General features: G+C 59.0%; 108 protein-coding genes and 4 pseudogenes (1 of these 112 only partly in view). 56 read left to right on the top strand and 56 right to left on the bottom strand.

Annotated elements, in window-relative coordinates; genetic code table 11:
• The 7 genes from QRN38_RS11315 to QRN38_RS11285 form a co-directional block, all read right to left on the bottom strand.
• Window positions 1–98, bottom strand: the 5' end (the start) of a protein-coding gene (locus QRN38_RS11315; RefSeq protein WP_003382315.1) for a (2Fe-2S)-binding protein. It extends 214 nt beyond the left edge of the window; only the first 98 of its 312 coding nucleotides appear in the window; the start codon lies at window positions 96–98; its stop codon lies off the left edge, out of view.
• Window positions 95–1,936 (bottom strand): ABC transporter ATP-binding protein, encoded by a 1,842-nt coding sequence (locus tag QRN38_RS11310; protein ID WP_057418402.1) that lies wholly within the window; start codon window positions 1,934–1,936, stop codon window positions 95–97. The genes QRN38_RS11315 and QRN38_RS11310 overlap by 4 nt, the downstream gene beginning before the upstream one ends.
• Before the next feature lies 1 nt (window position 1,937).
• Window positions 1,938–2,816: an ABC transporter permease gene (locus QRN38_RS11305; RefSeq protein WP_005771077.1), complete on the bottom strand. Its 879-nt coding sequence runs from the start codon at window positions 2,814–2,816 to the stop codon at window positions 1,938–1,940.
• The gene (locus QRN38_RS11300; protein WP_005771075.1) at window positions 2,813–3,769 is read right to left on the bottom strand and encodes an ABC transporter permease; all 957 of its coding nucleotides are present in this window, start codon (window positions 3,767–3,769) and stop codon (window positions 2,813–2,815) included. The genes QRN38_RS11305 and QRN38_RS11300 overlap by 4 nt, the downstream gene beginning before the upstream one ends.
• A gap of 31 nt (window positions 3,770–3,800) precedes the next feature.
• On the bottom strand, window positions 3,801–5,438 hold the full coding sequence (locus QRN38_RS11295) for an ABC transporter substrate-binding protein (protein ID WP_057418401.1): 1,638 nt from the start codon (window positions 5,436–5,438) through the stop codon (window positions 3,801–3,803).
• 90 nt (window positions 5,439–5,528) lie between these two features.
• Window positions 5,529–6,803, bottom strand: coding sequence for an NAD(P)/FAD-dependent oxidoreductase (locus tag QRN38_RS11290; protein WP_005771071.1), 1,275 nt, complete (start codon window positions 6,801–6,803; stop codon window positions 5,529–5,531).
• 66 nt (window positions 6,804–6,869) lie between these two features.
• Window positions 6,870–7,538 (bottom strand): haloacid dehalogenase type II, encoded by a 669-nt coding sequence (locus tag QRN38_RS11285; RefSeq protein WP_005771069.1) that lies wholly within the window; start codon window positions 7,536–7,538, stop codon window positions 6,870–6,872.
• Window positions 7,539–8,071: 533 nt separating this feature from the next.
• Between QRN38_RS11285 and QRN38_RS11280 the strand changes: the two genes are divergently transcribed.
• Complete coding sequence (locus tag QRN38_RS11280; protein ID WP_057418400.1) at window positions 8,072–8,929, top strand: GNAT family N-acetyltransferase; 858 nt, start codon at window positions 8,072–8,074, stop codon at window positions 8,927–8,929.
• Between the two features lie 320 nt (window positions 8,930–9,249).
• Window positions 9,250–9,963, top strand: coding sequence for a cupin domain-containing protein (locus tag QRN38_RS11275; RefSeq protein WP_057419362.1), 714 nt, complete (start codon window positions 9,250–9,252; stop codon window positions 9,961–9,963).
• 141 nt (window positions 9,964–10,104) lie between these two features.
• Here the strand turns inward: QRN38_RS11275 and QRN38_RS11270 are convergent, their stop codons facing one another.
• Both QRN38_RS11270 and QRN38_RS11265 read right to left on the bottom strand, forming a co-directional pair.
• Window positions 10,105–10,605: a GNAT family N-acetyltransferase gene (locus QRN38_RS11270; protein ID WP_024693021.1), complete on the bottom strand. Its 501-nt coding sequence runs from the start codon at window positions 10,603–10,605 to the stop codon at window positions 10,105–10,107.
• Between the two features lie 156 nt (window positions 10,606–10,761).
• Window positions 10,762–11,013: a DUF6124 family protein gene (locus QRN38_RS11265; RefSeq protein ID WP_003425807.1), complete on the bottom strand. Its 252-nt coding sequence runs from the start codon at window positions 11,011–11,013 to the stop codon at window positions 10,762–10,764.
• A 505-nt stretch (window positions 11,014–11,518) separates the two neighbouring features.
• Between QRN38_RS11265 and QRN38_RS11260 the strand changes: the two genes are divergently transcribed.
• Window positions 11,519–12,379 carry a nucleoid-associated protein gene (locus QRN38_RS11260; protein ID WP_235814773.1) on the top strand — a complete coding sequence of 287 codons (861 nt, stop codon included), beginning with the start codon at window positions 11,519–11,521 and terminating at the stop codon, window positions 12,377–12,379.
• Window positions 12,380–12,888: 509 nt separating this feature from the next.
• Entirely contained in the window at window positions 12,889–13,449 is a 561-nt protein-coding gene (locus tag QRN38_RS11255) for a hypothetical protein (RefSeq protein ID WP_144433606.1), read from the top strand.
• A 520-nt stretch (window positions 13,450–13,969) separates the two neighbouring features.
• Here QRN38_RS11255 and QRN38_RS11250 read toward each other — a convergent pair.
• The 3 genes from QRN38_RS11250 to QRN38_RS11240 form a co-directional block, all read right to left on the bottom strand.
• Window positions 13,970–15,514 (bottom strand): phosphoenolpyruvate carboxykinase, encoded by a 1,545-nt coding sequence (locus QRN38_RS11250; protein WP_005613653.1) that lies wholly within the window; start codon window positions 15,512–15,514, stop codon window positions 13,970–13,972.
• A 179-nt stretch (window positions 15,515–15,693) separates the two neighbouring features.
• The gene (gene hslO, locus QRN38_RS11245) at window positions 15,694–16,596 is read right to left on the bottom strand and encodes an Hsp33 family molecular chaperone HslO (RefSeq protein WP_005613652.1); all 903 of its coding nucleotides are present in this window, start codon (window positions 16,594–16,596) and stop codon (window positions 15,694–15,696) included.
• Between the two features lie 160 nt (window positions 16,597–16,756).
• The gene (locus tag QRN38_RS11240) at window positions 16,757–17,164 is read right to left on the bottom strand and encodes an RNA-binding S4 domain-containing protein (RefSeq protein ID WP_003377907.1); all 408 of its coding nucleotides are present in this window, start codon (window positions 17,162–17,164) and stop codon (window positions 16,757–16,759) included.
• Window positions 17,165–17,331: 167 nt separating this feature from the next.
• Here QRN38_RS11240 and rimA point away from each other — a divergent pair, with 167 nt between their 5' ends.
• From rimA to QRN38_RS11205, 7 genes are all read left to right on the top strand, one after another.
• Window positions 17,332–18,114, top strand: coding sequence for a S6 modification regulatory phosphodiesterase RimA (gene rimA / locus QRN38_RS11235; protein ID WP_005768488.1), 783 nt, complete (start codon window positions 17,332–17,334; stop codon window positions 18,112–18,114).
• Between the two features lie 16 nt (window positions 18,115–18,130).
• Window positions 18,131–18,607 carry a retropepsin-like aspartic endopeptidase RimB gene (rimB, locus tag QRN38_RS11230; protein WP_005768489.1) on the top strand — a complete coding sequence of 159 codons (477 nt, stop codon included), beginning with the start codon at window positions 18,131–18,133 and terminating at the stop codon, window positions 18,605–18,607.
• On the top strand, window positions 18,604–19,509 hold the full coding sequence (gene rimK / locus QRN38_RS11225) for a 30S ribosomal protein S6--L-glutamate ligase (protein ID WP_003318100.1): 906 nt from the start codon (window positions 18,604–18,606) through the stop codon (window positions 19,507–19,509). Before rimB ends, rimK begins: the two co-directional genes overlap by 4 nt.
• 452 nt (window positions 19,510–19,961) lie before the next feature.
• On the top strand, window positions 19,962–21,293 hold the full coding sequence (gene gltP / locus QRN38_RS11220) for a glutamate/aspartate:proton symporter GltP (RefSeq protein ID WP_024666706.1): 1,332 nt from the start codon (window positions 19,962–19,964) through the stop codon (window positions 21,291–21,293).
• Between the two features lie 93 nt (window positions 21,294–21,386).
• Window positions 21,387–21,662 (top strand): hypothetical protein, encoded by a 276-nt coding sequence (locus QRN38_RS11215; RefSeq protein ID WP_005768491.1) that lies wholly within the window; start codon window positions 21,387–21,389, stop codon window positions 21,660–21,662.
• A gap of 216 nt (window positions 21,663–21,878) precedes the next feature.
• Window positions 21,879–22,127, top strand: a complete 249-nt coding sequence (locus QRN38_RS11210) for a TIGR02647 family protein (RefSeq protein WP_005768492.1) — start codon at window positions 21,879–21,881, stop codon at window positions 22,125–22,127.
• Window positions 22,128–22,309: 182 nt separating this feature from the next.
• Window positions 22,310–25,156, top strand: a complete 2,847-nt coding sequence (locus QRN38_RS11205; RefSeq protein WP_024666707.1) for a class I adenylate cyclase — start codon at window positions 22,310–22,312, stop codon at window positions 25,154–25,156.
• A gap of 414 nt (window positions 25,157–25,570) precedes the next feature.
• Here the strand turns inward: QRN38_RS11205 and rnk are convergent, their stop codons facing one another.
• The 3 genes from rnk to cyaY form a co-directional block, all read right to left on the bottom strand.
• A complete protein-coding gene (gene rnk, locus QRN38_RS11200) occupies window positions 25,571–25,978 on the bottom strand; it encodes a nucleoside diphosphate kinase regulator (RefSeq protein ID WP_007246537.1) in 408 nt (135 codons plus the stop codon).
• A 137-nt stretch (window positions 25,979–26,115) separates the two neighbouring features.
• On the bottom strand, window positions 26,116–26,352 hold the full coding sequence (locus tag QRN38_RS11195; protein ID WP_057419364.1) for a DUF1289 domain-containing protein: 237 nt from the start codon (window positions 26,350–26,352) through the stop codon (window positions 26,116–26,118).
• Between the two features lie 2 nt (window positions 26,353–26,354).
• Entirely contained in the window at window positions 26,355–26,687 is a 333-nt protein-coding gene (gene cyaY / locus QRN38_RS11190) for an iron donor protein CyaY (protein ID WP_005768497.1), read from the bottom strand.
• A 206-nt stretch (window positions 26,688–26,893) separates the two neighbouring features.
• Here cyaY and lptM point away from each other — a divergent pair, with 206 nt between their 5' ends.
• The 6 genes from lptM to QRN38_RS11160 are packed head-to-tail and all read left to right on the top strand — an operon-like array spanning window position 26,894 to window position 31,467.
• Window positions 26,894–27,040, top strand: coding sequence for an LPS translocon maturation chaperone LptM (gene lptM, locus QRN38_RS11185; protein ID WP_005768499.1), 147 nt, complete (start codon window positions 26,894–26,896; stop codon window positions 27,038–27,040).
• 9 nt (window positions 27,041–27,049) lie between these two features.
• Complete coding sequence (lysA, locus tag QRN38_RS11180) at window positions 27,050–28,297, top strand: diaminopimelate decarboxylase (protein WP_005768501.1); 1,248 nt, start codon at window positions 27,050–27,052, stop codon at window positions 28,295–28,297.
• A 4-nt stretch (window positions 28,298–28,301) separates the two neighbouring features.
• Entirely contained in the window at window positions 28,302–29,132 is an 831-nt protein-coding gene (gene dapF, locus QRN38_RS11175) for a diaminopimelate epimerase (protein WP_011103038.1), read from the top strand.
• Between the two features lie 13 nt (window positions 29,133–29,145).
• Window positions 29,146–29,880, top strand: coding sequence for a DUF484 family protein (locus QRN38_RS11170; protein WP_057419365.1), 735 nt, complete (start codon window positions 29,146–29,148; stop codon window positions 29,878–29,880).
• A gap of 2 nt (window positions 29,881–29,882) precedes the next feature.
• Window positions 29,883–30,782, top strand: a complete 900-nt coding sequence (gene xerC, locus QRN38_RS11165) for a tyrosine recombinase XerC (RefSeq protein ID WP_057419366.1) — start codon at window positions 29,883–29,885, stop codon at window positions 30,780–30,782.
• Window positions 30,775–31,467 carry an HAD family hydrolase gene (locus tag QRN38_RS11160; protein ID WP_057419367.1) on the top strand — a complete coding sequence of 231 codons (693 nt, stop codon included), beginning with the start codon at window positions 30,775–30,777 and terminating at the stop codon, window positions 31,465–31,467. The genes xerC and QRN38_RS11160 overlap by 8 nt, the downstream gene beginning before the upstream one ends.
• Before the next feature lie 74 nt (window positions 31,468–31,541).
• Here QRN38_RS11160 and sutA read toward each other — a convergent pair whose 3' ends face one another.
• The 4 genes from sutA to glnK all read right to left on the bottom strand — a co-directional run bounded on the left by sutA (window position 31,542) and on the right by glnK (window position 34,352).
• Window positions 31,542–31,874 carry a dormancy-specific transcriptional regulator SutA gene (gene sutA / locus QRN38_RS11155; protein WP_007246533.1) on the bottom strand — a complete coding sequence of 111 codons (333 nt, stop codon included), beginning with the start codon at window positions 31,872–31,874 and terminating at the stop codon, window positions 31,542–31,544.
• A 98-nt stretch (window positions 31,875–31,972) separates the two neighbouring features.
• On the bottom strand, window positions 31,973–32,398 hold the full coding sequence (locus QRN38_RS11150) for a secondary thiamine-phosphate synthase enzyme YjbQ (protein WP_005768513.1): 426 nt from the start codon (window positions 32,396–32,398) through the stop codon (window positions 31,973–31,975).
• Between the two features lie 242 nt (window positions 32,399–32,640).
• Window positions 32,641–33,978, bottom strand: a complete 1,338-nt coding sequence (locus QRN38_RS11145) for an ammonium transporter (RefSeq protein ID WP_005739890.1) — start codon at window positions 33,976–33,978, stop codon at window positions 32,641–32,643.
• A gap of 35 nt (window positions 33,979–34,013) precedes the next feature.
• Window positions 34,014–34,352: a P-II family nitrogen regulator gene (gene glnK / locus QRN38_RS11140; protein WP_002555808.1), complete on the bottom strand. Its 339-nt coding sequence runs from the start codon at window positions 34,350–34,352 to the stop codon at window positions 34,014–34,016.
• Between the two features lie 419 nt (window positions 34,353–34,771).
• Between glnK and QRN38_RS11135 the strand changes: the two genes are divergently transcribed.
• Window positions 34,772–35,053 (top strand): accessory factor UbiK family protein, encoded by a 282-nt coding sequence (locus tag QRN38_RS11135; protein WP_007246531.1) that lies wholly within the window; start codon window positions 34,772–34,774, stop codon window positions 35,051–35,053.
• Window positions 35,054–35,086: 33 nt separating this feature from the next.
• On the opposite strand, the gene QRN38_RS11130 is transcribed toward QRN38_RS11135, so the two are convergent.
• The 3 genes from QRN38_RS11130 to QRN38_RS11120 form a co-directional block, all read right to left on the bottom strand.
• Window positions 35,087–35,392 (bottom strand): HigA family addiction module antitoxin, encoded by a 306-nt coding sequence (locus tag QRN38_RS11130; RefSeq protein ID WP_005739893.1) that lies wholly within the window; start codon window positions 35,390–35,392, stop codon window positions 35,087–35,089.
• Between the two features lie 9 nt (window positions 35,393–35,401).
• Window positions 35,402–35,680 carry a type II toxin-antitoxin system RelE/ParE family toxin gene (locus QRN38_RS11125; RefSeq protein ID WP_081025557.1) on the bottom strand — a complete coding sequence of 93 codons (279 nt, stop codon included), beginning with the start codon at window positions 35,678–35,680 and terminating at the stop codon, window positions 35,402–35,404.
• Between the two features lie 249 nt (window positions 35,681–35,929).
• The gene (locus QRN38_RS11120) at window positions 35,930–36,865 is read right to left on the bottom strand and encodes a LysR family transcriptional regulator (RefSeq protein ID WP_005739904.1); all 936 of its coding nucleotides are present in this window, start codon (window positions 36,863–36,865) and stop codon (window positions 35,930–35,932) included.
• A gap of 154 nt (window positions 36,866–37,019) precedes the next feature.
• On the opposite strand from QRN38_RS11120, the gene QRN38_RS11115 reads away from it, so the two are divergent.
• From QRN38_RS11115 to QRN38_RS11100, 4 genes are all read left to right on the top strand, one after another.
• Window positions 37,020–38,303, top strand: coding sequence for a lysine N(6)-hydroxylase/L-ornithine N(5)-oxygenase family protein (locus tag QRN38_RS11115; RefSeq protein ID WP_057419369.1), 1,284 nt, complete (start codon window positions 37,020–37,022; stop codon window positions 38,301–38,303).
• The gene (locus QRN38_RS11110) at window positions 38,303–39,178 is read left to right on the top strand and encodes a DMT family transporter (RefSeq protein ID WP_011103032.1); all 876 of its coding nucleotides are present in this window, start codon (window positions 38,303–38,305) and stop codon (window positions 39,176–39,178) included. Before QRN38_RS11115 ends, QRN38_RS11110 begins: the two co-directional genes overlap by 1 nt.
• Before the next feature lies 1 nt (window position 39,179).
• On the top strand, window positions 39,180–40,418 hold the full coding sequence (gene lysA, locus QRN38_RS11105; protein ID WP_057419370.1) for a diaminopimelate decarboxylase: 1,239 nt from the start codon (window positions 39,180–39,182) through the stop codon (window positions 40,416–40,418).
• Window positions 40,419–40,604: 186 nt separating this feature from the next.
• Window positions 40,605–41,228, top strand: coding sequence for a hypothetical protein (locus QRN38_RS11100; RefSeq protein WP_057419371.1), 624 nt, complete (start codon window positions 40,605–40,607; stop codon window positions 41,226–41,228).
• Between the two features lie 16 nt (window positions 41,229–41,244).
• Here QRN38_RS11100 and QRN38_RS11095 read toward each other — a convergent pair.
• Window positions 41,245–41,337: pseudogene (locus QRN38_RS11095) on the bottom strand (hypothetical protein); the annotation flags it as partial.
• Between QRN38_RS11095 and QRN38_RS11090 the strand changes: the two are divergent.
• From QRN38_RS11090 to QRN38_RS11080, 4 genes and pseudogenes are all read left to right on the top strand, one after another.
• Window positions 41,296–41,730, top strand: coding sequence for an RES family NAD+ phosphorylase (locus QRN38_RS11090; RefSeq protein WP_235814774.1), 435 nt, complete (start codon window positions 41,296–41,298; stop codon window positions 41,728–41,730). The pseudogene QRN38_RS11095 and the gene QRN38_RS11090 sit on opposite strands and share 42 nt — an antisense overlap.
• Before the next feature lie 103 nt (window positions 41,731–41,833).
• Window positions 41,834–41,951: pseudogene (locus QRN38_RS28270) on the top strand (hypothetical protein); the annotation flags it as partial.
• 207 nt (window positions 41,952–42,158) lie between these two features.
• Complete coding sequence (locus QRN38_RS11085) at window positions 42,159–42,308, top strand: hypothetical protein (RefSeq protein WP_159420724.1); 150 nt, start codon at window positions 42,159–42,161, stop codon at window positions 42,306–42,308.
• A 38-nt stretch (window positions 42,309–42,346) separates the two neighbouring features.
• Window positions 42,347–44,104, top strand: coding sequence for an anti-phage dCTP deaminase (locus QRN38_RS11080; RefSeq protein ID WP_081025558.1), 1,758 nt, complete (start codon window positions 42,347–42,349; stop codon window positions 44,102–44,104).
• A gap of 599 nt (window positions 44,105–44,703) precedes the next feature.
• Here QRN38_RS11080 and QRN38_RS11075 read toward each other — a convergent pair.
• A complete protein-coding gene (locus QRN38_RS11075) occupies window positions 44,704–45,615 on the bottom strand; it encodes a hypothetical protein (protein WP_057419372.1) in 912 nt (303 codons plus the stop codon).
• A gap of 253 nt (window positions 45,616–45,868) precedes the next feature.
• Here QRN38_RS11075 and QRN38_RS11070 point away from each other — a divergent pair, with 253 nt between their 5' ends.
• The 3 genes and pseudogenes from QRN38_RS11070 to QRN38_RS11060 form a co-directional block, all read left to right on the top strand.
• Window positions 45,869–47,362 (top strand): YifB family Mg chelatase-like AAA ATPase, encoded by a 1,494-nt coding sequence (locus QRN38_RS11070; RefSeq protein ID WP_032645598.1) that lies wholly within the window; start codon window positions 45,869–45,871, stop codon window positions 47,360–47,362.
• A 117-nt stretch (window positions 47,363–47,479) separates the two neighbouring features.
• Window positions 47,480–48,343 (top strand): type III secretion system major pilin HrpA, encoded by an 864-nt coding sequence (locus QRN38_RS11065; protein WP_057418716.1) that lies wholly within the window; start codon window positions 47,480–47,482, stop codon window positions 48,341–48,343.
• A 17-nt stretch (window positions 48,344–48,360) separates the two neighbouring features.
• Window positions 48,361–48,444: pseudogene (locus QRN38_RS11060) on the top strand (magnesium chelatase subunit ChlI family protein); the annotation flags it as partial.
• A gap of 90 nt (window positions 48,445–48,534) precedes the next feature.
• Here the strand turns inward: QRN38_RS11060 and QRN38_RS11055 are convergent.
• Window positions 48,535–49,842: a CitMHS family transporter gene (locus QRN38_RS11055; protein ID WP_005769588.1), complete on the bottom strand. Its 1,308-nt coding sequence runs from the start codon at window positions 49,840–49,842 to the stop codon at window positions 48,535–48,537.
• A gap of 299 nt (window positions 49,843–50,141) precedes the next feature.
• Between QRN38_RS11055 and QRN38_RS11050 the strand changes: the two genes are divergently transcribed.
• Window positions 50,142–50,540 carry a GFA family protein gene (locus tag QRN38_RS11050; protein WP_057418718.1) on the top strand — a complete coding sequence of 133 codons (399 nt, stop codon included), beginning with the start codon at window positions 50,142–50,144 and terminating at the stop codon, window positions 50,538–50,540.
• Window positions 50,541–50,766: 226 nt separating this feature from the next.
• Here QRN38_RS11050 and QRN38_RS11045 read toward each other — a convergent pair whose 3' ends face one another.
• The 6 genes from QRN38_RS11045 to exbB form a co-directional block, all read right to left on the bottom strand.
• On the bottom strand, window positions 50,767–52,164 hold the full coding sequence (locus QRN38_RS11045; protein WP_005769583.1) for an aminoacyl-tRNA deacylase and HDOD domain-containing protein: 1,398 nt from the start codon (window positions 52,162–52,164) through the stop codon (window positions 50,767–50,769).
• A gap of 86 nt (window positions 52,165–52,250) precedes the next feature.
• Window positions 52,251–54,326 carry an ATP-dependent DNA helicase RecG gene (gene recG / locus QRN38_RS11040; protein ID WP_057418715.1) on the bottom strand — a complete coding sequence of 692 codons (2,076 nt, stop codon included), beginning with the start codon at window positions 54,324–54,326 and terminating at the stop codon, window positions 52,251–52,253.
• Between the two features lie 11 nt (window positions 54,327–54,337).
• Window positions 54,338–55,261: a hydrogen peroxide-inducible genes activator gene (locus QRN38_RS11035; RefSeq protein WP_003377961.1), complete on the bottom strand. Its 924-nt coding sequence runs from the start codon at window positions 55,259–55,261 to the stop codon at window positions 54,338–54,340.
• A gap of 92 nt (window positions 55,262–55,353) precedes the next feature.
• A complete protein-coding gene (locus QRN38_RS11030) occupies window positions 55,354–56,100 on the bottom strand; it encodes an energy transducer TonB (protein ID WP_005613236.1) in 747 nt (248 codons plus the stop codon).
• Window positions 56,097–56,522, bottom strand: coding sequence for a TonB system transport protein ExbD (exbD, locus tag QRN38_RS11025; RefSeq protein WP_005613239.1), 426 nt, complete (start codon window positions 56,520–56,522; stop codon window positions 56,097–56,099). Before exbD ends, QRN38_RS11030 begins: the two co-directional genes overlap by 4 nt.
• Before the next feature lie 3 nt (window positions 56,523–56,525).
• Entirely contained in the window at window positions 56,526–57,482 is a 957-nt protein-coding gene (exbB, locus tag QRN38_RS11020; protein WP_007246518.1) for a tonB-system energizer ExbB, read from the bottom strand.
• Between the two features lie 210 nt (window positions 57,483–57,692).
• On the opposite strand from exbB, the gene QRN38_RS11015 reads away from it, so the two are divergent.
• Entirely contained in the window at window positions 57,693–58,541 is an 849-nt protein-coding gene (locus tag QRN38_RS11015; RefSeq protein WP_057418714.1) for an SDR family oxidoreductase, read from the top strand.
• A 48-nt stretch (window positions 58,542–58,589) separates the two neighbouring features.
• On the opposite strand, the gene QRN38_RS11010 is transcribed toward QRN38_RS11015, so the two are convergent.
• From QRN38_RS11010 to QRN38_RS10985, 6 genes are all read right to left on the bottom strand, one after another.
• Entirely contained in the window at window positions 58,590–59,327 is a 738-nt protein-coding gene (locus QRN38_RS11010) for a lipoprotein (protein WP_003377974.1), read from the bottom strand.
• A gap of 54 nt (window positions 59,328–59,381) precedes the next feature.
• Window positions 59,382–59,762, bottom strand: coding sequence for a deaminase RidA (ridA, locus tag QRN38_RS11005; protein ID WP_005769574.1), 381 nt, complete (start codon window positions 59,760–59,762; stop codon window positions 59,382–59,384).
• A 25-nt stretch (window positions 59,763–59,787) separates the two neighbouring features.
• Window positions 59,788–61,893 (bottom strand): bifunctional GTP diphosphokinase/guanosine-3',5'-bis pyrophosphate 3'-pyrophosphohydrolase, encoded by a 2,106-nt coding sequence (gene spoT, locus QRN38_RS11000; RefSeq protein ID WP_005769571.1) that lies wholly within the window; start codon window positions 61,891–61,893, stop codon window positions 59,788–59,790.
• A 60-nt stretch (window positions 61,894–61,953) separates the two neighbouring features.
• Window positions 61,954–62,217: a DNA-directed RNA polymerase subunit omega gene (rpoZ, locus tag QRN38_RS10995; RefSeq protein ID WP_002551500.1), complete on the bottom strand. Its 264-nt coding sequence runs from the start codon at window positions 62,215–62,217 to the stop codon at window positions 61,954–61,956.
• Between the two features lie 147 nt (window positions 62,218–62,364).
• Window positions 62,365–63,009, bottom strand: a complete 645-nt coding sequence (gene gmk / locus QRN38_RS10990) for a guanylate kinase (RefSeq protein ID WP_003377979.1) — start codon at window positions 63,007–63,009, stop codon at window positions 62,365–62,367.
• 13 nt (window positions 63,010–63,022) lie between these two features.
• Window positions 63,023–63,886 carry a YicC/YloC family endoribonuclease gene (locus QRN38_RS10985; RefSeq protein ID WP_007246513.1) on the bottom strand — a complete coding sequence of 288 codons (864 nt, stop codon included), beginning with the start codon at window positions 63,884–63,886 and terminating at the stop codon, window positions 63,023–63,025.
• A gap of 319 nt (window positions 63,887–64,205) precedes the next feature.
• Between QRN38_RS10985 and rph the strand changes: the two genes are divergently transcribed.
• Together rph and QRN38_RS10975 are read left to right on the top strand one after the other, a co-directional pair.
• Window positions 64,206–64,931, top strand: a complete 726-nt coding sequence (gene rph, locus QRN38_RS10980) for a ribonuclease PH (RefSeq protein ID WP_057418713.1) — start codon at window positions 64,206–64,208, stop codon at window positions 64,929–64,931.
• Window positions 64,932–64,947: 16 nt separating this feature from the next.
• Window positions 64,948–65,316, top strand: a complete 369-nt coding sequence (locus QRN38_RS10975; RefSeq protein ID WP_057418712.1) for a DUF4870 domain-containing protein — start codon at window positions 64,948–64,950, stop codon at window positions 65,314–65,316.
• Between the two features lie 69 nt (window positions 65,317–65,385).
• Here QRN38_RS10975 and crc read toward each other — a convergent pair whose 3' ends face one another.
• Window positions 65,386–66,165 carry a catabolite repression control protein Crc gene (gene crc / locus QRN38_RS10970; RefSeq protein ID WP_005613323.1) on the bottom strand — a complete coding sequence of 260 codons (780 nt, stop codon included), beginning with the start codon at window positions 66,163–66,165 and terminating at the stop codon, window positions 65,386–65,388.
• Between the two features lie 82 nt (window positions 66,166–66,247).
• Here crc and pyrE point away from each other — a divergent pair, with 82 nt between their 5' ends.
• Together pyrE and QRN38_RS10960 are read left to right on the top strand one after the other, a co-directional pair.
• The gene (pyrE, locus tag QRN38_RS10965) at window positions 66,248–66,889 is read left to right on the top strand and encodes an orotate phosphoribosyltransferase (RefSeq protein ID WP_003377988.1); all 642 of its coding nucleotides are present in this window, start codon (window positions 66,248–66,250) and stop codon (window positions 66,887–66,889) included.
• 10 nt (window positions 66,890–66,899) lie between these two features.
• A complete protein-coding gene (locus QRN38_RS10960; protein WP_007246509.1) occupies window positions 66,900–67,532 on the top strand; it encodes a hypothetical protein in 633 nt (210 codons plus the stop codon).
• 251 nt (window positions 67,533–67,783) lie between these two features.
• Here QRN38_RS10960 and argB read toward each other — a convergent pair whose 3' ends face one another.
• From argB to coaBC, 4 genes are read right to left on the bottom strand one after another with little or no spacing between them, the layout of a single operon-like run.
• Window positions 67,784–68,689, bottom strand: a complete 906-nt coding sequence (gene argB, locus QRN38_RS10955) for an acetylglutamate kinase (RefSeq protein WP_002551508.1) — start codon at window positions 68,687–68,689, stop codon at window positions 67,784–67,786.
• A 28-nt stretch (window positions 68,690–68,717) separates the two neighbouring features.
• Entirely contained in the window at window positions 68,718–71,303 is a 2,586-nt protein-coding gene (locus QRN38_RS28015; RefSeq protein WP_057418711.1) for a phosphomannomutase/phosphoglucomutase, read from the bottom strand.
• Between the two features lie 54 nt (window positions 71,304–71,357).
• Window positions 71,358–71,813 carry a dUTP diphosphatase gene (dut, locus tag QRN38_RS10945; protein ID WP_011102984.1) on the bottom strand — a complete coding sequence of 152 codons (456 nt, stop codon included), beginning with the start codon at window positions 71,811–71,813 and terminating at the stop codon, window positions 71,358–71,360.
• Window positions 71,814–71,819: 6 nt separating this feature from the next.
• The gene (coaBC, locus tag QRN38_RS10940; RefSeq protein ID WP_005769557.1) at window positions 71,820–73,028 is read right to left on the bottom strand and encodes a bifunctional phosphopantothenoylcysteine decarboxylase/phosphopantothenate--cysteine ligase CoaBC; all 1,209 of its coding nucleotides are present in this window, start codon (window positions 73,026–73,028) and stop codon (window positions 71,820–71,822) included.
• Between the two features lie 135 nt (window positions 73,029–73,163).
• Here coaBC and radC point away from each other — a divergent pair, with 135 nt between their 5' ends.
• Window positions 73,164–73,838: a RadC family protein gene (radC, locus tag QRN38_RS10935; RefSeq protein WP_057418710.1), complete on the top strand. Its 675-nt coding sequence runs from the start codon at window positions 73,164–73,166 to the stop codon at window positions 73,836–73,838.
• 54 nt (window positions 73,839–73,892) lie between these two features.
• Here radC and QRN38_RS10930 read toward each other — a convergent pair whose 3' ends face one another.
• The gene (locus QRN38_RS10930; protein ID WP_057418709.1) at window positions 73,893–75,479 is read right to left on the bottom strand and encodes an ABC transporter substrate-binding protein; all 1,587 of its coding nucleotides are present in this window, start codon (window positions 75,477–75,479) and stop codon (window positions 73,893–73,895) included.
• Between the two features lie 363 nt (window positions 75,480–75,842).
• On the opposite strand from QRN38_RS10930, the gene rpmB reads away from it, so the two are divergent.
• Both rpmB and rpmG read left to right on the top strand, forming a co-directional pair.
• On the top strand, window positions 75,843–76,076 hold the full coding sequence (rpmB, locus tag QRN38_RS10925) for a 50S ribosomal protein L28 (protein ID WP_002551514.1): 234 nt from the start codon (window positions 75,843–75,845) through the stop codon (window positions 76,074–76,076).
• A gap of 11 nt (window positions 76,077–76,087) precedes the next feature.
• Window positions 76,088–76,243 (top strand): 50S ribosomal protein L33, encoded by a 156-nt coding sequence (gene rpmG, locus QRN38_RS10920; protein ID WP_002551515.1) that lies wholly within the window; start codon window positions 76,088–76,090, stop codon window positions 76,241–76,243.
• A 107-nt stretch (window positions 76,244–76,350) separates the two neighbouring features.
• Here the strand turns inward: rpmG and QRN38_RS10915 are convergent, their stop codons facing one another.
• On the bottom strand, window positions 76,351–76,716 hold the full coding sequence (locus QRN38_RS10915; protein WP_005769553.1) for a cupin domain-containing protein: 366 nt from the start codon (window positions 76,714–76,716) through the stop codon (window positions 76,351–76,353).
• Between the two features lie 238 nt (window positions 76,717–76,954).
• Between QRN38_RS10915 and QRN38_RS10910 the strand changes: the two genes are divergently transcribed.
• Complete coding sequence (locus QRN38_RS10910; RefSeq protein ID WP_057418708.1) at window positions 76,955–78,448, top strand: aldehyde dehydrogenase; 1,494 nt, start codon at window positions 76,955–76,957, stop codon at window positions 78,446–78,448.
• 62 nt (window positions 78,449–78,510) lie between these two features.
• On the opposite strand, the gene QRN38_RS10905 is transcribed toward QRN38_RS10910, so the two are convergent.
• Window positions 78,511–78,762 carry a hypothetical protein gene (locus QRN38_RS10905; protein ID WP_007246503.1) on the bottom strand — a complete coding sequence of 84 codons (252 nt, stop codon included), beginning with the start codon at window positions 78,760–78,762 and terminating at the stop codon, window positions 78,511–78,513.
• A 112-nt stretch (window positions 78,763–78,874) separates the two neighbouring features.
• On the opposite strand from QRN38_RS10905, the gene QRN38_RS10900 reads away from it, so the two are divergent.
• Window positions 78,875–80,023 (top strand): MFS transporter, encoded by a 1,149-nt coding sequence (locus QRN38_RS10900; RefSeq protein ID WP_057418707.1) that lies wholly within the window; start codon window positions 78,875–78,877, stop codon window positions 80,021–80,023.
• Here the strand turns inward: QRN38_RS10900 and QRN38_RS10895 are convergent.
• Window positions 80,020–81,600, bottom strand: coding sequence for a phospholipase D family protein (locus tag QRN38_RS10895; RefSeq protein WP_057418706.1), 1,581 nt, complete (start codon window positions 81,598–81,600; stop codon window positions 80,020–80,022). The genes QRN38_RS10900 and QRN38_RS10895 overlap by 4 nt on opposite strands.
• A 72-nt stretch (window positions 81,601–81,672) precedes the next feature.
• Complete coding sequence (locus QRN38_RS10890) at window positions 81,673–83,094, bottom strand: aminotransferase-like domain-containing protein (RefSeq protein WP_054090652.1); 1,422 nt, start codon at window positions 83,092–83,094, stop codon at window positions 81,673–81,675.
• Window positions 83,095–83,269: 175 nt separating this feature from the next.
• On the opposite strand from QRN38_RS10890, the gene QRN38_RS10885 reads away from it, so the two are divergent.
• Window positions 83,270–83,521 (top strand): DUF1127 domain-containing protein, encoded by a 252-nt coding sequence (locus tag QRN38_RS10885; RefSeq protein WP_054090651.1) that lies wholly within the window; start codon window positions 83,270–83,272, stop codon window positions 83,519–83,521.
• Between the two features lie 5 nt (window positions 83,522–83,526).
• On the opposite strand, the gene QRN38_RS10880 is transcribed toward QRN38_RS10885, so the two are convergent.
• Window positions 83,527–84,840, bottom strand: coding sequence for an NAD(P)/FAD-dependent oxidoreductase (locus tag QRN38_RS10880; RefSeq protein WP_057418705.1), 1,314 nt, complete (start codon window positions 84,838–84,840; stop codon window positions 83,527–83,529).
• A gap of 105 nt (window positions 84,841–84,945) precedes the next feature.
• Between QRN38_RS10880 and QRN38_RS10875 the strand changes: the two genes are divergently transcribed.
• Window positions 84,946–85,299: a YkgJ family cysteine cluster protein gene (locus tag QRN38_RS10875; protein WP_005769534.1), complete on the top strand. Its 354-nt coding sequence runs from the start codon at window positions 84,946–84,948 to the stop codon at window positions 85,297–85,299.
• 14 nt (window positions 85,300–85,313) lie between these two features.
• Here the strand turns inward: QRN38_RS10875 and QRN38_RS10870 are convergent, their stop codons facing one another.
• Window positions 85,314–85,802, bottom strand: a complete 489-nt coding sequence (locus QRN38_RS10870) for an Lrp/AsnC ligand binding domain-containing protein (protein ID WP_004655323.1) — start codon at window positions 85,800–85,802, stop codon at window positions 85,314–85,316.
• A gap of 156 nt (window positions 85,803–85,958) precedes the next feature.
• Here QRN38_RS10870 and dadA point away from each other — a divergent pair, with 156 nt between their 5' ends.
• The 6 genes from dadA to QRN38_RS10840 all read left to right on the top strand — a co-directional run bounded on the left by dadA (window position 85,959) and on the right by QRN38_RS10840 (window position 91,789).
• Window positions 85,959–87,260, top strand: a complete 1,302-nt coding sequence (dadA, locus tag QRN38_RS10865) for a D-amino acid dehydrogenase (RefSeq protein WP_024668382.1) — start codon at window positions 85,959–85,961, stop codon at window positions 87,258–87,260.
• Window positions 87,232–87,585 (top strand): RidA family protein, encoded by a 354-nt coding sequence (locus QRN38_RS10860; protein WP_005769531.1) that lies wholly within the window; start codon window positions 87,232–87,234, stop codon window positions 87,583–87,585. The genes dadA and QRN38_RS10860 overlap by 29 nt, the downstream gene beginning before the upstream one ends.
• Before the next feature lie 79 nt (window positions 87,586–87,664).
• Window positions 87,665–88,738 (top strand): alanine racemase, encoded by a 1,074-nt coding sequence (alr, locus tag QRN38_RS10855; protein WP_057418704.1) that lies wholly within the window; start codon window positions 87,665–87,667, stop codon window positions 88,736–88,738.
• Between the two features lie 126 nt (window positions 88,739–88,864).
• Window positions 88,865–89,413 carry a cupin domain-containing protein gene (locus QRN38_RS10850; RefSeq protein WP_010208319.1) on the top strand — a complete coding sequence of 183 codons (549 nt, stop codon included), beginning with the start codon at window positions 88,865–88,867 and terminating at the stop codon, window positions 89,411–89,413.
• Between the two features lie 24 nt (window positions 89,414–89,437).
• Window positions 89,438–89,761, top strand: coding sequence for a c-type cytochrome (locus tag QRN38_RS10845; protein ID WP_005769524.1), 324 nt, complete (start codon window positions 89,438–89,440; stop codon window positions 89,759–89,761).
• A gap of 96 nt (window positions 89,762–89,857) precedes the next feature.
• Window positions 89,858–91,789: an acetyl-CoA hydrolase/transferase C-terminal domain-containing protein gene (locus QRN38_RS10840; protein WP_007246492.1), complete on the top strand. Its 1,932-nt coding sequence runs from the start codon at window positions 89,858–89,860 to the stop codon at window positions 91,787–91,789.
• 78 nt (window positions 91,790–91,867) lie between these two features.
• Here QRN38_RS10840 and QRN38_RS10835 read toward each other — a convergent pair whose 3' ends face one another.
• Genes QRN38_RS10835 through QRN38_RS10825 form a run of 3 tightly spaced genes read right to left on the bottom strand, consistent with a single transcriptional unit; the run spans window position 91,868 to window position 94,844 of the window.
• Complete coding sequence (locus tag QRN38_RS10835) at window positions 91,868–92,686, bottom strand: sulfite exporter TauE/SafE family protein (protein WP_005769520.1); 819 nt, start codon at window positions 92,684–92,686, stop codon at window positions 91,868–91,870.
• Window positions 92,679–93,932, bottom strand: coding sequence for an NAD(P)/FAD-dependent oxidoreductase (locus QRN38_RS10830; RefSeq protein WP_057418703.1), 1,254 nt, complete (start codon window positions 93,930–93,932; stop codon window positions 92,679–92,681). The genes QRN38_RS10835 and QRN38_RS10830 overlap by 8 nt, the downstream gene beginning before the upstream one ends.
• Before the next feature lie 27 nt (window positions 93,933–93,959).
• Window positions 93,960–94,844, bottom strand: coding sequence for an MBL fold metallo-hydrolase (locus QRN38_RS10825; RefSeq protein ID WP_057418702.1), 885 nt, complete (start codon window positions 94,842–94,844; stop codon window positions 93,960–93,962).
• A gap of 263 nt (window positions 94,845–95,107) precedes the next feature.
• On the opposite strand from QRN38_RS10825, the gene QRN38_RS10820 reads away from it, so the two are divergent.
• The gene (locus QRN38_RS10820) at window positions 95,108–96,427 is read left to right on the top strand and encodes a sigma-54 interaction domain-containing protein (RefSeq protein WP_005769514.1); all 1,320 of its coding nucleotides are present in this window, start codon (window positions 95,108–95,110) and stop codon (window positions 96,425–96,427) included.
• Between the two features lie 363 nt (window positions 96,428–96,790).
• Here QRN38_RS10820 and QRN38_RS10815 read toward each other — a convergent pair whose 3' ends face one another.
• Window positions 96,791–97,360, bottom strand: coding sequence for a xanthine phosphoribosyltransferase (locus tag QRN38_RS10815; RefSeq protein ID WP_003378039.1), 570 nt, complete (start codon window positions 97,358–97,360; stop codon window positions 96,791–96,793).
• A 54-nt stretch (window positions 97,361–97,414) separates the two neighbouring features.
• Window positions 97,415–99,424 (bottom strand): DNA helicase Rep, encoded by a 2,010-nt coding sequence (rep, locus tag QRN38_RS10810; RefSeq protein ID WP_005769512.1) that lies wholly within the window; start codon window positions 99,422–99,424, stop codon window positions 97,415–97,417.
• Window positions 99,425–99,629: 205 nt separating this feature from the next.
• Here rep and QRN38_RS10805 point away from each other — a divergent pair, with 205 nt between their 5' ends.
• On the top strand, window positions 99,630–101,294 hold the full coding sequence (locus QRN38_RS10805) for a putative bifunctional diguanylate cyclase/phosphodiesterase (RefSeq protein WP_057418701.1): 1,665 nt from the start codon (window positions 99,630–99,632) through the stop codon (window positions 101,292–101,294).
• 12 nt (window positions 101,295–101,306) lie between these two features.
• On the opposite strand, the gene QRN38_RS10800 is transcribed toward QRN38_RS10805, so the two are convergent.
• Entirely contained in the window at window positions 101,307–102,689 is a 1,383-nt protein-coding gene (locus QRN38_RS10800) for a NorM family multidrug efflux MATE transporter (RefSeq protein ID WP_057418700.1), read from the bottom strand.
• Between the two features lie 156 nt (window positions 102,690–102,845).
• Between QRN38_RS10800 and QRN38_RS10795 the strand changes: the two genes are divergently transcribed.
• The 6 genes and pseudogenes from QRN38_RS10795 (at window position 102,846) to QRN38_RS10775 (ending at window position 110,601) form a co-directional block, all read left to right on the top strand.
• Entirely contained in the window at window positions 102,846–103,766 is a 921-nt protein-coding gene (locus QRN38_RS10795; RefSeq protein ID WP_005769505.1) for a LysR substrate-binding domain-containing protein, read from the top strand.
• Window positions 103,767–103,949: 183 nt separating this feature from the next.
• Window positions 103,950–105,071 (top strand): annotated as a pseudogene (locus QRN38_RS28265) (Cache 3/Cache 2 fusion domain-containing protein); the annotation flags it as partial.
• Window positions 105,066–105,926: a methyl-accepting chemotaxis protein gene (locus QRN38_RS28260; protein ID WP_370445399.1), complete on the top strand. Its 861-nt coding sequence runs from the start codon at window positions 105,066–105,068 to the stop codon at window positions 105,924–105,926. The pseudogene QRN38_RS28265 and the gene QRN38_RS28260, both read left to right, overlap by 6 nt.
• 319 nt (window positions 105,927–106,245) lie before the next feature.
• Complete coding sequence (locus QRN38_RS10785) at window positions 106,246–107,898, top strand: Na/Pi cotransporter family protein (RefSeq protein WP_011102996.1); 1,653 nt, start codon at window positions 106,246–106,248, stop codon at window positions 107,896–107,898.
• A 57-nt stretch (window positions 107,899–107,955) separates the two neighbouring features.
• A complete protein-coding gene (locus tag QRN38_RS10780) occupies window positions 107,956–109,335 on the top strand; it encodes a M16 family metallopeptidase (RefSeq protein WP_057419075.1) in 1,380 nt (459 codons plus the stop codon).
• A 96-nt stretch (window positions 109,336–109,431) separates the two neighbouring features.
• Window positions 109,432–110,601 carry a DUF5924 family protein gene (locus QRN38_RS10775; protein ID WP_057419074.1) on the top strand — a complete coding sequence of 390 codons (1,170 nt, stop codon included), beginning with the start codon at window positions 109,432–109,434 and terminating at the stop codon, window positions 110,599–110,601.
• A gap of 4 nt (window positions 110,602–110,605) precedes the next feature.
• Here QRN38_RS10775 and QRN38_RS10770 read toward each other — a convergent pair whose 3' ends face one another.
• Window positions 110,606–111,847, bottom strand: coding sequence for a spore maturation protein (locus QRN38_RS10770; protein WP_007247215.1), 1,242 nt, complete (start codon window positions 111,845–111,847; stop codon window positions 110,606–110,608).
• Window positions 111,848–112,023: the final 176 nt, after the last annotated feature.

Genomic DNA, 112,023 nt, shown 5'->3' with positions numbered 1-112,023 from the left:
AGGGTGTCGCCCTGCAACGCTTCGATGGGCGCACCATCGACCAGCAGGCTGACAACCGGGCGATCGCGCTCGCCCAGTCTTACAAAACGGCCACTCATGCGTAGGCTCCCACGGTCACAGGATTAAGGTTTTCTTGTACGGCTTGCAGTTCGTCGCTGTCGCGATGGCAAAGAATTTCGCTGCCGCCTGCGATGCGACGACGGCCAGGCGCGGTCTTGTTGCACAGGCCTTCGATCCGCGCCGGGCAGCGATTGAGAAAAGTGCACAGCTCCCGATTGTTGACCGGGGCGCTGATCGGCGGCAGTTTGCCACTGGTCACGCCGCAGCTTTCCAGCCAGCCCTGACGCAGTTCCGGCACCGAGTGCACCAACAGGTCGGTATACGGATGGAACGGTACGTGGCTGAAGGCTTCACGGCTGCCCTCTTCGACCTTGTGGCCGCTGTACATCACCACAATGTCGTCGCACAGCGCGCGGACGGTGGAAATGTCATGGCTGATGAACAGGTAGGAAACACCCAGCTTGCGGCGCAGTTCGCCGAGCAGTTCGAGGATGCAGGCACCGACCACGGTATCCAGCGCCGAGGTGACTTCATCGCAGAGAATAAGGTCTGGTTTGGCGGCCAGCGCACGGGCCAGGTTAACGCGTTGCTTCTGCCCACCCGACAGTTCGTTGGGGCGCCGCTCGGCCAGCTCGCGTGGCAGACGCACCAGGTCCATCAACTCGTCGATACGCTCGCGCAACGCCTTGCCCTTGAGACCGAAATACATTTTCAGCGGCCGGGCGAGAATTGCACCGACGCTGTGCATCGGGTTGAGCGCGGTGTCGGCGTTCTGAAACACCATCTGGATGCGCCGGAACTGCTCTTCGGTGCGCCCCGCCAAGGTGCCAGACAGTTCAGCGCCGTCAAACGTCAGGCTGCCGTGGGCCGGGTCCAGCAGACCGGCTACCACACGGGCCAGGGTCGATTTTCCCGAGCCCGACTCGCCAATCACGCCGATGGCCTGGCCACGGCGGATGGTCAGGTCGATGTCTTCCAGCACGTGAATCATCGGCATGCCTTGCAGGTTCTTTTTGCCGTAGCCGGCGGTCAGCCCTTTGATGGTCAAAAGGGTGCTGTCCTTGACCACCTCGCTGGCCGGTTTCAGCACTTTATCCGGCCGCGCCGCTGCCAGCAGGCTGCGGGTGTACGGGTCTTCCGGGCCTTTGAGCAACGCCGCCGTACTGCTCCGTTCGATGATCCGCCCGCCGTTGAGCACCACGATCTGATCAGCCATCTGCGCCACCACCGCAAGGTCGTGGGAGACATAGACCGCCGTCGCGCCGCGCTCGCGCACTACACGCTTGAAGGCGCGCAGCACGTCGATCTGCGTGGTGACGTCCAGTGCGGTGGTCGGTTCGTCGAGGATCACCAGCAACGGGTCGCTGATCAGCGCCATCGCCGCCATCACCCGTTGCAACTGCCCGCCCGACACCTGGTGCGGATAACGCTGGCCAATGGTTTCCGGGTTGGGCAAGGCCAGATCGCGGAACAGCTCGATGGCTTTGGCCTGCAAGTCTGCACGACTGCCCAGACCGTGAATCAGCGCGCCCTCGATCACTTGATCGATGAGCTTTTTCGCCGGGTTGAACGCCGCGGCGGCACTTTGCGCGACGTACGAAACGCGATTGCCACGCAGGCACTGCAACTGGCTTTCGGGCAGGCTGAGCATGTCATGCTCGCCGACCTGAACCACGCCGCCTGCCAGTTTGCAGCCGCGCCGGGCATAACCCAGCAGTGCCAGCGCAATAGTCGTCTTGCCCGAGCCGGACTCGCCGATCAACGCCAGCACTTCACCTTTTTCCAGTGCGAAGCTGACGCCTTTGACGATTTCCAGTTCACCGTGATCGCCCTCGGCAACCACGCGCAGGTCTTGTACGCGAATCAACTGGCTCATTTCAATGCCCTCCCGAACGACGACCGCGCCGTGAGGCCAGCCGGTCGATGAACAGGTTGACGCCGATGGTCAGCGTGCCGATCGCCAGCGCCGGAATCACGATGGCTGGCGCGCCCTGGCTGAGCCCGCCGATGTTTTCGCGCACCAGCGAACCGAGGTCGGCATCGGGTGGTTGCACACCGAGCCCGAGAAAACTCATGCCGCTGAGCAGCAACACGATAAAACCAAAACGCAGGCCCAGGTCGGTCAGAACCGGGTTGAGCATGTTCGGCAGAATCTCCCGGCAGGCGATGTACACGCGGCCTTCACCACGGGTACGCGCCACTTGCACGTATTCCAGCGCCTCGATGTTCACCGCCAGGCTGCGCGCGATACGAAACGCCCCCGGCGAGTAGCTCAGCACCGCCGTACAGATCAGCAGCACTTCGGACGAACCGAACGCCGACACCATGATCAGCGCCAGCATCTTGCTCGGGATCGAGATAAAGGCGTCCATCAGGCGGCTGATGATTTCGTCCAGCCATTTGGGCGCAACCACCGACAGCAGCGCACACAGGGTGCCGATGCCGCTGGCCAGTACCGCCGAGATCAGCGCCAGGCCCACCGTAAATTTTGCGCCGACCAGCACGCGGCTGAGCATGTCGCGGCCCAGGTAATCGGTGCCGAACGGGTAGACCGCGCTCATGTTTTCAAACATGTTGTCGGACACCACTTCGCCAACCGGGTGCGGCGCAAGCCAAGGGCCGAACAACGCGACCATCAGCCAGAGAAAGCACACCGTTGCGCCCAGCAGGCCCAGCCAGGAAGTCGGGCGGGACGCTTTTTTGCGCAGCACCGGTTCCGGCGCGGCAGGCGTCGATTTCGCAATGAATTGAGTCATTGGGTTCTCAGCCTCGGATTGGAAAGAATTGCACACAGGTCGGCCATCAGCACCAACCCAAGATAAGCAGCGCAGAACAGCATGGTGCAGCCCTGCACCAGCGCCATGTCGCGGTTGGTGACCGCGTCAACCATCAGACTGGCGATGCCGGGATAGTTGAAGATGGTTTCAACGATGACCACACCGCCCAGCAGGTACGAAAGGCTCAGCGCCACGGCGTTGACGATCGGCCCGATGGCGTTGGGCAAGGCGTGACGCAACACGATGCGCACCGGGCTGACGCCTTTGAGGCGGGCCATTTCCACATATGGGCTGTCCAGTTGGTCGATGACTGCGGCGCGGGTCATGCGCGCCATCTGCGCCACGATCACGCAGCACAGGGTCATCACCGGCAACGCGTAGGTGCGCATGAACTGCCACGGCGAGGTGACATCAGAGCCGTAGGACAACGCCGACAGCCAGCCCAGGTTGACGGCAAATATCAGCACGGCCAGCGTCGCCACGAGAAATTCGGGAACGGCCACCAGCGACAGCGTGATGAAGTTCAGCGCGCCATCGAGACGACCACCACGACCCATCGCCGCGCCGATACCCAGTGTCAGGGCGACCGGTACCGAGACCAGCGCGGTGGTCGCGGCCAGCATCAGGGTTTTCGGAAAACGTCCGGCAATCAGCTCGGAAACCGGCATCGCATTGGACACCGATTCGCCGAAGTTGCCACCGAGCAGGTTCGTCAGCCAATGCAGATAGCGCACCACACCGGGTTGGTCCAGGCCCAGTTTTATACGCAATGCCGCGACCTGTTCAGGGGTCGCGAATTGCCCAAGAGCCTGTTGTGCCGCGTCACCAGGCAGTACCGCCGTAATGGCGAATACCACAATGGAAACGATCAACAACGTCACGATCGCCGCGCCCAGGCGCTGTACGATCAACCAGAGTGTGTTGCTATTCATCTGCATCCTCCCGCTCGGTTCAGCGTTGCATTTACGCGTCCAGCCAGACCTGCTCGCTGAACATGTAGCCCATGAAGCCGCCCAGCGGGTTGCTGGAATAGCCCTGGATACGCTTGTCCACGCCGTCGATGTTGCTGATGAACACTGGGATGCCGATGCCGCAGTTCTGGCTGACCAGAGTCTGCATGTCGCCGTACATTTTGGCGCGCTTGGCGTCGTCGGTTTCGCCACGGGCCAGCAGCAGCAACTGGTCGAACTGATCGTTTTTCCAGCCAGATTCGTTCCACGGTGCGGAGGACTGGAAGAACTGCGAGAAGATCACGTCGGCGTTCGGGCGCGGGTTGATGTTGCCGAAGCTCAGCGGGTGCTTCATCCAGTGGTTAGACCAGTAGCCATCGCTCGGCAGGCGGTTGACGTTGAGGGTCAGGCCGGCCTGCTTGGCAGACTGTTGCAGCAGCACGGCGATGTCCACCGAACCGGTCGCGGCAGGCGATGCCGCCACGGCCATGGTGATCTTTTCCATGCCCGCTTTTTTGAGCAGGAACCTGGCCTTTTCAGGATCGTAGTCGCGTTGTGGCAAGTCGGCGTTGAAGTAACGCGAACCAGGCGCAATCGGGTGGTCGTTACCCACGCGGGCATAGCCACGGAATACAGCCGATTTGACCTGTTCGCGGTCCAGCAGGTGCTTCATGGCCTCGGTGAATTCCGGGCTCTTGCCGGGCATTTGATCCTGACGAATGATCAGGTCGGTGTAGTTGCCGGACGGCGCATCCACCACGCGGTGCCTGGCGCTGGCGGCAATGCGCGTGGTGGAACGCGGGTTGACCTCGTTGATCATGTGCACGTCGCCGGAGAGCAGCGCGTTGACCCGCGATGGCTCATCGGAAATGGCGATGAATTCGATTTCGTCCAGATATGGCAGGCCCGGCTTCCAGTAGTTGGGGTTACGCGCACTGACCGAACGCACGCCAGGGTTGAATTCCTTGACGGTGAACGGGCCGGTGCCGATGCCTTTGCTGAAGTCGGTGGTGCCTTCGGGCACGATCAGCAGGTGCGAAACCGCGAGGATCGACGGCAACTCGGCGTTCGGCGAGCTGAGGGTGATCCGCACTTCCATGGGGCCGGTGGCCTTGATCTCGGAGAACTGCGCCATCAGCGGCAGGACTTTCGAGCCGGTGGCCGGGTCTTTGTGGCGCGACAGGGAGAACACCACATCGCCTGCGGTCAACGCTTTGCCGTTGTGGAAGGTCACGCCCTGGCGCAGAGTCACGGTCCAGACGGTAGCGTTGTCGCTCTCGATTTTCTCGGCCAGTTCCATGTGCGGAACCAAGTGGCTGTCGAAACGGGTCAGGCCGTTGTAGAACATGAAATGGCGAACGTAGTCGGTGGACAGTGCGCCTTTGGCCGGGTCCAGTGTGTCGGCGGTGGAACTGGACATGCCCGCCACACGGATACGACCGCCTGGCTTGCCTTTGACAGGCGTATCGGCGTCATCGGCAAAGACCTTGCCCGCCGCGCCGAACAGGCTGGTGGAGCCGGCGGCAACCACACCTGCGACACCCAGCATACGCAGTGCATCGCGACGTGACAGACCACGATTGAGACCCTCGAAAACACGCAGGCTGTCTTGGCCTGTGATCAACTGGGAGTCGGTTTTATTGTCAGCCATATCAGTTCTACCTGTCGAAAAGGGGAAATTCCGAGTTGCTCACGGTTGGCCGGAGCGTCCTTCATGCACACACGACGACGGTGAAAAAACTCAGTGGCGGCTGTCCTGATAGCGGTAGTAAGCGCCTACCAGGGGCAGAAACCAGGGCTTGCCGAAGTGGCCGGGAATTGCTGGCCAGTTCAGGTCTTTCCAGGGGTTGGCCTGCGCCTTGCCTTCCATGACCTCGGCCATCACCTGCCCCATGTGCACCGACATCTGCACGCCATGCCCGCTGTAGCCCATGGAATAGAAAACACCGTTGTGCTCGCCTGCACGCGGCAAACGGTCGGACGTCATGTCCACCAGACCGCCCCAGCAGTAGTCGACCTTGACGTGGGCCAGTTGCGGAAACATCTGCACCATCGCCGCTTGCAGCACCTTGCCGCTCTTGGCATCGGAGCTGCTGTTGGACATGGCAAAGCGCGCCCGGCCGCCGAACAGCAGGCGGTTGTCCGGGGTGAGGCGGAAGTAGTTGCCGATCAGACGGCTGGTCACGTAAGCGCGCTGATGAGGGAACAGCTGGTTGATCAACGCCTGCGGCAACACTTCGGTGACGATCACGAAACTGCCGACCGGCACGATGCGTCGGCGATACCAGCCCAGCCCGCCGTGCTGGCAGGCACCGGTCGCCAACAACACCTGCCCGGCCTGAACAGACCCCTTGGAGGTGTTGACTACAAAACCTCCACGGTTGGCTTTCCAGTCCTTGACCGTAGCGTCCTGATACACCCGTGCGCCATGCCGCACGGCAGCATCGGCCAGCCCCAGACCAAAACGCCCCACGTGCATCTGCACGCCGTTGCGCTGCAGCAGGCCGCCGTGAAATTCGTTTGAATCGATTTCGCTGCGCACGTCCTGAGCCGACAGCAGTTCGACATCGGCATCGACCTCACGACGAATCAGCTCGCAGGTGCGCGCCAGTCCTTCGTAATGCCCCGGTTTGGCGGCCAGTTTGAGCTTGCCGTTGCGCTTGATGTCGCAGGCAATGCTTTCCTGCTCGACCACTGTGACAACGCTCTGAACGGCACTTTCATACGCCTTGTAATACTCGCGGGCCTGATCGGCACCCAGGGTCGCGCTCAATGACGCGTAATCCTGAGCCACGCCGGTGTTGCACTGCCCACCGTTGCGGCCAGAGGCTTCGCCGATCACCCGGCCCGCCTCCAGAACCACCACGCTGGCACCTTTCAAGGCCAATGCACGCGCCGCCGCAAGGCCGGTAAAACCGCCACCGACCACCACAACGTCAGCTTGCCCCTCCACTGCGCCATCCTGCGCGCCGGTGAAATCCGGAGCTGTGTCGAGCCAGTAAGACTCACTGCGCATTCTGTTCCCCTTGTCACTCATTGAAGAGCACCTTGAAAAATGCCGGTGTTGCTCGGGTTTGCCGGTTTAAAGACCGACCAGTCCGGCCAGCCCGCCGATGTCCGGGATCTGGTGGTACTCGTAGAAGCTATTGGCTGGCTGTTCATGACCACGCGCCACGAAAGCCTTGTTCTTGATTTTCATGTCGTGCGCGGAGAACAGGTCGTAACGGAAGCTTGAAGACACATGCAAGATGTCTTCCGGGCCGCAACCGAGGTTGTCGAGCATGAACTCGAAGGCCGCCAGACGTGGTTTGTAGACCTTGGCCTGATCAGCGGTGAACACCTTGTGGAATGGCGCGCCGAGCTTTTCGACGTTGGACATGATCTGGCTGTCGCTGGCGTTGGAGAAGATCACCAGCGGGATCTTGTCGGCAATTTTCGACAGACCGGCCGGTACATCGGCGTGCGGACCCCAGGTCGGCACGGCGTCGTAATACAGCTGGCCTTCCTCGCGGTATTCAACATTCCAGCGCTTGCAGGTGCGAGCCAGTGCCACTTTCAGGATTTCGTCGTATGGCATCCAGTCACCCATGACCTGATCCAGACGATACGCTGAGAAGTCCCTGACAAACTGATCCATCTGTTCAGCCGGAACGCGGTCGGCGAAGATCTCGCGCGTCATGGTGCCCATATGGAAGTTGGTCAACGTGCCGTAGCAGTCGAACGTAATGAATTTTGGTCGAAGAAAGCTCATTGTGTGCGGTCCTGAAAGTTCGTTGAGGTCATGGCATGACGAGCAATCCGGCCTCGTTTCAAGGGCGGTGATGCACGCTGCAGCACACCCTCATTACAACACCGTGAAATCAGCATATGGCGTTAAAAGTGATGGCTGCTTGATAGAAACCACCGTTTTGAGGTGCGCGCTCAGCAGACTTTGCGGGGCGCTCCAGCCTTGGGCAAACCCCGGTTTTCGGCGCTTTTTTGACCCTTTTCAGGGCGCTCAGGCTCAAACACGGGGCTTTGCACCGCAGAAACTGCGCCGCGCTAGCGATTGCGGAGCGGGCAAATCCAGCCACGCTATAAAGAGCTTGATCCGGATAAAAAACCACAAGCATTTGCTGCCGAGCCCTCGGCCGATTTAAGCAGTAACTGTGGTCTGGCGAACGGCGGTTTGTGGAATCTGCCGAATGCGTTTCGCCCTCTTGTCACCTCTCGCCACAGGTGGGATACAACACACCTGCCGCACCTTTTTATTTGCCTGTGCATCCTTATGGACGGAGACACGTCATGCTCGCTCAGCAACGCCTCGACTTTGAATTTCGCCCCATGACCGCCGCCGATGTCGGCAACGCGCATGAACTGTCCATCGCCCTGAAGTGGCCGCATCGGCTTGAAGACTGGGCCATGCTGCAACGCGTCGCACAGGGTTTTGTCGCGGTGCACAACGGCCGTTTGATCGGTAGCGCCTTTGCCTGTCATCAGGGCGAGTTTTCCACCATCGGCCTGGTGATCGTCAGCGACGACTATCAAGGCAAAGGCATTGGTCGCAAGTTGATGGAGTTGGCCGTCGGCAGCATTCCGCCACGCACCGCCATCCTCAACGCCACGCTGGCGGGGGCGCCGCTGTACGAGAAAATGGGCTTTGTCAGCTTCGGCGAGATTCAGCAGCGCCAAGGGCAGGCGCAACTGCCGGATGCGACGTTATTAACAGCAGAAGAAAGCTGCCGCGTGCTGAGCGAAGCCGACCACGCTCGCGTGCTGGAACTGGGCAATGCCGGTTCAGGCCTGGACCGCTCGGTCACACTGGGCGATGTACTGAACAACCTCGAACACGCAGTCGGCATCGACCGTGACGGCCAGCTACAGGCCTTCGCCCTGCTGCGCCCGTTCGGCCGCGGCCTGTGCATCGGCCCGGTGGTTGCCCAGACGGTCGAGCAAGCACGGCACATGATCGAACACCTGCTGGCCAGAGTGCCTTACGCCTTCGTGCGCATCGACATACCCGCTGACTGCGGCCTGGCGAACTGGCTGGAAGAAGCCGGCCTGAAACGCGTGGACAGCGTGACCTGCATGAGCATGGGCGCAGTTCCGCAAGCCCGCGAAGGTGTGAGCCAGTTTGCGTTGATAACCCAGGCGATCGGTTGAGTGCCCGGAAGAACATCATCGTGCCAATGCTCTGCGTCCGGTCTCGAACAGGTGACGCAGAGCTTCACGAAATGCATTACCACGCAGAGCGCTCATCGTTATACACAAGTCCTGGAGAGCCCCGAATACGTGCCTTTCAGGCTTCTGCCCGCAGGGCGTAGGAGCGAACTTGTTCGCGAAGACAGGCGATCGTACCGGCCCTTTCGCGAACAAGTTCGCTCCTACGGCCTCCGGCCAGAAGCAAAAGCGGATTTGTGTATGACGCTGAGTCCGGAGCGTGGGAACGATCATCAACGCTTCAACTTCAGGAGCCCTACCCGATGCCCCAACCCACTGTTTTGCTATTGGCCCGCGCTGACCTCAGCCCGGTAGACACCGAATTCACCACTGGCCCCATCGATGCGCATGACTCGTTCGATAATGAGCGTCGCACAGCGTTCATCGATGATCAGGGCATTGCGGCCGGCCTCGTGCATTTCGGCACGTCGCTGTCAGTGGCAGCCTACCCCTACACCGAAATGCTGGTGATGCATCGCGGGTCCATTACCCTGACCTCTGGTACCGAGAGCCTCACCATCAAGACCGGCGAAAGTGCCGTTATCGGTCGCGGCACTCAAGTACGTATCGACGCGCAACCGGACAGCCTCTGGGCGTTCTGCGCGTCCACCCAGGCCAGCGGGCCAGACAAACCCGGCATCACCGCGCTCGACCGCCTCGCCATGCTCACGCCGTCTTCACCACCAGACCCGGCGATTATGGTCAGCGCGCTGCCGCAATGCCGCAGCAACAACCTCTTCGAAGACACCGCCAGCACCCTGCGTATCGGCGTGTGGGACTCGACACCCTACGAGCGCATCTCGCGGCCGCACAAGATCCATGAACTGATGAACCTGATCGAAGGCAGCGTCGAGCTGAGCCTGGAAAACGGCCCGAGCCTGACCGTGAACACCGGCGATACCGTATTCGTCGCCCAAGGCGCGCCCTGCAAATGGACCAGCACTGCGTATGTGCGCAAGTTTTATGCGGTGACGTGAAGTAGAACGACGTGCTGCTTCGCCCGACGACTGCTATTCAGCAGGGAGCCTGGAATGGAGCGATGGGAAAACGCTATGTGGATGAATACAACGAAACCGGCAGAAGCACCCAAACACTGGTGATGCTTCTCGCCCGCTACATTATTCTTTCAGGCCCAGCACGTAGAACTTGCTGTCCACCGCGATCAACGGAAAGCTCGCTGGCAGATCTTCTTTGGTGATCTCCCGAAAGCCGTGCTTTTCATAGAAGCGATGCGCAGCGTGAAATTTGTCGGTCGTGCCCAGGAAAACTTCGCTGACGCCCTTGCGAGTTGATTCCTCGATCAGGCGCTCGAGCAGTCTGGTTGCAACGGAGAATTCCCGGCCGCGAAACGGGGCGGCGACAAACATCTTGCGCAGTGCTGCCTGCCCTGCGCCGATGTCTCTGAGACCGATGCTGCCGATGACCTGATCGTCTTGTACCGCAACCCAGAAATCCCCTGTGCCGGTCTGGTAAAAGTCCGGAATCGCTTTCAGGTCAGGCTGGTCTTCGGCGGTGATGGGAATACCGAACTCTTCGCGCTGGATTGGCAGAATCATCGCCGATACACCTTGCTCGTCGCTCGGCACGAAACGCCGTATCTGAATCCCGTTTACGCCCACAACACACCTCCTGGTCATCGTCCTCAGTGGAAATCAGTATTCCAGACAAGCAAACGCCCCGACAAGTCGAGGCGTTTGCTTGAGCATTTTCGAGGACCGCGTGCAGGTGCGAATGCAAAGATGTTTAATTACAACACCGCTCCGACGACCTGACGGTTACGGCATTTGCCTGTGAGCTTGCCCTTCCAACCCAGGCAGTGAGCAGCTTCCGATACCCGCGATCGATGGCTCGAGCAATGTCTGCGCCATATCAAGTAAATAGACGACAGTTAGCGTGAGATCTCGGCCCTGCCCATTGAGCTGATCACTTGCCTCATGTGCCGTGGCCGAAGCGCAACGCATTAAGTCGGATACGCGTATCAGCGTTTCTTCAAGACTGGAGGGCGGATCTGGAGTGAGTTTGACCATGGCTTTGCTCCTACTGTACTGAAAGCCGTCTTTCGCTGTTCTCACACAACAAAAGGTGGCAGCTATGTGCAGGGTGAGAAACCGAACAGTAGGCATTCGGCCAGACCGAGGTCTGCCTGCACACAGCCGCCATGAAGCATGCGCCAATAAAAATCGACGATGGCTGGCAGAGTGATGCGCCTACTCAAGAACGGGTTCTCACGCCCGGTCACTGAATGTGCAGTGACGAGACGCAGGCTAGATCCAGGAGACACTAAGCGCAAGCAGGCTGGATGATCTAGGAAATTTCGCACAGTGGGTAGGGATATGTCTTTCGGATTTGTGACATTTTCAGAGGCCTGTCATTGCCAATGAAAGAGCCCGTCTTTGACGAAAACAGTGACATCAATGCGTAGTGGCGATTAGCTGCCTTTTAGGATTGCTATTGGATCCAACTCTCGCTTGTGAAGCGTAATGAATCGCTTCAAACGAGGCGCTGTTCAAAAATATCCACGAAGGTTGAACAATGAGCACTACCGAAGAAATTAATATCAGTCAGCTCTCGACTGTGGAACGAGTGATTTTCCACATAATTGGGCCTGATTTAAAAGCTCCCAAAATCCTTACAGAAGTTGAAGACCCTAGCGTACACTCTGAGTTTTTCATTTCTAGACTAATCGAGACATCGCAAGGCACGAGCTATAATTTCAATCCCGCATCTGGTGTGCAAGCTCAAATTCAGCAGGCGCTTGATAGTCCTCATGCGTTCGTAGATTGCTCGCAGATTCTTGCAGAACGCTTTCAAAAACTTTACGAGAGTGATAAGCGTCTTATACCTGGGGTTTTAATGTTGCTGCAGATAAAAAGCGGTACAGAGCGGTATGCAGCAATTATAAAATATGATGACATCAAAGTTATTTCGTATAAGACTCTTCAAACTGAAGACGGAAAAACAAAGCCAATCTTGGATTTAATTCTTAACACTTTTGTTCAGGACAAAAAAGCATTACAAAAATCTGCACTTATAAAAATAGAAGGGGCTGGCGGTAAGCTGATATGTATTGATCGAAGTGAGAAGAATGGTGATATTGCAGAAAAGTTTAAGGCGTTTCTTGATGTGTCAAGAGAATTTACGCACGAGACATTGACGGATCGACTGTTGACTGCGCTTTCAGATACTGCTAAGTCTGACAAGAGCATAGTTCCATTGGCAATACTTAGTAGTTTAAAGATAACAGCTAAAGAAGCCATATCCTCGATAAAGGTATTCAACCCCGAGCATCCGGAGAACCTATTATCTGCCATGTTTGGAGAACTTCATTCAGACGAAAAAATATTAGCCAGCTTCGCAAAAGAGCTTAAAAAGCAAAAATTAGTTCTTCGATAATAAAGATACCGGAGAATCATTATCCTAAGTCCACGAAAAAGATAAAAGAAACATATGAAGGTGTGAAGGTTATATACACACAAGAACATATCGATAGCGGTGACATAGAATTTGATGATTCAGACAGTACAAAGAAAATCATTGTTTCAACCCTGCAGTATATTGTAGATGACGAATTCAATGGAAAGCTTTAACTTAGTAACAGGGCGTTCGTTCTCGTCCACTGAAAGCCACGAGCAAGTTATATTTAGCTTCCGGCACTATCTGCAAGTGATATCTGTACATTAAACGATTTTGCCGACGCGTATAGAAAGTTTTTTACGCTTGAATGCAGAACCGAGGAAGGTGAAAAATTCCCTCTGCCCGACACTAGCGGACAGCTGGTTGGCTCTACTGCCAACCTCAAGATATCAAAGCTGCCGAGGGGTACTTCTACAGTCTTTTTTACAATTAGCGGTCTTCGAGGATCGCTAAAAAATGACACTGTTCAAAGAAGCAATATTATTTATTTGTTTTTTGGATTTTCAGAGTTTTCCTCGCAAAGCTGCAATTTTAAAATATGGAGTAAAGATGAAAGTGCCGATGACATAAGTCGTACGCTTCTCGATCCTAGAAATTTTATCCGCGACTCCACAGGAGGTGCTTTAGTTGAGCATCTAAAGTTCTGGGCTCTTCGTACTAAGCCTAATGTGTTAAGTGAAGCTTTTCGCGTTTGGGAGGAAATAGCTATTCCATGCTCAAGTTTGATTTTTTGCACTGAGGTTTGGAAAAAAAATCTAGCTTTGAACTTGATTTTTTCTGGTCCTCAAAAGCTAGAAATAGAATACGACCAAAAAATCGACAAGATTTTGTTTGACACTTTAAAAGTGGTGGAAAGTACAAGTTGGATACTAGATGTTGATCGAGAAGTAGAGATACGCCACAATTTTTTTCTTCCAGGATTGCCAGTGAGAGGCGTAGAACTTTTGAAACTTGGCCTGAGTTTTTTAATCGAGTGGCATCTAGGGTGCTGGAAAATTCAAAAAATGATTATAAGGCTCATTTGCATAACAAATCATCCGAGACACTAAAAGCTATTGCGGATTTAAGAAAAATTATTGCTGAAGAGTCTTCGAAGATAATTGATAGAACACATGCTCTCACGTCGACGTTATTCAGGGACATAGCTATTGCCATAGGAACTGTGAGTATAAAAATACTTGCTGTAAAGGAAGCGTCAATCGAATCTAGCTTTCTATTATTGTTTAGTGCTTTGTGGCTGGCGGCGAGTCTATCAATCACGATAAGTACAAATCGCGCCTACATAATATCCCTGACAAGGTCTAGATTTTTATGGAATAAGAAGGTTGATTCTTTAATTCCACTTTCAGAGTTTAAGGATTTATCAACGCGTCCATTTAAGGACGCGGTTAAGGCATATAATCGCTCGAGATCCTATGCAATTACCATTTATGCGTCAACGATGGCTATTATGATTTTAATGGCTATTTCCCAATCAAGGGTCGTCCACGTTGCAAAAGAGTTTTTAACTAATTTTTTCAGATAAAATAAAACCGCCTCATTGGGCGGTTTTATTTACGGTGTTTTCTATTACAACTTCGGACCCGCAGCCTTGATGGCGTCGCTCACGTCGAACTTCTTGAAGTTCTCCACGAACAGGCCAGCCAGTGCTTTTGCCGCTTCGTCGTAGGCGGCTTTGTCAGCCCAGGTGTTGCGTGGGTTGAGCAGGCCGGTGTCTACGCCGGGTACCAGTTTCGGTACGTCGAGGTTGATGGTGTCGAGGTGTTCGGTTTCTGCACCGATCAACGCGCCGCTCTGGATGGCTGCAATCACGCCACGGGTGGTCGGGATGTTGAAGCGCTTGCCGACGCCGTAGCCGCCGCCGGTCCAGCCGGTGTTGACCAGGTAGACCTTGGATTTGAAGCCGCGGATACGCTTGATCAGCAGTTCTGCGTATTCGCCGGCCGGACGCGGGAAGAACGGTGCGCCGAAGCAGGTGGAGAAGGTGGACTTGATGCCCGAACCCGAACCCATTTCAGTCGAACCGACCAGTGCGGTGTAGCCCGACAGGAAGTGGTAAGCAGCTTGTTCTTCGCTGAGGATCGACACAGGCGGCAGTACGCCGGTCAGGTCGCAGGTCAGGAAGATAACGGCGTTCGGCTCGCCACCGAGGTTTTTCGGGGCGCGTTTTTCGATCAGTTCGCGCGGGTAAGCGGCACGGCTGTTCTGGGTCAGGCTGCTGTCGGCGTAGTCAGCGGTCTTGGTGACCGGGTCGAGTACGACGTTTTCCAGTACAGCGCCGTGCTGGATGGCTTTCCAGATGACCGGCTCGTTCTTCTCGGACAAGTCGATGCACTTGGCGTAGCAACCGCCTTCGATGTTGAACACCACGCCCACGCCCCAGCCGTGTTCGTCGTCACCGATCAGGTAACGGCTTTCATCAGCGGACAGGGTGGTCTTGCCGGTGCCGGACAGGCCGAAGAACAGGGTTACATCACCCTCTTCGCCCATGTTGGCAGCGCAGTGCATCGGCAGTACGTCTACGGCCGGCAGCAGGAAGTTCTGCACCGAGAACATGGCTTTCTTCATTTCGCCGGCATAACGCATGCCTGCGATCAGCACCTTGCGGGCGGCGAAGTTGATGATGACGGTGCCGTCGGAGTTGGTGCCATCACGCTCAGGGTCGCAGACGAACCATGGCGCGTTCTGGATTTCCCACTCGTCCTTGCCAGCCGGGTTGTACTGTTCAGGGTTAATGAACAGGCAACGGCCGAACAGATTGTGCCACGCTGTTTCGGTGGTCATCTTGACAGGCAGGTAGTGCGCAGGATCGGAGCCTACATGAACGTGGGAAACGAAGCGCTCGCGCTCGGCAAGGTACGCACCGACACGGTTCCACAAAGCGTCGAATTTCTCGGCGGGAAACTTGCGGTTGATCGGGCCCCAGGCGATGGCGTCCTGGGTGCTCGGCTCTTCAACGATGAAACGATCGACCGGCGAACGGCCAGTACGATGGCCTGTCTCCACAACCAGTGCGCCAGTGTCGGACAGTACGCCTTCGTTGCGGGCAAGGGCTTCCTTGACCAGTTCGTCGGTGCTCAGATCGGTGTGCACAGCGTTGTTGATTTGCGTCATGAGGTTCCCCGTCGGCCTGTAGCCGAGTGCTCCAAACGGTTTTGTAGTAAAAAAACAACCACTACTACAGCGTAAAAGTGGGCCGGATTATGCCAGAAATGCCCAGAAATGGTAGGACCCTCCTGTCAGAACAGTATTACAGGGGCCCACACCGTATTCTGAGGCTGTTTACGCGCTGATTAATGACGCGTATCAGATGGCGAATCGACACCGCCGCCAGCAAACAGCTGCGCAACGTCAGTGGCATCGAACAGGTAGCGCTCGTTGCAGAACTGGCAGTCGATCTCGATGCTGCCGTTGTGCTCGATAACCAGTTGCTGCGCGTCCTCCAGCCCAAGGCTGGCCAGCGCATTGGCCGAGCGCTCGCGTGAGCAACTGCAGCGAAAGCAGATTGGCTGGACATCAAACAGGCGCACAGGGTCTTCGTGATACAGGCGATGCAGCACGGTCTGGTTGTCCAGGCTGAGCATTTCTTCGGCCGTCAGGGTGCTGGCCAGGGTAACGACGTGCTCCCAGCTGGCGTCGCGTTCTTCCGGGTCGGTGATCTGGGCGGCGGGCAGTTGTTGCAACAGCAGGCCACGGGCGCGATGACCGTCAGCCTTGAGCCAGAAGCGGGTGCCCAGTTGTTCGGACATCACGAAGTAGTTGGAGAGGCTTTCCGACAGGTCTACGCCGTCCAGCGCCACGATGCCCTGATAGCGCTTGCCCTGACGCGGGTCGACGGTCAATGCCAGCGAGCCGTCCGGCATCAGGTCCTGCAGGCCGGCGCCAGGGGTGATCAGCGCTTCGTCGTAACGGGCAATGCCACGCAGCTCGCGCTCGCTTGAGCACTCGACCATCAGCAATGGTACGGCGCCGCTGGAGCGCGCCTGCAGAATCAGCAAGCCGTCGAACTTGAGGGTGCCGACCAGCAGGGCCGCGGCCGCCATCAGTTCGCCGAGCAGTTGCGCGACCGGCTCCGGGTAGGGGTGTTTGGCAAGCACTTCGGCGTAGCTGCGCTCCAGGGCTACCAGCTCTCCGCGTACGTCGCTTTCGTCGAAGATAAAACGCTGGGTGAAATCGATGTCCGGGAAATCATGCATAAGAAGTGGGTATCTGAGGTAATGACAGTGAATGGCTCGCGGCGGGAAAAGCGCCGTCCTGCACTCGAAAGTGTCTGGAGCCATACGGGTTGACCGGCATTTTAGGAGCTATCCGGGACGCTTCCAAGCTGGATGGCATTTCGAGCGCCGAGCGGAGCTTTTATTCGCTGTCGCGAGCGCCGCGGAAATCGAAAAGCTGGCGACGCTGCTTCTTGGTCGGCTTGCCATCGGTGGTCACACCCAGGTTGCCGGCCTTGCGCTGAAGAGCTGCATTTTCACGTTTGGCGATGCTTTCCGGGGTCTCGCGATAGAGCGTCTGCGCTTGCGGCGCGCCACGGCGAACAATGGACAGCGCCTCGACGACCACTGTGCGTTCATCGAAGCCCATGCGAATCTGAAACTCATCGCCAAGGCGAGGCTCCTTGCCGGGCTTGCAACGTTCGCCGCGACAGTGCACCTTGCCGCTTTCGATAGCGGCTTTGGCCAGCGCACGCGTTTTGAAAAAGCGGGCGGCCCACAGCCATTTATCCAGACGAACCTTGTCGTCCTCTTCCATCTTTTGTGCCATTTGAATTCCTCATCAGTGCGGCAGTCTGAACGTTATCCGGCTCATCAGGAAACGTGACTGCCTGCGGTTGCTGATTTGTAGCTATCAAGAACATGAAGTAACCGATCCTTGCTTGTCAAAATCAGCTATTCATCATTTTATGGCCCTGACCTCACATGGAGCGCGACGTGACAGATTTTCCAACTTCGTTGACCGCCCCCAAAAAGGGGTGTGAGGGCTGCACCGGCAGTCCGGAACTGGGCTTTTCGTTTGATTATGCCTACCAACCCATCGTCAACCTGCACGACCAGTCGATCTTTGCCCACGAAGCGCTGGTCCGCGGTCCGAATGGCGAGGGCGCAATGTCGGTGCTGAACCAGGTCACCGACCAGAATCGCTATCGCTTCGATCAGAAGTGCCGGACCACAGCCATCGCCGGCGCGGCAAAACTGGGCATGACCGAGCGTTTATCGATCAACTTTCTGCCCAATGCCGTGTATCGTCCCGAGCTGTGTATCCGCAGCACACTGGAGGCGGCCAAGCAGCATGACTTTCCTATCGAGCGGTTGATTTTCGAGACCATCGAAAGCGAGCATGTGGATAACAACAACCATTTGAGCAACATTTTGCGCGAGTATCGCGAGTTCGGTTTCATGACCGCCATCGACGATTTCGGTGCCGGCTACTCCGGGCTGACCCTGCTGGCTGATTTTCAACCCGACCTGATAAAGCTCGACATGAATCTGGTCCGCGACATTCATCGTGATCGCGCACGCCAGGCTATTGTTCGGGGTGTTGTCACAATGTGTAAGGACTTGGGGATTAAGCTCATCGCCGAAGGTATCGAACACATTGAAGAGCGGGATTTTCTGGCTGATTGCGGCATATCCCTGATGCAAGGCTATTTGTTCGCCAAACCTGCATTCAAAGCCCTGGCTCAGATAGCACCTGAGGCCTGGCAGAAGCCTTGAGAAGTACGGAATCGCATTGAAAACATTTGATCACCTGACCGTTATCGGCCTGCGCGAGTGGGTGGCGCTGCCCGACCTTGGGGTCGCTGGCCTGCGGGCAAAAATCGATACCGGGGCGAGCACTTCAAGCCTGCACGCGACTGAAATCGAACCGTTTGAACGTGATGGCCAGAAATGGGTGCGCTTCAACGCGCACCTGGGCACGGTGGTGCAGTTGCGCCATCGCCGCTGCGAGGCGCAGCTGGTCGCCATGAAAACCATTAAAAGCTCCAACGGCCAGGCACAGGTGCGTTACGTCATTCGCACCACGCTGGCCTTGGGTGATCGTATCTGGCCGGTGGAATTCACACTGGCTTGCCGCAGGTCGATGCGTTATCGGCTGCTGCTGGGCTCCAAAGCCTTGATCGACGGCCATCTGGTCGTCAATCCGGGCATCACTTATGTACAAGACAAGCCGGTGTTCCCGGCCTCTACTTCCTCAGGTGTTGCATGAAGATCGCTGTGCTTTCGCGTAATCCGCGTTTGTATTCCACACGTCGTCTGGTCGAAGCGGGTATCGAGCGGGGCCATGAGATGGTGGTGATCGACACGCTGCGCGCCTATATGAACATCGCCAGTCATAAGCCGCAGATCCACTATCGCGGCAAACCGCTGGAGGGCTTCGATGCGGTCATTCCACGCATTGGCGCCTCGGTGACGTTCTATGGCTGTGCGGTGTTGCGCCAGTTTGAAATGATGGGCGTGTTCCCGCTCAACGAATCCGTCGCCATTGCCCGCTCGCGGGACAAGCTGCGCTCGCTGCAATTGCTGTCACGCCGGGGGATCGGCCTGCCGGTCACCGGGTTTGCGCATTCGCCGGACGACATTCCCGACCTGATCCAGATGGTCAACGGCGCGCCGCTGGTCATCAAGGTGCTGGAAGGCACTCAGGGGATCGGCGTGGTGCTGTGCGAAACCGCCACGGCCGCTGAGTCGGTGATCGAAGCCTTCATGGGCCTCAAGCAGGACATCATGGTTCAGGAGTACATCAAGGAAGCCGGCGGCGCAGACATTCGCTGTTTCGTGGTCGGGGACAAGGTAATCGCCTCGATGAAACGTCAGGCCAAACCGGGTGAGTTCCGCTCCAACCTGCACCGTGGCGGCAGCGCCAGCCTGATCAAGATCACCCCCGAAGAGCGCATGACCGCGTTGCGCGCAGCCAAGGTCATGGGCCTGAGTGTCGCGGGCGTGGATATCCTGCGCTCCAATCACGGTCCGTTGGTGATGGAGGTGAACTCCTCACCCGGCCTGGAAGGTATTGAGGTGACCACCAGCAAGGATGTCGCTGGAATGATCATTGAGTACCTGGAAAAGAACAGCGGTCCGCACATGACCCGAACCAAGGGAAAAGGCTGACCGGCCAAAACAATGTCGAGCGCCCGGGGCATAACTCATCTGCGGATGAGCAGCCTCGGGAGTTTTGATACCGTACATCCGTTAAATCCCCAGCGTAATCGATTCAGCACACCGATGTTCGTCCTTCCCCCACGCTTCGCCTCATCAGCCCGAAGACGACGTATTAGCCACCTTTACGCCGAATAGCCATCTTCTTGTTTGACACAAATCAACACATATTTGCGCGTTTGTATGCCGATTGAGCATGAGGTAGTCGTTTACGGCATTAGACGTACACGCACGTCATGGGAATAGTTGCGACTTTTTTCGCCTGCTATAGAGCTGGGATGCTCGCCTGCGGTGACCTTCTCGGGACATTTCCAAAGGGAGCCCGTGCCCTGAGAGTGCTGTGAAAAGCACGCTTGGAGTAACGGTCTGGACTTGCCCAAGCCACTTCCAACAAGGGTAATAATATGAAGAAGGCAAAGCTGAGCCTGGCCTGGCAGATTCTTATCGGGCTGGTACTGGGCGTCGCGGTGGGAGCACTGCTCAACCATTTCGGTGACGAGAAAGCCTGGTGGATCAGTAATATCCTGCAGCCCGCGGGCGACATTTTCATTCGTCTGATCAAGATGATCGTTATTCCTATCGTGGTCGCATCGCTGATTGTCGGCATCGCGGGGATGGGCGACGCGAAGAAGCTGGGGCGCATTGGCCTCAAGACCATTCTTTACTTTGAAGTCGTGACCACCATCGCCATCCTGGTGGGTCTGGTGCTGGCCAACGTGTTCCATCCGGGCACTGGCATCGACATGAGCACCCTGGGGACGGTCGATATCTCCAAGTATCAGCAGACCACCGCTGAGGTTCAGCACGATCACGCCTTTGTTGCGACCATCCTCAACCTGATCCCGTCCAATATCTTCGCCGCCATGACCCGTGGCGAGATGCTGCCGATCATTTTCTTCTCGGTGCTGTTCGGCCTGGGGCTTTCGAGCCTGCAAGCCGAGGTGCGCGAGCCGCTGGTCAAGCTGTTCCAGGGCGTTTCGGAAACCATGTTCAAGGTCACTCACATGATCATGAACTACGCACCGATTGGCGTATTCGCCCTGATTGCGGTGACGGTCGCCAACTTCGGTTTCGCGTCGCTGCTGCCGCTCGCCAAGCTGGTGATTCTGGTTTACGTGGCCATCGCCTTCTTCGCCTTCGTGGTGCTGGGGCTGATCGCTCGGGCATTCGGCTTTTCGGTCATCAAGCTGATGCGTATCTTCAAGGACGAGCTGATTCTGTCCTACTCCACCGCCAGTTCCGAAACCGTGCTGCCGCGCGTGATTCAGAAGATGGAAGCCTACGGCGCGCCGAAAGCGATCTGCAGTTTCGTGGTACCCACCGGCTACTCGTTCAACCTCGACGGTTCGACGCTTTATCAGAGCATTGCAGCGATATTCATTGCCCAGCTGTACGGCATTGACCTGTCGATCAGTGCGCAATTGATGCTGGTACTGACCCTGATGGTCACCTCCAAGGGCATCGCAGGCGTACCGGGCGTGTCCTTCGTCGTGCTGCTGGCGACACTGGGCAGCGCGGGCATTCCGCTGGAAGGCCTGGCGTTCATTGCCGGTGTCGACCGGATCATGGACATGGCACGTACGGCCCTGAATGTGATCGGCAACGCGCTGGCCGTGCTGGTCATCTCGCGCTGGGAAGGCCTGTACGACGATGCCAAAGGCGAACGCTACTGGAACTCCCTGCCGCACTGGCGCAGCAAGGAATCTGTTGCGCTGGGTCAACCGACAGCGGATTGATCTTCCGGCCTGCGTGCTGACAAACCCCGGACCTCCGGGGTTTGTTGTTTTCAGGTCGCCGGTTAGACTGCCCGCCTTACTTGAGGATTTACCATGACCGACGCAATCGACAATGACGAAGAAGAATTTGCCGCCTCGACCCTGATCGAAGCCATCGAGAACCAGATCGAATCCGGTAATCCGCCGGCGGCCAAGGCCGTGTTCAATATGCTCACGCTGGTTAATTATGAGCGTGAAGACATTCTTGAAATGATGGCACACGTACTGGCCATCGAGATCGACGCCTTGCTCGAGCAGGACCGTGCGTTCGATACGCAATGGTACGAAGCAGCGCTGCGCGCCCTGCCTGAACTGCCGCCCGAGAAATAATCACCCGCCCGGTCACGCCGACAATATATATGCTGCAAACACGCCAGACGCTGACTACACTGCAAATGCCCCGCCGCCGCTCAATCCTCCGGGGCTATCACGCCAAACCGGCTTTAACGGTCATCCAGAACCGACGAGCGCAGACAGGACACGTCGATTCCAGAGCCCACCCGCCAGCCGGCCAGGTCGTACTACTATAAAAAGTCTGGAGTACCTATGTCGTATACCCCTGAGTTGGTTGCCGAACTGGAAATCCTTGCACTGTTCAATCTGGGAAACACCCAGGAAGGCCTCAAAGTCCACCACGTAGCGGCCCCCGCTGCCGTCTCAGCTGCAAAAAGACTCTTCGAAAAAGGCCTCACGACTCAAGTCGATGGCGGCTATCTGACCAGCCTCGGTCTTGAATCCGCTCAGCACGCGCAGTCACTGCTGACCATTCTCAGTGTCTCCAGACAAGCTGCCTGACGGTTGCCGGGCCTGCACACAAAAAAGCGTGGCAGGCCCTTTACTTATCTGAACGCCAGTCGATACAGGACATTGGCGCCAGAATAACAATCCGACTGAATCCGCTTCTCTCGGCTGCAAACTTTCTTTGCCCTTTTGCTCAGTAAGTCCATGCCTGCATCAGCCAGGTGCCTTGAGTTGCGATGACGCGTAATCCTGAAATTCGCCCCGATCTGGATGAGGGCATTGACCGCAAGGTTCTCAGCCAGCTGCGTAACCGCTTCCTGTCGCTCAATGACGGGCGATACGCGCGTGCCCTCGAAGGCATGTCGACGCGCCAGCAAAGCGTATTGACGCTGCTGCCACTGTTCTTCCACGTCAATCATCCACTGTTGCCCGGCTACGTTTCCGGCAGCACGCCTGCCGGCGTCTCGCATTACGAGCCAGACACCCTCGCGCTGGCCGAGGCGCAGCGCCTGACGCGCTCGTTCTCGTACAAAGCGCGACACGGCAACCCGCCGCAGCCTATTCACGGTCTGTTTCTGATGGGCAGCCTCGGCACGCTGGCGCAGGCTGATCAAAGCGATATGGACGTTTGGGTCTGCCATGACAGCGAACTGGACCTGGAAGCCATCGCCGAACTGCGCAAGAAATGTCAGGCCCTTGAAGCTTGGGCTGCCACCATGGGGGCAGAGGCGCATTTTTTTCTGATCGATCCGCAACGCTTCAAAAGCGGCGAGCGCGACTCGCAGCTCAGCTCTGACGATTGCGGCACCACCCAGCATTATCTGTTGCTCGACGAGTTTTATCGCACAGCGATCTGGCTCGCCGGGCGCACGCCGATGTGGTGGATGGTGCCGGTCTACGAAGAGCAGAATTATGAGGATTACACCTACACCCTGCTGAGCAAACGGTTCATTCGCGCCAGCGAAGTGCTCGACCTCGGACCGATGTCGCACATCCCCGCCACAGAGTTTATCGGCGCAGGGCTATGGCAGTTGTTCAAAGGCATCGGGTCGCCTTACAAGTCAGTGCTCAAGCTGTTGTTGATCGAGGTGTATTCCAGCGAACATCCCCGCGTGCAGTGCCTGAGTCTGCGCTTCAAACAGGCGGTGTTTGCCAATCAACTAGACCTGGATGAGCTGGACCCTTACGTGGTCGTGTACCGCCGTATCGAAGAGCACCTGCAGGCGCGCAACGAGCCCGAGCGTCTCGAACTGGTGCGGCGCAGCCTGTACTTGAAGGTCAACAAAAAGCTCACCGGCTCGACCCGCCAACGCAACATCGGCTGGCAACGCCTGCTGCTTGCGCGCCTGACCTCGGAATGGGGCTGGGATGAGCGGCAATTGACGTTGCTCGACAGCCGCAGCCAGTGGAAAGTGCGCCAGGTGGCCAGCGAGCGCCGCGCGCTGGTCAATGAGCTCAATTACAGTTATCGCTTCCAGACCCGCTTCGCCAGAGCGCAAAGCACTGCCGACACGCTCGATGCCCGCGACCTGACCATTCTGGGGCGGCGCCTGTACGCGGCGTACGAGCGCAAGGCGGGCAAGGTCGAGTTCATCAACCCGGGCATCGCCCCTGACCTTGCCGAAGACACGCTGACGCTGGTGCACTCGCCTGACAAGCGCGAGCCTGGCAAACATCAGTGGGCGCTGTACAACGGCAACCTGGGCATTCATGAGTGGGCAAACTTTTCGCCCATCAAGCGCAGCCGGGAATTGCTTGAGCTGTTGGCCTGGTGCCACCGAAACAATGTGATCGACACCACCACCCGCGTGGCGCTGCACCCCGGCACCAGTGATCTGAGTGAATTCGAGCTGTTCAACCTGCTGGGGGCCTTGCAGCAGAGTATTGAGCTGCCACTGCCCGAGGTCAGCGATGACGAGCTGCTCAAACCCAGCGCGCCCAGCGAGATACTGCTGCTGATCAATGTCGGCGTCGATCCGCTCAGGCATCACCGCGATCTCAATATTCTGATGACCACCGAGCGCACTGATTCGCTCAGTTATGCAGGCGTTCGGGAAAATCTGGTGCTGACGCTGGACCAGATCACGCTCAATACCTGGAACGAAACGCTGGTCAGCCGCTACGACGGCCCGCACGCCCTGCTCGACTGCATGAGCGAGTTGCTCGGCAGCTTGCCGACGAGTGGCAAACAGCCGCAGATTCGCGTGCGTTGCTTTTGCCATAACCGCGCGTCTGCCATCGCCCAGCGTGTCGAAGAGCTGATCAGCACAGCGCAATTGTTACTCGCCAGACAGCTCAACCACCGTTATCTGATACAGGTGCAGCAGCAGTATCACGTACTGGAGATCAAGCCCGGCCAGGTTGGCCATGTGGTGGTCAACAGCCTGCCAGGGTTGTTCAAGTACCTGGGCGAGGAACTGCCACGTTACAGCCCTCTGCATCTCGACCCTCAGGCACTCGACGGGCATGACCTGGCCCTGATCCTGCCGCTCGGGCAGCCGGAGTGCATTCAGGTGTTTTACCGGGTCAACGAGCCGGATGCGGATCTGTATGTGCTGGACGAGCACAACTCGCTCTGGCACCAGCGTGTGCCTTATCACGATGAGCAGAGCCTGTTGACGCCCCTGCAGCGCTTTTTTCACTCGCTGGTCTATCGTCGTGGCGCATCGTTGCCGCTGGATGACCCGTCCGAGCCGGTTTCGCTGGAAGCTCTTTACTATCAGATCCTGCCTTCCGGCCCGGGGCACGCACGGCGTGTCGAACATCGATTGGCACCGACCGCGACGGACCGGTCTTTCTATGACGTGCAGGCAATCATCGAAGAAACCTCGCCAGGGCAGCTCAACGCCACCCTGTATTGCGACAACAGCGAGTTTTCCGAGCTGGAATACGGCGATCAATTGTATGCAGCCGTTGCCCGGCAAATTCTCGGTAAACGCCTGGAACCGCAACGCTATCGCTGTTACATCACCGACCTGGACCTCTCCGGCCTGCTGGATGGCAAGCACGGGCAAAGCATCCTCTTCCTGCGCCACAAGGCCGAGCTGGAGACACTGTTGAACGAGGCGATGGAGCAGGCGTGACGCTGGAGCGTGCGCAACGATAATCTCAACTATCGTACGACGCTCCGCGTCGCATGCCGTTCTGGACACTCCGCGTCCGGTCTTGAATGTGCGGCGCGGCAGAGATTTGTGACGCAGGAGCGTCACGCAACGCATTCCGACGCTGGAGCGTACGGAACGATAACCTCACTATCGTGCGACGCTCCGCGTCGCATGCCGTTCTGGACGCTCCGCGTCCGGTCTTGAATGTGCGGCGCGGCAGAGATTTGTGACGCAGGAGCGTCACGCAACGCATTCCGACGCTGGAGCGTGCGGAACGATAACCTCAACTATCGTGCGACGCTCTGCGTCGCATGCCGCTCTGGACGCTCCGCGTCCGGTCTTGAATGTGCGGCGTTGGCACGATAGGCGTTCTCCGCAGGCGACGCTTTTCGATTACTCGTACTCGCCCGCCGCTTCCGGCTGATATTCGACGGCCAGCAAGGTCAGTTTGAGGGTCTTGCCGCCCGGTGCGGGCCAGTCGATGTGCTGGCCGACCTGCAGGCCGAGCAGGGCCGAACCCATTGGGGCCAGGACCGATACGGTGCCCTCTGCGCCGGCATCCTGCGGATAGACCAGCTTGAGGTGGTAGTCCTTGCCACTGACTTCCTCACGGCAATGCACACGCGAGTTCATGGTCACAACGCCCGCAGGCACCTCATCGTGGCCAACCACTTGTTCGGCACGGTCCAGTTCGGCCTGCAACGCCTGCAGGCCCGGTGTGTTTTCGTCCTGGCTGTCGATGAAACTCTCAAGACGCTGTACGTCGAGCCGGGTGAGGATGATCGAAGGTGCTGTGGTCATGGTCTGGGCAGACTCCTTTATTCTCCATGAATAAAACAAAACCCCGCCGGGGCAGGCGGGGTTTTACGGGCTTCTCGATCTGGAGAAGCAGGGTCTGACACTAACACAGCGCAACAAATACACAACCCGACCCGGCGCTAGCCAGCGGCTTGCCCAACCTCGGCAGCGGCCCGAAGCTGGTCTGCATTGAGGCGGATCTGCCGACGCCGGTCGTCGTCGGCAGAGCGCCATTCGCGTATGTCTTCGACGTGGCGAAAGCACCCCAGGCAGACTTTCTGCTCGTCAAGCCGACACAGACTGACGCAAGGTGACGCCACGGCAGGGCTGACGTTGCTGAAAAGCGGCTTGGGCGGTCGTGCAGGTGTCTGGCTCACAATCAGATCTCGGAAAAGTCCAGGTCGGCACCAGCTTGCTCAAACGTCATGCGCGCAAGCATCTCGCTGAGCAGCTCGTCACTGGTGTCACACGCCCAACGGCTTTCTTCTTCATCGTAATCGAAGTGAAAACCACCCGATTTGGCTGCCAGCCAGAGCTGACGCAGCGGCTCCTGACGGCTGAAAATAAGCTGCGAGCCACCTTCGAACTTGACGGTTAGTACACCGGCCGAGTTTTCCAGATCCACATCCAGACCACTCTCGTCGAAAACGTCTTCGATATTCTGCTGAGTCGCATCGACCAGGTCGTGGAATCGCGCTTCGGTCAAACTCATTACGGGAACCTCGATAAGTGTCTGCTGATAGCGCAGAGGGGCAAGATACGGACGCTGCCAGGCAAATGCAAAGCTTACCCGCCAGTTGGTGTTACGAGAACGGTTTAATGTCCGAGGCCCGCCAGACGGGAAGCCCCTCGCATAGGCAAGCTGGCGGGTGGTCGGTATACTCGGGCGCAATTAATGCTTTTACAAAGGATTTCGCCATGAAGCGCCTGATCTCTTCGCTTGCTGCGCTTGTCGCGGTCGCTTGTCTTGTTACAGCTTGTGGTCAAAAAGGCCCGCTGTATCTGCCGGATGACAGCAAAACCCCGGAAGAACAAGCCAAATCGCAATCGCACAAGCACCTTTAAGGGAATCCCATGGACGCCTTCAACTACCGCGACGGTGAGCTGTTCGCGGAAGGGGTAGCATTGTCTGCCATTGCCGAGCGTTTCGGCACGCCGACCTATGTCTATTCGCGCGCTCATATCGAAGCGCAGTACCGTGCCTTCGCCGATGCGCTGAGCGGCATGCCGCACATGGTCTGCTTCGCCGTGAAAGCCAACTCCAACCTGGGTGTGCTCAATGTCCTGGCGCGTCTTGGCGCCGGTTTTGACATTGTGTCGCGTGGCGAACTGGAACGCGTGCTGGCCGCTGGCGGCAAAGCCGAAAGAATCGTGTTCTCCGGCGTCGGCAAGACCCGTGAAGACATGCGTCGCGCCCTTGAAGTCGGCGTGCACTGCTTCAACGTCGAATCCACCGACGAGCTTGAGCGCCTGCAGGAAGTCGCCGCCGAACTCAACGTTCGCGCGCCGATCTCGCTGCGCGTCAACCCGGACGTGGACGCAGGCACTCACCCCTACATCTCCACCGGCCTGAAAGAAAACAAGTTCGGCATCGCCATCGCGGCTGCCGAAGACGTTTACATTCGCGCCTCGCAGTTGCCAAACCTGGAAGTGATCGGCGTCGATTGCCACATCGGCTCACAGCTAACCACGCTCGAGCCGTTCATCGATGCGCTGGATCGCCTGCTGGATCTGGTCGATCGCCTGGGCGATTGCGGCATTCACCTGCACCACATCGATCTGGGTGGCGGCCTGGGTGTGCGTTATCGCGATGAAGAGCCCCCGTTGGCGGGCGATTACATCAAAGCGGTACGCGAACGCCTTGCCGGGCGTGATCTGGGCCTGCTGTTCGAGCCGGGGCGCTTTATCGTGGCCAACGCGGGCGTGCTACTGACCCAGGTCGAGTACCTCAAGCATACCGAGCACAAGGATTTCGCCATCGTCGATGCGGCGATGAACGACCTGATCCGCCCTGCCCTGTATCAGGCCTGGATGGACGTCACGGCGGTGCGCCCGCGTGACAGCGAACCGCGTGCGTACGACATCGTCGGGCCGATCTGCGAAACCGGCGATTTCCTTGCCAAGGGCCGCGAGCTTGCACTGGCTGAAGGCGATCTGCTGGCGGTGCATTCGGCCGGCGCTTACGGTTTTGTCATGAGCTCTAACTACAACACCCGTGGCCGTGCCGCTGAGGTACTGGTCGACGGTACCCAGGCGTTTGAAGTGCGTCGTCGCGAAACCGTGGCCGAGCTGTTCGCTGGCGAAAGCCTGCTGCCGGAGTAACCCCATGCTGCTGCGTTTTACCAAGATGCACGGGCTGGGTAACGACTTCATGGTCCTGGACCTGGTGAGTCAGCACGCGCACATTTTGCCCAAGCACGCCAAACAATGGGGCGACCGCCACACCGGCATCGGTTTCGATCAGCTGTTGCTGGTCGAGGCACCGAACAACCCGGACGTGGACTTTCGCTACCGGATCTTCAACTCGGACGGCTCCGAAGTCGAACAGTGTGGCAACGGCGCACGCTGCTTTGCCCGCTTCGTACTCGACAAGCGTCTGACCGCCAAGAAACAGATACGCGTCGAGACCAAAGGCGGCATTATCGAGCTGGAGATCCGCAGCGACGGGCAGATCAGCGTCGATATGGGACCGCCGCGCCTCGTGCCGGAAGAGATCCCGTTTCAGGCCGCGGAGCAAGCCAAAAGCTACTCGCTCGACGTAGACGGGCAGACAGTCGAGCTGGCGGCCGTGTCGATGGGCAATCCTCACGCCGTGCTGCGCGTCGATGACATCAACAATGCGCCTGTGCACACACTAGGCCCGAAGATCGAACATCACCCGCGCTTTCCGGCACGGGTCAACGTCGGCTTCCTGCACGTTGTGGACCGCCAGCGTGCGCAGTTGCGCGTCTGGGAACGCGGCGCCGGGGAAACCCAGGCCTGCGGCACCGGGGCGTGCGCAGCGGCAGTGGCCGCCATCAGCCAGGGCTGGATGGATTCGCCATTGCTGATCGACCTGCCCGGAGGTCGCCTGTCCATCGAGTGGGCAGGCCCGGGACACCCTGTCATGATGACCGGCCCTGCTACAAGGGTCTACGAAGGCCAAGTTCGTCTTTAAGCGAGTAACCACGATGACCGATCAGCCTCCCGCTTCAACCGGCACCCCCAGCGAATCGCCTGTCGATAGCGCAGCGCCAGACCTTGAAGCAGAAGCGGTCATCGCTTTCCTGCTTGAGCATCCTCAATTCTTCGCCGAGCATGACGAGCTGCTGGTGTCGATGCGCATTCCTCACCAGCGTGGCGACACCGTCTCGCTGGTCGAGCGTCAGCTCAAGCTGCTGCGCGAGCGCAACATCGAAATGCGCCATCGCCTCTCACAACTGATGGACGTGGCACGCGACAACGACCGTCTGTTCGAGAAAACCCGTCGCCTGAACCTGGCGCTGATGGACGCCACCAGCCTGGACGAGCTGGTGATCGCCGTGGAAGACAGCATGCGCCAGGATTTTCAGGTGCCTTTCGTCAGCCTGATTCTATTCAGCGACAGCCCGATGCCAGTGGGCCGCTGGGTCAGCAGTGCCGAGGCACAGAAAGCCATCGGCGGTCTGATTGGCGAGAAGATCATCTGCGGCGCGCTGCGTGAGCATGAGCTGGCATTTCTGTTCGGTGCCGAGCAAGGCAAGGAAGTCGGTTCGACCGCCATTGCCAGCCTTAACCATCTGGGCCTGCATGGCGTGCTGGCCATCGGCAGCCGTGACCCACAGCATTACAAAAGCTCGGTCGGCACGCTGTTCCTCAGTTATATCGCTGACGTACTGAGCCGTCTGCTGCCCCGCTTCGCCCATTCGCTGCGTTCGGTCCGCTAGCCGTGGAACAGCATCTGGACGCCTACTGCATGCACCTGCGCAGTGAGCGCCAGGTGTCGCCGCACACACTTGAAGCCTACCGACGCGACCTGAGCAAGGTTCTGGCGTATTGCCAGAAAGCCAGGCTGTCGAGCTGGAATGATCTGGATATCCAGCACCTGCGCAGCTTCACCGCCCGCCAGCATCAGCAAGGCCAGTCCTCGCGCAGCCTGGCGAGAATGCTGTCGGCAGTGCGCGGCTTCTACAAGTATCTGAACCGTGAAGGCCTCTGCCAGCACGACCCTGCCAACGGCCTGTCGCCGCCCAAAGGCGAACGACGCCTGCCCAAGACGCTGGATACCGACCGCACGGCGCAATTGCTGGACGGTGGCGTTGAAGATGATTTTCTGGCTCATCGCGATCAGGCCATCATGGAGCTGCTTTACTCATCAGGGTTGCGACTGTCCGAACTGACCGGCTTGAACCTCGACCAACTGGACCTGCGCGAAGGGCTGGTGCAGGTGCTGGGCAAAGGCAGCAAGACCCGCGTATTGCCAGTCGGCAGCAAGGCACGCCAGGCACTGGAAACCTGGCTGCCGCTTCGCGCCCTGACCAACCCGCAGGACGACGCCGTGTTCGTCAGCCAGCAAGGCAAACGCCTCGGCCCGCGCGCCGTTCAACTGCGGATCAAGACCGCCGGTGAGCGCGAACTGGGGCAGAACCTGCACCCGCACATGCTGCGTCACTCCTTTGCCAGCCATCTGCTGGAGTCGTCACAGGACTTGCGCGCGGTGCAGGAACTGCTCGGTCACGCGGACATCAAGACCACGCAGATATACACGCACCTGGACTTCCAGCACCTGGCCACTGTCTATGACAGTGCCCACCCCCGAGCCAAGCGTAAAGGAGCTGCAGATGATTAAGCTGGTGACGTTCGATCTCGACGACACGCTCTGGGACACCGCGCCTGCCATTGTCGGCGCAGAAGCCGCGCTGCGTGACTGGCTGGCCGAGCAGGCGCCAAAGCTCGGGCCGGTCCCCGTGGAGCATCTGTGGGAAATCCGCTCACGCCTGCTGGACGAAGACCCTTCGTTAAAGCACCGGATCAGTGCACTGCGACGCCGCGTGCTGTTTCACGCCCTTGAAGATGCTGGCTACGACTCCGACGAAGCTCAGCAGCTGGCCGACGAGAGCTTTGAAGTCTTTCTGCATGGCCGCCATCAAGTGCAGATTTTCCCGGAGGTGCAGCCCACTCTGGAAATTCTCGCCAAGACCTTCACGCTCGGCGTTATCACCAACGGCAATGCTGACGTGCGTCGCCTGGGGCTGGCCGACTACTTTGCCTTTGCCCTGTGTGCCGAGGACCTGGGCATCGGCAAGCCCGACCCGGCCCCGTTTCTCGAAGCGCTGCGCCGTGCAAAAGTCGATGCCAGCGCGGCCGTGCACGTCGGCGACCACCCCAGCGACGACATTGCCGGCGCACAACAGGCGGGCATGCGCGCCATTTGGTACAACCCGCAGGGCAAGGCCTGGGACGCAGATCGCTTGCCGGATGCCGAGATTCACAACCTGTCGCAATTGCCGGAATTACTGGCGCGCTGGGCCTGAAAACAGCCTGAGACGCCCACAATAGAAAAAGCCCGCAGCGACGGCGGGCTTTTTCTCATACAGCGTCTGCCACCTTAAATCGGGCGGCTGCCGTATTTGTTGTCAGGCTTTTTGGGCGGATCGGCGACCACATTGGCCTCCACTTCCTGCACCTTGCCGCCACGCGCCAGGAATTCTTCCATCGCACGCGCCAGAGCATCACGCTCTTTGTTCTTGGCTTCTACGCTAGGCAGCTCGTCAACCGAGACCGCAGCCTTGGCCTTGCCTTTTGCGGGCGCTGCCGGGACGTCGGAATCGTCTGGTTCGGCCGAGTCGTCTTCCGGGGAAGCAGCTGCAAGCTCCTCACCGTCCTCTTCGCCTTCCAGGTCGTCTACCAGATCGTCGTTAGTATCGTCGTCGTCGCTCATGTTCTACCTCATGACTTGCGAAAGCTGATTAGTTATAGCCCAGCCGCCCAGAATTGCTAAGGCAACCGGAAAAATTCAACAACCGCTGTCTCCAGCGGTTATGCGTACTCACCCTGAAGGGTGGCCAGGACGTTACGAGACCCACCCGCGTCTCGATGTTCGCCCAGATAAATACCTTGCCAGGTGCCCAGCGCCAGTCGGCCTGCCGTCACCGGCAAAAACAACTGGCAGCCCAGCAAACTGGCCTTGAAATGCGCGGGCAAATCATCAGGGCCTTCGTCGTCATGTTCGTAGCCGTCCACGCCCTGAGGCACCAGACGGTTGAAAAAACGCTCGAAGTCACGACGAACTGCCGGATCGGCATTTTCGTTGACGGTCAACGAAGCCGAGGTATGTTGCAGCCATACGTGAAGCAGGCCGACACGACAATCGCGCAACTGAGGCAAGCCTGCGACGATCTCGTCAGTCACCAGATGAAACCCGCGAGACCTGGCGCGCAAGGCAATCCTGGATTGATGCCACATACCGTTCTCCGCACCTTCGGCGCGCATTCTAACTCGACTGAGGAAAAAGCAAAGCGCGCAATAAACCGGCTTCCCTGCAAGTTGACGAAGACTGCTGCTACATCGTTACCTGCGCTGCGTCACGCTGCCGAAATCATTGACACGGGCAAGATCAATGACACCAAAAAAGCGCGGTTGATCCGCAAATGTCAGACAAAAAAAATGCCCGGAGACCGGGCATTCTTTTTTGCATCGGCGGCTGCTTACAAGTTGTAGCCACGCTCGTTGTGTTGCGCAAGGTCCAGACCGACAGACTCTTCCTCATCGGTAACCCGCAGACCCATCACTGCATCCAGTACCTTGAGGATGATGAAGGTCACGATCGCGGTGTAGACGACGGTGAACGCGACGCCCTTGAACTGAATCCAGACTTGAGCACCGATGTCAGTCACCGTGCCGAAGCCACCCAGTGCAGGTGCTGCGAACACACCGGTCAGGATCGCGCCGACGATACCGCCGATACCGTGAACGCCGAACGCATCCAGGGAGTCATCGTAGCCAAGCTTGCGCTTGAGGCTGGTGGCGCAGAAGAAGCAGATCACGCCTGCCGCCAGACCGATGATCAGCGCGCCCATCGGGCCAACTGTACCGGCCGCCGGGGTGATGGCAACCAGACCGGCAACCACACCCGAAGCGATGCCCAGCGCACTTGGCTTACCGTGCGTCAGCCACTCGGCGAACATCCAGCCCAGCGCGGCGGCAGCGGTAGCGATTTGCGTCACCAGCATCGCCATACCGGCAGTGCCGTTGGCCGCAGCGGCGGAACCGGCGTTGAAACCGAACCAGCCAACCCAGAGCATCGCTGCGCCGATCAGGGTGTAACCCAGATTGTGCGGAGCCATCGGGGTGGTCGGGAAGCCTTTGCGCTTGCCCAGTACCAGGCAAGCCACCAGACCGGCTACACCGGCGTTGATGTGCACCACGGTGCCGCCTGCGAAGTCCAGAACGCCCCAGTCCCACATCAAGCCACCGACGCCGCCCCAGACCATATGGGCAATTGGCGCGTAGACCAGCGTGAACCAGATACCCATGAAAATCAGCATCGCGGAGAACTTCATGCGTTCTGCGAAAGCACCGACGATCAGGGCTGGAGTGATGATCGCAAAGGTCATCTGAAAGGTGACGAACACCGCCTCAGGGAACAATGCAGCAGGACCGGTAAGGCTTGCAGGCGTGATACCCGCCAGGAACGCTTTACCCATACCGCCAAAGAAGGAATTGAAGTTGACGACGCCAGCTTCCATACCGGTTGTGTCAAACGCGATGCTGTAACCGTAAACGACCCACAGGATGCTGATCAGGCCGGTGATAGCGAAACACTGCATCATCACGGACAGGATGTTTTTTGAACGGACCATGCCGCCGTAGAACAGCGCGAGACCGGGAATGGTCATGAACAGGACCAGAGCGGTCGCGGTCAGCATCCATGCGGTGTCGCCAGAGTTCAGCACCGGCTCGGCCACTGGGTCAGCCGCCAGGGCAAGACCAGGTATTGCGAGGGACAACAGGGCACCGAGCCCTGCGAATTGACGCAGAGTCATATTGTTTTCTCCTGGGGCGTTGGGGTTTTGGCGGCTTAAATTGCGTCTGTATCGGTCTCGCCGGTACGGATGCGAATGGCCTGTTCCAGATTGACCACGAAAATCTTGCCGTCACCGATCTTGCCAGTGTTGGCAGCCTTGGTTATGGCTTCGATGACACGATCCAGATCCTTGTCATCGATGGCGACATCGATCTTCACCTTAGGAAGGAAGTCGACGACATACTCAGCACCGCGATACAGCTCGGTGTGACCCTTCTGACGCCCGAAGCCTTTGACTTCAGTAACAGTGATGCCCTGCACGCCGATTTCAGACAACGACTCGCGCACGTCATCCAATTTGAACGGCTTGATGATGGCAGTGACTAGCTTCATGAAAACTTTCTCCCGAATTGGTGGACTTGCCCCAGGAAAACAAACCCGACTCAAGTCTAAGCGCAGTGTCTGGCTTTGTAACGTGTCGGCCGCCTGATCAGGCCAGACCAACTCCAGAAAACCGCTTCTGACGAAACACTTCCCCGCTCCGCCTGCCGCACTGCATTCGTCACAGCGACTGCATCAGTGCATGGGTCATTAGCCACTAAGCAGAAAGCTTGCCATCTCGTGAATATTCATTGAATACAGGCCCTTGGATGCGTTTCGCTTCATCAGGCATGTATTGCAATGGGGGTAATGCACAACAATGGTGCTTATGTGCCCGCCCCAGCGCGCCATAAGCGTGCACCTTGCGCCCTCGGAATTGACTATAGACGCTGCGTGTTACACTGCTGCCCATCTGATTCAGGAAAATCATCATGCTCGCGCCCAAAGCTTTCCTCGATGCCCTCAGCGGCCACGCCTCGCGCCTGTTCAACGGCGAAACGCCGGTACCTCGCAGCGAATTCGAAACCCAGTTCAAAGCCCTGCTGCAAAGCGGTTTCAGTAAGCTGGACCTGGTCAGTCGCGAAGAATTCGACAGCCAGATGGCCGTCCTCGCCCGCACCCGTGCCCGCCTTGAGGCGCTGGAGGCCAAGATGGCCGAGCTGGAAGGCAAGGTCGGCGGGGCTGAGAAGGCTGAGTCTGAAAAGGCTGAATAAGGGCTCATTGACCGCGCTGACGGGTGACAGTTATCAGGCGCAGTGGGCCAGACATTTGACCTGCTCACGAATCTGCGCGCCCTTCTCTGTCTCTGCCTTGCGCAGATCGTAGGCAAGCTGCAGGTTAAGCCAGAACTCAGGACTCGTCTCCAGGCATACAGCCAGACGCAGCGCTACATCAGCGCTCACACCTCTGCGCTGGAGCACGATGTCGTTCACCGTCGGCGTAGAAACCTTAAGGGCCCTGGCCAACGCTGCGGCGGTCAGCCCCATCGGCTCAAGATATTCCTCTTTCAGAACCTCGCCTGGATGGACGGGGCGCATTCCGTTTTTGTTCATTGGAGCACCTCAGTGATAATCGACAATTTCTACGTCCTCGGGACCGTTGATGCTCCAAACGAAGCAAATCCTGAATTGAGCGTTTATACGTACGCTGTATTGGCCAGAACGACTTCCATCAAGCGCCTCTAGTCGATTGCCGGGAGGAGAGCGCAGATCCAAAATCGAGGTAGCAGCATCAAGCATTGCGAGCTTGCGCTCGGCAACAGATTTAATCGATGGCCACAGCCGCGTCTTGCCTTGTAAAAAGAGATATCTCGTGTTCACGCACTTAAAACTCACAATCATGATTAAAGCTTAACGTTATTCGTTAACGCAAGATTTTATTTGCTATCATCGCAGCCTACAATCCGACCCTTCGGCCCATGCCGGACGAGTTCATCCGCATCGAACAGCTTGAAGCCTGTGACGCCATGCTGCAGCGAGTGCTGGAATTTGTATCCCGCCCATAGGGTTTCTTCAGTTATTGCGGCATCAAGTGATTCGGCAGCTCATGCAGGAAACAGCCTTTCCTGCTTTTGCATAAGCGCCCCCCCTTCAAGGCCCGGCAGCGATTGGCACATTGATCGCCGCCAATCGCGCCTCGACGATCGAGGCTTGTTCACGCAATGCTTCTTCAAACAGCCCGACCAGCCTGGACGCAGGTCGGTGCAGCGGTTTGACAAGGCTGACCGTGAACGGTATCGACGCCGTAAACGGCCGGATCTCCAGACCCTGCCCGACAAAGTCCAGCGCAGTGAGCGGGTTGACGATGGCCAGCCCGATTCGCTCGCGTACCATGGCGCAGACCGAGGCGGCACTGTGGGTGTCCAGCACCATCTGCCGCTCTACCTGGGCCAGGCGGAAAATCTCGTCTATCTGCTGCCGGTAGCTGTCCAGGCTGGACAGGCTGATGAAGGGTTTAGAGGCAAAGTCCTCGGGTGCCAGCACCTGTTTTGCCAGAAGCGGATGGCCGACGGGCAATACACACACCTCGTCCACAACCATCAACGGCACCAGCTCTGTGCCCGGAGGCGCGCTCGCCACTTCGGTCAGCCCCAGGTCGTAGCGCTGCGCCGACAGCCACTCTTCCAGCAACGGTGATTCCTGCGGCGTGATGCTCATGCTGGCTTTGGGGAACTGGGCAAAAAAGCGTTGGCACGCTTTCGGCAACAACGACTGTGAAAACACCGGCAGGCAGGCGATGGATAACTGGCCGTGCTCGAACTCTCGCAGTGACGCCGCCGTGCTCAGAATACGCCCCAACCCGAAGTAGGCCCGCTGCACCTCCTCGAACAGTGACAACGCCTGCGCCGTAGGCCTTAGTCGCCCGCGCACGCGATCGAACAACTTGAGCTGAGTGAGCAATTCGAAGCGCGCCAGCTCGCGGCTTACCGTCGGCTGAGAGGTGTTCAGCATGTTGGCGGCTTCCGTCACGCTGCCTGACGTCATGACGGCTCGGAACACTTCTATGTGGCGCAACGTTACTGACATGGACCGCACTCATTGCCTTCGACAGAGCCATATCATAAATGAATGGACTTGCTGAATATTGATATTTTATGAGTGGCCCGTCTTTGCCCATCATCCCGCCCTTAGCGCAGTGGCACCTTTGATGCACACGCGATAATCAAGGTAGGGAAGACCGATGGACGCTCAAATATTTGATGCGGTGGGAGTAGGTGCGGGTCCGTTCAACCTGAGCGTTGCGGCGCTCCTTCATCCTCTCAAGGATGTCAGGCATCTGTTTCTGGAGAAGCAGAGTCAGTTCTGCTGGCATGCCGGAATGCTGCTGGACAACACAACGGTTCAGAACAGTTTTCTCAAGGACCTGGTCAGTTTCGCCGACCCCACCAGCGCCTTCTCCTTTCTGGCCTTTCTTCACCAGCACAAGCGCCTTTATCAGTACGTGAACGCCGGCTTTCAAAGAACCACCCGCCGGGAATTCAACCAATACCTGCAATGGGCCGCAAGGTCCCTGCCTGCCGTGCAGTGGGGGCAGGAGGTCAGAACGGTAAAACCTCATGCCTGTGGGTTCGAGGTGTTCACCGACACCGGTGCTTACATCGCCCGCAACCTGATTGTCGGCACCGGACCACGTCCGTCTGTTCCGGTCATGGCAATGCCTCTTTTGGGGGAGCAGGTGTTTCACAGCAGCGACTACCTGTTCAAACGGCAGGCGCTGGCAGGGCGTCGGGTCGCCGTGATCGGTGGCGGCCAAAGCGGCGCGGAAATCGTCCTGGACCTGTTAGGGCAAAGCGTTCCGCCCTGCGAGATTGTCTGGGTAAGCTCGCGCACGCACCTGGCGCCGCTCGATGAATCGCACTTTGCCAATGAACTCTACACGCCGGCCTATGTGGAGTATTTCTGGGGCCTGGAACGGTCGAAAAAACATCAGTTGCTTGCGCAACACACGCTGACCAGCGACGGGATATCCCCGGAAACGCTGGAAGCGCTCTATCAGCGGCTGTATCACCTGCGTTTTGTCGAGGACGGTGCTCCGTGCCGGCTGATGCATTCGCGCCGGGTCGAAGACATCAGGCCCACCGCAGACGGGTACCTGCTCGATATCAGGGAGCTGGATACCGGCGGCACAGACGTCATCAACGCCGAGCGGATTGTACTGGCCACCGGCTACAAGCAGGACGCAATACCCGCCGTGCTGGAGAACCTGCTGGACGACATCGAGTTCGCCCATGATGAGCCCGTTGTTCGTCTGGACTTCTCGCTCGGTTATCGCGGGCCCGGGAAAATATTCCTGCTCAATGCGGCCAGGCACAGCCACGGCGTCAGCGAGCCAAACCTGTCGCTGAATTCGTGGCGCGCGGCAACAATCATCAACGCCATCGTCGGCCACGAGCATTACCCCAGCCCGCATGCTCAATCGATGCTTGAACTGGGGCACTTCCCCCATCGAGTGGGGGTCGCCTGATGATCCCTTATCTGTATGTGCTGGCGGCTGCATTTCTGTGGGGAACATCGTTCGTCGCGGGGAAAATAGCCTTCGGTGTCGCTGACGCGCCGCTGATTGTGCTGGCCCGCTTCGCCATGGCGGGTCTGTTCTGGCTGCCGGTTTTCTGCAGGTCGGTGCGCAGCGTTCCCTCATCACGATGGGGCGCACTGTTGTTGCTGTCTTTTCTGATGATCCCGGCCACGTTCCTGCTGCAATTCATGGGGCTGCAATACACCAGTGCAACCAGTGCAACGTTGATGATCGGCTTTGAGCCGTTGATGGTGATGCTGGTCGGCTGGCTGATCTGGCGCGAACAGATGACTGCGCTTCATCTGCTGCTCGGCACGGTCGCACTGGCCGGCGTGCTGTTGGTGATGGGATGGCCCAGCGGCGCCAACTTTCTTGGCTGCTTGCTGGTTCTGCTTTCGACGGTGGTAGTCGCCATCTGGGTACGCTGGTCGAAAATCTGGATGCAGAGCCTGTCGGTCAACGCCTTCACCGCGCTGACAACGGTGCTGGGCACCATCATGCTCATCCCGTTTGCCTTGTTCCTGACCAACGACTGGCAGGTCAACCTCTCGACTCAGGGCGCGTCCGCATTGCTGTATCTGGGCGTTGGTTGCAGCCTGGGCGCGGGCTGGCTCTGGAACATGGGCATGCGCTCTATTCCCGCAAACGCAGGCGGCATGTTTTTGGCGCTCGAACCGATCTTCGGCGTCATATTCGCGGTCGCCCTTCTCTATGAACCACTGGGCGCAACGACCCTGGCAGGCATCGGCCTGGTCGTGATTCCGGTGCTGGTCATTTCCGTTCTGCCCGTGCTTCAGGCACGTCGTTTACCCGAGGCATGTTGATATGAAAACCCTCGCTGACAGCCAGCTGTCCAGACTGGCCGATCAATATGGCACTCCGCTATGGGTGTACGACGGCCAATTGATTAAAAAGCGTGTTCAGCAACTGGCTGCATTCGACACAGTGCGCTTTGCGCAAAAAGCCTGTTCCAACCTTCATATCCTGCGCCTGTTGCGCGACGCTGGCGCGGCGGTGGATGCCGTCTCACTGGGGGAACTGGAGCGCGCCCTGCACGCAGGCTTCAGCGCCCAAAATGCTCAGGGCACGGCCGGTATGGTGTTCACGGCCGATGTGTTTGATCGAGCCACCTTGCAGCGCGTGGTCGAGGCGCAGGTCGAGGTGAATGTCGGTTCGATCGACATGCTGCATCAACTGGGCGCGCTTTCCCCCGGCCACCGTGTATGGCTGCGAATCAACCCGGGCTTTGGCCACGGCCACAGCCGCAAGACCAACACCGGCGGCGAAAACAGCAAGCACGGCATCTGGCATACGCACCTGCAGGATGCGCTGACGCTCGTCCGCCATTACCGGCTGCATCTGGTCGGCCTGCATATGCACATCGGCTCGGGGGTCGATTACCAACACCTCCAGCAGGTCTGCAGCACCATGGCAGAACTGGTTGTTGAAATGGACCACGATATTGAAGCCATCTCGGCAGGTGGCGGTTTATCGGTGCCCTATCGCGCAGGCGAGCTGCCGATCAATACCAGCCACTATTTCGCTCAGTGGGACCACGCCAGAAAACGCATCGAAGCCCATCTCGGGCACCCCATACGTCTGGAAATCGAGCCCGGCCGTTTTCTGGTCGCGCAGGCCGGTGTGCTGGTGTCCGAGGTCCGTGCTACCAAGCACATGGGCGGCAAGCACTTCACGCTGGTCGATGCAGGGTTCAACGACCTGATGCGTCCTTCGCTGTATGGTAGCTATCACGAGATGTCCCTGATCACCTCGCGCGACGAACCGCTGCCGATGCAGGAAACAGTTGTAGCCGGGCCACTGTGCGAGTCTGGAGATGTGTTCACACAGGCCGAAGGCGGCATCGTCGAGTCTCGTCTGCTGCCCGCCGCGCAGGTGGGTGACTACCTGGTTTTTCATGATGCAGGGGCTTATGGCGCGTCCATGTCCTCCAACTACAACAGCCGCACCCACGCGGCAGAAGTGTTGGTTGATGACGGGCAGGAACGATTAATCAGACGGCGTCAGCCACTGGATGATCTGTTGCGACTTGAAGAAGACTGTTAAGCAAGCCGCTGCGGGCACTGAATAAGTGCCCGCAGCCATTACATCAATCAACGCCGTTCCTTGATCCGCTGTTCAATGACATGATTGCTTTCACCAACACCGTGATAATGCGCAACGCTTGATTTTGATACATCGCGTAAAGCCGGTTGAGCGCAATGGGTCACTTTACTGACAACGGACTGAAAAATGACGCACAACCCTTCTATTTCCCGCTGGCTCGTCGCGGGAACCCTCTCGTTACTGATCGGCACATCTGCCTTCGCGGACAGCACGACCCTGCGTTCCGGCAAGTACGAGCAATTGATGTTGGCGGTAACGCCCGAGCATCAAGTCGAGGGCTACTATGAGGAAGAACGCGGCGAAAACCCGCCCTTCAGGTGCGCGTTCTATTTAAAAGGCACTATCGAGGCCGGGAAAGATGTCGCGGTGTCTTCCTGGTCCGACGGAGCCTATCCGGGAACGCTAAAGCCCTCGGCTGACGGCGTCACGCTGACCATCAAGGAAGGCCAGAATAACTCAGGCTGCCTGAACGTGTTGATACCGGAAATCGCAACCGGCCTGGACCTGACCCGAACGGCCAGCACGCAGTGGATAAGCCTGGTGAAGGTCAAAGTTGCCAAGGCGTGGCTGCAGAAAACTGCAAATGCCAAAGCCACTCGCGGCCCCTACATCGTCAAAGGTGATGTTGTCGGGGTACTGGCCTTCAAGGATGGCGCCGCCCAGGTCGAGTTCATCAACGCTGACAACCGCTCGTTCACAGGATGGATCAGCCAAGATCAATATGCGCGGCTGACTGCCCCCAAACAGTAATGTCAGGCAGTTTGCATCAGACGATCTGGCGTACCCGGCTCACGTCTTTTGAAGGCGGGCAGCCAGAGTGGCGGCTGTACTCCCGACTGAATTGCGACGGGCTTTCATAGCCGACGCGATAGCAGGCGCTGGAGACATCCAGCCCTTCGTTGATCATCAGCCGTCGACGGCCATCCTAGAGGTGGCGGTACACGCAGGCTTTGACGCACTGGATACCGTTCCGCATGTGCTCACCTATTTCGAAGTGCTTGATCAGAGCCTTATCAAAGCGGTGCAGCCCGAAGAGGTTCCCAATCCTGTCTGGCTGACCAGTGCATCTGCGTCAACGAACCAGCAGAAGTTTACAGACACCCTTTTGGCCAGCCATACATTTGTACTGATACCGTCTTCTGTGACGCGCCACTCCTGGAGTTTGCTGATCAGTTGTGAGCTGGCCAAGGGTAAGTATCGGGTGGTTCATCAAGAGCGCTTTGGTTTGGATACGCGGCTTGTTAGGGGGTGAGTGGTGCTTCGGATGAGGAGTTACGCCTGTCTGTAGATCTGATACCCGCTCACACCTTGTATCCCTTCCCCACCCACCTCACCCGTCAAATAAAGCACCATATCTGGCCATCGTCCATAGTCGTGCCCAAGACGGGGGGGGGGGGGAAGCCCCCGACGGTTACTGTTGAAGCGCATCTGACCAATGGCCTGCCGGCCCTGACGTTGGCGGGGTTGCCAGAGGGGACGTTTAGCTCGCGATTTGCAAAAAATTCAAGCTTTTTTTACATAATCACAGGCGCTGCTGCCGCTTGTCGTCCATGGAAATAAGGCTATGCTAATCCCAATCGGAGGTTTAACTTAACCATACACGCCTGTAGAATGCCGTCCTATTTTTTACCGTCACCACTAGGGGATGAAGCCGAGATGAAAAAAACTGAGGAGTCAAACGTGCAGAAATTCACGGAGCTCCCCAAAGGCGCCATAGATAAACGCTCGAACGTGATCGGCTTCGCTCAGTTCAAGGAGCAGCGGGCAACTGATGAGTACAGAAAGGCGCTTGAGATGGTTGTCGCTAACGCCCAGAAGGCCGATTGGTAACTCCTATAATATTTAAATAATACTTCAAGGAAATGAAGATGGCCGCGCCCGCCCCCAAGGAACGAATTGCTAAAAGTGCGGATGCGAAATCCTCCACGACAAGCATGCGTCAACGCATCGAAGGTCGCCGTACAGATGAGATAATCATCGCCTTTTGCGGGCCGGTTGGCTGCAATTTGGCAGATGTCATTCGTTCGATACGGATTCAATTTGAGGAATACGGGTATATCATTGAACATGTAAAGGTCAGTGGTATCATTCGGAATCACTTTAAAACTCATGGCCTACCGTTCGAACTGAAACATCTCTCCGTAGATATATCCTCAGGTAAGGAGCGGTATACAACGCTTCAAGACCTCGGTAATGCGCTTAGAAAAAAGCATGACCCGCCGATTCTTGCGGCTTTGGCCATGCAGGAAATTGCAGTCAAGCGCACCATCGCAAAAGGCTCAACTGGCAAGGCCCCGAAAACTGTTTACATCATTGACCAGCTAAAACATCCAGAAGAGGTCGAACTATTCAAGCTCGTCTATGGAGACATTTTTTATCTCATTGGCGTCCTCAGTCCTGAAAAAATCAGATTCAACTACCTGACGCGCACGGAAAGAATTCCTAAGCACGAAGCGCAGTACCTCATTGACCGTGACCGGAACGAACTGAATGCGACTCACGGGCAAAAGCTAGAGAAAACGCTTCAACTTGCTGACTTCTTTATTCGTAATAATCAGGACTCGGTATCGAATCTCACCGCTCCCTGTCAGCGATTTGCCGCGTTGGTGCATGGAAAAAATGGAGTTACACCGACCACAGATGAGTCGGGCATGTATGCTGCATACTCCGCTTCGCTCAAGTCTGCATGTCTTAGCAGACAAGTAGGTGCAGCCATCGTCAACAAGGAAGGGAATGTTATTTCTCTTGGCTGGAACGATGTGCCGAAATTTGGTGGAGGCCTCTACACATCGGACAGTGCTAACGATCAACGGTGTATATTTCACGGTGGTAAGTGCTACAACGACATACACAAATCTCATCTCATTGATGACATTGTGGATATCGTTAGCAAAAAAGTGGCTGTCACCGAAGAAATCAAAACTGAGCTTGCTCGACTGATCCAAAAAGAGACCAGAGCAGGGTCAATCATCGAATTCTCCCGAGCTATTCATGCGGAAATGGAAGCTATTCTTGGATTAGCCCGCTCTCAAGGGAATTCAACTGACTCTTGCGTCCTGTACACGACAACGTTTCCTTGCCATAACTGTGCTCGCCACATCATCGCAGCCGGAATCAAGCGGGTTGTCTACATTGAACCATATGAAAAAAGTCTTGCATTAGATCTGCACGAGGACGCCATCACTACCGATGCCTGGACTCCAGACAAAACATTGTTTGAGACGTTTTCTGGTGTACCGCCGAGCAAATACGCAGCCTTCTTCATGTCTAGAGGTGACAAAAAAGATAGGACTGGTCAGGCTGTGGACATCATCAAGACAGATGCCTTGCATATCGGAACCCAGTATCTTGACCCGTACCAGACTATAGAAGGAAAGGTTGTTCAGGACTTGTTAACTAAGGTTGGCATGTTCACGCCACCACCATCAAACCCTGGCGGAGCTGCCACACCTCCAACCTGGCCTACGCCGAACGTGCCAAATGGCCTTAGTGGCCCATCTAATCCTTTCTCTTCGGGACATCAATCGGCGAATGGGCCTCAACCGTCACCATTACCGATTCCGTCAGCGCCTCGACCACCGCCACCACCCACACCAGAGCCGCCCGAACCAGAACCAGCGGCGTAAAGAAAAGTCTCGCAGATCGCGGGGCTTTTTTATGACAAGATCACAAATCATATAGACTTCATGGTTGCATTTAGCACCCATGACCAAATATCCACTTATCTTGCCTGCGAAACCTTTCCAACGCCGGAGCCGGCCTGACACATCAAATCTAGCTTAAGCGCACTCCAATACATCGTACTGCCTAGATAGCGGCTCATTCTGGAAAAGTTCGACTATCCGCCACTGCTCGAAAAGTTGATCGGATGACACCTCCAAATTACCGTTTCCTATCTTTGAACGGATTAGACCTGAGATATAACTAGTAACATCGAAAGCTCTCATTGGAAAAACTCTAGCAGACATAAAATTCGTCAACTTCATAAATTTTCTGAGCACCATCAAAATCTAAACATGAGCAACGCCATTGAAAAAAGAAAATAACACACTACTAACTCAGAAAATCTCACATTTAAATTTTTTACAGAAGACAAAAACTAACAATAAAATATACTTAGACACCTACACCATTTATCATCGACAAATATCCCGACATATCTTTCCCTTAAGCTTTTATAGCAAAATGCAGACCTTTTCGCAATGGCATTCCCTCTTGCGCGGCCTTACCGGGAGTTAAAACTCTCACATCCTTCTAACAACTCAGCACCCTTTTTATAGCCAGGATCAAGAGATAGTATCCCACTATAAACACTTTTGACTAGCCCCCCTGAACAATGGGCTTGGGCAGCGGCCTCAACTCCAACTTTCAAAGTATTGCCCAACGTCGTGGTTACCAAAACAAACGCTGGTACGAAAAGCAACGGCGTCAACGCTTTGCGCCACCCCATCTTGAGCCCCGTGGAGTACTTACGAATTAGAAAGTAGAGCTCTGGAGCGTCCGCCTTGTCAGTGATACGCAACCATTGGATCGCAGCGATATCTTGGGCCAAGAATGTATGGTTATGGGCCTTATCGAATGGTGCTTTTCCGCTAGAGGCCATTGCTTGCAACTCGAGCAATTCCTCCCGCAAGACTTCTAACCCACCATATTGGTCAAGCACGTCCTGATAAGACTTATATCGGTACACTACCGGAGCGGTTACTTTGAACAGCAGCAAGAAGACGAACAGTGTCAAACCGCTAGCCCAGTATAAATAAACCGTGAAAGGAATTTGCTGTTGCATACCTGCGCTTGTGGCGATGGAAACGAGCATAGGAACAATGCTAAATACAGTGATTAAAAATTGGGCTGGCTTACTATTAGCAACCAAAGCGAGAACATCCCAAGATTCAAACGCGGAAATCACTTTGGTTGATCGCAACCGGATGTAGAAGATAAAGAACGATACTACACAGGCAATGCCATACCAGCAGACAGGTATAGGTTTTTCGAGCGCGAGGGGGATAATAATGGAAGCAGCAAATGTGATAGCAATGGCGATAGCGAGAGCTAGAATTCCATCGTAAAGCTTACTGCGCAGTGAGTTGGCGCTATACAGGGATGTACTGGACGTTACTTGATCAGCCATGGTCATTTAGAGCTCCTTGGGTTGGATGAGATCATTCAAAAAGGTTTTGAGCTAGGGAATCAGCAACCAGGCACGGCCAATTGCCACCCTGCGTGCATTATGTGTGATGGGGCGACAAGGAGCATCATTAAAATGATTTTTCTGTGCTAGGCAGATGGTCGATCCAAGGGACCCTCACACCCTGTATCCATTCCCCACCCACCCTCGCCCCCCAAATAAAGCACCATACCCGCCCATCGCCTCTATCAAGGAATGATCCATGTCGCTGGCCATCGTCCATAGTCGTGCCCAGGTCGGGGTGGAAGCCCCGGCGGTTACTGTTGAAGCGCATCTGACCAATGGCCTGCCGGCCCTGACGCTGGTGGGGTTGCCGGAGGGCGCGGTCAAGGAGAGCAAGGACCGGGTGCGCAGTGCGATTCTCAATTCCGGGCTGGATTTTCCGGCGCGGCGTATCACGCTCAACCTTGCGCCGGCTGATTTGCCCAAGGATGGTGGTCGTTTTGATCTTGCGATTGCGCTGGGTTTGCTGGCGGCCAGCGGGCAGATACCGCTGGTTGCGTTGCAGGATGTTGAATGCCTGGGCGAGCTGGCGTTGTCGGGGGCGATTCGGCCGATTCAGGGGGTGTTGCCTGCTGCGCTGGCGGCGCGTGCGGCGGAGCGGACGTTGATCATCCCGGCGGTGAATGCCGAGGAGGCTTGCCTGGCGTCCGGGTTGCGGGTGATTGCGGTGAGTCATTTGCTGGAGCTGGTCGGGCATTTCAACGGGCGCACGGTGATCGCGCCTTATCAGTCCAGCGGCTTGCTGCATCAGCCCAAGCCTTATCCGGATTTAAGCGAGGTGCAGGGCCAGACTGCGGCGAAGCGTGCGCTGGTGATTGCCGCTGCCGGGGCGCATAACCTGTTGTTCAGCGGGCCGCCCGGCACCGGCAAAACACTGCTCGCCAGTCGCCTGCCGGGGTTGTTGCCGCCGCTGGATGAGCAAGAAGCGCTGGAGGTGGCGGCGATTCAGTCGGTCGCCAGCCAGATACCGTTGACCAGTTGGCCGCAGCGGCCGTTTCGCCAGCCGCATCACTCGGCGTCTGGCCCGGCGTTGGTGGGCGGCGGCAGTCGTCCGCAACCTGGCGAGATCACCCTCGCCCATCACGGCGTTCTATTTCTTGATGAGCTGCCGGAGTTTGATCGCCGTGTGCTGGAGGTGTTGCGTGAGCCGCTGGAGTCCGGGCATATCGTGATTTCCCGTGCACGGGATCGCGTGCGCTTTCCGGCGCGGTTTCAGTTGGTGGCGGCGATGAACCCGTGCCCCTGTGGATATCTCGGTGAGCCAACCGGGCGCTGTCGTTGTTCCACCGAGCAGGTGCAGCGCTATCGCAACAAGCTGTCCGGCCCGTTGCTGGACCGGATTGACCTGCACCTGACGGTCGCCCGCGAGGCTACGGCGCTCAATCCTGACCCGACCACCAGCGAAAACACCGCCAGCGCTGCCGCAGTGGTTGCGCAGGCTCGCGCACGCCAGCAGCAACGTCAGGGCTGCGCCAATGCGTTTCTCGATCTGCCGGGGCTGCGCCAATATTGCGCGCTGTCGAGCACCGATGAACGCTGGCTGGAAACAGCCTGCGAGCGCCTGACGTTGTCGCTGCGCTCAGCTCATCGACTGCTGAAAGTGGCGCGCACCTTGGCAGACCTGGAGCAGGTGGACGCGATCACTCGCAGCCATCTGGCCGAGGCGTTGCAGTATCGGCCTTCGAGTAATTGAACACCCTCAGACGTAAAACTCGCCACCCACGATCAAGGCGGCGACGAGCCTTTATATATCAGTGAGGAACTCATTACCGCGAATCGCCACTCAGCAGCGATAAAGGGAGATTACTCAATGAACATTACGCCGCTCACGTCAGCCGCGGGCAAGGGCTCGTCCGCACAAGGCACAGACAAAATTTCCATTCCCAACTCCACGCGCATGATCAATGCCGCGTCAATCAAGTGGTTGAACAAGGTGCGTAGCGCCATCAGTGACCACATCCGCACCAGCATCGAGAAAGGGAAACTGTTCGAGCTCGCCTCCTTGGGCAGCAACATGTTCGGTGTCCCGGCTCTTTCAGCGCGCCCCTCGACGCTCCAACCTGTGTTGGCGTTTGAGGCTGACCCCAATCACGACCTGAACCTTGTCAGGGTCTATATGCAGGACAGCGCCGGCAAGCTCACTCCCTGGGACCCGACGCCCAACGCGGTCACGACGACGTCGAATCCATCAGAGCCTGATGCGCAGAGCGATACGGCTTCGTCATCATTACCTCGGCGGCCTCCCGCAGGCTCGGTGCTGAGTTTGCTGGGCATTGCGCTGGATCACGCGCAACGCCACAGTCCTCGCGCGGACAGGTCTGCCAAGGGACGACCTGGCCGAGAGGAGAGGAACGGGGCAAGGTTCAATGCCAAGCAAACAAAGCCGACAGAGGCTGAAGCCTACGGTGATCATCAGGCACCTGATCCTGATTTGACCAGGCCAAAAGAGACAGCTCAACGCGTTGCTGAAAGCATAAACAGCATGCGAGAGCAGCAAAATGGAATGCAACGCGCCGAAGGGCTTCTCAGAGCCAAAGAAGCGTTGCAAGCTCGGGAAGCCGCGCGCAAGCAGCTTCTGGACGTGCTCGAGGCCATCCAGGCTGGCCGCGAAGACTCCACCGACAAGAAGATCAGCGCCACTGAAAAGAACGCCACGGGCATCAACTACCAGTGAGCTGACATCGGCGATAAAGGCGCCTGAACGTAGCGCGTGCCCTGGCGGATCTGGAGCAAGTGGAGGCGATCACTCGTAATCATCTGGCCGAGGCGTTATAGCATCGGCCTTCAAGTATTCGAACACCTCAAACGCAAAACTCGCCGTCAACGTTCAAGTCGACGGCGAGCTTTTGTGAGCGCTTGCGAGGCTTACATGCTGCTATAGAACGGGAAGATCCCCATCAGCAGCGCCGCAACCAGGATGCACATGCACACCAGAACCGCCCATTTCAGAGTGAAGCGCTGGTGGTCGCCGAACTCGATACCGGCCAGAGCAACCAGCAGGTAAGTCGAAGGCACCAGCGGGCTGAGCAGGTGGACAGGCTGGCCGACGATCGAAGCGCGGGCCATTTCAACCGGGCTGATGCCGTAGTGGGCAGCGGCTTCCGACAGCACCGGCAGTACGCCGTAGTAGAACGCATCGTTGGACATGAAGAAGGTGAACGGCATGCTGACCAGCGCGGTGATGACGGCGAGGTAAGGGCCCAACGCGTCCGGGATCACTGCCAGCAGGCTTTTCGACATCGCGTCGACCATGCCGGTGCCGGTCAGAATACCGGTGAAGATACCCGCTGCGAAGATCAGGCCGACCACCGCCAGAACGCTACCGGCGTGAGCCGAAACACGGTCTTTCTGGTCCTGCAGGTTCGGGTAGTTGATGATCATCGCAATGCTGAACGCGATCATGAACAGGACCGGCAGTGGCAACAGGCCCATGATCAGGGCGACCATCAGTGCGAGGGTCAGTGCGCCGTTGAACCAGATCAGTTTTGGACGGCGGGCATCCGGGAACTGCGAGACGCTGATTTCGCTGTGATCGACTTCATCGCCTTTAAGATGCAGTTCGCCAAGACGAGCGCGTTCGCGTTTGCCGTAGAAGTAGGCAATTGCCAGAATCGCAACCACACCGGCCAGCATGGCGGGGATCATCGGTACGAAGATATCCGATGCATCGACATGCAGGGCGCTGGCCGCACGAGCGGTCGGGCCGCCCCAGGGCGTCATGTTCATCACGCCACCGGCCAGAATGATCAGACCGGCCATGATGCGCGGGCTCATGCCAACGCGGCTGTACAGCGGCAGCATGGCGGCCACGCAGATCATGTAGGTGGTTGCGCCGTCACCGTCGAGGGACACCACCAGCGCCAGCACAGCAGTACCGACCGAGATGCGCACCGGGTCGCCTTTGACCATTTTCAGGATCTTGCGCACGGCCGGGTCGAACAGGCCGGAGTCGATCATCAGCGCAAAGTACAGAATGGCGAACATCAGCATCACGCCGGTCGGCGCAAGCTTGGTAATACCAGCGAGCATCATCGGGCCGATCTGCGCGGCAAAGCCGCCGAACAGGGCGAATATGATCGGGACCAGAATCAGGGCGATCAGCGCAGTCAGGCGCTTGCTCATTATCAGGTACATGAACGCAATGACCATGGCAAAGCCAAGGAAAGTCAGCATGGGAGTACTCCAGACGTAATACGGCTACAAAACGATGAAATGAACGAGTCAGCTCAGCGGGAGCGGTACGTGGAGTGGGGGCGCAAGAGGGGTGCACATCAAGAAATCAGCAAGCATCGGAATCACCATTATTGTTGTTAATTGGGCCTGAAACACGTTGGAGTCCGTTCCTGGCTACCCGGTCTTTTTGCCGGAAGTGAGGCGATGCTAATGGCCCAAGCTTTCACCGACCTTTCAATCGGCAGTTGCGCAAATTTTATTGTCACAAGGGTTATGGCCCATGAACGAGAGCAATGCGGATGAGCGAGATACACGCAGGTGGCTGTCATTGCGGCAGGCTTCGCTATCAGTTCGATGCGCCGCTGAAGGACATCGCGCACTGTCACTGCTCCATCTGCCGGCGCACCTCGGGCGCAACCGTCGTGACCTGGATCAGCGTGCCGCTGGCCTCATTCAAATGGCTGACAGGAAGCCCGGCCGCTTACGATTCTGCTGCAACCTGCGTGCGCTATTTCTGCGGCAACTGCGGCGCGCACATGGCACTGTTCACGCGCAACAGCCCGAACGAAATCGACGTGACCATCGCAACGCTCGATCAGCCCGAACTGGCCGTGCCGTCTCGCCATATCTGGATAGAGAACAGATTGCCATGGCTGCATCTGGATGAGGATTTGCCGGGGGATGAGGGTGAGCCCTGACGTTCAGTTTTCCACAGTTCTGGTTTGATTCTGGCCAAAAGCTGAAGGAGTGGCCTGAGCGACTCGGTGCAACAGAAACAACCTGGGTGGCCGGTTTCAGGGCCGCTTCGCAGCCCATCGCAGCCGTCGTAAGCTCCTGAGGCTCCCACGCTCTACAGGCAGAAACACCGTTTTCAAGCGCCTCAGGAGTGGTGGATAACGTCGGCACTGCCCAGCAGGCCACCATCTACTTACTGAACTGCGACGCCAGCTCGCGCAGCAAGACCTCTGCCTCCAGCACTTTTTTCACTGATTCATTGGCTTTTTCGCGGCTCAGGCCCAGTCGGTCGAACAGCTCGTCCGGGATCTCCTGTTCCGGCCCGGCACCTACGCCGTTCGCCCGCAACAGGCGTACCGCCAGGTACACCAGGTTGGCGTAGGCATAATGCTCGCCGGCGTAGTGCGGGTCGTGCTGAAAGCGCAGCGCGGTGGAGAGTTCGTCCGGCATGTCCCAGTAACGCATCAGCCAGGCACCGATCTGCTCACGGCTGATGCCCAGCAAGTGATGCTCGATGTAACTGTGGTGCAGGTGCGGATTGACTTCGAGCTGTCGGCAGATCAGCGTGAAGTGCGGCGGGAACACGTGAGCCAGCAGCAGATAACCGAAGTTGTGCAACAGGCCGGCGAGGTAGCTCAGACCACCTTCAGGGCGCTTGGCGCGCGGTATGGCGCGGGTCAGGCCTTCGATGACCGCTGCGGTGTAGATCGATTGCTGCCAGTAAGGCGTGGTCTGTTGCGGCTGATCCTTGGGCAGGCTGAGGGTCTTGCCCAACGCCAGGCCCAGCGCCAGGTTGATGACCAGATCGAAACCCAGCACGCGAACGATGGCATCTTCGACCGAGCGAATCTTGCCGGTCGATGCGTAGTACGGCGATGCCGCCCAGCTGACGACCTGTGCCGCCAGTGCAGGGTCGGTTTCGACCACGCCGGTGATGTCGTCGATGGTTGCATCAGGATCGACCCGCAGCTTGATGATCTTCTGTGCGGTGCCGGCCAGCGGCGGGATCTCCAGGGTCGCTTCCAGTCGCTGCTGGATGCGGCGCGCCGTGAAGGCGCGCATGGCCTGGGTAATTTCTGCCGGATCATCATCAGGACGATCAAGGTTCGGATGGATCGCTGCCACGGACTGGCCGAAGTGCGCAGCGCTGGCCTTGCTCAACATGCCTTTGAAATCGTCACTGCTGATTTCCAGCAGCAGGCCCGCTTCGCCCGAACCCACCAGCAGTGTCGGCTCTTGCAGCAGGCGATCGTCGTAAAGGCACGGTGAACTGGTCAACGCAGGAAGACCCGGCAAGACCTGCAGGCTGTGTTTGGTGAGCATGCGCGCCAGCCGATCATGGGGCACGGCAGTCAGTTGGCGTCCGGTCAGCTCGGTGATGCGGCTCAGGTCGAGCAACTGGCTCTGCGGGAACAGGATAAGCAAGGCGCCGACAGCGTCTTCAACCAGCACAGCCTGAACCTTGCGCGCCGGAGGCAGACTTTTGTCGTCCATGACTTCGTTATAGCTGATGGCCAATTTTTCAAGCAACTGCCGAATCACGGGCGGTGCATGGTGAGAATCATTGACGTGGGCAACTTCTGTCATGGGCTTTGTCCAAATTCCTACATTTTTTGAAGTATAACCACGTTATTCGTTTTCGGTCGCACGCGGTTTCCAAAGCGTAGCCTGCATCACACCTGGCCATACTGCTGGCCATGACGAAGCCATCGGTCCAGTAGCGGGCTGACATGTTGCGGCCAACGCTCGAGCAGCGCCTGCGCTGCGTCGCGTACGGCCGGGAGCAGGTCGGCGTCGCGCATCAGGTCGGCGACCTTGAATTGCAGCAGGCCCGTTTGTCGGGTTCCGAGCATTTCACCAGGACCGCGCAGTTCGAGGTCTTTTTCCGCGATGATAAAACCGTCATTGGTCTCGCGCATGATGCCCAGCCGTTGCCGCCCGATCTGTGAAAGTGGCGGGTGATAGAGCAACACGCAGTGACTGACGGCACTGCCGCGTCCGACGCGTCCACGCAACTGGTGCAGTTGAGCCAAGCCGAGACGCTCGGGGTTTTCGATGATCATCAGGCTGGAATTCGGCACATCGACACCGACCTCGATCACCGTGGTCGCCACCAGCAATTGCAGCGCGCCCTGCTTGAATTCAGCCATGATCGCGGCTTTTTCTGCGGGCTTCATGCGCCCGTGGATCAACCCGACGCGAACCTCGCCCAAAGCACTGGTGAGTTCTTCGTACGTCGTTTCAGCAGCCTTGCAGGTCAGTTCTTCGGACTCTTCGATCAGCGTGCAGACCCAATACGCCTGGCGCCCCTCGGCGCAGGCGGCGCGGACGCGTTCGACGACTTCCAGGCGGCGGCTGTCGGCGACCAGCACCGTATTGACCGGCGTTCGGCCGGGCGGCAGTTCGTCGAGAATCGAGGTGTCCAGGTCAGCGTAGGCGCTCATGGCCAGCGTGCGCGGGATGGGCGTGGCAGTCATGATCAACTGGTGTGGGCACATCAGGCCGCCAACACCCTTCTTGCGCAGCGCCAGACGCTGCTGAACACCGAATCGGTGCTGCTCGTCGATGATCACCAGTGCCAGATTCTTGAACTGCACTTCGTCCTGAAACAAGGCGTGAGTGCCGACCACCATGGGGGTGCCCGTAACAATCTGCTCAAGCGAGGTCACACGCGCTTTACCCTTGAGCTTGCCGGCAAGCCACGCCACATCCACGCCAAGTGGTTCGAGCCAGCGCTGAAAGTTGATGTAATGCTGCTCGGCCAGAATCTCGGTCGGCGCCATCAGCGCCACTTGATAACCCGCTTCCAGTGCCTGCAGCGCAGCCAATGCGGCGACCACCGTCTTGCCAGAACCGACATCACCCTGAATCAAGCGCAGCATCGGTTCGGGCTGGCTCAGGTCGTAGGCCACTTCCTTGCCGACACGCTGCTGCGCGCCAGTGGGCGCAAAACCCAGGTTGGCGAGAAATTGTTTCGGCAGTTTTTTCGCAACGGGCAGTGCGGGTGCACGCTGTGAACGCAGGCTTTCGCGCAGCCGTTGCTGAGAAAGCTGATGGGTCAGCAGCTCTTCGAAGGCCAGACGGTGCTGCGCCCAGTGATGCCCGAGCGCCAGTTCGTCCACGTCGGCGTCAGCGGGTGGATGATGCAGGTAGCGAATCGCGTCATCCAGCGGGGCCAGTTGATAGTCGCGGGCCAGTTCTTCCGGCAGCCAGTCCGGCAGGCTTTTCGGGCCAAGCATCGCGAGGCTCTGCTGACACAACTGGCGCAGACGCTGCTGAGTGAGGCCTTCGGTCGTGGGGTAGATCGGCGTGAGGGTCTGCTCGACCGGTGGCGGCTCATCGCCGGTGATCGCACGGTATTCCGGGTGGTAGATTTCCAGCCCGGAAGCACCGGGGCGCGCTTCACCGAAACAACGCAGGTGCGTGCCGCGCTTCATGCTTTCTTTCTGGGCATTGCTGAAGTGGTAAAAACGCAGACTGACGACACCGGTGCCGTCGCCAAGCCGCACCAACAGGCTTCGCCGCTTGCCCATCACCACATCGGCACCGCTCACGACGCCTTCGATCACCGCATCCTGACCGGGGCTCAACGCACCGATAGGTACGATGCGAGTCCGGTCCTGATAGCGCAGCGGCAGATGAAACAACACGTCCTGCAGATTTTCCAGACCAACCTTGGCCAGCTTTTCTGCCATCGCTTCACCGACACCTTTGAGTGCCGTGACCGATACCCTGGAAAGCTCGCTCATCTCTCTACTGCCTAGCTCGCGACGTTTTTCGGACGCGCAACCGAGCACAGACGTGCAGAGTCAGCGAGAATCTCGATAGCCTTCGGCCTTGGGAAGCTGGCACGCCACGCGATGGCGACCGTACGAAACGGCACGGGTGGCGTCAGCGGGCGGACTTCGATTACGCCGGGCGCATAGTGATGGCTGTCGACTGCCGACAACGGCAGGATCGAGATACCCAATCCGGAAGCGACCATATGGCGAATGGTTTCCAGCGAGCTGGACTCGACCGTCGTATGCCGGGCGCCTTCGTTGCCTTTACCCAGCGTAGGGCAGGCTTCCAGCACCTGGTCACGGAAGCAGTGGCCTTCGCCCAACAGCAACAGGCTCTTGTCATTGAGGGCCGAAGCATCGATGGTCTCTTTTTGAGTCCACGGATGGTCAGCAGGCATCAGGACAGAGAACGGCTCGTCGTACAGCGGCAGGGTCAGCACATCGGCTTCGTTGAACGGCAAAGCGATGATCACGGCATCCAGCTCGCCGTTACGCAGTTTGTCGCGCAGCACGTGGGTGAAGTTTTCCTCGATGTACAACGGCATCTGCGGGGCGACCCGGTGCAGTTGTGGAATCAGGTGAGGAAACAGGTAAGGGCCCACTGTATAGATCGCACCGACTTTCAGCGGAGCGGTCAGTTGATTCTTGCCTGCCTGGGCCAGCTCACGGATACCTTGAGCCTGCTCCAGTACTTTCTGGGCCTGGGCAACAATGCCTTCACCGACCGGAGTCAGGCGCACGGCGCTCTTGCTGCGCTCGAAAATAAGCACACCCAGTTCGTCTTCGAGTTTTTTGACGCCCACCGACAGCGTTGGCTGGCTGACGTGGCAGCGTTCGGCCGCATGACCAAAGTGCTGCTCTTGGGCGAGCGTAACGATGTAGCGCAATTCTGTAAGAGTCATAACGTGCGTCCATGAAGTTGCGACCCCAGCATAGCGGGTGCGATCGATAGACGCACGTTATCAGAAGCACTCATGAGTAACAAAAGTGCAATTCAGCGTTTATCCAGCGAATAAACGAACGGTGCGAGGATTTCAATGGTGCCGTTGTTGAGAATTTCCTTCGGCGGCTTGGGCAATGGTTGCGCACGACGGATCATTTCCATCGTTGCCCGATCGAGTGCCGGGCTGCCCGAGCTGTTGGCAATCGAGTAGGACAGTACGTTGCCATCAGCGTCCACGACGAACCGCAAACGGGCAACACCCTGCATACCGCGACGGCGAGCGTCTTCGGGATACTTCTTGTACTTGCCCAGATGACTCAGCAGGTCGCCCTGCCAGCTCGGCAATGCGGTGCTGGGCGGCGAAGGCGTAGGCGCTGGTGCCGGAGCAGCCGATTTTTCCGGTTTGGCTGTGCTCGGCGGTGTATCGACCGGCTTTTCGTCAGCAGGCTTTTCCTGAGGTGGCTCAGGCTTCTTCTGCGGCTTGGGCGGCTGCGGTTTTGGCTTGGGCTTCTCGACCTTCTTGGGCACCACGATTTCCGGCTTCGGCGCTTGCGCGACTTCCGGCATGGGAACCTGCTCTTCGGGCGCGGGCGGCTGCGGCGGCTGAACAACCTTTGGCGGTGGCGGCGGCGCTGGCTCGGGCAATGGCGCAAGCTCGACCATCATCGCTGCCGGCGGCAGCTCGATCGCCTGAGAGGCGGGCCAGCGAACGGCAACAATGATTGCGATAGCGTGCACGGCCAGCACCAACAACAGACTACCGCTATAGCGCGTCAGTTTCTGGCGCGTACTGATCATTTCTTACCAACCGTCTCAAGCCCGACCAGCCCGACCTTCAGGTAACCGGCACCGCGAAGCGTGTTCATGACGTCCATCAGGTCGCCGTAATCCACACCCTTGTCGGCCTGGAAGAAGATCGTCGTGTCCTTCTTGCCCTTGGTGCGGGCGTCCAGAACCTGGCCAATCTGCTCGCGGGCCACCTTCTCTTCGCCCAGATACAGGCTTTTGTCGGTCTTGACGCTGAGGAAGATCGGCTTCTCGGGCCTGGGTTGCGGCGTGGCGGTGGAAGCCGGCAGATCGACCTTGATGTCTACGGTGGCCAACGGCGCGGCCACCATGAAGATGATCAACAGCACCAGCATGACGTCGATGAACGGCGTCACGTTGATTTCATGGTTCTCGGCGAGATCATCGCCGCCCTCGTTAAGATGCAGGCCCACGTGTTAGCCCACCTTGACCATGTGCGGTTGTTGTTGATTGCGTTCGGCAGGCTCTGGCAGATGATCCAGATCGCGGCTGACCAGCAACAGCACGTGTGCCGAGGCGTCGGAGACCTGAGCCTTGTAACCGGCGATGGAGCGCGCAAACACGTTGTAGATCACCACCGCAGGAATCGCGGCAACCAGGCCCAGCGCCGTTGCCAGCAGGGCCTCGGCGATGCCGGGGGCAACGACGGCGAGGTTGGTGGTCTGGGTTTTGGCGATGCCGATGAAGCTGTTCATGATGCCCCACACGGTGCCGAACAGACCCACGAACGGCGCCGTCGAACCGATGGTTGCCAGCACGCCGGTGCCCATGCTCATGTTACGGCCACAGGCTGCTACCAGGCGCTCGAGGCGGAAGCTGACACGCTCCTTGATCCCTTCGCGTTCACGGCTGTTGGCCGAAAGGCGCATTTCTTCAAGCGCGTCGTGCACCAGCAGGTGGGCAAGCGTGCCTTCCTTGCTGGCGGTTGCGCTGGCTTCTGTCAGGGAGCGGGCTTTTTTCAGGTTGACGATTTCACCGCGCAACCGGCGCTTGGCGCCCAGCAACTCGAAACCCTTGGAGATCCAGATGGTCCACGTAATGATCGAGGCGATGGCCAGCCCGATCATGACGATCTTCACGACGATGTCGGCGTTCTGATACATGCCCCACGGCGACAGGTCATGTGCCATGCCCAGGCTGTTGTCTTCAGCCACTGGCTCCAGCGCCTGAACCGGTGCGGCGGCGTCAGGTGCAACAGGAGCCGCTGCCGCTGGAGCGGCGGAGGCTGCAGGGGGGGTGGTCGCTGGCGCCGATTGATCCGCGAGTGCCACGGGCACGAACATCAGGCTCAAGACAAGGGCTGCAATACCACGCCATGCACGAGGCAGGCGAGGCAGCTTGGTAGGCGAAGCGATTGATTGAATGCGTGTCATGCTGGCCGGACCTGAGAGAAAAATAGGGGGATGATTCCAGTGCGTCGTTCAGTACTTTCGACGCTCGCATGGAACAAATGGGCTGCCATTATTGCAAATCGTTCTTGTTAACAAAAGTAATACTGTATCTTTTTTACATATTTGCCCAAATGCCCGACCTTCAACGACCCTTTTGCAAGGTGCTGACACCGCCTTGTACGGAGATATCAAATGACTGCTCCTTCGCTTCTGATCGCCGGTTGTGGCGACATCGGTTCTCGACTCGCTACCCGGCTTCAGCCCCATGGCTGGGTTGTCCACGGGCTGCGCCGCACTGTTTCCGAGCTTCCGGCCGGGGTGATTGGCGTGGAGGGTGATCTGTTCGAGGCTCAGCGGCCCGCGCAGTGGCCCACTGCTGCGCTGGACTACGTGGTGTATTGCGCCACGCCTTCACAACGCGACGAAACGGGTTACCGGATGGCCTATGTGGAAGGCCTGCGTAACGTATTGAGCTGGCTTGAGCAGACGGGGCAGCGACCCAAACGGCTGATCTTTGTCTCAAGCAGCGGTGTCTACGGCCAGCAGAACGGCGAGTGGGTCGATGAGAATTCGGCCACCGAACCGGGCGGCTATACCGGAACGGTGATGCTTGAGGCCGAGCAGCTTGCGCTGAACAGCGGGTTGCCCGCCACGACCGTCAGGCTGACCGGCATTTATGGCCCGGGGCGCAGCGATCTGTCGAATCGTGTGCGCCAGGGGCACAGCGTGCGGGTGGACCCGCCTGTCTACGCCAACCGCATTCATGCCGATGACGCCGCCAGCCTGCTGGAACACCTGCTGCAAGCGGACTTGCGCGGTGTGGCACTGGAAAGCTGCTATCTGGGGGTCGATGATGACCCTGCCGCGCTAGGCGACGTGGTGGCGTGGCTGCGTGAGTATCTAGGCGTGACCGAATGGTCGGAGGATGTCAGCGTGCAGCGCGTCGGCAGCAAGCGTTGCAGCAATGCCAGGGCACGAGCCTTGGGATGGGCGCCGATGTACCCGGATTACCGGGCTGGCTATGCGGCTTTACTGGGGTAGAACGTTGATTCATGAGCGCCGTTGCAGGCGCTCATGAATATCAATTGGTTACTGCTGTTGCAGCAACCAGTGACGTGCGCCCGGACGCAATTCAGGCATCTGGTCTGGACCGGCATTGTTTACTGCCTGGAAAATCTCCAGTTGCTTGCCTTTGCGGGAGAAGATCCAAGGGTTGCCCTTTTCGGCCTTTTCCAGCCACATGCTGTCGTATTCGCCGCTCATGGCTGCACAATCGCCAGCCAGGCATAGCGCGAAACGATCATTTTCGGGAAGCCCCTGCACACTGCCATCAGGCATGAATTGCACGGTGCTGCCTTGGCCGTCGCCTTCAACAACGGTCCATTTGCCACCCATGTAAGCGCCGTACAGCGCTCTCTCAAAGCTGCTGCCCGGCTGGGCACCCTCAGGCGCAGGGTTCTCTGGCTTCTGGAAGTGTTGTTCCGGGCCAGACTCGCTGGCGGCTTGAACCAGGTCGCCGCCCTTTACGCTCAGGTCTTCAAAGAAGTTGCCGTAGAAGTCGATGTGCAGCTTGCCTTCGGCGGCACTGACAATCTTGCCTTCGCCCAGCTCGAAACCGTTGGAGTAGATAGCCTGATTGGCCTTGGAGTTGATTTTCCACTCCAGATTCGGGCCATTGGCGAGCAGTGCCTGACGCAGATTGCCTTGTTTGACGGCAGCGTCGATGGCGGTCTGGTTGATCCAGGTGCCGTCCGGGTTGCGGTCGGCGAGGCTGGCGCAGCCGCTCAAAATGACGGCGAGCAGCGAAATGACGAGCGCGGAACGCATAACGGATTCCTTCCTTCAGGGAGAACGGAGCGCGAAACACGCTCCGTCGGGGATTTATTCGATGACGAGAATCGCGTCCATTTCAACCTGCGCGCCACGCGGCAATGCCGCAACGCCAATGGCCGCACGCGCCGGGTACGGCTGCGAGAAGTAGGTGCCCATGATCTCGTTGACCTTGGCGAAGTGACCCAGGTCGGTCAGAAAGATGTTCAGTTTGACGATGTCCTTGAACGAACCGCCCGCGGCTTGCGCAACCGACTTCAGGTTTTCGAAAACCTGAGTGATCTGGGCTTCGATGCCTTCAACCAGCTCCATGGTGCTCGGGTCCAGCGGGATCTGTCCGGACATGTAGACGGTGTTGCCAGCTTTGATCGCCTGGGAATACGGGCCGATAGCCGCAGGGGCTTTGTCGCTGGTGATGACAGTCTTGGTCATGAAGAACTCCTGATGATTGGATTGCCTACGCGCGCATCCGGGTGATGCGTGTGACACCGGTCAAGGCGCGCAGTTTCTTGATCACGCGGGCCAGGTGCACGCGGTCGTGCACACTGACCACCAGTTGGACCACGCTGATGCGACCATCGCGTTCGTCCATACTGATTTTTTCGATATTGCCATCGGCTGCGTTGACGCTGCTGGCCAGCAAGGCGATCAGACCGCGCTGGTGCTCTAGCTCGACACGCAGCTCGACATTGAATTCGCCGGTGACGTCCTTGGCCCAGGACAGCTGGATGCATTTTTCCGGGTTGTGGCGGATTTCGCTGATATTACGGCAGTTATCCAGGTGCACGACCATGCCCTTGCCCGCAGACAAATGGCCGACAATCGGGTCGCCCGGGATCGGCGTACAGCATTTGGCGTAGCTGAGTACCAGACCTTCGGTGCCGCGAATCGCCAGCGGGCCTTCCGGGCTTGGCAGCTGCTCGCCTTCACCCAGCAAGCGGCGGGCGACGACATAGGCCATGCGATTGCCCAGGCCGATGTCTTCGAGCAGGTCTTCCAGCACCTCGACCCGATATTCATTCAGCACCAGTTGAATACGCTCTGGCGTGACCTTGTCCAGGCTGCATTCAAAGCCGTTAAGCACCTTGTTGAGCAGGCGCTCGCCAAGGTTGATCGACTCGGAGCGGCGTTGCAGCTTGAGCGCGTGGCGAATATGGGTACGTGCCTTGCCGGTGACGACGAAGTTCAGCCATGCCGGGTTCGGACGTGCGCCGGGGGCGCTGACAATCTCGACCGTGGAGCCGCTCTGCAGCGGCTCGGACAATGGCGCCAGTCGGCGGTTGATGCGACAGGCAATGCAGCTGTTGCCGACATCGGTATGCACTGCATAGGCAAAATCCACTGCCGTGGAGCCTTTGGGCAGCTCCATGATCCGGCCCTTGGGCGTGAAAACGTAGACCTCGTCCGGGAACAGGTCGATCTTGACGCTCTCGATGAACTCCAGGGAGTTGCCCGCGCGCTGCTGCATTTCCAGCACGCCCTTGACCCACTGCCGGGCGCGGGCGTGAGTGCCCTTGGGCTGCTCGTCATCACTGGATTTGTACAGCCAGTGCGCAGCGATGCCGTTATTGGCCATCTCTTCCATTTCGCGTGTGCGAATCTGGATTTCGATCGGTACGCCGTGCATGCCGAACAGCGTGGTATGCAACGACTGGTAGCCGTTGGCCTTGGGGATCGCGATGTAATCCTTGAATCGGCCGGGCAGCGGCTTGTACAGATTATGTACAGCGCCCAGCACGCGATAACAGGTATCGACCTTGTCGACGATGATGCGGAACGCGTAAACGTCCATGATCTCGTTGAAGGCCCGGCGCTTGCCGCGCATCTTCTTGTAGATGCCGTAGAGGTGTTTTTGCCGCCCGCTGACGTCGCCTTCGATGCCATCCACCGCAAGGCAATGGCTCAGGGACTCTTCGATCTTGTTGACCAGCTCCTTGCGATTGCCCCTGGCGCGCTTGACCGCCTGGTTGATTCGCGAGGAGCGCATCGGGTACATGGCCTTGAAACCCAGGTCTTCGAATTCGATGCGCACACTGTGCATGCCCAGCCGATTGGCGATGGGGGCGTAGATTTCGAGGGTTTCCTTGGCGATGCGACGGCGCTTTTCACCGGACAGGACTTCCAGTGTGCGCATGTTGTGCAGGCGGTCGGCGAGCTTGACCAGAATCACGCGGATGTCCCGCGCCATGGCCATGGCCATTTTCTGGAAGTTTTCGGCCTGAGCTTCGGCTTTGGTCTCGAAGTTCATCTGGGTCAGTTTGCTGACCCCGTCGACCAGTTCCGCGACGGTTTCGCCAAACTGCGCGCTGAGCGCTTCCTTGGCAATACCGGTGTCTTCGATGACGTCATGCAGCATCGCAGCCATCAGGCTCTGATGGTCCATGTGCATGTCAGCAAGGATATTGGCCACCGCAAGAGGATGGGTGACGTAGGCTTCACCGCTGCGACGGCGCTGGCCATCGTGGGCTTGTTCGGCGTAGAAATACGCTCGGCGGACCAAATTGACCTGGTCCTTGCCGAGGTAGGCCGACAGTCTGTCGGCGAGGGCGTCTATGCTCGGCAAGGCGCTACCCCCTGCCAATGGCTTTTACCCTGCGCCGTACTGCGTCGACCCGGCATAGGCTTAGACGGCCTCGTTGGACTCGTCCTCAAACGCTGCAAACAATGGTTCATCTTCAACGATTTCAGCTTCTGCGATTACAGCGTAATCCATCAGGCCCGCTGCGATTTCGCGCAGAGCCATAACGGTAGGCTTGTCGTTTTCCCACGCCAGCTTTGGTTCTTTGCCGCCGGTTGCCAGTTGACGGGCACGCTTGGTAGAGAGCATGACCAGCTCAAAGCGGTTATCCACGTGTTCTAGGCAGTCTTCAACGGTTACGCGGGCCATGGGTATTCCTCGTAGCAAATGCGGATGCGCGATGCCCGGATGGGCGAGCGGACTCGATAGTTTACAAGCGGACGGCACCCTGCATCAAGCGGCAAGCCACCAACGGTGTGTTTTTAACCTGCAACCTGTTGCATGGAAACGGCTCGATCAGGCCAGCAACTCCTGAAAAAGCTCGCTGTATTGTTCTTGCTGATGCTGCTGAGTCAGGCGATTTGCGCGAAAAATGGACTTGAGGTCTTCCAGCGCGCCGGCAAAATCATCGTTGACCACTACGTATTCGTACTCGTTGTAATGGCTCATTTCACTGACCGCTTCGCGCATCCGCGCTTCGATGATCTCATCGCTGTCCTGGCCCCGGTTGGTCAGACGCTGACGCAGCGCCTGCTGGGACGGCGGCAGAATAAAGATGGACCGCGCCTGCGGCATTTGCGTACGAACCTGCCGGGCGCCCTGCCAGTCGATTTCCAGAATCAGGTCGTGACCTTCATCCAGCGTCTGCTGCAGATGGCTCTGCGAGGTGCCATACAGGTTGCCAAAAACCTCGGCCTGCTCGAGAAAGTCGCCGTGCTCGATCATGCGCACGAACTCGGCACGATCGACGAAGTTGTAGTTCACGCCGTCCACTTCGCCAGGGCGCATGGCGCGGGTGGTGTGCGACACCGAGACGCGAATCTTCGCCTGCGCGCCGTGTTGAGGTTCTTGCTGGGCGTCCATCAAGGCTTTGACCAGACTGGTCTTGCCCGCGCCGGACGGGGCGGAAATGATGTAAAGGGTGCCAGTGATATGGGTCATGTCAGGTTCAGCCTTACTCAATATTCTGCACTTGCTCACGCATCTGCTCGATCAACACTTTAAGGTTGACGGCGGCCTGCGTGCTGCGTGGGTCAAAGGCCTTGGAGCCCAGTGTATTCGCTTCGCGGTTAAGCTCTTGCATCAGGAAATCAAGACGACGACCCGCCTGCCCCCCGGCCTTGAGCACACGGCGCACTTCGGTGACATGCGTGCTGAGGCGGTCCAGCTCTTCGGCCACGTCGCTTTTCTGTGCCAGCAGAACCATCTCCTGCTCCAGCCGCTGAGGATCAAGCTCGGCTTTCATGTCGGCAAAGCGATCGAGCACTTTCTGGCGCTGAGCGGCCAGCATCTGCGGGACCAGCGTGCGCAAAGTGGCCACTTCCCCGACAATGGAAGACAGGCGCTCATCCAGCAACCTGGCCAGGTCTGCACCTTCACGGCCCCGCCCCAGTTTCAATTCGCTCAGCGCGTCATTGAACAGCGTCAGCGCCTCGGTGTTCAACACTTGCGGGTCGCTGGCATCGGCGACCAGAACGCCCGGCCACGCCAGCACCTCAAGCGGGTTCAGCGCGGCAGGCTGCTTGATCAAGCCAGCAACCGATTCGGCGGCGGCGATCAATTGACCCGCACGCTCGCGATCAACCTGCAGCGGTTTGCCGGCGGTCTCTTCGACAAAGCGCAAGGTGCATTCAACCTTGCCACGCGACAGACCCTGGCGCAGCGCTTCGCGAATCGCGCCCTCCAGATCGCGGAACGATTCAGGCAGGCGCAGGTGAGGCTCAAGGTAACGATGATTGACCGAGCGCAGCTCCCAGCTCAATGTGCCCTGGGCGCCAGCCCGCTCTACTCGGGCGAAGGCAGTCATGCTGTGCACCATGGGATTTACCTCTTTGTTCAGATCAGACGGCTCGGCTCAGATGATTCTGCTCAAGAGCGCGTAAAAACGGCTGCCATCCCTACGGGCGAAGCCGACAGGCCAGAGGCGCAGGATTGTAGCGCAGTGCAACGCAGGCTCCCAATCCGGCGATGAGACAAGCGCCGCAAGGCACTGCACTTCATCGCGCCAAGCGTTCGAAAGCCTTGTTTCAGAGCACTCCGGTAGTGCCATACCGGCATTGACGACTTTAGAGATGCCCAGTCGCAGCGATGGCCTCTATAATGATCGACAGTTTTCCGTCTCAGTACAGGTATCCCAGATGAAACGTCCAAGTGGTCGCGCCGCCGATCAGCTCCGCTCGATCCGCATCACCCGCAACTACACCAAACACGCCGAGGGTTCTGTACTGGTCGAGTTTGGTGATACCAAGGTGATTTGCACCGTCAGCGTCGAAAACGGCGTGCCACGCTTCCTCAAGGGCCAGGGCCAGGGTTGGCTGACTGCCGAATACGGCATGTTGCCGCGCGCCACCGGCGAGCGTAACCAGCGTGAGGCCAGCCGTGGCAAACAGGGCGGTCGTACACTCGAGATCCAGCGCCTGATCGGTCGTTCGCTGCGCGCAGCACTGGACATGTCCAAGCTGGGCGACGTCACCCTGTATGTCGATTGCGATGTCATTCAGGCTGACGGCGGTACTCGTACTGCGTCCATCACCGGCGCAATGGTTGCCTTGGCAGATGCCTTGAAAGTCATCAAGAAGCGCGGCGGCCTGAAAGGCGGCGACCCGCTCAAGCAGATGATCGCAGCCGTTTCGGTCGGCATGTACCAGGGCGAGCCGGTGCTTGACCTCGATTACCTGGAAGATTCCGCCGCTGAAACCGACCTGAACGTGGTCATGACCAGCGCAGGCGGCTTCATTGAAGTGCAGGGCACCGCAGAAGGCGCACCGTTTCAGCCTGAAGAGCTGAACGCGATGCTCGCTCTGGCACAGAAGGGCATGACCGAATTGTTTGAAATGCAGCGCGCCGCACTGGCCGACTGGTAAAAAGGAGAGCTTGATAATGAATGACAGTCCGCAGCCCTTGTACAAACCCAGCCGGGAAGCCCGCCAGTGGGCGATGTTCTGTCATTTATCAGCACTCATCGGGCTGGTCTTTCCCTTTGGCAATCTCCTTGCGCCATTGATTCTCTGGCAAATGAAGAGGGAATCAGACCCGTTCATCGACTCGCAAGGCAAGGAAGCGCTGAACTTTCAAATCACTGCCGCGATTGCTGGCCTGATATGCATAATGTTGATGTTCGTGGTAATCGGCATCGCGCTGTTCATGCTGGTATGTCTTGGCGCTTTCATACTCACGATTATCGCCGGAGTGAAGGCCAACAATGGACTGGAATATCGTTATCCGTTTACTTGGCGCGTGCTGAAATAACGCACCGCGCGAGCAACGCAAAAAGCCGACTTCAAGTCGGCTTTTTCATGTGCGCTGTTTACCTGACGATCAGATAGTCAGGGTCCAGTCGTAATCAACGATCAAGGGCGCGTGCTGTGAAAAGCGCGGCTGGCGTGGCAGACGGGCGCTACGCACAAAGCGGCGCAGGCCTGGTGTCAGGATCTGATAATCGAAACGCCAGCCCAGATTGAGCATCTCGGCCTGTTCGTTATCTGGCCACCAGCTGTACTGATCACCCTCACGACTGACTTCACGCAGGGCATCGACATAGCCCATTGTGCCGACAATCTCGTCCATCCAGGCGCGTTCAGGTGCCAGGAAACCAGGAGATTGCTGGCTGTCACGCCAGTTCTTGATGTCGAGCTTCTGCTGCGCCACATAGAGCGACCCGCAGTAGATGTACTCGCGACGCTTGCGGCGTTGCTTGTCCATGTACTTGCCGAAATCGTCCATGAGCTTGAATTTCTGGTTCAGGTCTTCATCCCCGTTCATTCCCGAAGGGAAGAGCAGGGTGGCGATACTGACCTTGTCGAAATCTGCTTGCAGGTAGCGCCCGTAGCGGTCGGCTGTCTCGAAACCCAGGCCACTGATGACCGCCTTGGGCTGCAACCGCGAATAAAGCGCCACACCACCCTGGGCTGGAACTTCGGCTTCGCAGGCATAGAGAAAGTAGCCATCCAGCTGAAAAGCTGGATCATCCAGTTCAAAGGCGGAGGCGCGGGTGTCCTGTAAGCAGATGACGTCGGCATTCTGAGCTTGCAGCCAACTGAGCAAACCACGCTCGACTGCGCCCTGAATGCCATTTACGTTCACACTGATGATCCGCATAAATGGCCCCAAAAATCACGTGCGTGTATGATACCCGAGCTCTACCTAATTAGCTAAATCCGTGGTATTCGGGGCTTTTTTCATGCAAGCGTATCAACGCGATTTCATTCGTTTTGCCATTGATCGAGGCGTTTTGCGCTTTGGTGAGTTCACCCTCAAGTCCGGGCGCACCAGCCCGTACTTCTTCAATGCCGGGCTGTTCAACACCGGTTCCGCACTGGCTCAGCTGGGGCGTTTCTACGCAGCGGCGGTCGTCGAGAGCGGTATCCGCTTCGACGTTCTGTTCGGCCCGGCCTACAAGGGCATTCCGCTGGCGTCGGCGACAGCCGTGGCGCTGGCCGAACATCATGACCGGGATCTGCCGTGGTGCTTCAACCGCAAGGAAGCCAAAGCGCACGGCGAAGGTGGCAGCCTGGTCGGTTCTCCGCTGGCGGGCAACGTGCTGATCATCGACGACGTGATCACTGCGGGCACGGCCATCCGTGAGGTCATGCAGATCATCAAAGACCAGGACGCCACAGCGGCTGGTGTGCTGATCGCCCTCAATCGCCAGGAACGCGGCAATGGCGAGCTGTCGGCGATTCAGGAAGTCGAGCGTGACTTCGGCATTCCGGTGGTGAGCATCGTTTCACTGAATCAGGTGCTTGAGTTCCTGGCCGATGACGCACAGCTCAAGCAGCACCTGCCTGCCGTCGAAGCCTACCGCGCGCAATACGGAATCTGAGGTCAGGCCTATGGCAGTCAGCGGCAGACGACAGCATCCGGTTTCAGGCACGCTAAGCATTTTGGGGCTGTGGCTGGCGCTTGGCATGCTTGCGCCCCTGATCGCTCAAGCCGCCGACGCGCCGGAAATCCGCCTTTATCGCTACGTTGACAGCCGCGGCGTGACGGTGATCGATACCCAGGGCGTGCCGCCCGACTATGTCGCCAAAGGCTACGAAGTGCTCAATGGCCGTGGCCGGGTAATACAGGTCGTACCGCCCGCACCGACCGCCGAGCAGATTCGCCAGACTGAAGCCGACAAACGCCAGGCCGCCGCCGATGCACAGCTGTTAAGCCTGTACAGCAGCGTGGGGGAGGTGGATCGCGTCAAGGCCCGCAAACTGGCCGAACTGGATGCGCTGGTCGGCGTTGCCCAAGGCAACATACAGGGGCTTGCCGCGCAGCAGCGCAACCTGCAAAGCCAGGCAGCCGATCTGGAGCGCGCAGGGCGTCCGGTTCAGCAGGCACTGGTCGATCAGCTCAATGACCTGCGCGACCAGCAGTACAAGCTACAGGCCGACATCGCCGGGTATCAGGCCGCACGCGTAAAAGCCGAAGCCGGTTTCGCCGAAGATCGCGTGCGCGTACAGCGGCTGACGCAGTAGACCACGCCTTCAAGACCGGACGCGGAGCGTCCAGAACGGCATGCCGACGCAGAGCGTCGCACGATAGTTGAGATTATCGTTCCGCACATTCCAGCCCTGACACCTATCGCTCCTCACGCTCCAGCGCAGGAATGCCTTGGGCGACGCTCTGCGTCACAAATCCATGCAGCACCGCACCCTAAAGGACGGGACATAAGAACCAAAAAGCCCCGTCAGCGTCAGCTCACGGGGCTTTAGGTGTTACGCCTGAATCAATGCCGCTTGCGGTTGGTAATCTGGGTACCCACACCGCTGTCGGTGAAGATTTCCAGCAAGACCGCGTTAGGCACTCGCCCATCGATGATATGCGAGCTGTTGACGCCGCCCTGAACCGCTTCCAGCGCGCAACGGATCTTCGGCAGCATGCCGCCGTAGATAGTGCCGTCAGCGATCAGACCATCGACCTGCTCGGTGGTCAGGCCAGTCAATACCTCGCCCTGCTTGTTCATCAAACCGGCGATGTTGGTCAGCAGAATCAGCTTCTCGGCCTTGAGGGCCTCGGCAACCTTACCCGCTACCAGGTCAGCATTGATGTTGTAGGACTCGCCATCCGGCCCCACACCAATAGGCGCGATGACCGGAATGAAATCCCCTTTGACCAGCATGTTCAGCAAGCCGGTATTAACCCCGACTACTTCGCCCACCTGACCGATGTCGATGATTTCCGGCTTGGTCATCTCCGGCGTCTGGCGCGTGACGGTGAGCTTCTTCGCACGAATCAGCTCAGCGTCCTTGCCGGTCAGACCGATGGCGCTGCCGCCATGACGGTTGATCAGGTTGACGATGTCCTTGTTGACCTGGCCGCCCAGCACCATCTCCACTACGTCCATGGTCTGTGCGTCAGTGACGCGCATGCCATCGATGAAATGGCTCTCGATGGACAGGCGCTTGAGCAGATCACCGATCTGCGGCCCGCCGCCATGAACCACCACCGGGTTGATACCGACCGCTTTCATCAACACGATGTCGCGCGCGAAGCCGGTTTTCAGCTCCTCGCTCTCCATGGCGTTGCCGCCGTACTTGATAACCAGCGTCTTGCCGACGAAACGGCGAATGTACGGCAGCGCTTCGGAAAGAACCTTGGCTACATTAGAGGCGGCATCACGTTCGAGGGTCATTCAGGGCTCCAGTCAAAAGGAAAAACAATCAAAATGGCAGGTCGAGGTCCGGCGCAACTTTCTTGAGCTCAGCGTGGAACACGCCCTGTATACGCTCCAGTTCGGCCTGGGTTTCAGCCTCGAAACGCAGCACCAGCACCGGCGTGGTGTTGGAAGCGCGAACCAGACCCCAGCCCTTCGGATAGTCCACACGGACACCGTCGATAGTGGTCAGTTTGGCGTCGCCCCATTGGGCGTCTTTCTCAAGGGCCTCAATGATGCTGAACTTGGTGACGTCCGTCACCTTGATGTTGATTTCAGGCGTCGAAATGTCGTTCGGGAAGGTCTCGAACAGGTCTTCGGAATTGGCCGGTTCCTGGCTGAGGATCTCCAGCAGACGTGCCGCGCTGTAGATGCCGTCATCGAAACCGAACCAGCGCTCCTTGAAGAAGATATGGCCGCTCATTTCGCCAGCCAGCAACGCGCCGCTTTTTTTCATTTCTTTCTTGATCAGCGAGTGACCGGTTTTCCACATGACCGGACGACCACCGTGTTCGCTGATCAGCGGCGTCAGGCGACGTGTGCATTTGACGTCGAAAATGATGTCGGCACCCGGATTGCGCTTGAGTACATCCAGCGCGAACAGCATCAACAGGCGGTCGGGATAAACCACATTGCCTGCGTTGGTCACAACACCGACACGATCGCCGTCACCGTCGAAGGCCAGACCCAGATCGGCACCGGTTTCCTTGACCTTGGCGATCAGGTCTTGCAGGTTTTCCAGCTTGCCCGGATCCGGGTGGTGGTTCGGGAAGTTGCCGTCCACCTCGGCGAACAGGGAAATCACTTCGCAGCCCAGCGCTTCGATCAACTGCGGGGCGATCACACCTGCCGCACCATTGCCGCAATCGACCACGACCTTGAGCTTGCGCGCCATGACGATGTCGTCCTTGATCTGCTTGAAGTAGCGATCGAGGATGTTGACTTGGGTGATGCTGCCTTTTTGCGAGGTCAGGTTGTTGGTCTTGATGCGCTCGTGCAGCGCCTGGATCTGCTCGTTGGCGAGGGTATCGCCCGCGATGACGATCTTGAAGCCGTTGTAGTCCTTGGGGTTGTGGCTACCGGTCAACATGACGCCGGTCTTGCCGGCCAGCACGTTGGCTGCGTAATACAGCGCAGGCGTCGGCACCAGACCGACGTCGCTGACATGGCAACCGCTGTCGTGCAGGCCCTGGATCAGTTGCTGCACCAGCTCAGGGCCGGAAAGACGACCATCGCGGCCAACGCTGACATTGGGTTCGTTCTGCGCCAGGCTTTCGGAGCCGATTGCGCGACCGATCCAGTACGCCGTTTCAGCGTTGAGGGTATCTCCGACCACGCCGCGGATGTCATACGCACGGAAAATGGTGTCGGGGAGAATGGGTGCCACGGATGCTGGGCTGTTCATAGCGAGGGGATGCTCCGATCTCAGGAAGTCCTGGTTTTCGTCGAGAAGGTCGATATCAAGAATATCGGTATCTTGAAACAGCGGATCGGTCCAGTCGGTACGCGACGCAACGACTGCAGGCGAAGTACTGTCTTGGGTAATATTTGCGCCATGCTGCTCGCTGGTCGCCTGTACAGGCACGGCCTGAGGCTGACTACGAAGCGAAACACGAGCAAGGGCCTGAGCCAGACCACTGAGGGCCGGGAGGCTCAAACCGAAAGGTTTGACGGCTTTTCCGCGTGAGAGTTCTTGAAGCAGCTGATCCAGCTGCCGCGCATCGGCACAAATACGCCGCTGCAAAACCCTTTCATTACGGTGCAGGCCAAGCAGCACACCTGCTCCAGCAATAATCAGTGCCAACAGCAAAAGCACGATGGAGGGCGAAGTTTTTAGCCCCGCACCCGGCGTGAACTCAAGCTTCCAGCCGGCAAAGCCGGTATCGAACCCTTGCGGCTTGTCGCCGTCTGCCTGCCCGCGCTGCAGAAAAACCTGCGCAGGTCCGCTGCCGAACTGCTGACTGAGGACGATTTGCCCAGCCTCGGCCGGCAGCACGGGCAAGGCATCGAGCAAGCGCTGCATGTCGAAGGCCAGCAGCAATGTACCCAGAACCGGCTGATCTGCGCCCGCACGTACCGGCGCTGCGCTGTAGATCAGCCAGCGCTCACCGACCTTGCGAGCCTCCGGGGCAACCCCTTCGCCCTGCGCAACCTTGTTGAGCATATCCAGCGTGGCAAAGCTGACCGGCAGCACGCCTTGCGTATCGACATCAGCCAGCCCCTTGGGATAAAGCCGTGCGCCTGACAGACCGCCCCAACGAGTAACGCGCTCCTGCGCAGCCACCCGCGCACTGGCGTCATTGCTTTGCAGCGCCTGAACCAGCGCTGCGCTGGACGCCGCGGCCTGAGTGTCGGCATTGATCTGCCGCAGCGCCAGGCTGACCGCTGACGCCTGACTGCCGCCCCATGCCTGCACCAGTTGATCCTGCTGCTGCGGGCCGGTCATCAGGGCAACCCAGACCAGCGCCGCCGCGATGATCAGGCCGACTGCAGCTGGCACAAGACCCGGCGCAAGCGCATTGAGGCTCGCAGCCGGGGGAGCGTTATCGGCGGGTATGGCTTGCTTTAAAGCGCTGTGCTGAGTGCCTTTCACCGACCTCTCCCTGAGCCTTGATGCGCAACCGTTTCATGAGCCGAATGATAACAATCAATGGCTGCCGGAGTGACCGAAGCCGCCTGTGCCACGCTGACTTTCGTCGAATTCTTCTACCAGCTCGAAACGGGCCTGTACCACAGGCACCAGCACCAGTTGTGCAATACGCTCGCCCACTGCGATGGTGAATGCAGTCTGACCACGGTTCCAGCAAGACACCATCAGCTCGCCCTGATAATCGGAGTCGATCAGGCCAACCAGATTGCCCAGCACGATGCCATGCTTATGACCCAGGCCGGAGCGCGGCAGAATCAGGGCGGCAAGCCCCGGATCGCCGATGTAGATCGACAGGCCGGTTGGGATCAGCAGGGTCTGGCCGGGCTCGAGAAGGGTGTCTTCCTTGAGCATGGCGCGCAGGTCCAGGCCGGCCGAACCCACGGTGGCGTAAGCCGGGAGCGGAAATTCGTTGCCAATGCGAGGGTCGAGGATCTTGGCTTGTAGAGCGTGCATTCGTAGTTAAACCTGATTCATGCGGTCGGCGATAAAAGTGATCAGCTGGCGGGCAATCTTGGCCTTGCTGGTCTGGGCAAAAAGCGTTGCGTGCAACGCCCGGTCAATCACGCTGCAAGCGTTCTCCTCACTGTTGAAGCCGATGCTGGGGTTGGCCACATCGTTGGCGACAATAAGGTCAAGATTTTTGTCTTTGAGCTTTCGGGCAGCGTAGTCGAGCAGGTGCTCGGTCTCGGCAGCGAAGCCGACACTGAACGGACGATCCGGGCGGGTTGCAATGGTCGCCAGAATATCTGGATTACGGACCATCTGCAGCAGCAAGCCGTCACCGTTTGAAGGATCTTTCTTGAGTTTGTGCGGGGCAATGACTTCCGGTCGGTAGTCCGCCACTGCTGCCGACGCGATGAACAGATCACACGGGATGGCAGCCTCACACGCCGCCAGCATGTCGCGGGCACTGACCACGTCGATGCGCGAGACGCGATCCGGCGTCGGCAGGTTGACGGGACCTGTGATCAGCGTAACGCGAGCGCCGGCTTCCACCGCCGCTTCGGCCAGGGCAAAGCCCATTTTGCCGGAGCTGTGGTTGGTGATATAGCGCACCGGATCGATGTTTTCCTGGGTAGGGCCTGCGGTGATCAGCACATGCCTGCCGGTCAGGGTCAGGCGCTGGAAGCAATCGGCCGCGCACTGGGCCAGATCGTCGGCCTCCAGCATGCGCCCGAAGCCGACATCGCCACACGCCTGACTGCCGGAAGCAGGCCCGAATACACGGAAGTCGCGCTGTTCAAGCAAGCGGGTGTTGGCCTGCACGGAAGCATCACGCCACATCGCCTGGTTCATCGCCGGAGCGATGGCGACGGTTGCGTCGGTGGCCAGCACGATGGTGGTCAGCAGGTCGTTGGCGATGCCTTGAGCCAGACGCGCGATCAGGTCGGCAGTGGCCGGTGCGATGAGGATCAGGTCGGCCCACTTGGCCAGCTCGATGTGCCCCATCGCGGCCTCGGCGGCCGGGTCGAGAAGGTCCAGGTGCACAGGGTGCCCGGAAAGAGCCTGCATGGTCAGCGGCGTAATGAACTCTGCGCCGCCCTTGGTCATGACCACACGCACTTCAGCGCCCTGGTCGCGCAATCGGCGGACCAGCTCAGCGCTCTTGTAGGCCGCGATGCCGCCGCCGACGCCCAGAACGATGCGTTTTCGATACAGCCGCTGCATAGACCTGCCTTTTTGGTCGAGTGAATACGCGACGGCCATGACGCCTCCCCAGGCCAGATCGTCGCGCAAAAAAGATGGGCTAAGATAGCACAGCGACCGCAGTGCAACAGCGGCGCCCAACCACATGGAGGTGCTATGAGTATTCGCAGTTGGCCCGCGGCCGAACGCCCGCGGGAACGCTTGTTGGAGCTGGGAGCGGCGAGCCTTTCGGACGCCGAATTGCTGGCGATCTTTTTACGCACCGGCGTGGCCGGAAAAAGCGCTGTAGACCTGGCGCGTCACCTCTTGAATCAATTCGACGGGCTCAGATCGTTACTGGATGCTGATCAGCCCGCTTTCACCGCTCAACTGGGGCTGGGACCGGCAAAATTCGCTCAGTTACAGGCCGTCATGGAGATGGCGCGCCGGCACATGGCCGAGTCATTGCGCCGCGATTCAGCGCTGGAAAACCCGACCCAGGTGCGTAACTACCTCAAGGCCCAGCTTCGACACGAGCCGCATGAAGTCTTCGCCTGCCTGTTTCTCGATAACAAACACCGGGTCATGACCTTCGAGATCCTGTTTCGCGGGACGATCAATGCATCCTACGTGCACCCACGTCAGGTAGTGAAGCGGGCGCTGGCGCACAACGCCGCCAGCCTGATCCTCTGCCACAACCATCCCTCGGGCATTACAACGCCCAGCCGCTCCGACATCGACCTTACCAAGCGCCTCAAAGAAGCCCTGAAGCTGGTGGATGTTCATGTGCTTGACCATGTGATCGTAGGCGACGGCGAGCCGTTGTCGATGGTGGAGAAGGGATTGATGTAGCGGGCCGATTGATCGTTCCAGCGCCCCAGGCACGGGAACGATCAACACAGCGAGTTACTTCACCTGCACCTTGTAAAAGTCCTGCCGTCCGAAGGGGCTGACCTGATAGCCCGAAACGTCCTTGCGCACCAGTGCAGCGGCTGTCGGGTGGGCGAGGGGGATCCACAGCGCCTGTTGCTGGATCTGCTGCTGAGCCTGGTGATACAGCTTGCTGCGCTCGGCCTGATCGCTGGTGGATTTGCCGTCAGCGATCAGCTTGTCCAGGGTCTTGTCGCAATAACGCGCAAAGTTGGTCCCCGATTGCACCGCAGCGCACGAGAACTGAGGCGTCAGGAAGTTATCCGGATCGCCATTATCGCCCGCCCAGCCCATGAATAGCAGATCATGCTCACCGGCCTTGGCGCGCCGAATCAGCTCGCCCCACTCGATCACCTTGATCTCGGCGTCGATACCGATCTGCTTCAGATCAGCCTGGAGCAATTGCGCGCTCAGACTGGGGTTGGGGTTCAACAGGCTGCCGGAAGGCCGTGTCCAGACAGTGGTCTTGAAACCATCTTTCAAACCGGCCTTGGCCAGCAATGCCTTGGCTTTGGCAACATCGTGCGGATAGCCAGGCAGGTCTTTGGCGTAGCTCCAGGTATTGGGCGGATAAGGGCCATTGGCAGCGCCGGCGGTGCCTTCAAATACAGCTTTCAGGTAGTTGGCCTTGTCGAAAGCCAGGTTGATTGCCTGACGAACTTCGGGCTTGTCGAACGGCGGGTGCTGGCTGTTGATCGCAACAAATGCAGTCATGAACGCGTCGGTTTTTTCGACCTTCAGCGAGTCGTCCTTGCTGGCTGCCTGAATATCCAGCGGCTTGGGAGACAGGGCGATCTGGCACTCGTCCTGACGAATTTTCTGCAGGCGCACATTGGCGTCCGGCGTAATGGCATACACCAGCGTGTCGATATCCGACTTGCCGGCGAAGTAATCCTTGAACGCTTCGTAACGCACCACGGCATCTTTCTGGAAGCGCTTGAAGACAAATGGCCCGGTGCCGATTGGCTGGCTGTTGAGTTTTTCCGGCGTGCCCGCTTTCAGGAGCTGCGCGGTGTACTCCGCCGAGTAGATCGACGCAAAACCCATGCTCAGCGTGGCAAGGAAAGTCGAATCGGCTCGATTGAGCGTGAAGCGGACCGAATGGGCGTCAGGCGCTTCGATGCTTTTGATCAGCGCAGGCAACTGCATGGACTGCGCATGCGGGAAGCCGCTCTGAGCAATCTTGTGCCACGGATTCTGCGGGTCGAGCATGCGCTGGAAGCTGAACAGCACGTCATCCGCGCTCAATTCGCGGGTCGGCGTGAAGTAGTCGGTGGTGTGGAATTTCACCCCGGTGCGCAGCTTGAAATCATAGGTCAGGCCGTCGGCGGAGACGGTCCAGCTTTGCGCCAGGCTCGGCACCAGCTTGCCACTCTTGGCATCGAAGTCCACCAGACGGTTCATCAGCACATCAGCCGACGCGTTGGTGGTGGTCAGCGAGTTATACTGCACCACATCGAAACCCTCGGGGCTGGCTTCAGTGCAGACCGCAAGGCTCGACGCCTGTGCGGCAAGCGGGAGTAGCGTGGAGGCAAGCAAAAAGGGAAGTGCAGTAAGGCGCATGGCTATATTCCTGTTCAGAAAGGGGTCCATCTGCCGGCGCAGTCTGGTGAAGAGCTAACCCTAGACCATGTAATGGCGTAGAACAATCGTCACGGTGCGACGAGCGGTCGATTTGCCCGCACCCCCGCTGTGCTTGAGCATACCGCCGCACAGGGCGCGACGATTCGGGCTAAAGTGCTTTGCCTGTTGTTGCATTGCAGGGTTTCTGGTATAAAGCAGCGCTCTTTTCTAGGGGCCCGGTTCCTTCACTGTAGGTGTAGCCGGTAAGACCCTTAAAGAAACGCGGCGCCTGGCGCCAAATGACTGAGAGATTAAGCGGCCAACCCATGCCGGGTTGGGCATGTGGTTTTAGAGGGCTGAGGCATGTCGAGAGTATGTCAAGTTACCGGTAAGGGTCCGGTGACTGGGAATAACATTTCCCACGCAAACAACAAAACCCGTCGTCGTTTCCTGCCAAACCTGCAGCATCACCGCTTCTGGGTTGAAGGCGAGAAGCGTTTTGTTCGTCTGCGCGTATCTGCTAAAGGCATGCGCATCATCGACAAGCGTGGCATCGAAGTTGTGCTCGCTGAACTCCGTCGCGACGGCAAAATTTAAGGGAGAGAATCATGCGTGAATTGATCCGTTTGGTGTCGAGCGCTGGTACAGGCCATTTCTACACCACCGACAAGAACAAACGTACTACTCCGGATAAAATCGAAATCAAAAAATTCGATCCGGTTGTACGCAAGCACGTGATCTACAAAGAAGGCAAAATCAAGTAATTGATTCTGTCGACTACAAAAAAGCCCGCCTCGCAGCGGGCTTTTTTGTGCCTGCGGGTTCAGCCCCAACGTGCATCAGATCCCTGATCACATCCGTGTAAACAGCCTCAGCCCTGTTTCGGCTCGAACACCACGTAGATCTTGCGGCACGCCTCAAGCACCTCCCATGTTCCCTTGAAGCCTGCCGGGATCACGAAACGGTCACCTGCACGTAGTGTTTTGGCAGTGCCTTGCTCGTCGCGCAGCACGCTGACGCCCTGAACGATCTCGCAATATTCATGCTCGGTGTAGTTGACCTGCCACTGCCCAGGCTCGCCATTCCAGACACCTGCACTCATCTGGCCGCATGGGCTGTTGTAGTGGTTGTAGATCGTCTGTGCCGGGTCGCCCTTGAAGACTTTTTCCGGCGCCGGGCGATAGTGCTCAGCGTCGGTGCTGGCTTCGCTGAAGTCGACGATGCTTTCAATGCTCATGCTGGATCCTTGCGCTGAATACGTTGACGGTTGAATGAGCAAGCAGGGCAGTAATGCCCTGGATACCCACAACGACCGTTTAATAAAATCAACAAAAATGGCCGGTAATGGCTATTCATGTCAAATATATTGGTTTTGCCAAGCCGCTGGTTTAGGGTATTGGCCGCTCCTGAACTTTTCATATCGTGTCGCTAATCAACCATGACACACCCGCATTCAACAAGAGGAGGACATAAAAATGACCACCCTGACCCGTGCTGACTGGGAACAACGCGCCCAAAATCTGAAGATCGAAGGCCGCGCCTTCATTCAAGGTGAATACACCGCTGCCGCCTCCGGCGAGACCTTTGACTGCATCAGCCCGGTCGATGGCCGGTTGCTTGCCAAGGTCGCCAGTTGCGATGCCGCCGACGCCCAGCGTGCGGTAGAAAGCGCTCGCAGCGCCTTCGACTCGGGCGCCTGGTCACGACTGGCCCCGGCCAAACGCAAGGCCACCATGATCCGTTTCGCCGGGTTGCTTGAGCAGAATGCTGAAGAACTGGCCTTGCTTGAAACGCTGGACATGGGCAAGCCGATCAGCGACTCGCTGGGTGTCGACATACCCGGCGGCGCCCGGGCCCTGAGCTGGAGCGGCGAGGCGATCGACAAGCTGTATGACGAAGTCGCCGCAACCCCTCATGACCAACTGGGCCTGGTAACCCGCGAGCCGGTCGGTGTTGTGGCTGCTATCGTGCCGTGGAATTTCCCGCTGATGATGGCCTGCTGGAAGCTCGGCCCTGCGCTGTCCACCGGCAACTCGGTGGTGCTCAAACCGTCGGAAAAATCCCCGCTGACGGCCATTCGCATCGCGCAATTGGCCATCGAGGCCGGCATTCCGGCGGGCGTGCTCAATGTGCTGCCGGGTTACGGCCACACCGTTGGCAAGGCGCTGGCGTTGCACATGGATGTGGACACGGTGGTGTTCACCGGCTCGACCAAAATCGCCAAACAACTGATGATCTATGCGGGCGAATCGAACATGAAGCGCGTCTGGTTGGAGGCCGGCGGCAAAAGCCCGAACATCGTCTTTGCCGACGCCCCCGACCTGCAGGCCGCCGCCGACTCCGCCGCCAGCGCAATTGCATTCAATCAGGGCGAAGTCTGCACGGCGGGTTCGCGCCTGCTGGTCGAACGCTCCATCAAGGATCGCTTCCTGCCAATGGTGATCGAAGCCCTTGGCACCTGGAAACCCGGCAATCCGCTGGACCCGGCGTCCAATGTCGGCGCACTGGTCGATACTCAGCAGATGAACACAGTGCTGTCTTACATCGCAGCCGGGCATACCGATGGCGCCAGGCTGGTCGCGGGCGGCAAGCAAATTCTGCAGGAGACTGGCGGGACTTACGTCGAGCCAACGATTTTTGACGGCGTGAACAATGCCATGAGGATCGCGCAGGAAGAAATCTTCGGCCCGGTGCTTTCGGTGTTGACGTTCGACACAGCCGAAGAAGCCATCCAGATCGCCAACGACACGCCATACGGCCTGGCCGCTGCGGTATGGACCGCGAACCTCTCCAAGGCGCACCTGACCGCCAGAGCACTGCGCGCGGGCAGTGTGTGGGTCAACCAGTACGACGGCGGCGACATGACCGCGCCGTTCGGCGGCTTCAAACAATCGGGCAACGGCCGCGACAAATCGCTGCACGCGTTCGACAAATACACTGAGCTGAAATCCACCTGGATCAAGTTGTAAGGCGCAACCTTTACGCTTGCTCCAACGTTGGGGCGCGAGGGGCGCTAGCTGTCTGGCGCTTTCTAATTGCGGCTTCTACTAGCGGCCGCCACAACCGCTTCCAGTAGCCGCTCTTCGCTGAAAGTGAAATCACCGTACTGTGCAATTGCGATACAGGTCGAAAGCCCTTGAATCGCAGCATCGGCAGTGCCCCCTGCCTGCAGCTCGATAGACTTCTTCGCAAAGAATTGCGCAGGTCCCGTTTTACCTGTGCTTTTCAATGACAGAATCAGCTTGTCCAATGCGACCAGCAATTCAGAGGTCTCACTCACCATGGAACTCCCCTTGTTTTTCATGCATGCCAGCGCTGAGCATTGGCACGATAGGCATTTCAGGATTTGTACAGTGCGATGAGCGCATAGCGCAACGCCGAGCAGGAGTTTGAAAATGCGTTGGGGTACTTATTTTGCCGTACTGGCGTCGGTGCTGGGGGTTGGTCTGGCAATGGGCGTCAGCATGCCGCTGGTTTCATTGCGGCTGGCAGGCTGGGGCTATGGCTCGTTTGCCATTGGCATCATGGCGGCGATGCCTGCGGTGGGCGTGCTGCTCGGCGCGGCGCTGGCCAGTCGTCTGGCGGCGCGCTTTGGCACGGCCAGTCTGATGCGCCTATGCCTGTGGGCCGGGGCGGTTTCGGTCGGAGCGCTGGCGCTGCTCCCGTACTACTGGATCTGGCTGGTCTTGCGGCTGACCCTCGGGGCGATCCTGACCATCGTCTTCGTGCTGGGTGAAAGCTGGATCAACCAGTTGGTCATCGAGCGCCTGCGCGGGCGTCTGGTGGCGCTGTATGGCAGCACCTACGCATTGAGTCAGCTGGCGGGCCCGCTGCTGCTGGGCGTGATCGGCACCGAAGCCGACTATGGTTTCTGGATTGGCGTAGTGCTGCTGGTCGGCTCACCATTTCTGCTTCTGGGACGTACCGGGGCGCCGTCGACCGAATCCTGCAATGTGACGCTTGCCGATCTGTCCGGTTTCTGTCGCGGCATGCCTGCCATCGCCTGGGCGGTCGCTCTGTTTGCCGCATTTGAAGCGCTGATCCTCACCCTGTTGCCGCTTTATTGCATACGTCACGGTTTCACCCCGCAAATCGCTCTGATCATGGTCAGCGTGGTGGTGGTCGGTGACGCGCTGCTGCAACTGCCTATCGGCATGCTCGCCGACCGCATTTCACGTCGCGCGATGTTTACCGGCTGCGCCGCCTTGCTGCTGATTTCCAGCCTGCTGGTGCCGCTGCTGATCGATACCGCTCTGATCTGGCCGCTGTGGACCGTCTTTGGTGCCAGTGCCGGCGGGCTGTTTACCCTGTCGCTGATTCTGATCGGCGAACGCTATCGCGATGATTTGCTGGTCCGCGCCAACGCGCATGTCGCTCAACTATGGGGCATCGGCTGCCTGCTCGGCCCTTTGATAGCTGGCGCGGGCAGCCAGTGGGTCAGCGGCGAGGCCTTGCCGCTGATGATGGCTGCAGGTGCCTTTGGCCTGCTGATGCTGATCAGGCGGCGCGGCGCGTTCGGGGATTCGCAGGCAGCACGCGCCTAAAGCATTCTTTCAAGACCGATGGCACGGCTCATCCATGCATTGAAGCGCCGCCACCAGTCGCCCGGCTCGGTGTGCAGCGTGTGGATTTGCCCGTTGTCCTCGGTCACCCACACCACTTTGCCTTCTTCCAGCCGAGCTTCGTACGTGAGCGACGGGGCCATGCCCTGCAGCGTCAGCTCGCGCAGTTCTTCGGCCAGTTGCGGGCTGTCGACCAGCACGCCGACTTCGGTGTTCCACAACACTGAGCGTGGGTCGAAGTTGAATGAGCCGACAAACACTTTCTGCCGGTCAAAGATCATCGCCTTGCTGTGCAGGCTCGATTCCGAGCTGACCAGTGAATGGCTTTTCCTGAACAAATGCGGGCCGCTACTGCGCATGGTTTCGGTCTCACCGGGCTGGCGACGCAGTTCATACAGCTTCACACCGTGCTCCAGCAGCGCCTTGCGATACGGCGCATAACCACCATGCACGGCGGGCACATCGGTGGCTTCCAGCGAATTGGTCAGCAGGCTGACGTTGACCCCGGCATCGGCACGGCCAGTCAGGTACAGCAAGCCTTCCTGACCGGGCACAAAGTACGCAGAAATCAGCATCAGCTCCTTGCGAGTGTTCAGCAGCTCGGGGGCCAGTTGCGTGGTCAACAGCAGGTGTGGATCAGGCTCGCCCTGTGCCAGCACTTTAGTCGGCGCGTCCCACAGCGCCTGGTTATGCGCCCAGACCAACTCGTTGAGCCAGGTTTTCATGCGTGGCTGAGTCTTGTAGGCCATCAACCGCTCATACAGCGCCTTGTGCTGCTGATGAGCCTGCTCAAGCGAATCGTCCAGCCGCTGCCGGGCCTCGGCCAGGTCCTGGCCATCGGGCAGGAAGTACATGAATTGATCGATGGGCTTGCTGAGCGTGCTGTTCCAGTACTGATCAAAGCTGTGGCCGAGCTGCTCGGCGACCGGCCCGACGCTGAGCATGTCGATGTCGGTGAAATTGAGATTGGGCTCGGCGTCGAAGTATTCATCGCCCAGATTGCGCCCGCCGACGATGGCCGCACTGCTGTCGGCCAGCCACAGCTTGTTGTGCATGCGCCGGTGCTGACGCGACAGGTTCATCAAGCGTCCCAGGCTACGAGTGACGCCGGTTTCGCGGCCCAGGTTTTGCGGGTTGAACAGGCGAATCTGAATGTTCGGATGCGCAGCAAGCGTGGCGATGGCCTGATCGAGGCCATCGCTGGTGGTGTCGTCCAGCAGGATGCGCACCCGCACGCCACGGTCTGCCGCCTTGAGCAGCTCGTCGATCAGCGCGCGCGTGCTAAGGCCGTCGTGGACGATGTAATACTGCAGGTCGAGGCTGGTTTTGGCGTTACGGATCAGTTCGGCGCGGGCCTTGAAGGCGTCGCTGCTGTCAGGCAGCAGCCGAAAACCCGAACGCCCCTCGTGCGGCATCGCCATGGCCTGAATCGAACGGCCGAAGGCAGAACCCGAGGGCGGCATGGCCTGGCTCGGCTCGCTGGCGATCTGCTGGTGCGCGCAACCACTGACGCACACAGCCACCAGCAAGCAAAAGGGCAAGGCCCATGAGTTGTTCAAATTGACCTTCCGCGTCTGGAGATGGCTCGACTTGGCGATATGACCCACAAAACCGGGAAAGATTTGCCCGCGTCAGTCACTTTGCGCAATCAGTTGCGCAATCGTCTCGCCCACGATACGCACGGCGCTCTCGATTTCGCGGCTCGATTTGGCTGCGTAGTTCATGCGCATGCAGTTGCGGTATTTGCCCGAGGCCGAAAAAATACTGCCCACGGCAATCTGCACACCCTTGTCCAGCAAGGCGCGATTCAAGCGCAACGTGTCAAAATCCTCGGCCAGCTCCACCCACAACATGAAACTGCCCTGTGGACGACTGGCGCGGGTGCCTTCCGGAAAATAGCGCATCACCCAGTCGATCATCTGGTCACGGCTGCGCTGATACTGCGTACGCATGCGGCGCACGTGCGGCTCGTAATGCCCGCCTTCAAGAAAATCGGCGATGGCCAGTTGCGGCTGCGGGGCAGTGGAACCGGTGCCGATGTATTTCATGTGCAGCACCCGCTCCAGATAGCGGCCCGGCGCGACCCAGCCAATCCGCAGCCCAGGTGCCAGGGTTTTGGAAAACGAACTGCAGAGCAGCACGCGGCCATCCTCATCGAACGACTTGATGGTGCGCGGGCGAGGGTAGTTGTAGGCCAGATCGCCATACACATCATCCTCGATGATCGCCACGTCAAAGCGTTGCGCCAGGGTCAGCAAGGCGCGCTTGCGGGCTTCCGGCATGACGTAACCCAGCGGGTTGTTGCAGTTGGGCGTCAGCTGGATGACCTTGATCGGCCACTGCTCAAGGGCCAGTTCCAGCGCTTCAAGGCTGATGCCAGTCAACGGGTCGGTGGGGATTTCCAGCGCCTTCATGCCCACACCCTTGAGGGTCTGCATGGCACCGAAGAAGCTTGGCGAGTCCACCGCCACGATGTCACCGGGCGAGCAGATCGCCCGCACGCTTGCAGACAGTGCCTCATGACAGCCATTGGTGATGATCACGTCATTGGCGGTCAGGTTGCAGCCGGAGTCGAGCATCAACCGGGCAATTTGCTCACGCAGCCTGAGCACGCCGTAAATATTGTCGTAATACAGGCCCGGCATGTCCTGATGGCGGCTCAACTGGCCCAAGGCGCGCATCAGCGGTTTCAGAGTCGGGCTGGTGACGTCGGGCATGCCGCGCCCCAGTTGGGTGACCGCCTCGCGGGGCGCTACCCGAATCAGGTCCAGCACCTGATCCCATTGAGAGATATCCACAGGCCGTTGCGCTGGCCGACCCACCGCCGGGAGCGCCGGTGCATGCCTGCTGACCGAGACAAAATAGCCGGATTTGGGTTTCGGCGCGGCCAGCCCGCTGTCTTCCAGAACCCGGTACGCCTGCTGCACGGTGCTCAAACTGACACCGTGTTCGACGCTCAAGGCGCGTACCGACGGCAGACGGTCGCCGGGCCGGTAAAAGCCGTTTTCGATGCGCGAGCCGAGCAGTTCGGCAAGGTTGACGTAGAGCGTCATGGCGTACTCTCAAGTTATTCAACGCTGTAAAGCAATACAGATCAGCCGAAAATATAGCATTCAGCAGCGTATTTGAATCTTCTGTATGGAAAATATAAGAACTTTTTGAATCTGTAATGGTTTGGTTGTTCGCTTCATCATAGACCCACACCCACCCAGGATGAGGGAATTGGAGATGAACGGGTTCAGCGACGTGCGCCTTGCGCTTCACAGCCAGGAATTGAATGAATATTGGCCGACAGTGCTCCGAACGGTCCGCCCGAAAAAGGCCGACCTACTGGCGAGCATGAGCCGCTGGGCGCTGTATCGTCACCGCTGGGCATCGCGCCGCACCTTGCTGACACTGACCGACGATCAACTGCGCGACGTTGGCCTGGATTTTCAGCAGGCCAGAGTGGAGGCGATGAAGCCGTTCTGGAGGGCGTGAGCCTTTCAGCGCAGCTCTTTCAGGCGATGCCAGAGCATGCCCAGCGCCAGTAACGGCGAGCGCAGGTGTTTGCCGCCCGGAAAGGTCATGTGCGGCACCCTGGCAAACAGTTCGAAGCCGTCGCTGTGTTGCCCGGCGATGGCTTCGGCCAGCAAGCGACCCGCCAGGTGCGTGGCATTCACGCCATGCCCCGAGTAAGCCTGGGCGTAAAACACGTTTGGCTGCTGGCTGAGTCGGCCAATCTGCGGCAAGCGGTTGGCACCGATCCCGATCATCCCGCCCCACTGATAATCAATGGCCACGCTGGCCAGTTGCGGAAATACATCCAGCATTTTGGGGCGCATGTAAGCGGCAATATCCTGCGGATCGCGCCCCGAATAATGGCAGGCACCGCCGAACAACAAGCGGCGGTCAGCAGACAGCCGATAGTAATCAACCGTTACCCGCTGGTCGCAAACCGCCATGTCCTGCGGCAGCAACTCGCGTGCCTGCGCCTCACTCAAAGGCTCGGTCGCAATGATGTAGCTGCCTGCGGGCAACACCTTGCCGCTGATTTCCGGGTTCAGCTCGTTGAGATAAGCGTTGCAACCCAGCACCAGGGTTTTCGCCAGCACCGAGCCCTGAGCCGTGTGCACCTTGACCTGCGGACCGTAGTCGATGCGCGTGACAGCAGAATGCTCAAACACTTGCACACCCAGCGTTTGCGCGACGGCGGCTTCGCCCAACGCGAGATTCAACGGGTGCAGATGCCCGGAACCCAGGTCGATCAACCCGCCGACATAGCGGTCGGAGCCCACGACAGTGCGCATCTGATCGGCTTGCAGCAACGTCAACTCATGTCGATAACCCAGGCTGCGCAACTCCTCGGCGTCTTTGGCAAGGCTGTGCAGATCACGCGGCTTGTTGGCCAGATCGCAATAACCCCACTTCAGGTCGCACTCGATCCCGTACCGTTCGATGCGCTGGCGCACGATTTCAACCGCTTCGATGCCCAGCAGCTTGAGCTGCCTCACGCCTTCACTGCCAATGACATTGGCAAACTGCTCGACGCCATGACCGACACCACGAATCAATTGGCCGCCGTTACGCCCGCTCGCCCCCCAGCCGATCTTGCGTGCTTCCAGCAGCGCAACACTCAGCCCACGCTCGGCCAGCTCAATGGCGGTGTTAAGCCCGGAAAACCCGCCACCCACGACACACACATCGACCTTCAACTCACCTTGCAACGCCGGGTGATCCGCTTGCGGGTGGCTGCTGGCGGCGTAATAGGAGGCAACATGCTGATCGTCACGGGCTAGGTGCTGAACGCGGGCGTTCATGGATTTGTCCTGTTGGCGGCGTCTGGGTTGTCAGGAGGATAAGCCGCTGTCATGCGCCTGCCAACTGAGGCACACTTGCGGCAACACGTTCGGGTGATCGATTCAATGAGCTGTAACCGTGAAAAAGTCCGCGATCTGCGCCGCCAGATTCCTTCGTTCGACTGCGTGCCCGGCTGTCACGACTGCTGCGGCCCGGTGACGACCTCGTCCGAAGAAATGTCGCGCCTGCCGCGCAAGACGGTCGCCGAGCAGGAAGCGGCCTTCAATGAACTCAACTGTGTACACCTCGGCCCGCAGGGCTGCACCGTGTATGACGAACGCCCGCTGATCTGCCGCCTGTTCGGCACCACCGCAAGCCTGCCGTGCCCGAACGGCCGTCGTCCGGTCGAACTGATTCATCCACGGGCCGAAAAGCAGATTCACGAGTACATGGCCTCAACCCGGCAAGTGCTGGTCTAGGCCGGCGAGCATGATCAGTCGGCAATCGGCAGGTTCAGGCTCTCTTTGACTTCTTCCATCACGATGTAGCTCTTGGACTCGCGCACATGCGGCAGCTTGAGCAAGATGTCGCCCAGCAGCTTGCGATAAGAGGCCATTTCGGAAATACGCGCCTTGACCAGGTAGTCGAAGTCGCCGGACACCAGATGACACTCCAGCACGTGCGGCAGCTTGAGGACCGCGCGGCGAAATTCCTCGAACGTGTCACCGGACTTGTAATCCAGACTGATTTCCACGAACACCAGCAGGCTGGCCTTGAGGCTCTGTGGGTTCAGACGGGCGTTGTACCCCATGATGATCCCCTCGCGCTCCAGCCGACGCACGCGCTCGGTGCACGGCGTGGTCGAGAGGCCAACCCGCTCGCCAAGCTCGGTAAACGAGATACGACCGTCGGCCTGAAGGATGCGCAAGATGTTGCGGTCGATCTTGTCCAGCTCGCGATTTGACTGGTGTTGAGTGCGCACGGGTAATTTCCCCTCTAGCAAAGCGTTTATTGCCGTGAATAAACGCCAAATATAGATGCTTATACAGTGAGAAGCACTGCCCATTGCTCAATATACTGCCCACATCCTTGCTTAAAACTTAAAACGTCAGCGGATATCCGCGATGAGGTCATCGACATGCGCGTTCTGGTCCTTGGTAGTGGCGTAATCGGTACAACCAGTGCTTATTATCTGGCGCGTGCCGGCTTCCAGGTGACAGTGGTCGATCGTCAGCCGGCGGTCGGCATGGAAACCAGCTTCGCCAATGCCGGTCAGGTCTCGCCGGGCTACGCCTCGCCGTGGGCTGCGCCGGGTGTGCCGCTCAAGGCAATCAAATGGCTGCTGCAGCGTCATTCGCCTCTGGCAATCAAAGCCACCGCAGATATTGATCAATACCTGTGGATGGCGCAAATGCTTCGCAATTGCACGGCCAACCGCTATGCCGTCAACAAAGAGCGCATGGTGCGTCTGTCCGAATACAGCCGCGATTGCCTTGATGAGCTGCGCATCGAAACCGGCATTGCCTATGAAGGGCGCAGCCTGGGGACCACCCAGTTGTTTCGGACCCAGGCACAACTGGATAACGCCGCCAAGGATATCGCCGTGCTTGAACAGTCCGGCGTGCCTTACGAGTTGCTGGACCGCGCAGGCATTGCCCGTGTCGAGCCTGCGCTTGCCGGTGTGACCGGCATCCTCAGTGGCGCACTGCGCCTGCCCAACGACCAGACCGGCGATTGCCAGTTGTTCACCACGCGCCTGGCCCAGATGGCTGTCGAGCTGGGTGTCGAGTTTCGTTACGGGCAGAACATCGAGCGCCTTGAGCATGCAGGCGACACCGTCAGTGGCGTGTGGATTGATGGCGTACTGGAAACCGCTGACCGCTACGTACTGGCGCTGGGCAGCTATTCGCCGCAGTTGCTCAAGCCGCTGGGCATCAAGGCACCGGTCTACCCGCTCAAGGGCTATTCGCTGACCGTGCCGATCAGCAACCCGGCCATGGCACCGACTTCAACCATTCTCGATGAAACCTACAAAGTCGCCATCACCCGCTTCGATAACCGGATCCGGGTCGGCGGCATGGCGGAAATCGCCGGGTTCGATCTCTCGCTCAACCCGCGTCGGCGTGAAACGCTGGAGATGATCGTCGGCGACCTCTATCCTCAGGGCGGCGACCTGAGCCAGGCCAGTTTCTGGACCGGGCTGCGTCCGACTACACCCGATGGCACACCGATCGTGGGTGCAACACCGTTGCGCAACCTGTTCCTCAATACCGGTCACGGTACATTGGGCTGGACGATGGCGTGCGGTTCAGGCCGCTTGCTGGCAGACCTCATTGCCCGCAAGAGACCTCAGATCAGTGCCGCAGGGCTTGATATTTCTCGTTACGGCAACACCCAGGAGAATGCACAGCATGTCAATCCAGCGCCAGCTCACCAATGAGCGCATGAGTCAGGTCGTCGTCCACAATGGCACTGTTTATCTGGCGGGGCAGGTAGGCGATGACATGACTGCGGGTGTCGAGCAGCAAACCCGAGAGGTGCTGAACAGCATCGAGCGTTTGCTCGACCTGGCCGGCACCGACAAAACGCGCATTCTGTCGGTCACGATCTACCTCAAAGACATCGACGCCGACTTCGCGGGCATGAACAGCGTCTGGGACAAATGGCTGCCCAAGGGCTTCGCACCTGCGCGTGCAACGGTCGAAGCCAAACTGTGCGAGCCGCAAATCCTCGTCGAACTGTCGGTTATTGCCGCGCTGCCGTAACACATCGAAAAGCCCGGCGACGCTCTCTCGGCGTCGGGCGTTTTGACCCTTTTCACCTCTCCAGACAAGAAACGTCACCATGCGTCCAGCCCGCGCCCTTATTGATCTTCAGGCACTGCGCCACAACTACCGACTGGCCCGTGACAGCAGCGGCGGCAGAGCGCTGGCCGTCATCAAGGCCGACGCCTATGGTCACGGCGCGGTGCATGTCGCTCAGGCACTGGAAGCGCAGGCCAACGGTTTCGCGGTGGCGTGTATCGAAGAAGCACTGGAACTGCGCGCGGCAGGTATCCGAGCGCCGATTCTGCTGCTCGAAGGCTTTTTTGAAGCCGACGAGCTGGCACTGATTGTCGAGCACGACCTGTGGACGGTGGTGCACGCGATCTGGCAACTGGAAGCCATTGAACAGGCGCAGCCTGGCAAACCTCTGACGGTCTGGCTCAAGCTCGACACCGGCATGCACCGTGTGGGCCTGCACCCTTCCGAGTATCGCGCGGCGTATCAACGTTTACTGGCGACCGGCAAAGTGGCCAGGGTCGTCCTGATGAGCCATTTTTCGTGTGCCGACGAATTGAACAGCGCCTGCAGCGATCAGCAGGTCGCGGTATTTGAAGCCGCTCGCCAAGGGCTTGTGGCTGAAACCAGCCTGAAAAATTCTCCCGCCGTGATGGGCTGGCCGAAGATCCCCAGCGACTGGTCACGCACCGGCATCATGCTCTACGGCGCCACGCCGTTTGACCAGACGCAGCCGCTTGCCGAGCGTCTGCAACCGGTCATGACCCTTGAATCGAAAGTCATCAGCGTGCGCGAACTGCCCGCTGGCGAAGCCGTGGGTTACGGCGCGACTTTCGTCAGTGAGCGCCCCCTGCGCATCGGCGTAGTCGCAATGGGCTACGCCGACGGCTATCCGCGCCATGCGCCGACGGGTACGCCGGTGCTGATCGACGGCCAACGCTCAAGGCTGCTTGGCCGGGTGTCGATGGACATGCTCTGCGTAGACCTGACCGACGTGCCGCAGGCCGGGCTCGGCAGCCGCGTCGAGCTGTGGGGCAAGGCCGTGCTCGCCAGCGAAGTGGCCACGCAAGCAGGCACCATTCCCTATCAGATCTTCTGCAACCTGCGTCGCGTTCCGCGCATCTATTCAGAAAACTGATTGCCTGATCTGTCCGCCAGGCCCCCGAGGCGCGCGGTGTCGGTCGAAGTGTTGTAAATAATGAACGCTGTTGCCATGATGGCGTTCATCTCGACTAGACCTGACAAAAACTGGGGGAATATCGCATTGGACGTGGGTGAACGGCTGCAATCGATTCGCAAGCTCAAGGGCCTGTCCCAGCGTGAACTCGCCAAACGGGCAGGCGTGACCAACAGCACCATCTCCATGATCGAGAAAAACAGCGTCAGCCCGTCGATCAGCTCCCTGCGCAAAGTGCTGGGTGGCATTCCCATGTCCATGGTCGAGTTTTTTTCCGAAGAGACCGTGCCGGAAAACTCAGCTCAGGTGGTCTACAAGGCCAGCGAGCTGATCGATATCTCTGACGGCGCCGTGACCATGAAGCTGGTCGGCAAATCGCATCAGGGCCGCGCCATCGCGTTTCTCACCGAAACCTACCCGCCGGGTGCAGACACCGGGGAAGAAATGCTGATTCATGAGGGCGAAGAAACCGGAATCCTTGTGGAAGGGCGTCTTGAGCTGGTGGTCGGGCTCGACACCTACTTGCTAGAAGCGGGCGACAGCTACTATTTCGCAAGCACCCGACCGCATCGCTTCCGCAACCCGTTCGACGTGCCTGCGCGGTTGATCAGCGCGGCAACACCCGCCAATTTCTGAGCGCCTTATCGCGATGAGTGCAGCGTGAACCTTACCCTGAAGATTCTGGCCACCGCAGGTGCACTGACGGTTTGGGCGTTCAACGCCCAGGCTGCCGACAACGCCCGATCCCCTGACGACATCATTGCCACGCACTGCGTGGCCTGTCACAGCGTCGGCTTGCTGAAAGCGCCGAAAATCGGCGACACCGCGGCCTGGGAAGAGCGCGCGAATAAAGCCGGCGGGCTCGATGGCCTGCTGGCCAGCACCCTGAAAGGCCTGAGCATCATGCCGCCCAAAGGCAGCTGCGCAGATTGCACTGACGACGAACTGAAGAATGCTATACGGAGCATGTCCGGGCTGGAGTGAGCGGAGCCGTACTGGCCGCTCTGCGCACCCGCCATGCAGCACTTTCACTGCATCAACGGTCCAAGCTGCACCCAATAACAATTCAGGAGAGCTGGGATGCCGTATTCCTGTTCCATCGAGCAAGCCGTCGATCACGTTCTGGCGCAGTTACCCGAGCATGTCCATCTCGGCATGCCGCTGGGGTTGGGCAAGCCCAATCGGTTCGTCAACGCGTTGTACCAGCGCATCAGCCAGCTGCCTGAGCGACGGCTGACGATCTACACCGCCCTGACCCTGGGACGCCCCACACCCGGTGAGGGTTTGCAGGCGCGGTTTCTCGAGCCGTTTCTGGAACGCACCTTCGGTGACTACCCGGAGCTTGAATTTCTCGCCGCATTGCGCCGCGACAAGCTGCCTCCCAACATCCGCGTCCAGCAGTTCTTCATGCAGCCGGGCAGCCTGCTCGACAGTGCGCCGGCCCAGCAGGACTACGTCAGCAGCAATTACAGCCACGCCGCCCGCGATATCAACGCCCATGGCCTGAATCTGGTGGCGCAACTGGTCGCGCGTGACGACCAGCGGCCGGGCACGCTGAGCCTCAGTTGCAACCCCGACGTGACCCTCGACCTGCTGCCGATGATCGCCAAACGGCGCGCTGCCGGGGAGACCATTCTGATGCTTGGGCAGGTCCATGCCGACCTGCCGTACATGCCGGGCGACTCGGAGCTGGACGTCGAAGCCTTCGACCTGCTGTTGAACGAAGACGAACACAGCACGCTGTTTTCCACGCCCAACATGCCGGTGGGTTACCAGGATCACCTGATCGGTCTGCATGCCAGCACGCTAGTGCGCGACGGCGGCACATTGCAGATTGGCATCGGCTCGATGGGCGACGCACTGACCGGCGCATTGCTGGCGCGGCAGGCCGACAACGAAACCTGGCGCAGCCTGCTGGCTGACCTGAACATGAGCAACTGGCAGACCCTGATCGACCGGGAAGGCGGTTCTCAGCCTTTCGCCAGCGGGCTTTATGGTTGCAGCGAGATGTTCGTAAACGGGCTGCTGGTGCTGGCCGATGCGGGCATTGTGCGGCGCAAGGTGTATGCCGATGCCGAACTGCAAAGACTGGCCAACATGGGCACGCTGGATGAAGACGCGCACCCTGAAGGCGTGGTCGTGCATGGTGGGTTTTTTCTAGGGCCGTCAAGCTTCTACGAGCGGCTGCGCGAGCTACCCGCCGAGCGATTGGCGCAGTTCAACATGACTGCCATCAGCTACATCAACGAGCTTTACGGCCAAGAAGACCTCAAGCGTCTGCAACGCCGCGATGCGCGTTTTATCAACAGCGCGTTCACCGTCACCCTGATGGGTGCAGCGGTGGCCGATCAGCTGGAAGACGGGCGGGTGCTGAGCGGCGTGGGCGGCCAGTACAACTTTGTCGCGCAGGCCCATGCGCTTGAGGGCGCGCGTTCGATTCTGATGCTGCGCAGCTGGCGCGAGTCAGGCGGCGAGGTCAGTTCCAATATCGTCTGGCAGTACGGCCACACGACGATACCCCGGCACCTGCGCGATATCGTCGTGACCGAATACGGCATCGCTGACTTGCGCGGTCAGACTGACGCCACAGTGATCGAACGCATTCTGAACATCAGCGATTCGCGGTTTCAGCCCGGCTTGATCGAGCAGGCGCAAAAGGCCGGTAAATTGCCCAAGGACTTCATCCTCGACCCGCGCTTTACCCAGAATACGCCGGAGCGCCTGCGTGGCATTGCTGCTCACTATCCGTCGTTGTTCACCGAGTACCCGCTAGGCTGCGACTTCACCCCCGAGGAGCGTGATCTGCTGCGCGCATTGAACTGGCTGAAGAGCAAACTCAAGCTCACCGAAATACTCGAACTGGGCAAAGCCACCCTCGACGCCCCCGACCCGGAGACCTTCCCGCAGCACTTGCAACGCATGCAACTCGACCAGCCTCAAGGCCTGCGCGAGGAACTGTATCAGCGGCTATTGCTGGCCGGATTGCACAATACAACCGGGCTGACAGGATAGACGGATAAATATTGTGCCGGCGCTCCAGCGTCGGTACACAGCCCTGAACGCTCGGCATCCGATCTCAATGCCTGGCGCTCACACCTGCACCACCGCAAACACCAGCATCAACGCTGCCGCAATCCCGCAAACAGCAAACAACTGCTGCAAGCGCGGCCCTGCCAGGTAGCGGGCGACCTGCCTGCCACCTAGCAAACCGGCCACTGCGCCGAGTGCGAAGGGCGCGCCCACTGCCCAGTGCATCACCCCACTGAGCGACGCGATGATGACGCTACCGGTCGAGACCAGCGCGATTACCGCAAGCGATGTCGCCACGACGCTTTTCATGTCCAGGTCGCTGTAGCGTGTCAGCGCCGGAATGATCACAAAACCACCGCCAACACCAAGCAGCCCGGAGAGCAACCCCGAGCACATACCCGTGAACGTCAGGGCGCGCAGGCACGGCATTGTCCAGCGCAGGCGACCTTGCAACGGGTTGAGCACGCAAGGCAGCATTTGCGCACGCGGTGCCTGGCGGCCATCACGCAGTTCGCGGCTGGCCCTGATGAAGATACGCCCGCAGGCATACAGCAACACGGCAGAAAAGATCAGCGCCAGCGGCGTGTTGGGCAAACGATGGGCAAGCCAGAGACCGATGGGCGCCATCAGCACGCCGATACCCGCAATGTAACCCGCAGCGCGATAGCGCACGATGCCCTGACGTAGCCCCAATACCGCACCGACCCAGGCGGCAAGGCCGACAGCCAGCAAGCCTACCGGCGCTGCTTCGACAATCGTCAGGCCCAGCCCGAATACCAGCAGCGGCACTGCCAGAATGCCACCGCCTGCCCCCGTCAACGCCAGGACCGCCCCGATGATCACGCCCAGACCTGCACCCAATAGCGAGTGATCAATCATGTCTGGCTGTGGCCTTCTTCGGTCGGGCCAGCCATTCACGGCCTTTGAGCATGCCGTTCCAGTACAGCGCCGGCAGCACGCTCGCCTTCAACCACCACGCCAGACGGGTCGGTTTGCGGCCATCCAGCAACCAGCCCGGAAAGCTGGGGGCGACCTTGCCGCCATAGGTGAACTCGGCCAGCACGATCTTGCCTTTTTCGACCGTCAGCGGGCAGGAGCCATAACCGTCGTAAATGACGGGTTCACTCAGACGACCCATCGCAACCAGTACGTTGTTGGCCGCCACCGGCGCCTGCTTGCGCGCTGCCGCGGCCGTCTTGGCATTGCTGGTGTTGGTGACATCGCCCAGGCCATGAATGTTGGCGAACCGGCGGTGCCTGAGCGTGGCGGGATCCACGTCCACCCAGCCTGCCGCATCGGCCAGCGGGCTATTGCGGATGAAGTCCGGGGCAATCTGCGGTGGCACTACGTGCAACATCTCGAAGCTTTGCTCGACGGTCTCACAGGTTCCGTCCGGCAGCGTCTGGATGAACGTCGCGCGCTTTCCAGGCCCGTCGACCGCGATCAGTCGATGGCTGAACTTGAGGTCGATGGCATAGCGTTGAACATACGTCATCAGCGCAGGAACATAGTCCGCCACGCCGAACAGCACGCCACCGGCGTTATAGAACTGTGCGTTGATCTGCCCGAGACGACCCGCTTTGAGCCAGTGATCGCAGGACAGGTACAGGGCTTTCTGCGGCGCACCCGCGCATTTGATCGGCATGGGCGGCTGGGTGAATAACGCGCGCCCCTGTTTCAGGCCCTGCACCAGTTTCCAGGTGTAGGGCGCCAGGTCATAACGATAATTGGAGGTCACGCCATTGGCACCCAGCGTATCGACCAGCCCGTCGATGGCCGCCCAATCCAGTTTCAGGCCAGGGCAAACCACCAGTTGCTGATAGCCAATCGAGCGCCCGTCTTCCAGCGTCAGGGCGTTATCCTGCGGCTCGAACGTCGCTACTGCAGCCTTGATCCACTGCACACCTTTGGGAATGAGCGACTCCATACTGCGCGCCGTCGATTGCGGCTCAAAGACCCCCGCACCGACCATCGTCCAGCCCGGTTGGTAGTAATGGGTGTCGGCGGGGTCCACCAGCGTGATCTGCAGCGAGGCGTCACGGGCAAGCAGGCTTGCGGCGGTCGATATACCGGCAGCGCCGCCACCGACAATCAGGATCTGGCAGTTAAGGTTCAAGGCAGTCATCGCAGGGTTTCCGAAAGCGGGCAGGGCTTAAAAAGCATTGAGCGGGATCTTCAGATAGACGACGCCGTTGTCATCCGGCTCGGGAAAGTGGCCACCGCGCATGTTGACTTGCACTGCCGGGAGCATCAGCACCGGCATCTCCAGCGTGGCGTCGCGTGCTTCGCGCATGCTGACGAACGCTTCTTCATCCACGCCGTCATGCACATGGATATTGCTGGCGCGCTGCTCAGCGACAGTGGTCATGTATTTCAGATCTCGCCCGTCGGGCAAGTAGTCATGGCACATGAACAGGATGGTTTGCTGCGGCAACGCCAGCAGTTTGCGAATGGAGCGGTACAGCGTGCGTGCGTCGGCACCAGGAAAGTCGCAGCGTGCGGTGCCGTAATCGGGCATGAACAGCGTGTCGCCCACAAACGCGACCATCTTTTCGCCCACCTGTATCAGGTAACTCGTACAGGCTGGCGTGTGCCCCGGCGTATGCATGGCTTTTACCTGAAGCCCGCCAATGGCGAATGAGGCGTCATCCTCGACCAGCACGTCGAACTGGCTGCCATTGCGCGCAAAATCCGCCGGCGCGTTGAACAGCGCTCCGAAGGTTTCCTGGACCACCGTGATGTGACTGCCGATGACCACTTGCCCGCCCAGCTTCTGTTTAAGGTAGGGCGCTGCTGACAGGTGATCGGCATGCACATGGGTTTCGAGTATCCACTGCACCGAACCCTGCAAACCACGCACCCGGCCAATCATCCGGTCTGCAGCTTCGGTGCGGGTACGGCCGGACTTGGGGTCGTAATCGAGCACACTGTCAATCAGCGCGCATTGCCTACTCTCCAGATCCATCACCAGATAGCTGATGGTCCAGGTATGACTGTCGAAGAGCGCTTCGACATAAAGCTTTTCAGCGATGATCATGTGCGATTTCCGTTGCTGTAGATCGCCTCAAGACAAGCCCATAGGGGCCAGGCGGTTGGCAGACGTTGCTATTGACTCTCAATAAACATGCCAACAGCGTTTGAGCATGTAGAGCTTAGTGGGCACGGGGGTCTGAACAGTTCTACAAGATGGGCGGACGGCAATCAGCATGGATTGACTGCCATGTTCTGGCAGTCATGTGGCAGCTTCTGGCATAGACTGGCAGCCACTTAACCCAGGCTGAGCCCTCCGCAGGAGCACGTATGTCACTCATCGCCACCGATCTGCCCGGCAGCCGCATGCAATCGCTGGTGTCGTACCTCGAACACGACGTGCAGCCGACCATTGTTCTGGACACCGATTACAACATCATCGCTGCCAACACGGCCTATCAGCGCCAGTTCGGGGTCGAGGGTATGCCGCACGTGGGCGAAAAGTGCTACCGGGTTTCCCATCAGTTTGCAGTGCCCTGCGACCAGGCCGGTGAGCATTGCCCGATGCGCAAGGCTGATGAGACGCGGCGTCCGGAGCGCTTGCTGCACATTCACCACACACCGCGTGGCCCGGAACATGTGGATGTGGAGCTGCGGCCGATCCTCGATGATCGTGGCGAGGTCATTGCCTATGTCGAACGACTGACATCGGTGGCAGTGGCTTCGGTCCAGCCTCAGCAGCACGGGCTGGTCGGTCGTTCGGCGGCTTTCAAGGACGTCTTGAGTGCGTTGCAACGTGCCGCACCCGCGCAAATTCCCGTGCTGCTGCAAGGTGAGTCCGGGACCGGCAAAGAGCTGTTTGCCCGCGCGCTGCACGCCAGCAGCTCAAGGTCCGCCGGGCCATTGGTGGTGGTCGACTGCACGGGCCTGACGGAGAACCTGCTGGAAAGCGAGCTGTTCGGCTATGAAAAAGGCGCCTTCACCGGCGCTTTGCAACGCAAGACCGGCCTGGCCGAAGCGGCGCATGGCGGCACCTTGTTTCTGGACGAGATCGGCGAGGTGCCGCTGGCCATGCAGGTCAAGCTGTTGAGGTTGATCGAGTCCGGCAGCTTTCGTCCGGTGGGCAGCCTGAGAACCGTGCACTCGGATTTCCGTCTGGTGGCAGCCACCCACAAACCGATCAAGGACATGGTCGCCGAAGGTAGTTTTCGCCAGGACCTGTTTTACCGCATCAGCGCATTCCCGATTCGCTTACCCGCTCTGCGCGAACGCAGCGAAGACCTGCCATTGCTGATCGACAGCCTGCTGCAACGCACCTCACAGGGCGCTGCACCGCGCATCGATGCCCATGCCATGAAGCTGCTGAGCCACTACCACTACCCGGGCAACATCCGCGAACTGCGCAACATCCTTGAACGCGCCCGACTGTTTACCGATGACGGCATCATTCGCGCACAGGACTTGCCCGCAGAAGTGCGCGGGCATCAAGAAGAGAGCGGCCTGGCTTACCGCAGAACGGATGACAGCCTGGAAAAACTCGCCCACGCGCTACGCGTATTCAACGGCTCGCGCAGCGAACTGGCCAGAGAACTGGGGCTGAGCGAACGCACGTTGTATCGACGTTTGCGTGCGCTGGGTGTTTCGGGCTGATACGCAAGCCTGCTTTGGATTCTGGCCGGAGGCCGTGGAAGCCGACCGGGCGATGCATTTTTCGGAAAGCTTAGCGGCCCCATCGCGGACAAGTCCGCTCCCACGCCCTGTGGGCAGAAGCCCGTTATGTGTGTGGACCGGGCGATGCTTCGCTCGTCCGGGATCTCTCGGTTTTCGTGGGAGCGGACTCGTCCGCGAACTGCCGGGGACCGGCAGTAAACCGGTGCATACGTTACATCAGGTACAACCGAGGTAGTCTGGATCAGGGCCGCTTCGCAGCCCATCGCGGACAAGCGAAGCGCCGCCCGGTCCCACAGCCTTCGGCCAGAATCAAAAGCGGACTTGTGTGCAACCCCAAGCGCCTTACTTAAACGTCACCACGCCACCGGCAAGTGACTCGACCCGTGCCAGCGACTCTACGCGATAGCCTTGTGCATCCAGTTCGGCACGGCCGCCCTGGAAGGACTTCTCGATCACGATACCCAGACCTGCGACGGTGGCGCCAGCCTGTTTGATGATCGAGATCAGCGCTTGCGAGGCTTTGCCGTTGGCCAGGAAGTCATCGATGATCAGCACGTTGTCTGTGCTGTTCAAATGGCGCGGCGAGATGGCGACGGTGCTTTCCACCTGCTTGGTGAACGAGTACACGGTCGCCGACAGCAGGTTTTCAGTCAGGGTCAGCGACTGATGCTTGCGCGCGAAGATCACCGGTACGCCCATGTTCAGGCCGGCCATGACCGCTGGGGCAATGCCGGATGCTTCGATGGTCACGATCTTGGTCACGCCTGCGTCGGCGAACAGGCGGGCGAATTCGTCACCGATGGCTTTCATCAACGCCGGATCGATCTGATGGTTGAGAAACGCATCGACCTTCAGCACCTGATCGGACAGTACGATGCCTTCTTCGCGAATCTTCTTGTGCAGTGCTTCCACTTCAATTCCTTGGCTGCGCCATTGCGCAATAAATGATCAATTTCGTGGTGTCGGCTAGCGTTTCAGCATGGCGCGAATGTCGGCGAGTGCAGTGTTGCCGCGCACCGCTTTAACTTCCGTAGGCGTGTCATCGTTGCCTTCCCAGGCCAGATCGTCCGGGGGCAGCTCGTCCAGAAAACGGCTAGGCGCGCAGTCGATGATTTCGCCGTACTGCTTGCGTTTGGCGGCGAAGGTGAACGCCAGGGTCTGCCGCGCACGGGTAATGCCCACGTAGGCCAGACGGCGCTCTTCTTCGATGGTGTCGGCTTCGATGCTGGAGCGGTGCGGAAGGATCTCTTCCTCCATGCCCATGATGAACACGTACGGAAACTCCAGGCCCTTGGACGCGTGCAGGGTCATCATCTGTACGCCTTCGGCACCGTCTTCCTCTTCCTGCTGACGCTCGAGCATGTCGCGCAGGACCAGCTTGCCGATGGCCTCCTCGATGGTCATGCCGCCTTCTTCGTCCTTCTCCAGCGTGTTTTTCAACGCTTCGATCAGGAACCAGACGTTGCTCATCCGGTAATCGGCCGCCTTTTCGCTGGAGCTGTTCTGGCGCAGCCAGTTCTCGTAATCGATGTCCATGACCATGCTGCGCAGCGCGGCGATAGGGTCGTTCTGCGCGCACTGCTGGCGCACGCCGTCCATCCAGCGCTTGAAACGCTGCAACCGGTCGGTGTAGCGGCTGTCCAGATGCTCGCCCAGGCCGATTTCTTCGGTGGCGGCGTACATCGACACTTTGCGCTCGGTGGCGTAGTTCCCCAGTTTTTCCAGCGTGGTCGAGCCGATTTCCCGGCGCGGCACGTTAATCACCCGCAGGAAGGCGTTGTCGTCGTCGGGGTTCACCAGCAGGCGGAAGTAGGCCATCAGGTCCTTGACTTCCTGGCGCCCGAAAAAGCTGTTGCCGCCCGACAGGCGATACGGCACCTGGTGGTGCTGCAATTTCAGCTCGATCAGCTTGGCTTGATAATTACCGCGGTAGAGGATGGCGAAGTCGCTGTAAGGCCGGTCGGTGCGCAGGTGCAGGGTGAGGATCTCCATCGCCACCCGCTCGGCTTCGGCGTCTTCGTTACGGCAGCGGATGACGCGGATTTCGTCACCATGGCCCATCTCGGACCACAATTGTTTTTCAAAGGCGTGCGGGTTGTTGGAGATCAGCACGTTGGCGCAGCGCAGGATGCGGCTGGTGGAGCGGTAGTTCTGCTCCAGCATGACGACTTTCAACGACGGATAGTCGTCCTTGAGCAACATCAGGTTTTCCGGCCGCGCACCACGCCAGGCGTAGATCGACTGGTCGTCGTCGCCCACCACGGTGAACTGGTTGCGCGTGCCGATCAGCAGTTTCACCAGCAGGTACTGACTGGCGTTGGTGTCCTGATACTCGTCCACCAGCAGGTAGCGCACCTTGTTCTGCCATTTTTCCAGAACGTCGGGGTGCTCCTGGAACAGCTTGACCGGCACCAGAATCAGGTCATCGAAGTCCACCGCGTTGTACGCCTTGAGCGTGCGCTGGTAGTGGGTGTAGACGATGGCGGCAGTCTGCTCTTTGGGGTTGCGAGCGTTTTCCAGAGCTTCGGCAGGCAGGATCAGATCGTTTTTCCACGAGCCGATCATGTTCTTGATTTCGTCGACGCCGTCGTCACCCGAGTACTCTTTTTGCATGATGTCGGTCATCAAAGCCTTGACGTCGGTCTCGTCAAAGATCGAAAACCCCGGTTTATAGCCCAGCCGCGTGTGTTCCTTGCGGATGATGTTCAGGCCCAGATTGTGGAAGGTCGAGACCGTCAGGCCACGCCCTTCACCGCCCTTGAGCAGCGTGCCGACGCGCTCTTTCATCTCGCGCGCGGCCTTGTTGGTGAAGGTCATGGCGACGATGTATTGAGCACGGATGCCGCAGTTCTGGATCAGGTGGGCAATTTTGCGGGTGATCACACTGGTCTTGCCGGAACCGGCACCGGCGAGCACCAAAAGAGGGCCGCCGACGTAGTTCACGGCTTCCTGCTGCCGGGGATTGAGTCGGGACATGGCGGTATGAAGAGTCGTCTGTAAAAAAGGTCGGGCATTTTAACAGGCCCACGCGTTTGTGCAGCGATCATCGTAGGCAGTCAGTGACGGCTATCTAATTTTTCTGGTTTTGTTACATTTGCGCCGCGACGCGACGATACGTGTATCTGTCGCGCTCCCTGAAGAGTGCGGCCACCGATTTTTCCTTTGTACTTAGGAAGTTAGATTGCCTACACCTGTCGAACCCCTGCGAATGCTTTTATTGGCACACGAGCCTTTCTGGCAGGCGCTTCTGAACGGTTGCGCCGCCGCACCGGGCGGCAATGTGATCCTGCTGCATGGCGCGAACTGGGATGTTTTCAGTGCTCGGTACGGCAGCGAGCGCAATACCGTGCTACTGACCACGCCCGACCTGCTGCCCAAAACCGGAACCTGCCTGCTGCCAACCGTGGTGCTGCTGGAAGAGGAACCGCTGGTCGGACCGAGCGGTGTCAGTGACTGGCTGGTGCGCGACACGTTGACCGGCGATGTCCTGCGCCGCTGCCTGCGCTACGTTCATGAGCGCAGCCGCCTGGAAGACACCTTGCGACGTCTGGCCGGCCAGGATCCGTTGACCGGCATCGCCAACCGTCAGGGTTTTCAGGCGCTGCTGGCCAATCGTCTGGCAGAGGGCGGCAGCCTGGCGCTGGGGCATCTGGACCTGGACAACTTCCGCCACGCCAACGATTCGCTGGGGCATCAAGCCGGCGACCGGCTGATTCTGCAAGTGGTGGCGCGCCTGAAAAACCAGCTCGATGCCGGCGACCAGATCGCCCGTCTTGGCGGTGATGAATTTGCCCTGTTGATCGATACCCGAACCACCCCCACGCGCGCCCTGCAACTGGCCGAACGTATTACCGACGTGCTGGCCGAGCCTTACTGGGTCGATGGCGAAAGCCTGCTGCTCGGCTGCAGCCTGGGCATTGCGCACTCACCCACCCGCCCCGAAGCCGACCCGCTGATGTGGCACGCGCATATCGCCATGCGCCAGGCCAAAAGCATGCAGGGCTGCACCTTCCACCTGTTCGACGAGCGCATCAATCGCAACGCGCGCAGCCTCGCCGACCTGGAGGGCGAACTGCGACGGGCCTTGCGCCGCGACGAGATGGAGCTGCATTACCAGCCGCGGCTGTGCCTGGACACGGGCCGTATTGTCGGCCTCGAAGCGCTGGTGCGCTGGCGTCATCAAGAGCGTGGGCTGTTGCCGCCCAGTGAGTTCATACCGCTGGCCGAGCAAAGCGGCCTGATCGTGCCACTCGGCTACTGGGTCATCTTCCGGGCCTTGAAAGATATGCAGGCCCTGCGCGAGCAAGGCCTGGCGCCGCTGCACATGGCGATCAACCTGTCGTTCCGGCAGTTTCAGGACAGTCAGCTGTTGCCGACGCTTAATCGCCTGATCGAAGAGCACAACGTCGACGCGCACTGGCTGGAGTTCGAACTGACCGAAACAGCGGTGATGCGCCGCAGCGATCAGGTCAGACAGACCATGGAAGCTTTGGGCCGGCTGGGCGTGCGGTTTTCACTGGATGACTTCGGCACGGGCTATTCGTCGTTCATGCACCTCAACAGCCTGCCTATTGCGCTGCTCAAGGTCGACATGGGCTTTGTCGAGCATATGGAAGCACGCGAAGAGAACCGCAAGCTGGTCAACGCCATGATCACGCTGGCGCACAACCTCAATCTGGAAGTGGTCGCCGAAGGCGTCGAGACCGCCGGGCAGCTGGAGCTGTTACGCAGTTTCGGCTGCAATCAGGTGCAGGGCTACCTGATCAGCAGGCCGCTGCCGATGGAGCAACTGCTGACGTACCTGCGCCTGGAAGCCAGTCAGGCCGATGCTTCGCAGTCCGGCTGACAGGGCGCTGGCTCAGCCCGGCACTGCCGCACCGATGGCTTCCTGACGCAACAGGCGGGCGGTCTTCCATTCAAACGCGTACGTCAGCGCCACGGCCGAGCAGAACAGGCCCAGCGCCAACCCCCACCAGACACCCGACGCACCACCGTCAGCATAAAAACCCAGCAGCCATGCGGCAGGCGCAGCGATCAGCCAGTAGCAGCCGAGCCCGATCAGGAACGTCGTGCGGGCATCCTTGAGCCCGCGAATCGCGCCCATGGCTATTGTCTGGGTGCCGTCGAAAAACTCGAACCAGGCCGCAATGGCCAGCAATTTTGCGGCCAGCACGACAATTTCAGCGAACGCAGGGTCATCAAGGTCCAGAAACAGGCCGATGACCCAATGCGGGGCCAGCCAGAAAAAAATGCCGAACAGCAGCATCACGCTGCCGCCAAAACCGATGCCCAGACGGCCTGCCGTGCGCGCCATCAGTATGTTGCCGGCACCGTAGTGCTGGCCGATGCGCATGGTCACTGCGTAAGAAATACCCACCGGGATCATGAACGCCATGGACACCGTCTGCAGGGCGATCTGGTGCGCCGCCATCTGCGTGCTGCCCATTGCGCCCATGCAGAACGCCGCAAAGGTGAACAGACCGACCTCGACCGCATAAGTCCCGCCAATCGGCAGGCCAAGACGCCACAGCTCTTTCAGGTGACTGCGCGAGAGCTTCGACAGCCCCTTGCTGATCGGGTACGCCGCGTAGGCGGGGTGCCTTTTGATGTGCCAGGCGAGCGCCAGCGCCATGCAGTTGGTCACCATCGCAGTCACCAGCCCGATCCCCATCAGCCCCAGATTGGGCAGCCCGAGCCACTGATTGATCATCGCGTAATTAAGCACAAAGTTGGCGACAGCCCCGGCCACGCTGATAGTCATCACCGGGCCTGCGCGGCCAAGCGCGCTGGTAAAACCGCGCAGCGCCATGAAGCTGAGCAGGCCGGGCAGCGCGAAGGGCAGGGTGATCAGAAATTGAGCAGCCATGTGCACGTTGGCTTCGGCCTGCCCTAACTGCAACAGGATGGGCTCGAGATTCCACAGCAGCAGTGCGGCGATCAACGCCATCCCCCACGCCAGCCACAGGCCCGCCTGCGTCAGGCGGGTTACCCCTTCGCTGTCGCCTGCGCCATGCCGAATCGACACCAGCGTACCAACCGCCGCCATCACGCCCACACAGAAGAACGAGATGAAGCTGTATGTGGCAGCGCCCAGACCGCCGCCCGCCAGCGCTTCGGGGCCAATTTTGCCCATCATAACGGTGTCGGTGAAGACCATCAGCATGTGCGCCATCTGTGAGGCGATCAGCGGCCCGGCCAGGCGCAGGATGATCCAGAGTTCTTTGAAGGCGGGCAGCTGCATGTCGGCGGTGCTCTACGGCGGGAGTTCGGATGAGCACCTATTCTGGGCGCTTGGGCGTCGAAGCACAAAACGATAAACCTGATGCGGTGCATGAGTAAAACTCATCTGAATCAATTTGCAGTAAAGTAGCTGCTCATCGCCAGCAGGAAGCTCCGCATGCCTCGTAATCTGCCTCCTCTTTATGCACTAAGGGCGTTTGAAGCCGCCGCACGACATACCTCGTTCACGCGGGCGGCTGAAGAACTATCGATTACTCAAAGTGCAGTAAGCCGCCATATCCGCACGCTGGAAGAGCACTTTGCCTGCCGTTTGTTTCAGCGTAACGGGCGCAACTTGCAACTGACCGAGTCGGCACGCACCTTGTTGCCCGGCGTACGCGACGGCTTCCTGGCTCTGGAGCGAGCGTGCAGCACGCTGCAGACCGACGAGGGCGTCCTGCGCATGAAAGCACCATCGACCCTGACCATGCGCTGGCTGCTGGCCCGGCTCAGCCGCTTCCGTCATTTGCAAGTCGGTAACGAGGTGCAACTGACCAGCGCCTGGATGGACATCGATGCCGTGGACTTTACCCGGGAGCCTTTCGACTGCGCGATTCTGCTCAGCCAGGGGCATTTCCCCTCGGACTGGGAAGCCACGCTGCTGTTTGCGGAGTTGTTGATTCCGGTGGGTGCACCGACGTTGTCGCAGGATCCGCCGTGGGATGTAGAGCGGCTGGCCAAGGCCGAATTGCTGCACCCCACACCTGATCGACGTGACTGGCGCACCTGGCTCAACCGCATGGGTCTGGCAGACCAGGTCTCGCTCAAGGGCGGGCAGGTTTTCGACACGCTTGAACTGGGGATGATTGCGGCAGCACGGGGTTATGGCGTGTCGATGGGCGATTTGCTGATGGTCGCCGAGGATCTGGCGCAGTCGCGCTTGAGCCTGCCGTGGCGCACGGCAGTGTTCAGTGGCGAGAACTATTACCTGGTGTGGCCGCGCACAAGGCCCGGCGCAGAGCGGTTGCGGCGGCTGAGCGATTTTCTTCAGGCGGAAGTGAAGGCGATGAAGTTGCCGCTAGTTGAAGTACTGCGTTGAAAAATTTGTTTAGTATTGAACTGCCATCATTTGTTAATGTCGCGCCTCGCGCTCAAGTAACGATCTTACTGGCCGAAGAAATGTTTAACGACCGCCCATCCGGTGGCTTGAAAACCTTAACTAAAATCAGCTGAATGGTAAGCCACGGACCCGGCGACTCCAATCATTTGGCGTGGAGTCTCTATGTCCAAGCCCCGTACCCGAATTGCCTCGCAACTCGGTATTGCTCTGGCGGTGATCCTGGCAGTTGTTATCAGCGGCAGTACGCTGTTCGCTCTGAGGTCTCTGGACGCATCCAATCTGGTCATTCGCGAAGAACACATGTCGAGCGAAGCCCGGTTGCTGGCCGATCAGCTCAGCACCTTTCACAGCACACTGCGCGACAGCACCCAGCGCCTGAGCGGCTTGTTCGAGAAGCGCTTCGCCGGCGGCCTGACCTTGCAGACCGACAAACCGGTTGCGGTCGCGGGCACCCAGACCCCAGGCCTGTATCTGCGCGATACTGCCCTGAACAACGACTTTACCGAAGTCGACGAATTTCGTTCGATGACCGCAGGCGTCGCGACGATATTCGTGCGCAGCGGCGACGACTTCATTCGTATCAGCACCTCGTTGAGCAAACAGGATGGTACGCGCGCCATCGGCACCGTGCTGGATCGCAAGGGCACTGCCTATGAGCGTTTGATGGCCGGTCAGAGCTACGTAGGCAAAGCGGTGTTGTTTGATCGCTACTACATGACGCAATACAGCCCGGTTCGCGACAGCAGCGGCAAGATCATTGCCGCGCTGTTTGTAGGATTCGATTACACCGATGCACAGAAAACCCAGTTCGATAACCTGAAGAGCTTCCGCATCGGCTCTACCGGCTCGCTGGCATTGCTCGATGAGAAGGGCACCTGGCTGGTTCCGCCTGCGGGCATCAAATCCCTCGACGGTGCCGCGAAGGCTGTCGCTGACCTTGCAAGCAAACCGGGCAAGGCACAGTTCTGGAATGAAGGGGGCGACGACTTCTACAGCGTCGGCCAACCGTTCGCCGGTGGTCCCTGGACAGTCATCGCCAGCATGCCACGCAGTGAAATCAGCGAAGTGACCTGGAGCGTCGGCACCCAACTGGCCATCGGTAGCTTGCTGGCCATGCTGATCGCCGTCATCAGCGCTATCTGGCTGCTGCGCAGCAAGCTGCGTCCGTTGTCTGAACTGGTTCGCCAGGCCGATGCACTGGGCGCGGGCGACCTGAGCGTGCGCCTCAATGTGACCAGCAACGACGAGATCGGCCAACTGTCCGGCAGCTTCAACAAGATGAGTGAAGCGCTGTCCTCCATGGTGTCGCATATCCGTACCGCCGCGCAGGAAGTCAGCACCCGTGCGCACGCACTGTCCGGCTTGTCTGGCGGCGCTTACGAGGGCATGGAACAACAGTCCGGCGAGATCACCAGCATGGCCGGTGCGGTCGAAGAATTCAGCGCCACGTCGATGAATATCGCCGACAACATGGGCAACACCGAGCGCCTGGCGCAGGAAAACGCCCAGCAGACCCGCATCGGTCGCACCTCGATGGACGAGGCGTCTTCATCGCTGCAACAGATCGCCACCTCGCTGAGCAGCACCGCCACAGTCATCGACACACTGGGCCAGCGCTCGCAGGAAATTGGCAGCATTGTCGGGGTGATCACCTCGATTGCCGACCAGACCAACCTGCTGGCCCTCAACGCCGCCATCGAGGCCGCGCGTGCCGGTGAACAAGGCCGCGGCTTTGCCGTGGTGGCTGACGAAGTGCGCAGCCTGGCGTCTCGTACTCGCGAAGCGACCGACGAGATTTCCGGCATGATCGCCAGTATCCAGCAGGAAACCGGCAACGCGATCAGCACCATGCAGCAGGGCAATACGCTGATGCAGGAAGGCCTGTCGCTCAACGCCAAAGTCGCCTCGGCACTGGCCCAGATCGACGAACAAAGCCGCTCGGCCGGCCACCAGTTCGCAGCCATCACCACCGCAACCCAGGAACAGAGCAGCACTGCAACGATGCTCAGCAGCAACCTGCAAAGCATCGCCATGGCCAACAGCGAACAACGCCAGGTCATGTCCAACCTTGCCATCACCGCTCAGGAGCTCAATGGCCTGGCGACCGAACTGCGTAACGAGGTTGACCGGTTTCGTTGAGGGCTGCCGGAGCGTGAGGAACGATAATCTCAGCTATCGTGCGACGCTCCGCGTCGCATGCCGTTCTGGACGCTCCGCGTCCGATCTTGCATTTGCGGCGCGGCGCAGTCTTGTGACGCAGAGCGCTCAAGCGTACGCGTAATAATCAGCCAACGATTTATGACACTTTTATTTCAATGAACCCAACCCTGTGCGATGCTGGCGTCAAGGCCAAAGGCCGACTAAAAGCTTAGTAGAGCATTACACCCTTTCCCCGCTCGCTACATGCTGCATCTTTCAATTCATCGCCTGAATGGGCAAACCTCAGGGGGCTTTCAGCATGCTGACCCTGCTCGATTTGCTATCTGCCGTCGCCCTGCTGATCTGGGGCACGCATATCGTGCGTACTGGCATCCTTCGAGTTTACGGGGCACAACTGCGTCGTTTGCTCAGCCAGAACATGTCCAAACGACCACTGGCTTTCATCGCTGGCATTCTGGTCACCGCCATGGTGCAGAGCAGTAATGCCACGGCCATGCTGGTGACATCCTTCGTGGGCCAGGGGCTGATGACGCTGACGCCTGCGCTGGTGATCATGCTCGGCGCCGATGTCGGCACGGCCTTGATGTCCCGTGTGCTGACGTTCGACCTGTCGTGGCTGTCGCCGCTGCTGATTTTCCTCGGCGTGGTGTTCTTTCTGTCACGCAAGCAGACCCGCGCCGGTCAGTTGGGCCGGGTCGGTATCGGCCTGGGCCTTATCGTGCTGGCGCTGCAATTGATCGTCGCCGCTGCCGCACCGATCACTCAGGCGGCCGGGGTCAAGGTGCTGTTTGCCTCACTGACGGGTGATCTGCTGCTGGATGCGCTGGTGGGCGCGATGTTCGCGTTGATTTCCTACTCTAGCCTGGCGGCAGTGCTGCTGACAGCCACCCTGGCAGGTACCGAAGTCATTGGCCTGCCGGTGGCGATCGGCCTGGTGATTGGTGCCAACATCGGCAGCGGCCTGCTGGCGTTTCTCAGCACCAGCATGCAGAACGTCGCTGGCCGGCAGGTTGCACTGGGCAGCCTGTTGTACAAGCTGTTCGGCCTGTTGTTGATCATTCCGGTGCTCGACCCGCTGGTTGCCTGGATCGATACGCTGGGCTTTCGCCCACAGGAGCTGGTCATCGGCTTCCACCTGATCTACAACACGGTGCGCTGCCTGATCATGCTACCTACGGTCGGCCCGATGGCGCGGCTATGCGCAGGCTTGCTGCCGCAGCAGAACGAGGTTGGCGGGCTGGCCAGGCCTCGGCATCTGGACTTGACCGCGCTGGCGACGCCCAGCCTCGCACTGGCCAACGCCGTACGCGAAACGCTGCGCATGGGCGACCTGATCGAGAGCATGCTCGGCTCGATGCTGGCCGTGCTGCGCGGCACACAAACGGCGGTCACTCAGGAAGTACGGCGTCTGAACGATGACGTCGAAGCACTGTACAGCGCGATCAAACTGTACCTGGCGCAAATGCCCCGCGAAGACCTCGGCGAGCACGACAACCGGCGCTGGGCTGAAATCATCGAGCTGACCATCAACCTGGAACTGGCCAGCGGCCTGATCGAGCGCATGTTGCGCAAGATCCAGCAGCAGAAAACTTCGCATCGTCGCTCATTCTCCGAGGTCGGGCTTGAAGAGCTTGCCGATCTGCAGGTTCAACTGCAGTCGAATCTGCGCCTGGGCCTTTCGGTATTTCTCAGCGGCGACGAAGAAAGCGCGCGGCAATTGCTGCGTGAGAAGCGCCGTTTCAGGGCTCAGGAGCGTCGCCTGGCGCACGCGCATGTGAGCCGTCTGCGACATAAAGTCGTGCAAAGTATCGAGACCAGTTCTCTGCACCTGGAACTGATTGCCGACATGAAGCGCCTCAACTCGCTGTTTTGCAGCAGTGCCTACGTGGTGCTGGAAACGTCCGACACCGGGGCCTTGTCGAGTGAGGACCAGCCCGAACGATCACTGTGAACGTAAGGGAAGGTATGAAGTCTGTTAAACATACCGGCCCGCCAGGAAAGCTGTTTTATGCGTTGCCTGCTGTTCGCTTGTCTGCTTCTCGGTTCACTCCCCTCGTTTGCCCTTGACCGCCTTCAGGTCGAGGGCTACCTGCTGCCCAACGGTTTGCAGGTCTTGCTCAAACCCGGCTATGAAAAAGGTCACGTCGCCATTCGCCTGGTGGTGGGCATCGGCTTTGACGATTTCCCCTGTCAGGACAAGGAGCTGCCGCACCTGCTGGAACATCTGCTGTTCAGCGGTATTGATGACGGCGGCGAAGGCGGGCTGGAAGAGCGCATGCAGGCGCTGGGCGGCGAGTGGAATGCCTTCACCAGCAACGCCGACACCACGTTTGTGATCGAAGCGCCTGCGCGCAATCAACGCAAGGTGCTGGACCTGCTGCTGGAAATCATGACCCGCACAGAGCTCAGTCAGGCGCGTCTGGACGGCGTCAAACGCGTGGTAGAGCGCGAAGACGGCGGGCATTTTTCACACTTGCAGCGCCTGCTGGACCGCCGAGACTCAGGCCGCAGCGCCATCAGCCAACTGGCGGTGGAGATGGGGCTCAAGTGCGCCGAGCGTCCCGAAGTGGACGGCATCAAGCTTGAGCACATCGAAGACGTATTCGCCAACTGGTATGCGCCCAACAACATGACGCTGATCGTGGTCGGCGATCTGGACAAGCTCCTGCCGGCCTATCTGGAGCGCACCTACGGCAAACTCGCACCTACCGACCCGATTGATCACCCACCGTTGGCACCAGGCAGCGGCTCGGCACAAGCGCGACAAGAATTACAGCGCGGTGGGCTGGGCGAGAGCGCCAAGCTGCACCTGATCTACCCCGAGCCGCAGCTTGACGACCAGCACGACGAAACCTGGGATCTGGTCAAGGCTTACCTGGACTGGGCGCTCTATACGGAACTGCGCCTGAAACGCAGCCTGTCTTATGGGCCGTCTGCCGAGCGCGAAGTGTTCGGCGATGTGGGGTTTCTGAGCCTCAATGCTGACGTCGAACGCAATGATACCGATGAAGCCGAGCGGGATATTCGGGCACTGGTCGAGCGCCTGCAAAAAGAAGGTATGCAGCCCGCCACGTTTGCGCGGCTGCAGCAGCTCGCCATCGACCGGCAATCGTGGGCCACGCAAGGCAATAGTGCGCTGGCCGACTATTATTGGAGCGCGCTCAACGATTACGAAAAGGGGCGTTTCGAGGATCCGGCCAAGCGCATCAAGGCGGTCAAGCTGGAAACCGCCAACCAGGCCATGCGCCAATTACTCGCACAGCCAGGCTATATGCGCATCGAAAAACCGCTGTTCAGCTATGACGGACTGTACTGGTTGGCGGGTGGCGTGCTGGGCCTGATCGTGCTGCTGGCCGTGTGGCGCTGGCGGGCACGGGGCAAAACATAGAATTCTGACGCCGAACCGCACTCTGGGTGCGTGCCGCGCGCAGCGTTTGTTAAGCTGCGCGTTTTTTGTATGTTTCAAACCGAGTGAACAACTGAAATGCGTGATCTGAACCGCTTTGTGACACCCGTGCTCGACTTGATGCAGCGCTACCCGGGGCTCATTGCGGCGTTCGGTTTCGTGTCCGGTATCGCCAGTTTCATTCTGGTCGACCGCCAGGAAGCGCTGGCGACCTGGATCGCCGTGGTGATGCTGATCAGCTGGCTGTGGTTGATGGTCGAAAACACCATGGTCGGGTTGCTCAACAAGGCCTTGGGCCGCGAGATTCCGCAGGGCCTGCTGCGCTACGGCACGCAGATGATCCACCAGGAAAGTCTGTTTTTCGTACTGCCGTTCTTTTTCATCACCACCACCTGGAACAGCGGTCAGGCGGTGTTCACGGCGGCACTCGGGGCTGCCGGGCTGATCTCGATCATCGACCCCTTGTACTACAAATGGCTGGCCCCCAAACGCTGGCTGTTCATGACGCTGCACACGCTGACCTTGTTTGCTGCACTGCTTACCGCGCTACCGATCATTCTGCACCTGACCACCGCCGAGAGTTACAAACTGGCGCTGGGCGTGGCGATGGTGTTGTCGGTCCCCAGCCTGATGTCGACCTTCGCGCTCAATACCTGGCGTAACGCGCTGACGGTGATCACGATGATTCTGGCTATTGGCGCTGCGGGCTGGCTGCTGCGTTCGTGGGTACCACCGGCGACTCTTTGGCTGACCGAAGTGGCCGTCAGCCCGGATTTCGATAACAAGAACCGGACGCCGGGCGACAGCATCTCGCTGATCAGCGTCAAACAACTGCGCAATGGCGGTTTGTACGCCTACACCGCCATCAACGCGCCGCGTGGACTGGACGAGCGCATCTACCATGTGTGGTGGCACGAAGGTAAGGAGATGGACCGCATTGCCCTGGACATCCACGGTGGGCGCAAGGAGGGCTATCGCGCCTGGACCCGCAAGCAGAACTTCCCGGAGGACGTGACAGGGCGCTGGCAGGTACGGGTATTGACCGAGGACGGTCAGATGATCGGCGTGCTGCGTTTCGTGGTGACCGACAACGATCAACCGGCCGTCAAGCGACCTACCGGGCGGATCATCAAACTCAAGCCGGGTGGCGACTCGAGCGACGAAGCTGCGCCTGAATCGGCACCGGCGCAACCTCAGGCACCGGCACCTGCTGCGGCTGAGTCAGCGCCCGCAGCTCCGGCTCAGTGACGCCTCAGGTGGCGGTTGCACCAAAGAACCAGTAGCAGACGAAGATTGCCGCCACAACACCGGAAAACTCCGCCAGCAAGGCACAGCCTACTGCGTGTCGGGCGCGCTGGATGCCAACGGCGCCGAAGTATACCGCCAGCACGTAGAACGTGGTTTCTGTACTGCCCTGAATCGTCGCGGCAGCCAGTGCGGCGAAACTGTCCACGCCTTGTGTCTGCATGGTTTCGATCAGCAGCGCCCGGGCCGCGCTGCCGGAGAATGGTTTGACCATCGCGGTCGGCAGCGCATCGACGAAGCGTGTGTCCAGCCCCAGCCATTGCACCACATGCCGAATGCCTTCCAGGCCGAAGTCCAATGCGCCGGATGCGCGCAGCACGCCGACCGCACAGAGCATGGCAACCAGATAAGGCAGCAGGCTCTTGGCGACATCGAAGCCTTCTTTCGCGCCTTCAACGAACGCCTCGTAGACCAGCACTTTGCGCAGCGTACCTATGATCAGAAACATCATGATCAGGCCGAACAACGTGAGGTTGCCGAGAATCGACGACAGGCCCGCCAGCGCTGCGGCCGACAGGGTGCCGAGAAAGGCCATGAACGCACCAAGCAGCAGTGCGCCGGGGATAAGGTAGGCGAGCACCACCGGGTCCCACAGGCGCAGGCGCTGCATGAACGCCACCGACAACAGGCCGACAAACGTCGAGACGCTGGTGGCCAGCAGGATAGGCAGAAACACCAGGGTCGGATCGGGAGCACCTTGCTGGGCGCGGTACATAAAGATTGTCACTGGCAGCAGGGTCAGTGATGAAGCGTTGAGCACCAGAAACAGGATTTGCGCGTTACTGGCGGCAGTCTTGCTCGGATTGAGCTCCTGCAACGAGCGCATGGCCTTGAGGCCGATAGGCGTGGCGGCGTTGTCGAGCCCCAGGGCGTTGGCAGCAAAGTTGAGGGTGATCAGGCCCAGCGCCGGGTGGCCTGGCGGGACTTCCGGCATCAGGCGCAGAAACAGCGGCCCGAGCACCTTGGCCAGCCAGTCGACGATCCCGGCCTTCTCTGCAATGCGCAAAAAGCCCAGCCACAGCGTCAGGGTGCCGAACAACAGCACCATGACTTCGACCGAGAGCTTGGCCATGGCGAAGATGCTTTCGACCATTGCCGCAAAAATCCCCGCATTGCCGCCCACCAGCCACTGCACCAGCGCAGAAATCGTCGCCACGACAAAAAAACCAAGCCACAGGCCATTGAGCATCGGATAAGTCCCTCACAAGATGCGGCGATGATAACGGCGGGGTGCGCTGGAGGGAAATCGGCTGACGCTGCGCGGCACAATCAAGAGCGGACGCAGAGCGTCCAGAACGGCATGCGACGCGGAGCGTCGCACGATCGTTGAAAAACTTCGGCACGACAGTTGGGGTTATCGTTCCT

Source organism: Pseudomonas sp. CFBP2511 (assembly GCF_030209255.1).
GTDB classification, from domain to species: Bacteria; Pseudomonadota; Gammaproteobacteria; order Pseudomonadales; family Pseudomonadaceae; genus Aquipseudomonas; species Aquipseudomonas avellanae.
The sequence above is the reverse complement of the archived record's forward strand: the minus strand, read 5'-3'. Positions and strand labels throughout refer to the sequence as shown.

Excerpts from the sequence above, each read along its gene's own strand:
- QRN38_RS11310 (WP_057418402.1), bottom strand. The coding sequence starts at position 1,936 with ATGAGCCAGTTGATTCGCGTACAAGACCTGCGCGTGGTTGCCGAGGGC.
- QRN38_RS11305 (WP_005771077.1), bottom strand. The coding sequence starts at position 2,816 with ATGACTCAATTCATTGCGAAATCGACGCCTGCCGCGCCGGAACCGGTG.
- QRN38_RS11300 (WP_005771075.1), bottom strand. The coding sequence starts at position 3,769 with ATGAATAGCAACACACTCTGGTTGATCGTACAGCGCCTGGGCGCGGCG.
- QRN38_RS11295 (WP_057418401.1), bottom strand. The coding sequence starts at position 5,438 with ATGGCTGACAATAAAACCGACTCCCAGTTGATCACAGGCCAAGACAGC.
- QRN38_RS11290 (WP_005771071.1), bottom strand. The coding sequence starts at position 6,803 with ATGCGCAGTGAGTCTTACTGGCTCGACACAGCTCCGGATTTCACCGGC.
- QRN38_RS11285 (WP_005771069.1), bottom strand. The coding sequence starts at position 7,538 with ATGAGCTTTCTTCGACCAAAATTCATTACGTTCGACTGCTACGGCACG.
- QRN38_RS11280 (WP_057418400.1), top strand. The coding sequence starts at position 8,072 with ATGCTCGCTCAGCAACGCCTCGACTTTGAATTTCGCCCCATGACCGCC.
- QRN38_RS11275 (WP_057419362.1), top strand. The coding sequence starts at position 9,250 with ATGCCCCAACCCACTGTTTTGCTATTGGCCCGCGCTGACCTCAGCCCG.
- QRN38_RS11265 (WP_003425807.1), bottom strand. The coding sequence starts at position 11,013 with ATGGTCAAACTCACTCCAGATCCGCCCTCCAGTCTTGAAGAAACGCTG.
- QRN38_RS11260 (WP_235814773.1), top strand. The coding sequence starts at position 11,519 with ATGAGCACTACCGAAGAAATTAATATCAGTCAGCTCTCGACTGTGGAA.
- QRN38_RS11250 (WP_005613653.1), bottom strand. The coding sequence starts at position 15,514 with ATGACGCAAATCAACAACGCTGTGCACACCGATCTGAGCACCGACGAA.
- hslO (WP_005613652.1), bottom strand. The coding sequence starts at position 16,596 with ATGCATGATTTCCCGGACATCGATTTCACCCAGCGTTTTATCTTCGAC.
- QRN38_RS11240 (WP_003377907.1), bottom strand. The coding sequence starts at position 17,164 with ATGGCACAAAAGATGGAAGAGGACGACAAGGTTCGTCTGGATAAATGG.
- rimK (WP_003318100.1), top strand. The coding sequence starts at position 18,604 with ATGAAGATCGCTGTGCTTTCGCGTAATCCGCGTTTGTATTCCACACGT.
- gltP (WP_024666706.1), top strand. The coding sequence starts at position 19,962 with ATGAAGAAGGCAAAGCTGAGCCTGGCCTGGCAGATTCTTATCGGGCTG.
- QRN38_RS11215 (WP_005768491.1), top strand. The coding sequence starts at position 21,387 with ATGACCGACGCAATCGACAATGACGAAGAAGAATTTGCCGCCTCGACC.
- QRN38_RS11210 (WP_005768492.1), top strand. The coding sequence starts at position 21,879 with ATGTCGTATACCCCTGAGTTGGTTGCCGAACTGGAAATCCTTGCACTG.
- QRN38_RS11205 (WP_024666707.1), top strand. The coding sequence starts at position 22,310 with ATGACGCGTAATCCTGAAATTCGCCCCGATCTGGATGAGGGCATTGAC.
- rnk (WP_007246537.1), bottom strand. The coding sequence starts at position 25,978 with ATGACCACAGCACCTTCGATCATCCTCACCCGGCTCGACGTACAGCGT.
- cyaY (WP_005768497.1), bottom strand. The coding sequence starts at position 26,687 with ATGAGTTTGACCGAAGCGCGATTCCACGACCTGGTCGATGCGACTCAG.
- lptM (WP_005768499.1), top strand. The coding sequence starts at position 26,894 with ATGAAGCGCCTGATCTCTTCGCTTGCTGCGCTTGTCGCGGTCGCTTGT.
- lysA (WP_005768501.1), top strand. The coding sequence starts at position 27,050 with ATGGACGCCTTCAACTACCGCGACGGTGAGCTGTTCGCGGAAGGGGTA.
- dapF (WP_011103038.1), top strand. The coding sequence starts at position 28,302 with ATGCTGCTGCGTTTTACCAAGATGCACGGGCTGGGTAACGACTTCATG.
- QRN38_RS11170 (WP_057419365.1), top strand. The coding sequence starts at position 29,146 with ATGACCGATCAGCCTCCCGCTTCAACCGGCACCCCCAGCGAATCGCCT.
- QRN38_RS11160 (WP_057419367.1), top strand. The coding sequence starts at position 30,775 with ATGATTAAGCTGGTGACGTTCGATCTCGACGACACGCTCTGGGACACC.
- sutA (WP_007246533.1), bottom strand. The coding sequence starts at position 31,874 with ATGAGCGACGACGACGATACTAACGACGATCTGGTAGACGACCTGGAA.
- QRN38_RS11150 (WP_005768513.1), bottom strand. The coding sequence starts at position 32,398 with ATGTGGCATCAATCCAGGATTGCCTTGCGCGCCAGGTCTCGCGGGTTT.
- QRN38_RS11145 (WP_005739890.1), bottom strand. The coding sequence starts at position 33,978 with ATGACTCTGCGTCAATTCGCAGGGCTCGGTGCCCTGTTGTCCCTCGCA.
- glnK (WP_002555808.1), bottom strand. The coding sequence starts at position 34,352 with ATGAAGCTAGTCACTGCCATCATCAAGCCGTTCAAATTGGATGACGTG.
- QRN38_RS11135 (WP_007246531.1), top strand. The coding sequence starts at position 34,772 with ATGCTCGCGCCCAAAGCTTTCCTCGATGCCCTCAGCGGCCACGCCTCG.
- QRN38_RS11130 (WP_005739893.1), bottom strand. The coding sequence starts at position 35,392 with ATGAACAAAAACGGAATGCGCCCCGTCCATCCAGGCGAGGTTCTGAAA.
- QRN38_RS11125 (WP_081025557.1), bottom strand. The coding sequence starts at position 35,680 with ATGATTGTGAGTTTTAAGTGCGTGAACACGAGATATCTCTTTTTACAA.
- QRN38_RS11120 (WP_005739904.1), bottom strand. The coding sequence starts at position 36,865 with ATGTCAGTAACGTTGCGCCACATAGAAGTGTTCCGAGCCGTCATGACG.
- QRN38_RS11115 (WP_057419369.1), top strand. The coding sequence starts at position 37,020 with ATGGACGCTCAAATATTTGATGCGGTGGGAGTAGGTGCGGGTCCGTTC.
- QRN38_RS11110 (WP_011103032.1), top strand. The coding sequence starts at position 38,303 with ATGATCCCTTATCTGTATGTGCTGGCGGCTGCATTTCTGTGGGGAACA.
- lysA (WP_057419370.1), top strand. The coding sequence starts at position 39,180 with ATGAAAACCCTCGCTGACAGCCAGCTGTCCAGACTGGCCGATCAATAT.
- QRN38_RS11100 (WP_057419371.1), top strand. The coding sequence starts at position 40,605 with ATGACGCACAACCCTTCTATTTCCCGCTGGCTCGTCGCGGGAACCCTC.
- QRN38_RS11080 (WP_081025558.1), top strand. The coding sequence starts at position 42,347 with ATGGCCGCGCCCGCCCCCAAGGAACGAATTGCTAAAAGTGCGGATGCG.
- QRN38_RS11075 (WP_057419372.1), bottom strand. The coding sequence starts at position 45,615 with ATGACCATGGCTGATCAAGTAACGTCCAGTACATCCCTGTATAGCGCC.
- QRN38_RS11070 (WP_032645598.1), top strand. The coding sequence starts at position 45,869 with ATGTCGCTGGCCATCGTCCATAGTCGTGCCCAGGTCGGGGTGGAAGCC.
- QRN38_RS11065 (WP_057418716.1), top strand. The coding sequence starts at position 47,480 with ATGAACATTACGCCGCTCACGTCAGCCGCGGGCAAGGGCTCGTCCGCA.
- QRN38_RS11055 (WP_005769588.1), bottom strand. The coding sequence starts at position 49,842 with ATGCTGACTTTCCTTGGCTTTGCCATGGTCATTGCGTTCATGTACCTG.
- QRN38_RS11050 (WP_057418718.1), top strand. The coding sequence starts at position 50,142 with ATGAGCGAGATACACGCAGGTGGCTGTCATTGCGGCAGGCTTCGCTAT.
- QRN38_RS11045 (WP_005769583.1), bottom strand. The coding sequence starts at position 52,164 with ATGACAGAAGTTGCCCACGTCAATGATTCTCACCATGCACCGCCCGTG.
- recG (WP_057418715.1), bottom strand. The coding sequence starts at position 54,326 with ATGAGCGAGCTTTCCAGGGTATCGGTCACGGCACTCAAAGGTGTCGGT.
- QRN38_RS11035 (WP_003377961.1), bottom strand. The coding sequence starts at position 55,261 with ATGACTCTTACAGAATTGCGCTACATCGTTACGCTCGCCCAAGAGCAG.
- QRN38_RS11030 (WP_005613236.1), bottom strand. The coding sequence starts at position 56,100 with ATGATCAGTACGCGCCAGAAACTGACGCGCTATAGCGGTAGTCTGTTG.
- exbB (WP_007246518.1), bottom strand. The coding sequence starts at position 57,482 with ATGACACGCATTCAATCAATCGCTTCGCCTACCAAGCTGCCTCGCCTG.
- QRN38_RS11015 (WP_057418714.1), top strand. The coding sequence starts at position 57,693 with ATGACTGCTCCTTCGCTTCTGATCGCCGGTTGTGGCGACATCGGTTCT.
- QRN38_RS11010 (WP_003377974.1), bottom strand. The coding sequence starts at position 59,327 with ATGCGTTCCGCGCTCGTCATTTCGCTGCTCGCCGTCATTTTGAGCGGC.
- ridA (WP_005769574.1), bottom strand. The coding sequence starts at position 59,762 with ATGACCAAGACTGTCATCACCAGCGACAAAGCCCCTGCGGCTATCGGC.
- rpoZ (WP_002551500.1), bottom strand. The coding sequence starts at position 62,217 with ATGGCCCGCGTAACCGTTGAAGACTGCCTAGAACACGTGGATAACCGC.
- gmk (WP_003377979.1), bottom strand. The coding sequence starts at position 63,009 with ATGACCCATATCACTGGCACCCTTTACATCATTTCCGCCCCGTCCGGC.
- QRN38_RS10985 (WP_007246513.1), bottom strand. The coding sequence starts at position 63,886 with ATGGTGCACAGCATGACTGCCTTCGCCCGAGTAGAGCGGGCTGGCGCC.
- rph (WP_057418713.1), top strand. The coding sequence starts at position 64,206 with ATGAAACGTCCAAGTGGTCGCGCCGCCGATCAGCTCCGCTCGATCCGC.
- QRN38_RS10975 (WP_057418712.1), top strand. The coding sequence starts at position 64,948 with ATGAATGACAGTCCGCAGCCCTTGTACAAACCCAGCCGGGAAGCCCGC.
- crc (WP_005613323.1), bottom strand. The coding sequence starts at position 66,165 with ATGCGGATCATCAGTGTGAACGTAAATGGCATTCAGGGCGCAGTCGAG.
- pyrE (WP_003377988.1), top strand. The coding sequence starts at position 66,248 with ATGCAAGCGTATCAACGCGATTTCATTCGTTTTGCCATTGATCGAGGC.
- QRN38_RS10960 (WP_007246509.1), top strand. The coding sequence starts at position 66,900 with ATGGCAGTCAGCGGCAGACGACAGCATCCGGTTTCAGGCACGCTAAGC.
- argB (WP_002551508.1), bottom strand. The coding sequence starts at position 68,689 with ATGACCCTCGAACGTGATGCCGCCTCTAATGTAGCCAAGGTTCTTTCC.
- dut (WP_011102984.1), bottom strand. The coding sequence starts at position 71,813 with ATGCACGCTCTACAAGCCAAGATCCTCGACCCTCGCATTGGCAACGAA.
- coaBC (WP_005769557.1), bottom strand. The coding sequence starts at position 73,028 with ATGCAGCGGCTGTATCGAAAACGCATCGTTCTGGGCGTCGGCGGCGGC.
- radC (WP_057418710.1), top strand. The coding sequence starts at position 73,164 with ATGAGTATTCGCAGTTGGCCCGCGGCCGAACGCCCGCGGGAACGCTTG.
- QRN38_RS10930 (WP_057418709.1), bottom strand. The coding sequence starts at position 75,479 with ATGCGCCTTACTGCACTTCCCTTTTTGCTTGCCTCCACGCTACTCCCG.
- rpmB (WP_002551514.1), top strand. The coding sequence starts at position 75,843 with ATGTCGAGAGTATGTCAAGTTACCGGTAAGGGTCCGGTGACTGGGAAT.
- rpmG (WP_002551515.1), top strand. The coding sequence starts at position 76,088 with ATGCGTGAATTGATCCGTTTGGTGTCGAGCGCTGGTACAGGCCATTTC.
- QRN38_RS10915 (WP_005769553.1), bottom strand. The coding sequence starts at position 76,716 with ATGAGCATTGAAAGCATCGTCGACTTCAGCGAAGCCAGCACCGACGCT.
- QRN38_RS10910 (WP_057418708.1), top strand. The coding sequence starts at position 76,955 with ATGACCACCCTGACCCGTGCTGACTGGGAACAACGCGCCCAAAATCTG.
- QRN38_RS10905 (WP_007246503.1), bottom strand. The coding sequence starts at position 78,762 with ATGGTGAGTGAGACCTCTGAATTGCTGGTCGCATTGGACAAGCTGATT.
- QRN38_RS10900 (WP_057418707.1), top strand. The coding sequence starts at position 78,875 with ATGCGTTGGGGTACTTATTTTGCCGTACTGGCGTCGGTGCTGGGGGTT.
- QRN38_RS10890 (WP_054090652.1), bottom strand. The coding sequence starts at position 83,094 with ATGACGCTCTACGTCAACCTTGCCGAACTGCTCGGCTCGCGCATCGAA.
- QRN38_RS10885 (WP_054090651.1), top strand. The coding sequence starts at position 83,270 with ATGAACGGGTTCAGCGACGTGCGCCTTGCGCTTCACAGCCAGGAATTG.
- QRN38_RS10880 (WP_057418705.1), bottom strand. The coding sequence starts at position 84,840 with ATGAACGCCCGCGTTCAGCACCTAGCCCGTGACGATCAGCATGTTGCC.
- QRN38_RS10875 (WP_005769534.1), top strand. The coding sequence starts at position 84,946 with ATGAGCTGTAACCGTGAAAAAGTCCGCGATCTGCGCCGCCAGATTCCT.
- dadA (WP_024668382.1), top strand. The coding sequence starts at position 85,959 with ATGCGCGTTCTGGTCCTTGGTAGTGGCGTAATCGGTACAACCAGTGCT.
- QRN38_RS10860 (WP_005769531.1), top strand. The coding sequence starts at position 87,232 with ATGTCAATCCAGCGCCAGCTCACCAATGAGCGCATGAGTCAGGTCGTC.
- alr (WP_057418704.1), top strand. The coding sequence starts at position 87,665 with ATGCGTCCAGCCCGCGCCCTTATTGATCTTCAGGCACTGCGCCACAAC.
- QRN38_RS10840 (WP_007246492.1), top strand. The coding sequence starts at position 89,858 with ATGCCGTATTCCTGTTCCATCGAGCAAGCCGTCGATCACGTTCTGGCG.
- QRN38_RS10835 (WP_005769520.1), bottom strand. The coding sequence starts at position 92,686 with ATGATTGATCACTCGCTATTGGGTGCAGGTCTGGGCGTGATCATCGGG.
- QRN38_RS10830 (WP_057418703.1), bottom strand. The coding sequence starts at position 93,932 with ATGACTGCCTTGAACCTTAACTGCCAGATCCTGATTGTCGGTGGCGGC.
- QRN38_RS10825 (WP_057418702.1), bottom strand. The coding sequence starts at position 94,844 with ATGATCATCGCTGAAAAGCTTTATGTCGAAGCGCTCTTCGACAGTCAT.
- QRN38_RS10820 (WP_005769514.1), top strand. The coding sequence starts at position 95,108 with ATGTCACTCATCGCCACCGATCTGCCCGGCAGCCGCATGCAATCGCTG.
- rep (WP_005769512.1), bottom strand. The coding sequence starts at position 99,424 with ATGTCCCGACTCAATCCCCGGCAGCAGGAAGCCGTGAACTACGTCGGC.
- QRN38_RS10800 (WP_057418700.1), bottom strand. The coding sequence starts at position 102,689 with ATGCAGCTGCCCGCCTTCAAAGAACTCTGGATCATCCTGCGCCTGGCC.
- QRN38_RS10795 (WP_005769505.1), top strand. The coding sequence starts at position 102,846 with ATGCCTCGTAATCTGCCTCCTCTTTATGCACTAAGGGCGTTTGAAGCC.
- QRN38_RS28260 (WP_370445399.1), top strand. The coding sequence starts at position 105,066 with ATGAGTGAAGCGCTGTCCTCCATGGTGTCGCATATCCGTACCGCCGCG.
- QRN38_RS10785 (WP_011102996.1), top strand. The coding sequence starts at position 106,246 with ATGCTGACCCTGCTCGATTTGCTATCTGCCGTCGCCCTGCTGATCTGG.
- QRN38_RS10780 (WP_057419075.1), top strand. The coding sequence starts at position 107,956 with ATGCGTTGCCTGCTGTTCGCTTGTCTGCTTCTCGGTTCACTCCCCTCG.
- QRN38_RS10775 (WP_057419074.1), top strand. The coding sequence starts at position 109,432 with ATGCGTGATCTGAACCGCTTTGTGACACCCGTGCTCGACTTGATGCAG.
- QRN38_RS10770 (WP_007247215.1), bottom strand. The coding sequence starts at position 111,847 with ATGCTCAATGGCCTGTGGCTTGGTTTTTTTGTCGTGGCGACGATTTCT.